The organism is Ignavibacteriales bacterium (assembly GCA_016709765.1).
Taxonomy (GTDB): Bacteria; Bacteroidota; Ignavibacteria; order Ignavibacteriales; family Ignavibacteriaceae; genus IGN3.
Genome location: JADJMD010000013.1, coordinates 1,268,773 through 1,372,994, shown reverse-complemented (window position 1 = coordinate 1,372,994; position 104,222 = coordinate 1,268,773). Strand labels below are relative to the sequence as shown.

76 protein-coding genes and 7 pseudogenes (1 of these 83 running past the window's edge) are annotated in these 104,222 nt (G+C 33.7%); 38 read left to right on the top strand and 45 right to left on the bottom strand.

Features of this window, described 5'->3' with window-relative positions:
- Positions 1 to 974 precede the first annotated feature (974 nt).
- The 3 pseudogenes from IPJ23_15650 (at position 975) to IPJ23_15640 (ending at position 1,817) form a co-directional block, all read left to right on the top strand.
- Positions 975 to 1,184 (top strand): annotated as a pseudogene (locus IPJ23_15650) (sigma 54-interacting transcriptional regulator).
- Between the two features lie 60 nt (positions 1,185 to 1,244).
- Positions 1,245 to 1,475 (top strand): annotated as a pseudogene (locus IPJ23_15645) (sigma 54-interacting transcriptional regulator).
- Between the two features lie 219 nt (positions 1,476 to 1,694).
- Positions 1,695 to 1,817 (top strand): annotated as a pseudogene (locus IPJ23_15640) (hypothetical protein).
- A gap of 111 nt (positions 1,818 to 1,928) precedes the next feature.
- Here the strand turns inward: IPJ23_15640 and IPJ23_15635 are convergent.
- The 3 genes from IPJ23_15635 to IPJ23_15625 all read right to left on the bottom strand — a co-directional run bounded on the left by IPJ23_15635 (position 1,929) and on the right by IPJ23_15625 (position 3,371).
- Positions 1,929 to 2,072 (bottom strand): hypothetical protein, encoded by a 144-nt coding sequence (locus tag IPJ23_15635; GenBank protein MBK7632105.1) that lies wholly within the window; start codon positions 2,070 to 2,072, stop codon positions 1,929 to 1,931.
- 576 nt (positions 2,073 to 2,648) lie between these two features.
- The gene (locus tag IPJ23_15630) at positions 2,649 to 2,996 is read right to left on the bottom strand and encodes a hypothetical protein (GenBank protein ID MBK7632104.1); all 348 of its coding nucleotides are present in this window, start codon (positions 2,994 to 2,996) and stop codon (positions 2,649 to 2,651) included.
- A 12-nt stretch (positions 2,997 to 3,008) separates the two neighbouring features.
- Positions 3,009 to 3,371 (bottom strand): hypothetical protein, encoded by a 363-nt coding sequence (locus tag IPJ23_15625; GenBank protein ID MBK7632103.1) that lies wholly within the window; start codon positions 3,369 to 3,371, stop codon positions 3,009 to 3,011.
- Between the two features lie 175 nt (positions 3,372 to 3,546).
- Here IPJ23_15625 and IPJ23_15620 point away from each other — a divergent pair.
- Positions 3,547 to 3,787, top strand: a pseudogene (locus IPJ23_15620) (hypothetical protein).
- 399 nt (positions 3,788 to 4,186) lie between these two features.
- Here IPJ23_15620 and IPJ23_15615 read toward each other — a convergent pair.
- A complete protein-coding gene (locus IPJ23_15615) occupies positions 4,187 to 4,375 on the bottom strand; it encodes a sensor histidine kinase (protein ID MBK7632102.1) in 189 nt (62 codons plus the stop codon).
- Positions 4,376 to 4,415: 40 nt separating this feature from the next.
- Here IPJ23_15615 and IPJ23_15610 point away from each other — a divergent pair, with 40 nt between their 5' ends.
- Complete coding sequence (locus tag IPJ23_15610; protein MBK7632101.1) at positions 4,416 to 4,646, top strand: hypothetical protein; 231 nt, start codon at positions 4,416 to 4,418, stop codon at positions 4,644 to 4,646.
- 4 nt (positions 4,647 to 4,650) lie between these two features.
- Here IPJ23_15610 and IPJ23_15605 read toward each other — a convergent pair whose 3' ends face one another.
- From IPJ23_15605 to IPJ23_15590, 4 genes and pseudogenes are all read right to left on the bottom strand, one after another.
- Positions 4,651 to 5,406, bottom strand: coding sequence for a hypothetical protein (locus IPJ23_15605; protein ID MBK7632100.1), 756 nt, complete (start codon positions 5,404 to 5,406; stop codon positions 4,651 to 4,653).
- Positions 5,407 to 5,480: 74 nt separating this feature from the next.
- A pseudogene (locus tag IPJ23_15600) lies at positions 5,481 to 7,387 on the bottom strand (iron hydrogenase small subunit).
- Positions 7,387 to 8,621 (bottom strand): annotated as a pseudogene (locus IPJ23_15595) (iron hydrogenase). The pseudogenes IPJ23_15600 and IPJ23_15595 overlap by 1 nt, the downstream one beginning before the upstream one ends.
- 9 nt (positions 8,622 to 8,630) lie before the next feature.
- On the bottom strand, positions 8,631 to 9,158 hold the full coding sequence (locus IPJ23_15590) for a response regulator (GenBank protein ID MBK7632099.1): 528 nt from the start codon (positions 9,156 to 9,158) through the stop codon (positions 8,631 to 8,633).
- A 337-nt stretch (positions 9,159 to 9,495) separates the two neighbouring features.
- Here IPJ23_15590 and IPJ23_15585 point away from each other — a divergent pair, with 337 nt between their 5' ends.
- Complete coding sequence (locus IPJ23_15585; GenBank protein ID MBK7632098.1) at positions 9,496 to 10,239, top strand: class I SAM-dependent methyltransferase; 744 nt, start codon at positions 9,496 to 9,498, stop codon at positions 10,237 to 10,239.
- 53 nt (positions 10,240 to 10,292) lie between these two features.
- Here the strand turns inward: IPJ23_15585 and IPJ23_15580 are convergent, their stop codons facing one another.
- Both IPJ23_15580 and IPJ23_15575 read right to left on the bottom strand, forming a co-directional pair.
- On the bottom strand, positions 10,293 to 13,139 hold the full coding sequence (locus IPJ23_15580) for a S8 family serine peptidase (protein MBK7632097.1): 2,847 nt from the start codon (positions 13,137 to 13,139) through the stop codon (positions 10,293 to 10,295).
- A gap of 2 nt (positions 13,140 to 13,141) precedes the next feature.
- Positions 13,142 to 13,684: a hypothetical protein gene (locus IPJ23_15575; GenBank protein MBK7632096.1), complete on the bottom strand. Its 543-nt coding sequence runs from the start codon at positions 13,682 to 13,684 to the stop codon at positions 13,142 to 13,144.
- 189 nt (positions 13,685 to 13,873) lie between these two features.
- Here IPJ23_15575 and IPJ23_15570 point away from each other — a divergent pair, with 189 nt between their 5' ends.
- Positions 13,874 to 14,449, top strand: coding sequence for a sigma-70 family RNA polymerase sigma factor (locus tag IPJ23_15570; GenBank protein MBK7632095.1), 576 nt, complete (start codon positions 13,874 to 13,876; stop codon positions 14,447 to 14,449).
- Positions 14,446 to 15,504: a hypothetical protein gene (locus IPJ23_15565; GenBank protein MBK7632094.1), complete on the top strand. Its 1,059-nt coding sequence runs from the start codon at positions 14,446 to 14,448 to the stop codon at positions 15,502 to 15,504. Before IPJ23_15570 ends, IPJ23_15565 begins: the two co-directional genes overlap by 4 nt.
- A 17-nt stretch (positions 15,505 to 15,521) precedes the next feature.
- On the opposite strand, the gene IPJ23_15560 is transcribed toward IPJ23_15565, so the two are convergent.
- Entirely contained in the window at positions 15,522 to 16,043 is a 522-nt protein-coding gene (locus IPJ23_15560; protein MBK7632093.1) for a hypothetical protein, read from the bottom strand.
- Positions 16,040 to 16,963 carry an arginase gene (rocF, locus tag IPJ23_15555; protein MBK7632092.1) on the bottom strand — a complete coding sequence of 308 codons (924 nt, stop codon included), beginning with the start codon at positions 16,961 to 16,963 and terminating at the stop codon, positions 16,040 to 16,042. The genes IPJ23_15560 and rocF overlap by 4 nt, the downstream gene beginning before the upstream one ends.
- Positions 16,964 to 17,393: 430 nt before the next feature.
- Between rocF and IPJ23_15550 the strand changes: the two genes are divergently transcribed.
- Entirely contained in the window at positions 17,394 to 18,080 is a 687-nt protein-coding gene (locus IPJ23_15550) for a hypothetical protein (protein MBK7632091.1), read from the top strand.
- A 42-nt stretch (positions 18,081 to 18,122) separates the two neighbouring features.
- Here the strand turns inward: IPJ23_15550 and IPJ23_15545 are convergent, their stop codons facing one another.
- On the bottom strand, positions 18,123 to 19,937 hold the full coding sequence (locus IPJ23_15545) for a T9SS type A sorting domain-containing protein (protein MBK7632090.1): 1,815 nt from the start codon (positions 19,935 to 19,937) through the stop codon (positions 18,123 to 18,125).
- A gap of 238 nt (positions 19,938 to 20,175) precedes the next feature.
- Between IPJ23_15545 and IPJ23_15540 the strand changes: the two genes are divergently transcribed.
- The 9 genes from IPJ23_15540 to IPJ23_15500 all read left to right on the top strand — a co-directional run bounded on the left by IPJ23_15540 (position 20,176) and on the right by IPJ23_15500 (position 33,330).
- Positions 20,176 to 22,248, top strand: a complete 2,073-nt coding sequence (locus tag IPJ23_15540; GenBank protein ID MBK7632089.1) for a T9SS type A sorting domain-containing protein — start codon at positions 20,176 to 20,178, stop codon at positions 22,246 to 22,248.
- Between the two features lie 164 nt (positions 22,249 to 22,412).
- A complete protein-coding gene (locus IPJ23_15535) occupies positions 22,413 to 23,759 on the top strand; it encodes a response regulator SirA (GenBank protein ID MBK7632088.1) in 1,347 nt (448 codons plus the stop codon).
- Positions 23,760 to 23,932: 173 nt separating this feature from the next.
- Complete coding sequence (locus IPJ23_15530; GenBank protein MBK7632087.1) at positions 23,933 to 24,796, top strand: matrixin family metalloprotease; 864 nt, start codon at positions 23,933 to 23,935, stop codon at positions 24,794 to 24,796.
- Between the two features lie 144 nt (positions 24,797 to 24,940).
- Positions 24,941 to 26,398 (top strand): FAD-dependent oxidoreductase, encoded by a 1,458-nt coding sequence (locus IPJ23_15525; protein MBK7632086.1) that lies wholly within the window; start codon positions 24,941 to 24,943, stop codon positions 26,396 to 26,398.
- A 33-nt stretch (positions 26,399 to 26,431) separates the two neighbouring features.
- Entirely contained in the window at positions 26,432 to 26,578 is a 147-nt protein-coding gene (locus IPJ23_15520) for a hypothetical protein (protein MBK7632085.1), read from the top strand.
- Between the two features lie 215 nt (positions 26,579 to 26,793).
- The gene (locus tag IPJ23_15515; GenBank protein ID MBK7632084.1) at positions 26,794 to 28,329 is read left to right on the top strand and encodes a GNAT family N-acetyltransferase; all 1,536 of its coding nucleotides are present in this window, start codon (positions 26,794 to 26,796) and stop codon (positions 28,327 to 28,329) included.
- 59 nt (positions 28,330 to 28,388) lie between these two features.
- A complete protein-coding gene (locus IPJ23_15510) occupies positions 28,389 to 29,300 on the top strand; it encodes a mechanosensitive ion channel family protein (GenBank protein ID MBK7632083.1) in 912 nt (303 codons plus the stop codon).
- Positions 29,301 to 29,324: 24 nt separating this feature from the next.
- Positions 29,325 to 32,354: a hypothetical protein gene (locus tag IPJ23_15505; GenBank protein ID MBK7632082.1), complete on the top strand. Its 3,030-nt coding sequence runs from the start codon at positions 29,325 to 29,327 to the stop codon at positions 32,352 to 32,354.
- 4 nt (positions 32,355 to 32,358) lie between these two features.
- Complete coding sequence (locus IPJ23_15500; GenBank protein MBK7632081.1) at positions 32,359 to 33,330, top strand: mechanosensitive ion channel family protein; 972 nt, start codon at positions 32,359 to 32,361, stop codon at positions 33,328 to 33,330.
- Positions 33,331 to 33,493: 163 nt separating this feature from the next.
- Here the strand turns inward: IPJ23_15500 and IPJ23_15495 are convergent, their stop codons facing one another.
- The 12 genes and pseudogenes from IPJ23_15495 to IPJ23_15440 form a co-directional block, all read right to left on the bottom strand.
- Positions 33,494 to 34,150, bottom strand: coding sequence for a hypothetical protein (locus tag IPJ23_15495; protein ID MBK7632080.1), 657 nt, complete (start codon positions 34,148 to 34,150; stop codon positions 33,494 to 33,496).
- Positions 34,143 to 36,416, bottom strand: coding sequence for an amino acid permease (locus IPJ23_15490; GenBank protein ID MBK7632079.1), 2,274 nt, complete (start codon positions 36,414 to 36,416; stop codon positions 34,143 to 34,145). Before IPJ23_15490 ends, IPJ23_15495 begins: the two co-directional genes overlap by 8 nt.
- A 269-nt stretch (positions 36,417 to 36,685) precedes the next feature.
- Entirely contained in the window at positions 36,686 to 37,186 is a 501-nt protein-coding gene (locus IPJ23_15485) for a hypothetical protein (GenBank protein ID MBK7632078.1), read from the bottom strand.
- 90 nt (positions 37,187 to 37,276) lie between these two features.
- A pseudogene (locus IPJ23_15480) lies at positions 37,277 to 39,933 on the bottom strand (valine--tRNA ligase).
- Between the two features lie 177 nt (positions 39,934 to 40,110).
- Complete coding sequence (locus IPJ23_15475; protein MBK7632077.1) at positions 40,111 to 41,334, bottom strand: hypothetical protein; 1,224 nt, start codon at positions 41,332 to 41,334, stop codon at positions 40,111 to 40,113.
- 27 nt (positions 41,335 to 41,361) lie between these two features.
- Positions 41,362 to 42,909 carry a cation/acetate symporter ActP gene (gene actP, locus IPJ23_15470; GenBank protein MBK7632076.1) on the bottom strand — a complete coding sequence of 516 codons (1,548 nt, stop codon included), beginning with the start codon at positions 42,907 to 42,909 and terminating at the stop codon, positions 41,362 to 41,364.
- A 40-nt stretch (positions 42,910 to 42,949) separates the two neighbouring features.
- The gene (locus IPJ23_15465; protein ID MBK7632075.1) at positions 42,950 to 43,264 is read right to left on the bottom strand and encodes a DUF485 domain-containing protein; all 315 of its coding nucleotides are present in this window, start codon (positions 43,262 to 43,264) and stop codon (positions 42,950 to 42,952) included.
- Positions 43,265 to 43,431: 167 nt separating this feature from the next.
- Complete coding sequence (locus IPJ23_15460) at positions 43,432 to 45,156, bottom strand: PAS domain-containing protein (protein MBK7632074.1); 1,725 nt, start codon at positions 45,154 to 45,156, stop codon at positions 43,432 to 43,434.
- Entirely contained in the window at positions 45,123 to 46,328 is a 1,206-nt protein-coding gene (locus IPJ23_15455) for a cache domain-containing protein (GenBank protein MBK7632073.1), read from the bottom strand. Before IPJ23_15455 ends, IPJ23_15460 begins: the two co-directional genes overlap by 34 nt.
- A 15-nt stretch (positions 46,329 to 46,343) precedes the next feature.
- A complete protein-coding gene (locus tag IPJ23_15450; GenBank protein ID MBK7632072.1) occupies positions 46,344 to 47,099 on the bottom strand; it encodes a metallophosphatase family protein in 756 nt (251 codons plus the stop codon).
- Between the two features lie 153 nt (positions 47,100 to 47,252).
- On the bottom strand, positions 47,253 to 47,894 hold the full coding sequence (locus IPJ23_15445; GenBank protein ID MBK7632071.1) for a hypothetical protein: 642 nt from the start codon (positions 47,892 to 47,894) through the stop codon (positions 47,253 to 47,255).
- A gap of 13 nt (positions 47,895 to 47,907) precedes the next feature.
- Positions 47,908 to 48,705, bottom strand: coding sequence for an alpha/beta hydrolase (locus IPJ23_15440; GenBank protein MBK7632070.1), 798 nt, complete (start codon positions 48,703 to 48,705; stop codon positions 47,908 to 47,910).
- A gap of 172 nt (positions 48,706 to 48,877) precedes the next feature.
- Here IPJ23_15440 and IPJ23_15435 point away from each other — a divergent pair, with 172 nt between their 5' ends.
- From IPJ23_15435 to IPJ23_15425, 3 genes are all read left to right on the top strand, one after another.
- The gene (locus tag IPJ23_15435; protein ID MBK7632069.1) at positions 48,878 to 50,125 is read left to right on the top strand and encodes a DUF1015 domain-containing protein; all 1,248 of its coding nucleotides are present in this window, start codon (positions 48,878 to 48,880) and stop codon (positions 50,123 to 50,125) included.
- A gap of 29 nt (positions 50,126 to 50,154) precedes the next feature.
- Entirely contained in the window at positions 50,155 to 51,258 is a 1,104-nt protein-coding gene (gene serC, locus IPJ23_15430) for a 3-phosphoserine/phosphohydroxythreonine transaminase (protein ID MBK7632068.1), read from the top strand.
- Between the two features lie 90 nt (positions 51,259 to 51,348).
- Positions 51,349 to 51,774, top strand: a complete 426-nt coding sequence (locus tag IPJ23_15425; GenBank protein ID MBK7632067.1) for a hypothetical protein — start codon at positions 51,349 to 51,351, stop codon at positions 51,772 to 51,774.
- Positions 51,775 to 51,778: 4 nt separating this feature from the next.
- On the opposite strand, the gene IPJ23_15420 is transcribed toward IPJ23_15425, so the two are convergent.
- The gene (locus tag IPJ23_15420; GenBank protein MBK7632066.1) at positions 51,779 to 52,165 is read right to left on the bottom strand and encodes a DUF2203 domain-containing protein; all 387 of its coding nucleotides are present in this window, start codon (positions 52,163 to 52,165) and stop codon (positions 51,779 to 51,781) included.
- Between the two features lie 164 nt (positions 52,166 to 52,329).
- Here IPJ23_15420 and IPJ23_15415 point away from each other — a divergent pair, with 164 nt between their 5' ends.
- From IPJ23_15415 to IPJ23_15360, 12 genes are all read left to right on the top strand, one after another.
- The gene (locus tag IPJ23_15415) at positions 52,330 to 52,920 is read left to right on the top strand and encodes a thioredoxin family protein (GenBank protein MBK7632065.1); all 591 of its coding nucleotides are present in this window, start codon (positions 52,330 to 52,332) and stop codon (positions 52,918 to 52,920) included.
- Between the two features lie 248 nt (positions 52,921 to 53,168).
- A complete protein-coding gene (locus tag IPJ23_15410) occupies positions 53,169 to 55,511 on the top strand; it encodes a M28 family peptidase (protein ID MBK7632064.1) in 2,343 nt (780 codons plus the stop codon).
- A 152-nt stretch (positions 55,512 to 55,663) separates the two neighbouring features.
- The gene (locus IPJ23_15405) at positions 55,664 to 56,950 is read left to right on the top strand and encodes an MFS transporter (GenBank protein MBK7632063.1); all 1,287 of its coding nucleotides are present in this window, start codon (positions 55,664 to 55,666) and stop codon (positions 56,948 to 56,950) included.
- Positions 56,951 to 57,115: 165 nt separating this feature from the next.
- A complete protein-coding gene (locus IPJ23_15400; GenBank protein MBK7632062.1) occupies positions 57,116 to 59,602 on the top strand; it encodes a HAMP domain-containing histidine kinase in 2,487 nt (828 codons plus the stop codon).
- On the top strand, positions 59,580 to 60,260 hold the full coding sequence (locus IPJ23_15395; GenBank protein ID MBK7632061.1) for a response regulator transcription factor: 681 nt from the start codon (positions 59,580 to 59,582) through the stop codon (positions 60,258 to 60,260). The genes IPJ23_15400 and IPJ23_15395 overlap by 23 nt, the downstream gene beginning before the upstream one ends.
- 117 nt (positions 60,261 to 60,377) lie before the next feature.
- Complete coding sequence (locus IPJ23_15390) at positions 60,378 to 61,964, top strand: hypothetical protein (protein ID MBK7632060.1); 1,587 nt, start codon at positions 60,378 to 60,380, stop codon at positions 61,962 to 61,964.
- Complete coding sequence (locus IPJ23_15385; GenBank protein MBK7632059.1) at positions 61,961 to 62,548, top strand: hypothetical protein; 588 nt, start codon at positions 61,961 to 61,963, stop codon at positions 62,546 to 62,548. The genes IPJ23_15390 and IPJ23_15385 overlap by 4 nt, the downstream gene beginning before the upstream one ends.
- A 1-nt stretch (position 62,549) precedes the next feature.
- On the top strand, positions 62,550 to 63,623 hold the full coding sequence (locus IPJ23_15380) for a BamA/TamA family outer membrane protein (GenBank protein ID MBK7632058.1): 1,074 nt from the start codon (positions 62,550 to 62,552) through the stop codon (positions 63,621 to 63,623).
- Between the two features lie 90 nt (positions 63,624 to 63,713).
- Entirely contained in the window at positions 63,714 to 64,097 is a 384-nt protein-coding gene (locus tag IPJ23_15375) for a hypothetical protein (protein ID MBK7632057.1), read from the top strand.
- Between the two features lie 414 nt (positions 64,098 to 64,511).
- Positions 64,512 to 66,815 (top strand): 5'-nucleotidase C-terminal domain-containing protein, encoded by a 2,304-nt coding sequence (locus IPJ23_15370; protein MBK7632056.1) that lies wholly within the window; start codon positions 64,512 to 64,514, stop codon positions 66,813 to 66,815.
- Positions 66,816 to 66,937: 122 nt separating this feature from the next.
- Positions 66,938 to 67,810 (top strand): hypothetical protein, encoded by an 873-nt coding sequence (locus IPJ23_15365; protein MBK7632055.1) that lies wholly within the window; start codon positions 66,938 to 66,940, stop codon positions 67,808 to 67,810.
- Between the two features lie 292 nt (positions 67,811 to 68,102).
- Positions 68,103 to 68,516, top strand: a complete 414-nt coding sequence (locus tag IPJ23_15360) for a hypothetical protein (GenBank protein MBK7632054.1) — start codon at positions 68,103 to 68,105, stop codon at positions 68,514 to 68,516.
- Positions 68,517 to 68,530: 14 nt separating this feature from the next.
- Here the strand turns inward: IPJ23_15360 and IPJ23_15355 are convergent, their stop codons facing one another.
- Genes IPJ23_15355 through IPJ23_15340 form a run of 4 tightly spaced genes read right to left on the bottom strand, consistent with a single transcriptional unit; the run spans position 68,531 to position 74,281 of the window.
- Positions 68,531 to 69,112: a hypothetical protein gene (locus IPJ23_15355; GenBank protein ID MBK7632053.1), complete on the bottom strand. Its 582-nt coding sequence runs from the start codon at positions 69,110 to 69,112 to the stop codon at positions 68,531 to 68,533.
- Positions 69,113 to 69,156: 44 nt separating this feature from the next.
- Positions 69,157 to 71,949 carry an insulinase family protein gene (locus tag IPJ23_15350; protein MBK7632052.1) on the bottom strand — a complete coding sequence of 931 codons (2,793 nt, stop codon included), beginning with the start codon at positions 71,947 to 71,949 and terminating at the stop codon, positions 69,157 to 69,159.
- Between the two features lie 30 nt (positions 71,950 to 71,979).
- A complete protein-coding gene (locus IPJ23_15345; GenBank protein ID MBK7632051.1) occupies positions 71,980 to 73,686 on the bottom strand; it encodes an AMP-binding protein in 1,707 nt (568 codons plus the stop codon).
- A gap of 13 nt (positions 73,687 to 73,699) precedes the next feature.
- A complete protein-coding gene (locus IPJ23_15340) occupies positions 73,700 to 74,281 on the bottom strand; it encodes a DUF3365 domain-containing protein (protein MBK7632050.1) in 582 nt (193 codons plus the stop codon).
- Positions 74,282 to 74,390: 109 nt separating this feature from the next.
- Between IPJ23_15340 and IPJ23_15335 the strand changes: the two genes are divergently transcribed.
- The 3 genes from IPJ23_15335 (at position 74,391) to IPJ23_15325 (ending at position 77,705) form a co-directional block, all read left to right on the top strand.
- Positions 74,391 to 75,701 carry a hypothetical protein gene (locus IPJ23_15335; GenBank protein ID MBK7632049.1) on the top strand — a complete coding sequence of 437 codons (1,311 nt, stop codon included), beginning with the start codon at positions 74,391 to 74,393 and terminating at the stop codon, positions 75,699 to 75,701.
- Positions 75,702 to 75,887: 186 nt separating this feature from the next.
- Complete coding sequence (gene msrB / locus IPJ23_15330; GenBank protein ID MBK7632048.1) at positions 75,888 to 76,289, top strand: peptide-methionine (R)-S-oxide reductase MsrB; 402 nt, start codon at positions 75,888 to 75,890, stop codon at positions 76,287 to 76,289.
- A gap of 147 nt (positions 76,290 to 76,436) precedes the next feature.
- Positions 76,437 to 77,705 (top strand): MFS transporter, encoded by a 1,269-nt coding sequence (locus IPJ23_15325; protein MBK7632047.1) that lies wholly within the window; start codon positions 76,437 to 76,439, stop codon positions 77,703 to 77,705.
- 70 nt (positions 77,706 to 77,775) lie between these two features.
- Here the strand turns inward: IPJ23_15325 and IPJ23_15320 are convergent, their stop codons facing one another.
- The 11 genes from IPJ23_15320 to IPJ23_15270 all read right to left on the bottom strand — a co-directional run bounded on the left by IPJ23_15320 (position 77,776) and on the right by IPJ23_15270 (position 95,192).
- On the bottom strand, positions 77,776 to 79,686 hold the full coding sequence (locus tag IPJ23_15320) for a S9 family peptidase (protein MBK7632046.1): 1,911 nt from the start codon (positions 79,684 to 79,686) through the stop codon (positions 77,776 to 77,778).
- A gap of 240 nt (positions 79,687 to 79,926) precedes the next feature.
- A complete protein-coding gene (locus tag IPJ23_15315; GenBank protein ID MBK7632045.1) occupies positions 79,927 to 80,958 on the bottom strand; it encodes a PorV/PorQ family protein in 1,032 nt (343 codons plus the stop codon).
- Positions 80,959 to 80,989: 31 nt separating this feature from the next.
- Positions 80,990 to 84,784: a hypothetical protein gene (locus IPJ23_15310; GenBank protein MBK7632044.1), complete on the bottom strand. Its 3,795-nt coding sequence runs from the start codon at positions 84,782 to 84,784 to the stop codon at positions 80,990 to 80,992.
- A gap of 34 nt (positions 84,785 to 84,818) precedes the next feature.
- Positions 84,819 to 87,851 carry a TonB-dependent receptor gene (locus tag IPJ23_15305; protein ID MBK7632043.1) on the bottom strand — a complete coding sequence of 1,011 codons (3,033 nt, stop codon included), beginning with the start codon at positions 87,849 to 87,851 and terminating at the stop codon, positions 84,819 to 84,821.
- 331 nt (positions 87,852 to 88,182) lie between these two features.
- A complete protein-coding gene (locus IPJ23_15300; protein ID MBK7632042.1) occupies positions 88,183 to 89,727 on the bottom strand; it encodes a hypothetical protein in 1,545 nt (514 codons plus the stop codon).
- A 74-nt stretch (positions 89,728 to 89,801) separates the two neighbouring features.
- Positions 89,802 to 90,308, bottom strand: a complete 507-nt coding sequence (locus tag IPJ23_15295) for a TlpA family protein disulfide reductase (protein ID MBK7632041.1) — start codon at positions 90,306 to 90,308, stop codon at positions 89,802 to 89,804.
- Positions 90,309 to 91,049 (bottom strand): T9SS type A sorting domain-containing protein, encoded by a 741-nt coding sequence (locus IPJ23_15290; protein MBK7632040.1) that lies wholly within the window; start codon positions 91,047 to 91,049, stop codon positions 90,309 to 90,311.
- Positions 91,050 to 91,135: 86 nt separating this feature from the next.
- A complete protein-coding gene (locus tag IPJ23_15285; GenBank protein MBK7632039.1) occupies positions 91,136 to 93,217 on the bottom strand; it encodes a T9SS type A sorting domain-containing protein in 2,082 nt (693 codons plus the stop codon).
- 58 nt (positions 93,218 to 93,275) lie between these two features.
- A complete protein-coding gene (locus IPJ23_15280) occupies positions 93,276 to 94,256 on the bottom strand; it encodes an Omp28-related outer membrane protein (protein ID MBK7632038.1) in 981 nt (326 codons plus the stop codon).
- A 144-nt stretch (positions 94,257 to 94,400) separates the two neighbouring features.
- Positions 94,401 to 94,760, bottom strand: coding sequence for an H-type lectin domain-containing protein (locus IPJ23_15275; protein ID MBK7632037.1), 360 nt, complete (start codon positions 94,758 to 94,760; stop codon positions 94,401 to 94,403).
- Between the two features lie 78 nt (positions 94,761 to 94,838).
- A complete protein-coding gene (locus IPJ23_15270) occupies positions 94,839 to 95,192 on the bottom strand; it encodes an MmcQ/YjbR family DNA-binding protein (GenBank protein MBK7632036.1) in 354 nt (117 codons plus the stop codon).
- Between the two features lie 70 nt (positions 95,193 to 95,262).
- Here IPJ23_15270 and IPJ23_15265 point away from each other — a divergent pair, with 70 nt between their 5' ends.
- The gene (locus IPJ23_15265; GenBank protein MBK7632035.1) at positions 95,263 to 97,587 is read left to right on the top strand and encodes a DNA polymerase II; all 2,325 of its coding nucleotides are present in this window, start codon (positions 95,263 to 95,265) and stop codon (positions 97,585 to 97,587) included.
- Between the two features lie 38 nt (positions 97,588 to 97,625).
- Here the strand turns inward: IPJ23_15265 and IPJ23_15260 are convergent, their stop codons facing one another.
- From IPJ23_15260 to IPJ23_15245, 4 genes are all read right to left on the bottom strand, one after another.
- On the bottom strand, positions 97,626 to 98,618 hold the full coding sequence (locus tag IPJ23_15260; protein ID MBK7632034.1) for an NAD(P)-dependent alcohol dehydrogenase: 993 nt from the start codon (positions 98,616 to 98,618) through the stop codon (positions 97,626 to 97,628).
- Between the two features lie 18 nt (positions 98,619 to 98,636).
- Positions 98,637 to 99,347: a DUF4386 domain-containing protein gene (locus tag IPJ23_15255; protein MBK7632033.1), complete on the bottom strand. Its 711-nt coding sequence runs from the start codon at positions 99,345 to 99,347 to the stop codon at positions 98,637 to 98,639.
- A 267-nt stretch (positions 99,348 to 99,614) separates the two neighbouring features.
- The gene (locus IPJ23_15250; protein MBK7632032.1) at positions 99,615 to 100,505 is read right to left on the bottom strand and encodes a DUF1684 domain-containing protein; all 891 of its coding nucleotides are present in this window, start codon (positions 100,503 to 100,505) and stop codon (positions 99,615 to 99,617) included.
- A 52-nt stretch (positions 100,506 to 100,557) separates the two neighbouring features.
- The gene (locus IPJ23_15245; protein MBK7632031.1) at positions 100,558 to 103,521 is read right to left on the bottom strand and encodes a PAS domain S-box protein; all 2,964 of its coding nucleotides are present in this window, start codon (positions 103,519 to 103,521) and stop codon (positions 100,558 to 100,560) included.
- Between the two features lie 185 nt (positions 103,522 to 103,706).
- On the opposite strand from IPJ23_15245, the gene IPJ23_15240 reads away from it, so the two are divergent.
- On the top strand, positions 103,707 to 104,222 hold the 5' portion of the coding sequence (locus IPJ23_15240; GenBank protein MBK7632030.1) for an ATP-dependent DNA helicase RecQ. It continues 951 nt past the right edge of the window; the window shows 516 of its 1,467 coding nt (coding positions 1-516); it begins with the start codon at positions 103,707 to 103,709; the stop codon falls past the right edge of the window.

Genomic DNA, 104,222 nt, shown 5'->3' with positions numbered 1-104,222 from the left:
AAAATTATAACTAATTTTTTAAGCTATGCAAAACCCATTGAATTGAATCGAAATCAAGTAGATTTGAGATCTTTCTTTGAGATGATATCTTTCTTTTATTTTCAAGAACAGGCGAAACAAAAGAGATAAAGTTCATCTTACAAAAGACGAATTACAAAATTGTAAATTTGATGCAGATTTAATTAAACAAGCATTAATGAATATCTTACAAAATGCGTTTGATGCTGTAAATAAAGGAGGGGTTACATTATAATATTACCAAGCTAAAAACGATTTTTTTATTCTGATTACGGACAATGGAATTGGTTTACAACGAGCAACAGGAAAATTTTCAATTTATATTATACATCAAAAAAGATGGGAATGGTTTGGGATTAAGTATTTCACAAAAATAATTTCACAGCTTAACGGGTTAATTTCTCTCAAGCGAAGTAAATAAAGGAACAACTTATAAAATTAATATAACCATACAATGAAAGATTACACGATATTAATGGTAGATGTATGAAGATGCCCGAAGTATTTTAAAAGGCTATCTTGAAAAAGGTTACAAAAATTTTCGGCATCATCAGGCACAAGAAGGAATTAAAGCGGTACAAAGCAATTTAATTGATATTATTTTATCTGATTTAAGATGCCGGATAAAACAGGGCTTAAAGTTCTTGAAGAAGTAAAAGAAAATAAATCCTGAAATAAGCTTTGTAATCTAACCGATGCACACAATTGAAAACGCAGTTAGGGCTATGCGCCTCGGTGCATTTGATTACATTCGAAACCGGTTGACCTGGATGAGCTTGATTTAATGATTGAAAGAATTATTGGAACACAAAAATCTAAAATCAGAAATCAATTATTAAAACCAGTTAAAGCAAATTTAAAATTGATTCTTTCGTTTCCCACTCTCCAAAAATGGAAGAAGTATTAAGCCTAGCTTCTCGCGCTGCTGATAGCAAAGCAGCAATACTTATCAATGGGAAAGCGGAACGGGAAAAGTTCTTGCGAAATCAATTCATTATGTAAGCCCCAGAAAAGAAAATCCGTTTATTGCTGTTAACATTCCAGCTTTGCCGGAAACACTTCTTGAAAGTGAATTGTTTGGACACGAGAAAGGTGCATTTACTGGAGCTGAAAAGCTAAGAAAGGTAGATTTGAACTTGCCAACTCGGGTACAATATTTTAGATGAAATTGGTGACATTCCATTAATCTTCAAGTAAAATTATGCGTGTTTTGAGGAACATCAAATCGAAGATTAGGCTCTACAGAAAGTGTTGATATCGATGTAAGAATCATTGCAGCTACTCATCAAAACTTGGAAGACAAAATTAAAGATGGAAGTTTTAGAGAAGATTTATTTTACAGATTGAATATTGTTTCGCTTAACATTCCTCCTTTACGTGAGCGCAGAGAAGATATACTTCCGCTTATAGAATATTTTATTAATAAGTATACAAAAGAAATGGCAGGCAGAAATTAAGCATATCCAAAGAAGCCGTTGATTTACTAATTAAATTTAATTTTCCCGGCAATGTACGGGAATTAGAAAATATTATTGAGCGTGCTGTTGTACTTTGCAGAACTGAAATAATTACAGTTAGTGATTTGCCAAATGTAGTGAGTGGTTTTAAAGCTGAAAAGAAATCTTAACTAAAGCAGATGCAACGCTAACAGAACAAGTGGAAGAACTTGAAAGAAATTGATTTTTGATGCACTTAGCAAGGCTAACGGTAATCAATCACAAGCTGGCAGAATGCTTGGATTAACAGAACGAAACTTGCGTTATAAAATGCAGAAATATGAGATTAAAAAGTTTGATTGATTTGAAAAAACATCAGCATGAGCGGAAATGAAGGATGACATAAATAGTAAATGTCACACTTCCGCTTCGGCTCAGTGTGACACTAAAAATCAAAGTCTAATGAAGCGGAAATCATTTGGTTGGAATATTTGTAGTAATAATCATTTGAATTGTTTTAAAATAATTCCATCTAGCCGAAATCGATAAACCCTTTGCAACTGAACTCAAATCAAAAACAATTCCTGCGCCAAATCCAAACTGATTATCTTCACGCATTACGTTTAGCTCTTCCCCGCTTCTATTAACGGCTGGTAGCGAAGAATAATTTCTTATTAGATATCTTGCATCAAGACTTAATTCGATGTTTTCATTAAAGTAATGTTTAAAATCAATCCGGTTTCAATTCCATCATATGCATAAATATCATTAAATATCTCTTCTTCGTAATAAACAAGTGAATCACTAATTAAATAACGACTTCCATCGGAAAGATTTTTTCTATATTCGATATAACCATTAATACCTGTTAAATCACTTAACGATTGTCCAATGTTTGCTTTCAGTTTTAACTGAGCCGCCTCGTTTAGGTAGCCTTCAAAATCATATTTTTCAGAATATTGTTTGATTAAATATTCTGCATTTAATGTAAGTGACGTTTGAGTTTCAAAGTTTGAAATCCAGTTTACAAAAACCGGTGCTCATTGTGAGAGAACAATGTAAAGTTTTTATAAGTGTTTATGTTAAAAAATATAACCGGGTAAGATATAATCAGACTCGCTAATTGAATGACGATAATTTACATAAGCCGAAATTTGGTTGAAATCATAAACTTTAAATTCATCTTTGTTATTTCTAAAAAGAATAATTTATTCCTGCGTTTAATGGATTATCATCCACAGAAAATAAATGTGTTTCTACTAATCCGATGCGATGTGTGTTAAATGATTTTGATGTTGTTGCTTGGAAATAATTTAATCCGCCTTCATAATAAATTTGAACGTTGTTTAAATCTGATTCGAAGTTATACGCGGAACCAAAGGCAAAACTGTTTATATAATCAGAAACTTTTTCACTTGTATTAAAAATATTATCATCATATATGCCCTGATAATAAGTGTACAAGTTAAACTGAGCTTGTGCAGTTTGTAAAAATAGAATTGCTAAAATTGTTGCAGTACCAAAAGATTTTTCATAATTCAATTTCTATGCAAATTAATTTCCCCAGTTGGGACTATTTCCATTTTGATTTCCGCCGCTGCCCTTACCGCCCGGACCTTGTTTACCTGCGCCCATTCGTTTTCTCATTTTATTAAAACTCATTCCGCTTTGTCTTGTATCGCAAATTCCATCTCCATCTTTATCTATGAACACATCTTTTCTTTTGCGATTTTCTTTTACATCAGTTTGAGCTTTTTCTTTTGAGCCAATTTGATTTTGAGCTTTGTTCATTTCTTGATTTTGAGTTTGAACTTTTTCGCGTTCCTGATTTTTTTGCTTTGTCTGCGTTGAATCAGAAACTGTCTGGCTGTAAATCAAACCAGCTGAAAGTAATACGATTGTTATTATTGTTTTCATATATATACCTCTAAAGATTTTGTACAATATAAATGCCACTTAAATTATTGCTATGAGGCAACAGAATTCAAATAAAATGATTATTGCCTTCGACCAAGATGGTTAAGTACGACTAAATGGGCGAAAATTATATATTTTTACATCGTAATTTAATCACATTTATCAAAGGAGACTTATGAAATCTGTATTATTAATTCTTATTGGTCAAAGAAAACAAGCTGCAGTGCAAGTTCAAAAAGTTTTAACCGGTTGGGGATGCATAGTTAAAACAAGATTGGGTATTCACGACGGTGTTATGGAAAATTGCAGTGATCAAGGATTACTTATTCTTGAACTTGCGGGCGAAAAAAAAAATGGATGAGTTAGCAAGAAAAGTTTCTTTAATAAAAGGAGTTTCCTTTAAGCTTGTTGATTTGAAAGTTGTAAAGGAAAAGAAAAGAAAGTTTCTGCTAAAAAGAAATAAAATAATTTTCATTTTCTCATCCAGTGCAAAAAGTTTCGAGGTCGATTGCAGAACTCAAATAAGTCATTTCGAAAGAGTCCTCTGCCATAAGCATCCCTTTGGGAGCCTGAGAAATCTGACTTTTTAATCTACAGATTTCACCTATCGGTCGAAATGACTAATCTGGGGGCAACTATAAATCAAAAATAATGGAATGTTAAGATTTGAAAGGCAAAGTAATTTTCACGCAGGTTCCGGGATATTTATTTGTAGATAGATGCGATGGACTTTGAACATCTATTGTTCCTATGTCTTTCTACAATTTGTTTAACGACAGATAGACCCAATCCAGAACCCTCAACTCCGATGTGTTTTATATTGCTGGCTCTAAAAAATCAGTAAATATCTTGTCAAGTTCTTCTTTAGGAATTCCCATACCGTCATCACAAACTTTTATCACTAAATCATTTTTATCTTTTTCAATAGTTATCTCAACCAGGCCATCCATATTATTATACTTAATTGCATTACTAATTATGTTTGATAACGCAATCTGAATCAAGAATGGATCCCCTTCAATTGGATGTTTTTCTTTCCAGTTATTGATTAAAGAAAGCTTTACACCTTTAGCTTCAGCATTAACCTTTGCAACTTTAATTGCTCTTGCAAGTATTGAGGCAATATCTACTTCTTCTTTAATAAATGAATCTTCAAGTCTAAGTTTAGAAATTTTTAATACGTTGTTAATCAGTTCAATTGCTTCATCAGACCTTTTACGCGCACGGATAAGTTTTTCTTCTACAACTTCATCTAAAGGTCCAAGAAACTTCTGAAGTATTAAATCAAGATAGGAATGTACTGCAGCAAGTGGAGTTTAATTTCGTGTACAATACCGGAAATATATTTTTGTTTTTCTTTTTCTGCAGCGTTTATTTTATCAATTGACTCAAGTAACTGCTGTTCACGAATGTAAAGTTGGTTAGCCATTTTATTTGCAATTAAAACAATCATAAAAACCAAAAAGGCAAAGCTTACATTAATTGCCAGTACATAATTAAATTGTTGGTGGAGTGAGAAAGGAAGAAACCCGATGATATGGTAATGCGGTATTATTGAGTAATACTCACCAACTGTAATTCCCCAGAATGCAAGCACTATAAAAACGGAAAAGTATAAATAACAAACCCAGGTAAAATTAAACTGCCAACAATCATCTTGAATGACAAAAAACAGAAGCAGCGGTGATTCAACACTTCCTGTAAAATAAACCACAAGCATTAGAGATGTCAAATCGGCAATCATTTGCAGCAAAGATAGATGAAGTGGATTAAATTTATCTGCATCATGTTCCAATAATCTCCTCATGATATGAAAAAGAATATTGTAAACAAAAATTGAAAAAGTAATTATTAATAGGGCTGTTTGCTGATCATCAGAAAGCGAAATGCCTAAAAAGTATTTTGGGAAAATTATAAAGAAGAGAAGCATTACAACTGCGGCATAACGAAGTTTTATAAACCAAAGATTTCTATTCCGTATTGTTAACCAAAATTCTTCGTAATGCTTTGCCCAAGCTGGAATTAGATCAAACATTTTTACTTCTGTTAAAAAAATAAAACCAGGCAGAACTTAATATATATTTTTCTGCCCGGTTTAAATATACAATTTTAAGCTATATACTTACCTCTCTTCACATAGCTGGTGTGAAGAAGTTTGTGAAAATATGCCCGCAAGGTCCGTCAGTTAAAAACTCATTATAAATATCAGTTACATGTTTGTTTTCATAAGATTTTCTTAATGGTAAAGAATTATCTTCATCATAAATAGCTTTTGCTCGCATCTTTCTTATTTCTTCATTTGTTGGAATTGGCTGACCGCCTCCGCCAAGACAACCGCCTGGACAAGCCATAAACTCTATGAAATGACATTCGCTGAATTTACCGCCGGCTTTTATATCATCCATAATTTTTTTGGCGTTTGCAGTTCCGTGTGCAACAGCAACTTTTAGAGTGGCACCTTTTAACCACTTCCAATCGGGTACAAGATGTGCTAACAATTTTGGAACTGGACCAACTTCTGTTATCGGAAGTTCAGCATATTTTATTCCTTCAAATCCGCGTAATGGAATTATATCTGCGTTTGCAAAAACATCTTCGACTTTCTTTCCCGTTACTAACTCAATTACTGTTCTTAAAGCTGCTTCCATAACTCCGCCGGTTGCACCAAAAATTAATCCAGCACCGGAAGCATCACCAAACGGATCATCAAAATGCGACTTTGGCATTTCTGGTAAGTAGATTCCAGCCTCTTTTATCATCTGACCAAGTTCACGGGTTGTTAATCCGAAATCCACATCCTTATAACCCGAATCATCCATTTCAGGTCTGTTGCATTCAAACTTTTTAGCTGAACATGGCATAACTGCAACTGATACTATATCTTTTGGATCTATGCCTTTTTTTTGAGCATAAAAAGTTTTAATGAGCGCACCAAACATTTGCTGCGGTGATTTTGCTGAACTTAAATTATCAATATACTCAGGATAAAAATGCTCAAGATATTTTACCCAGCCTGGTGAACAAGAAGTAAACTGCGGAACTGCAACTTGTTCTTTCTTAACCAAAGCTTTATAAAGTCTTAAAATTAATTCTGTTCCTTCTTCTATAATGGTAAGATCTGCTGTAAAGTTTGTATCGAATACAACATCAAAACCGATTCTACGTAATGCTGTATTCATTTCACCGGTAAATGATTTACCCGGTTCTAATCCAAACACTTCGCCAATTGCCGCGCGTGGTGATGGTGCGGTTTGAATTACAACATGTTTTGTAGGGTCATCAATTGCATTCCAGATTACATCAGAAGGATCATTAGCTTTTAATGCGCCGGTTGGGCAGCGATTAATACATTGTCCGCAATTAATGCAAACAACATCAGCTAAAGGTTTTTCTAAAAATGTTCCTATATGAGTTTTATCGCCACGACCAATTGCTTCTAGAACTCCGACTTCCTGAAGATCGATACAAGTTCTAACACATCTTCTGCAGTTTATACATTTATTCATATCGCGTATGACTGAGTATGATGAAAGATCAACTTCAAATAAGGGTTCTGTAACATGTCCAAAAGTGTAAGAATCAACACCGTATTCTTTTGCAAGTGTTTGAAGTTCGCAATTATTATTTCTTACACAAGAATAACATTCACCATAATGTTCACTTAGCAGTAAATCAATTATATGTCTTCTTGCTTTGCGCACCATTGTACTTGATGTTTTAATTTTTATTGAAGCTGTAATTGGAAATGAACAAGCTGTCTGAAGTGTTCTCATTCCTTCAACTTCAACAACACAAACACGACAAGTACCTGCGATGCAAAGATCAGGATGATGACAAAGTGTCGGAACGTGAATTTGATTCTCTTTACATGCTTCAAGAATTGTTTGTCCAAAAAATACTTGCACTTTCTTTTCATTTATCTCAATAGTTACCTTACTTCCAATTCCATCTTCAATGGTTGGTTTTTCAACAGTTAAAGCTTGTTGAGCCATTGGTGTTCTTGATTTTTCTTTCATCACTTACCTGCCTTTCCGTTAAATCTATTATTCCCTTTTGTGTGAAAGATTTCATCTTTGAAATTTTCCAAAATGGAAATAAATGCGTTAGGACTTGATTGACCCAATCCGCATTTTGATGCAACTTGCATTGATTTGCCAAGTTCTTTAAGTGTATTAATATATTTGAAAGTAAACTTTCCACTTTCAATCATTTCAATTCCTTCAAGTAATTTTACATTACCGATTCTGCATGGTGTGCATTGCCCGCAGGATTCTTCAACAAAAAACTCCATAAAGTTTCTTAATACATGAAGCATGTCTCTTGATTCATTAAAAATTATTACCGAGCCGCCGGTTGAAATATCTTCATAACCAAACTTGCGATCGAATTGCGATTTTTGAATACAGATTCCGGATGCGCCGCCAATTTGAACAGCTTTGGCATTTCTTGCACCAACCAATTCAAGTAATTCATTTACGGCAATTCCCCATGGTAGTTCATAAACACCTGGGTTTTCACAATCACCAGAAACAGAAAACAATTTTGAACCGGTTGATTTATCTGTACCATATTTTTTAAACCAAGCCCCGCCTTTTGTAATGATGTGAGGAACTGCAGCAAGTGTTTCAACATTATTTACGGAAGTTGGATAACCCATATAACCTGTGTTAACAGGGAATGGTGGACGATTACGCGGTTCGCCTCTGTAGCCTTCAAGTGATTCTATTAATGCAGTTTCTTCACCGCATACATAAGCACCTGAACCTAATCGTATTGAAATATCATATGAAAAATCTGTTCCAAGAATTCCTTCACCGAGCAGATTATCTTCTCTCATATTGGATAAATAATTTTCCAACTGCTCAAGCATGTATTCATACTCTGCACGTAAATAAACGATACCAACTTTTGCCCCGACAGTGTAACCGCCGATTACCATACCTTCAAAAACAAGTTCAGGATATTCCATTAAAAGAACTCTATCTTTAAATGTTCCAGGCTCGCCTTCATCAGCGTTGCAAACAATAAATTTTTGTCAGCTTTTGCTGCAGCCGTTAACATCCATTTTGTAGATGTAGGAAATCCAGCGCCGCCTCTACCTTTTAAACCAGAATCTTTTAACTCAAAAAGAATGTCTTCTCTTTTCTGTTTTAAAGCTTTTTTTATTCCTTCTCCTCTTTTATAAGGAGAAAAAAGAACCGGACCTGTACGTTCCGTTTTTATATTATTTATTTTTGTTTCAATTTTCATTTATCATCCCTACTTTATTTCGTTAAGAATGTTAACTGCATTTTCAGGATCGAGTTTTGTGTAAACACGATCGTTAACTATCATTGCTGGTCCTTGATCACACATTCCAACGCAGTTAGTAAATTCTAAAGTTATGCGGTTATCTTTTGTTGTTTCGCCAAACTTAATTCCTAGCTCCCTTTCAATAGTTACTTTGTCCACAAGAGTTTCGGGTGAAATTGGCTTTTCAACAAACTCATCAACAGGAACCATTTCGCTTGCGCCAAATTCCATTCCTAAAGATTTTGAAACTGATGTGTACATTATAATTGGTGTGTCCACATTCATTTTGCGGAACTTTTGAGCGAGAAAAAATCCATCATCGGGTTCATTCATCATTACATCAAGAATGATTAAATCTGGATTTTGATCCATAACGATTTTATATCCATCATCTGGATTGGAAGCGGTGATAACGTCGTAACCTTTTGAAGTTAATACCAAACTGCTGGCATCAACAATATCCGGATCGTCGTCTATTATTGCTATTTTGGCCATTGTTTATCCCCTAAAGATAAATTTATGGAATATTTAGTTAATTAAGAGTTTTCAAGTATTCATCAATTAACATGTTAAGTGCCATATTACTTTACACCGAATAATTATTTTAATTCAATTAGTGCGAGGGTTAAACATTTTTTTGTTTGATTTTTCTTAATCATAAGAAGTTTCACTTCTCAAATAAGATATGCTGTTTATTAGCTTTTGCTAATTGCGAAAAGATGATAAATGGGAAGAGAGTTAAAAGCGAATAATTAAGAATTAAAAACTTTAGCTGATTAGAAATTATTTTTAAATAGCTATTTTGATATTATAAAAAGGAGCAATAAAAAATATGAAATCAAATAACAACTTTTACAATTCAGCTTCAGTTTATTACGATAAGATGATTGACTTTGATTCTGCATTACAGAAACGCAAAATACTCTTATCAAATTTTATTGATGATAAAATAAAATCAGTTGCAGATGTTGGATGCGGAACTGGAGTTGATTCCATTTCACTTTCTCAGCTAGGATTAAATGTTACAGCTTTCGATCCATCATCAGAAATGATTAACACTGCACGAACCAATTCTGAAAAACATAATTGTAAAATTGATTTCCATATCTTTGGTGCGAATGAAATTCCAAAAACATTTTATAATAAGTTTGATATAGTTGTTTCACTTGGAAATACTCTAGCCAACATTCCTTTTGGTCTGATTGAAAAATCAGTTGCAAAGTTATTTAAGCTATTAAAGAAAGATGGAAAAGTTCTTATTCAAATTCTTAATTACGAAAAGATTCTTAAAGAAAAAGAGCGTATAGTTAACATCACAAAAAAGGATGATGAATACTTCATTCGCTTTTATGATTTTTGCAATAAAGATTTAACGTTTAACATTTTAAAATTTAAAGCTGATCAAACTACGCAGAAAGAACTAATATCAACAAAAATCTTCCCCTATACAACAAAAGGATTAAAACAAGTTTTTAAAGAAGCCGGATTTAAGAATATAGAACTATTTGGTGGTTTGGATAAAAAAGTTTTTGATGCAAAAATCTCAAATGATTTAATTTTATTTGCACAAAAATAAAAAGGCACGATTGCCCGTGCCTTAATTTTACATTCTACATTATAAATTCTACATTATTTTATAAGTACCATCTTCTTAGTATCAACAAAAGTTCTTCCGTTGCCAACGGCTCTTATCTGGTAAATGTAAGTACCGGATGTAAGATTAACGGCGTTAAAGTTTGCTTTTTGATATCCAGCTTCAACCGTTCCTTTAACTAGCGTTGTTACTAATTCACCAATAGCTGTGTATATAGAAATTGTAACCTCTGCTTTTTCCGGAAGAGAATATTCAATCGTTGTACTTGGATTGAACGGATTTGGATAGTTCTGGTAAAGCGTATAATCATTAGGAGCATTTACATCAACTTCAATTATCGGCGAGTAATCAAATGTTCCATCAAGATCAACTTGTTTTAATCTGTATGAGTATTTACCAACCTTTAAACCTTTATCCATAAATGAATAATTATTTCTTTCGGTTGATGTTCCTTTGCCTGAAACAAATGAAACACTAGTCCACTCATTAGTTCCATTAAGTTTTCTTTCAATCTGGAACCCACTGTTATTAGTTTCTGTAGCGGTTGCCCAGTTAAGTGTAACATTGTTTCTGTCGTTCTTTGCAACAAAAGATGTTAGCTCAACAGGTATTACTGAAATTTCCATAGTAACAGGAACAGTAACAGTAGCGTTAACAGGATCGTTACTTGTAACCACTAAATCCATTCCATAGTTACCAGCTGGATAATCTTCAGCACGGAATGTTAATTCAACAGCTACTGAGCTGCCGTTAAATAATGTACCGCTGTTAACATTGTTTGATAACCAATCCGGCTCTGAAGCAAATAGTACTGCAAGATTATTTGCAACATAATTTGCATTGTAAGCTACCTGTAGACCATCATTGCCTGCTGCATTTTCAATTCCAACCGTTGCAGAATTTAATGTTGCATTCATATTATTATAATAGAACATTATTCTTCCGTTAGCGTAAAGCACAATCTGGAATGTTAACGAACCAGTATTGGAATATTTATGCCATCCGGTAAACTGAACGATAAATTTGTTACCATCCTGTTTGTAATGCACAGTTCCTGATGAAACTCCATCAAGATCATCCCAGAAAGGGGCTATGTATTCGTTAGGAACAGCAGAATTTGGAATACCAGCATTAGTAAAAATATTTGTGCTTATTGTTCCAAAGGTCAACAAACCATTTGAACTAACATAAACTTCTGTTTTATTAACCCCGTAATATTTAAAGTTAAATCCTAAAGGAAATGGTCCGGCATATCCTTCATCTTTAGGATCAAAAGTCCCTGTAGCGACCCAAGTTGTGGCTAATGTTCCGGTGGTAGAAATATCATCCCAAACATACTGAGGACCATTTGGTTCATTGCTATCAATCCATTTATAACCAAATAAATCTGGTCCACCCTGTCCATCGATACTTAATCCGCGGACATCAATAGGGTTTTCTTTTGTAGATAGTTCATTTTGTCCATCAGAAGTATTCTGATTAGGGATTACCCTAGCACCTATCATTCCCTCTGGGAAAGTATTGTTCTCAAGAGCAACAGAAAAATCCAATGTGGATGGATTTACAGAAATATTTGAAACAGTTACTGTGTCAACAACAACTTCCATTGAATTGAGAATATGGTGCAAACTTAATGGCGCGACTGATACTTGAGGTGCTGCCAAGGTTGTTCCTGTTGCACTGTTTGATAATGGCGACCAATTGCCCCACACATCTTTTGATTTTATTGAGAAGTAATACGGTGTAGCAAAATTCAATCCTTCAACAAGATATGATTCTGATCCGCCCGCTGTATCAGGAATAGTTGTAAAAGGTAGCTGCATTGCATTATAAAATGTTGTTGAATCATTAATGACTGATGTAGAATAACGAATATCAAATCCGGTAACACCATTCATTGATGAGTCATAAGGAACTGTCCATTGTAGTGTTAAACTATTCGAAGTAGGATTGCTGGCAGATAAATCTACAATTGGATCAGGAGCCGTTGAATCAGCGGTTCCTAAACTTAAGAATGCTGCATAAACATCAATCAATCCCATTCCGTAATTATTATCTTCACCAGGGGCGCCTAAATCAACAGCTGTGTTGTACAAAGCTTCTAAAATTTGTTTGCCTGTTAGTGTTGGAGCAAATTGTTTTAGTAATGCAACTGCACCTGCAACGTGTGGCGAGGCCATTGATGTTCCACTTAACACGGTATACCCTGTTGCGGAACCGGACGAACGTACGTTAACTCCGGGTGCTGAAACTTCCGGTTTTATTAACAAAGAACCCGTACCGCCGCAAGTTGATGGGCCCCGGCTTGAAAAACTAGCAATTGGATTTGTGTTACCACCAAGATATGAAGCACCATCGATAGCGGCTGTACACATTACGTTAACATTGTTCGTATTAATGTTTTTGGGTTTTGTTATTGTTGATGTTCCTGGTCCGCTGTTGCCTGCAGAGAAAACCACGGCAATACCTGCAGCTTCAACTGCATCTAAAGTTGTTTTATAAATTCCGGAACATTCGGTAGTTACATCAGGATCGTACCAGCTATTGCTTATTACATCGGGCATATCTGTAATTGTTAAAGGATTTCCATCCGGATCAATTGCCCATTGAAACGCTGCAACAGAGTTAGATGTGTGTGGACTTGAGCAAATTGTTTTTGCAGCAATCCATTCAGCATCGGGCGCAACACCTACTGTATCGCCTGTTGTGGGTGAATATCCAACCATTGTTCCCATTGTGTGGCTGCCGTGTCCATCGCAATCACTTGGAACTGTAGTTCCGCTGACAGGATCGAACCATGCCTGATTACTTGGAACGTGATTTCCTCTCCATTTAAAATTTAATGCTGGATGGTTTGGATGAACACCGGTATCAATATCCATTACTAATCTTCCCTGTCCGGTAATTCCCTGCGCCCATAACAAATGTGCGTTAATAATTTTAAACCCGGTTCTACAGATTCGGTACCCTCAACATAATCTTCAACTTTTTCAGGTCTGTCTAATTCCAAAAAAGCATCTAGATCCAGCTCAGCAACATCTAATCTTGTCATCAATTCGTTAATTATTTTAGGCTTTGCTTCAACCACAAACATATTAGAAATCCAGAAAGCCTGGTAAGTATAAACGTCTGCTGATTCAGAATTTGCATCAAAATATGATTTTAATCCACCCTGGGTATTTTCAGCGTTTTGTTTAAGAGCCGTAATTACTTTATATGCTCTTTGCTGCAAAGTAGATTTTTGGCTGTATAATTGTTGATCTAGTGAGGCTAAATCAACCTGGGATCTAAGGAGAACCAGAATCTTAATATAATCATTCTGGTTTGCCTTAGTTAAGGCTTGCTGCAATCTTGAACTTACCTCCACCTGTGAAAAGGTAAGGGAGACCGTAAGTGTCAAGAAAAAGAATAGTAATAGTTTTTTCAATGTATCACTCCTTTGTGTTTGATGTTCAAATTTACCAAGTAATTATTAATGCTTCAACTTTGAATGGAAATTAATTAAGAATAAAAAGAATAAAATTGTTGGGTTCATCTGAGTTAATAATTGCTTTTTTGGATTTAGAAATATAGTTTTAGAATGGTAAAATGATTAACAACTATTATATCTGAAAAAGTGGATACAGAATTTACGGACATTCAATTATTTCAACGAATCACTAATCGGGATTCCAAAGCATTAGAAACTTTGTATGACCGTTATAGCCCCGTTTTATACACTTTAGTTAAGCGTATTGTTGTTCAAAAGGAAATTGCTGAGGAAATCCTTGCTGATATTTTTGTGATTATTTGGCAAAAGAGTTCAATGTTTGATATTAATTCTGGTAATTTGTTTACCTGGCTGATAACGCTTACTAGAAATAAAGCGTTGGATTTCGTCAAACGTAAAAAATTCTTGATTACTGATGAATATAATGATGATTATGAAAACGATGTTATCATCCCTAATCTCTCTTTGATTATTCCCGCTAATGACTTAGATAAGACTTTTAATAATCGGGAAAATATTTTTGCTGCAGTCCATAACCTTACAGAAGCACAACAGTACGTTCTTTCCTTAGCATACTATGATGGTTTATCAGAATCAGATATAGCAACTAAATTGAATATCCCACTGTTAACTGTAAAATCAAAAATAAGAGTGGCACTTAACAGCGTAAAAGAAATTCTTGCAAAAGAGGGAATCCAATGATTGATGAGCAAAAAATTATTGGAATGCTTCAGACAAAAGCTCTTGGTTGTATAGATGAGAACGAGAATAAAGAATTACAGGAGTTTATAGATGCCGGGCATCTTTTCCCTTGGGATGAATTAGGCAAGTTTCAAAACATTGCCTCACTTTTGCCCCTTGCATTGGAATTAGAGTTGCCAGATTCTGAACTCAAAGATCGCGTTGCTTTAAAACTGATAAAACTAAGCGAACAGCTGCGAACAAGTAAAATAATAGAAGAAGACAAATTTGAGATAGAAGAAGATGTTGAAGAACTGGTAAATGATTATACAAATATAGATGAACCTTTTGTTGAACCACCAATTGAGATTGAGACTGAAGAAACAACCATAGTTAAAGATAATTTATTAACAGAATTAGCTCCAGATGAAATAACATTTAATCTGGATGAAGTTAAATTACATGGTTTTGATGAGAGTGAAGTCTCAGAAAATAATTTAAATGAAAATGCAGAGATAGAATCACCCTTTGAGACTTTAATTGATGAAAGTCAAATTGAATATCCAAAAGTTGATGAAGTTGTTTTGCCTAGCTTTGCTGAAAGTGAAATATCAGAACATATTTTACAAGAAGATGAAATCATTGAATCACCTTTTGAAACTTTAGTCGACGAAAGCCAAATTGAATACCCGATAGCGGACGAAGCAGCTGCTAACTATGATTTACCAACAAAAGGAACACCTGAAACTATTGTTAATGAAATATCTTTAAATGAAGAATCTACAGTAACTAAAATTGTTGAAGATTCAGAAGATGCAAGTAAACAAATTGATTTTAACAAAAGAAGCGTTGCCGAAAAAATGTTCAAGGCAATTGAGCAAGACTTTGACTCATTAAAATTTCAATATGAGGTGAGTGAAAGAAAGATTATGCGCGGACTTTTAATTGCATATATAGTAATTGCGATTCTGCTTGCAACACTTGTTTTTTCATTTTTTAAGTTTAGTTCTGATATCAATGGACTTAATAATGATATAAAAAATTTAAAAGCAAAAAACTTCTTCCTCGTTGTATGATGAACACAAAACTAGTTTCATTCATACCTTTTATTCTTGAAATTTCTTGTTGTTAAAATAATTATCCCACCTAAAAATAAAAAAATTACCCAGTAATCTTTAAATATATTATACACTGCGGATAAATATAAATCCACAGTTGCTGTCCCCCGCAAAATCAATAACCAAACACCCGCAAATAAACATAAAGCAGAAAATAGAATCGAAAGACCGCTCAGTTTAATTAATACGGTTGAGATTAATAAACTCAATCCCACTACAATTAACACTGATGGGACAAAGACAGTTCCAAAATTCCATATCTCAAATTTTGAAAATACAAAAAGAATTGTACCGATAAGAAACAGCACAGAACCAAAAAATACGCCCACTCTATAATGTTTAACATAGGATGAGTAGAAAAAACTTATTCCAAACAACATAAATACATTAGCACCAATATTTATCACATTAATTGAAACAACTCCTAACAAACTTAAAAATGTAACAACGATAAATATTATTAATATAGAAAGATTAACCACGCGAAAACTTATCACAGAATTCTTTGCCCCATGCTTGATGCAATTAGATCGGCAGCAAAAACAGCGCTACTGTTACGTATATCTAATATGGGGTTTACTTCAGCAACCTCAAGTGAATTCATACATCCACATTCTGCGATTGATTCCATGATAGAATGTGCTTCTCTGTAATTTAATCCACCTGGTACCGGAGTCCCAACGCCGGGCGCAAAATTTGGATCCACACTGTCAACATCAAAACTTACATGAATGTGATCTACTTTTTCTTTAAACTGTTTTAAAACACGACTTATAATTCTATGAACGCCTAGCTTATCAACATCGCTCATTGTGTATACGTTTAGCCCTAACTTTTTAATGTTTAATCTTTCTTGCGGATCAATACTTCTTGCAGCAATAACAGCACAATTCTCTGGTTTTAATTTTGGTGAAAATCCATATAAGTTAACAAGCTCATTATAACCCAATCCCATCGAAGCAGCTAGTGGCATTCCGTGGATGTTTCCGGTTGGAGTTGTTTCATCTGTATTCATATCGGTATGAGCATCAATCCAAATTACACCAAGTGTTAATTTGTTTTTTTTACAGTAAGATGAAATTCCGGCAATTGTACCAAGAGCCATTGAATGATCGCCGCCAATGCAAAGCGGGAATTTTTTTTGTTCCAAAACTTTTTCAACTCGTGCTGCAAGCATTTTAGAAGTTTTAAGAATCTCATCTAAATATTTTAGTTTTGGGTTTGATACTTTCTGTCGTTCCATTATTTCGATATTGATATCACCGATATCCTCTACATTATATCCAAGCTGCTCAAGTTTGCTTTCCAGCCCTGCGATTCTAAGTGCGGAAGGGCCCATATCAACACCGCGTCTTCCAGAACCAAGATCAATGGGAAATCCGATCACTGTAACTGTTTGTTGTTTTTCTTTATTCATAATACACTTTTAAATAATGTAAAATCATTTTTATTAAGTTAAAGAGAATGGGCTTAATATTCCATTAAGTTATTTGCCCAATGATATACTAAATTGAGTTTGAAATTTCTCATCGGGTAAATCTAGTTGAGTTACTGAATAAACCTTTTATCAATATCTTAGCGCTGAGGGTCTGAGATATAGCGATAGGTTGCGGAGCAGAAGAAGGCGAGCTATTATTTTCCCGTCAAATTAGTCGTTAAAAGTTAATAGAGTAAAATTATTTTATTCCAAAAATTCCTCCTGCAGGTAATTCTTTACTACTCATTTTACAAAACAACTCAAAAAATCATTTTTCAAAATCAAAATAATTGTATAAAAATTGCTGTAATTATGGCTCTAACTAGATAGCAAAAAATCATAAACAATATCAACTAACATAGGAGGCAAAATGCTTCGAAAAATATTTTTAATTCTTGTAGCGTTTATTTTTATAACCGCAGAATTAGCTGCTCAAAAAACTCCGCCATTAGCAGCAAATCCAAAATTTTCATTTGGGGTTATGGTTGGCTATACAGATAATTTTGGAGCAAATCTTTCAGGAATGATTTCAGAATTTTCTTACGATATTCCGATGGCAATAAAATTTAGTGCCGGATATAATGTTCGTGATGCAGGCAATCCATTAGATGCAAGAAAAGTTTTCATTAATGATAACACTAATGGTGATCCTGATAAATCAGGTCATTCGATAGATTTAAGATTAGATTTTGCTTTTCCAGTAAATCTTTTTTCTATACGAAAATCATACTTGACTGTTGGACCTCGATACTCAATGCACACTTCTACTTTTGATTTTATCGGCGGTAATGAATTTTTTGATATTTCAACATCTCAATTTGGTTTGGGCGCCGGCTTAGAAACATATTTTGGTATCAGTCCAACTCTTAGTTTTGTTTTTGCAGGTGGATTTGATTATTACTTTGATGCTCAAGTTGGCGGACACGATTCCTTCTATAATCCTGATGGAACTGATGTTAGCGGAAGAGAAGGGTTTACTTATCAGGATGCGGCAAAATCAATCAATGCCCCAAAGTATGAATTTAGATTACTTGCTGGTTTAAGTTTCGGTTTGTAAAAAAAATAAAGGGCGAGTTCGTGACTCGCCCATACGATTTAACTATCTTAATAAAATCATTTTTTTTGTTTCAACAAAATTGCCAGCCTGCAGTTTATAAAAATATACTCCGCTGGCAAGTGAAGCTGCATTAAAGTCAATCTCATAAATACCCGCTGGTTTTACTTCATTAACAAGCATTGCAACTTCTTTTCCTAAAACATTATAAACTATTAATTGCACATTTTTCATACTGCTTATCGCATATCGGATACTGGTAGTTGGATTAAATGGATTTGGATAATTCTGCTCAAGTGAAAATACTATTGGTAAAGTAAAATCAACCTCGATAATGTTTGAGTATTCAAACGAACCATCAAAATCAATTTGTTTTAATCTGTAATTAGATTTTCCTTCAACAGGATTTTTATCAAAGAAAGAATAAGTATGTACTTCAGTTGAAGTTCCGTTGCCTGTAATAAATCCAATCTTTTCCCAAGCATTTGGCATTTGACTATTAACGTTTGCCATCCTTTCAATTTCAAATCCAGAATTATTTAACTCAGTTGCAGTAGTCCAATTTAGAGTGACATTTCCATAAACAACATTAGCCACAAAAGAAGTTAACTCAACTGGAATTTGTGCAGAGAACGGTACAAATTTAACAATTCCTAGTGCTGAGCTATCAACACCATGATAAATATGTTCCTCAATTAATGTTGAGTCGTAAACTCGCCAATCATTGTTCTGTGCATAAATCGGATCAAGTGTGTTATTATAAAGATCATAAACATTTGCGCCTTGAATATTTCCATATATAATGTTTAACCCATCATCAGTTGTATCTGCATTTTCAATATTCCCAAGATTTGGATTTGCACCAGGCTGTCCGGAAATTCCAACTTGAATTGTTATTCCCCACCAGTTTCCATAAATAGTATTTCGGGCTATAATCGGAGCAACTACAGCAGTACCATATGTATTTATTCCACTTCCGGCTACCATTATATCTGGATTAATATTGTTGTTGTAAATCAAATTATCATGTACATAACATGTTATTGGATAGCTGCCTGTCATCGCTATTCCATAGCTGTTATTATAAATTTCATTATAGGCAATTACTGATGAAGAAGCGGACCCACCAAGTAATGTTGAAATACTAATTCCACCTGTTTTATTAAACATACCACCATGAATTGTGTTGTGCAAAATTGTTGGTGAATTGTCTCCTTGAGTTCCAATCGAAATTTGATTTTTTGGACTTGTGTTTTGCGTATTGTTATTAACCAATTCATTCCATTCAATTAATGGAGAGCTTCCTGTGGTTACATAAATTCCATACTCATAAGTCCTTTCTACTTTGTTATGAGATACTACAGGGTTTGAGCCGCTCTGAAGATAAACACTTCTTCTACACTTCCATAAATATGAATTTGATAGTGTAGGGCTTGCACCCGAACATCTTAAGCCGTAATAAGCATATTCAATTCTGGCATAACTGATTATGCAAGCCGTATCAACGGAAGAATCAAGAAAATAAAAACCATTGTAAGCTGCACCTGTTGAATCTTGATTTAACGAAGAAAAGATGATTGGATCTGTAGGTGTTCCAACTGCTAAGAACTTTCCATTAACATCAAACCCACTAGTTGAACCTGAAAATAAAACGGTTGTTCCAGGATTAATATAAACTCGATCATTTACAGCAACAGTGATTTTATTATTAATAGCATAATTGGGAAAGGTGCCCGCCACAACTCCACCGGAGTTTGTAACAAGATCATCAAGATTCCAGTTTACACCTGTATTAGGGGTTGTGTATTGAGCAAAAATTTGAAAAGAAAGCATTGCAAAAAGTATAAAAAAATGTTTCATCGTAAGCTCCGGTTTTTTGTAAATAAATGGTAACAGAAATTAATCATTATTAATTGTCTGAACAATTTTAATTTATATTTGTTAATTCAAATTTATTTAAAACAATCAAGAGTTGATAAATATAATTCATATATAATAATTAATTAACTATTTTTATTTGCAAATTGAAATAATAACACGAAACTTAAAGATAAAAGATGCTTCATCACTAAACACTCATTTAACAAAAGGTGAAATTATGAAACGAATTTACTTACTTGTTACTACCCTTTCAGTTTTAATCTCTCTATTAAACATTTCAAACTCAGCACAAACAAGATCAAGTTTTGTCGCAGATCTTGATGATCTTGCGTTAACTTCAGATATAATGGTTGAATCAAACACTTACAGCAAAATGTATGATCCCGGGTTTACAGTTTATACAGGTTTTCCACAGCAGGGGCTATACTCTGTTATCGCACCAAAAACAGGGTCTATTTATTGTAATCTTGATAGCGATCCTGAAATGGAAATTCTTTTTGGCGCAGGAGAAACTTTGTATGCAGTTAATTTAGATGGCAGCGCTGTTACCGGCTGGCCAAAAACTTTCACCCAATATTATGAAGCTGTATGGACGGTCTCTTTTGGAGATATTGATAATGACGGGCAAGGGGAAATTGTTGCAGGAATCGGCGGACCGCTTGGTGGTCATATTCAAGCATTTGAAAAAGACGGTTCAGTTGTTACCGGATTTCCTGTTAATGTTGGTAAATATCCAATGAGCGCTACGCTTTCGGATTTAGATGGTAATGGTTCGATGGAGATAATACTGGGAACAAGAACCGGGTGGGCTTATGTCTACAAAGGCGATGGAACTGTTTATCCCGGTTGGCCCATACCAATGGATAGATATGTTGGCTCATCTGCATCTGCCGGTGATGTAAATAATGACGGAGTTATGGATGTTGTAATGGAATCACGAAATCTTTTATACGTTTGGAACAAAGATGGGCAAATACTACCTGGATTTCCATATGCGATTGTAGACTCACTTGTTGGATCAAACTCTTATTCTGCACCTGTACTTGCCGATCTAACAGGAGATGGTAAAAAAGAAATTCTTTTTTGCTCACACTCTTCCGCAACTGATTCCGGAGGAATTACTTATGCGGTTAAATATGATGGCACAAGTTTGCCCGGCTGGCCAAAGTTTGTTCCCAACTGGATTTACGGTGCTCCTATTGTTGCAGATATTGATGGAGATTCTCAACTTGAAGTAGTTATCGGAGAATACGGATCATCACCAACACCCTCTTTTTCCGTATTTGCTTATAATGTTGATGGAAGTTTAGTTAGTAATTTTCCAATGGGACCATATCATGGATCAGCAAATCAAATTACTGTTGCAGATATTGATAACGACAATGAGCTTGAAATAATATTTGATGAAAATGTTACAGAAAGTGGATTGGGTAGATATCGTGCATTAAATATGGATGGGACTCAAGTAACGGGCTGGCCACTTGAATTAATGCAGAACACAAGTTTTCAACAGCCGCTTTTAGGAGATTTAAATAATGATGGCACACTTGATATGGTTGGCGGAAGTTTTAATTTCGATATAAACAATAAGCAAGTATTTCTATACGTTTGGAATACCGGACTGCCTTACAATCCAACAAAAATTGTAAATGCTATGTACCAGTTCAATCCGCAGCATACAGGCATTTATGTTGATCCCACAACCGTTCCGGTAGAACTTGAATCTTTCACGTCATCAGTATCTGATAATAATGTAACATTAAATTGGATTACTGCTACCGAATTGAACAACCTGGGTTTTGAAATTCTTCGCTCAAATTTTGATGATGATAATTGGAAAAAGATTGCGTTTGTTGATGGCAATGGTACAACAACAGAAAAACAGGTTTACTCAATTACAGATCAAAATTTATCTGCCGGAAAATATAATTACAGATTAGAGCAAATTGATTTTGATGGAACAAGAACAATTGCAGGTAATATAACTGTAAATGTTGGTGCGGTTGTAAATGATTTTGTACTCGAACAAAATTATCCTAATCCTTTCAACCCCTCAACAATAATAAAGTATAATATTCCGGAACAAAGCACCGTGCGGTTAAGTGTTGTAAATATTCTTGGTGAAGTTGTTGCTGAGCTTTTTAATGAAGTTCAGTCAGAAGGAAATCATACAAAATTATTTAATGCATCTAATTTATCTTCAGGAATTTATTTTGCTCTATTAAATACTACTTCAATCACTACAGGAGAAGTAAACTCTCAAAAGATTAAAATGGTTTATCTGAAATAAGTTTTTCTAAATATTAGAATAGTAAAAAACCCGATTAGTTGTTAATTGGGTTTTTTATTTTTAATACTTTTCATTTGATAATTCTTTCCGCATTAAGTGTTCCAATCAATCTTATTTTATAAATTAATAGCGGCGTATAAAAATTCTTTCTAAAAGGAGCAATAATGAAAACCCATATTAAAAATGTAATTAAAAGAACCGGAGCTGTTGTTCCATTCAACCAAGAACGTATTGCAAATGCTATTTACCGCGCAGCAGTTGCCGTTGGTGGGAGAGATAAATCCACTGCTCAAAAATTGTCTGAACAAGTTGTTGAAATATTAAATAAAAATTTTCCCGAAGGAACTACGCCCCATATTGAAGATGTACAGGATGTTGTTGAAAAAGTTTTAATTGAAAATGGACACGCAAAAGTTGCAAAAGAATATATTATCTACCGGGAAGAAGCCGCTAATAGAAGAGATGCCGAAGGTCGATATGCATCAAAGATAAATGAAAATGTTCCATGGCAAAAAATATGGCGTAATTTAGATTGGGCAGTTTCTCACAATCTTCATACGGTTGATCATTTGAATGAGCGAATTTCAAAGGGAGATTTTCCACACATCGTACACGAATCTGAAGCACTTTATGAAGATGATGTTGAAGTAGCAGCAAATCTAATTATTGAACGACTTGACAACCTTAGAATGGTTATGATCAGCGGACCATCTTCTTCAGGTAAAACGACAACAACAATTAAGCTTGAGCAAAAATTAATTAAAAAAGGATTCAAGTTTAAAGCGTTAAATGTTGATCACTACTTTTTCGATTTAGAGTTTCATCCAAAAGATGAATTTGGTGATTATGATTTTGAAACTCCGCAAGCATTAGATTTAGAATTAATAAACGAACATCTTGTTAAATTAAGCAACGGCGAAGAAGTGATGGTTCCGTTTTATGATTTTAAAACAGGAACACGTAAATTAAATGCAACCCCAATGAAACTTGCAAATGATGAATTACTTTTAATTGATAGTTTACACGGACTTTATCCAGCTTTCAGTAAGGACATCTCAATTGATGTAAAGTTTAAACTATATCTTGAGCCGCTTTTACAAATGAAAGGTAAAGATGGAAGATATATTCGCTGGACAGACTTAAGACTTATTCGCAGAATGTTACGTGATTCAGTTTTTCGTGCTTACAAACCACAGCAGACTTTAGAGCATTGGCATTATGTGCGTGGTAGCGAACTAAGAAATATAATCCCATATTCAAACACGGCAGATTTTGTAATCAGCAGCGGGATGCCGTACGAAGTTCCAATCTATGCAAACAGAATGCTTAAGCTTTTTGAAGAATGGAAAGAAAAATACAATGACGATCCTCTTAAAGCTGATGCATTTGAAAGATCTGAACGAGTTTATAATGTTTTAAAAACAATCACCCCCGTTGCAGATGAATCTTCTGTTCCCGGAGATAGTGTTTTGCGTGAGTTTATTGGCGGAAGCACAAACCAATATCACTAATATGGTATATCATTATAGATTTTTAGCCAATTGTTGATTTATTTAAAGACATATTTAACATAAAAAGCTTTGATTTTGATGGCTTTTCAGCATTAGCCAGTTGGAATAGTAATTGATATTTCTTATCATTTAATAAATATTAAATATAGAGTTATTCTAGAACAGAGTTATTTATGAATAGATTTTTTAAGATTTTTTCTACTGTTTTTGTCATTGCTATCCTCAGTTCATCGCAAATTAATGTTGCATCTGCCCAAGCAAAATCCAACAGCGCAAAAAAATCTAATCAAACAAAATATATCACTTATCAAAAAAGTTCATCCTTAAAAAGCTCGGCAAATGGTGTTGATTTTAGCAATCAAAACTATAAATATAATTCTGGTAATGATGAAAAAAATATTAAAAAAGATTTTAATGGATACACTCGCAGAGAAAAAACAACCCGCGTAAATGAAAATAATTTTTCAGAAAATTATTTCAGAATTGAGAAATCAAAGAACAGTTTGTGGGATGGGAAACATTGGGATGAGTCTAGTTTTCCATTAAAGATTTTTGTAAAGGAATCTTCATCGCTCTACTATAAATCTGATTATAAAGATTATGTAAAATACGCAATGGATGTTTGGCGCAAAGCCGATGATCGAATTCAATACAAGTTTGTTAAATCAATTGATGATGCAGATATCGCCGTAATATTTGTAGAAAACCTTGGTGACAAGTACGAAGAAAATTACCTTGGGTTAACTGATTACGACTCTAATAAAAACAAACAAATAGAGTTTTCTAAAATTCAAATCAGTTTAATAAAAAACGGCAATGAAAAAATTTCCGCTGGAGAAATTAAAGCTACTATCGTTCACGAGTTTGGGCACGCTCTTGGACTTGGGCATAGTGATCGCGAAAAAGATTTAATGTATCCATACATTTCACCAAACCACATTCCCGAATTAACGTACGATGAATTATCAGTCGGCGATAAATTAGCCATTAAAGATGTTATAAATTTAAGCTTTGATAATAAATACGTTTGGAAATAGTGGGCGCACTTAGGTTCTTTACTCATCAAATAGATTCAAGAATAAAAAATAAATTTTCTGATCCTCAACTTTTTATCCAACTATTAATTAAGTTAATACCATAATTGTTTTTAGTTCCTAAAAAAACTAATCTTAGGAGGAACAATGGCTCGCTTACTTATACTTGGTGCTGGCATTGCAGGACAAACCGCAGCCCTTCATGCAAAAAACAAACTTGGCAGCAAACACGAAGTTGTTGTTGTCTCACCTAACAGTAAATGGAATTGGATTCCTTCTAACATTTGGGTTGGAGTTGGAAAGATGAAACCGGAACAGGTTACTTTTCCATTAGCACCTGTTTATAAAAAAACTGGAATAACGTTTCATCAAGCAAAAGCTTTAAGTATTCATCCCGAGGGTGATGCCAGTTCATCAAATCATTACGTAACTATCGAATATACTAATCCAGAAAAAGTTGGTAAGAAAGAAAAAATTACTTACGATTATCTTATCAATGCAACAGGACCAAAATTAAAATTTGAAGCCACTAAAGGATTAGGTCCACATCTTAATAGTTATTCTGTTTGCACATTTGATCATGCCGCTCAAACATCAAAAGCTCTGGACGAACTTACAGAACAAATGAAAAAAGGGGCAAAGAAAACAATTGTAATTGGAACAGGACATGGGAACTGCACTTGTCAGGGGGCTGCATTTGAATATCTGTTTAATGTTGAATATGAACTTAGAAGAAGAAATGTGAGAGATAAAGCAAACATAGTTTGGATATCAAATGAACAAGAGCTAGGTGATTTTGGTATTGGCGGAATGCATATTTCTCGTGGTGGTTATGTTACGCACTCAAGAGTTTTTACAGAATCTCTTTACACAGAAAGAGGAATTAATTGGATAACTCGTGCGCATGTAAAAGAAGTTGAGAAAAATAAATTAATTTATGAAAATCTTGCAGGTGAAGAAAAAACTCTTGATTTTGATTTTGCAATGTTACTTCCTCCATTTTCTGGTGTTGGAATGAAAGCATTTAATAAGTCAGGCGAAGAAATTACTTCAGATTTGTTTGCGCCAAATGGATTTATGATTGTTGATGGAGATTATTCAAAAAAGTCTTATGATGATTGGAGCCCTGCAGATTGGCCTTCAACTTATCAAACGCCAAAGTTCAAAAATATTTTTGCAGTTGGAATTGCTTTCGCTCCCCCTCATTCAATTTCAAAGCCGATGACAAGCCCGAACGGAACACCTATTTTTCCAACTCCGCCAAGAACTGGAATGCCATCAGGCGTTATGGCAAGGCAGGTTGCTTTAAATATTGTTGACATGATTAATGGAAAATCAAATCAACCGGAAAGAAAAGCATCGCTTGCAAATATGGGTGCAGCCTGCATTGCATCTGCTGGCGCGGGATTTTTTAATGGAACCGCTGTATCAATGACTATGTTTCCGATTATTCCTGACTTTAAGAAATATCCAGATACCGGAAGAGAGCTAAAGTATACTTCTGGTGAAATTGGACTTGCTGGACATTGGATTAAGCATTTTTTGCATCATGCGTTTATCTATAAAGCAAAGGCAAACCCATTTTGGCAAGTTGTCCCTGAATAAAAAATAGTTGAAAATAAATTTTTAGGATTTATTATGAATGAAAGAAAACCTTACGAACAAAATTATTATCCGCCTGTGCCAACAGGATTTACAAAAGGAATGAGAACTAACTTAATTTGGCAGTTTTTTAGATTTCTTGTTATCAATATTAAAATGCTAAGAATGGTTAGGAAGCACTAAATTTACTTTTTCTGCTCTGTAAAAAATTCACTATTAAATAAGGATTTTTACAACTTCCCCCTTAAAACCCGTTAAAAAAGTTTGTCAATTATTCATATTGATGTAAGTAATTAATTTATTATCTGTGAATTATTTACAACTAAGTTTGATTTAGTGGATTTATTTTGATATAATCTTTGTAAACATTCCTTCTATATCTATTAATCAGATAAATTATGAAAAAAATCGATCTAAAGACTCTTGAGAAAAAAATAAAAATCAGACAATTAGAAACAACTGATTTTGATGCACTTATCGAATTACAAAAACTATGTTTTCCCGGTATGCATACCTGGAAGAAGGAGCAGATTGAAAGCCAGTTAAAAATATTTCCCGAAGGTCAAATTTGCATTGTATTAAATAAGAAGTTAGTTGCATCATCCAGCAGTTTAATTATGGATATTGATCTATATGATGAAGCCGATAATTGGCAGACTCTTAGTGATTCTGGTTATATAACAAATCACGATCCCGATGCAGAAACACTATATGGAATTGAAATAATGGTGCATCCTGAATTTCGCTCTATGAAACTTGCACGAAGGCTATATGAAGCAAGAAAAGAGATCGTAAAAAAATATAATTTAAAGAATATTGTTATTGGTGGACGCATTCCAAATTATTTAAAATACCAGAAGAAAATGACTGCAAGGGAGTATGTTGAAAAAGTTATCAACAAGGAAATTGTTGATCCTGTACTTACCGCTCAATTAGCCAATGGATTTGTATTAAAAAGAATAATTCCAGCATATATGACAGGCGATCAGGAGTCCGCTGGTTTTGCTACTTTACTGGAATGGTCTAACATTGATTACGTACCTCCAATTGGGAAAAAAAATGTAACTTCAAAAAAAGCCAGAATATGTGCGGTCCAGTACATGCTTCGACCAATCAAAAGTTTTGATGATTTTGCTACACAATGTGAATACTTTACTGATGTGGCTTCGGGATATAAAAGTGATTTTGTTGTTTTCCCTGAAATCTTTACGCTTCAATTATTATCATTTCTTCCAAATGAAAGACCCGGTGTTGCTGTAAGGCATCTTGCAGAATATACTCCACAGTACTTGGAACTGTTTAATAAGTTATCCATCAAATACAATATTAATATTATTGGTGGCTCACACTTTACAAAAGAAGATGATGATTTATTCAACATCGCATACTTATTCAGAAGAGACGGTACAATGGAGAAGCAGTATAAAATTCATATAACTCCGAATGAAAGAAGATGGTGGGGAATAAAGCCAGGAAATAAAATAGAAGTTTTTGAAACAGACAGAGGAAAAATAAACATTCAAATTTGTTATGATGTTGAATTTCCTGAGTTAAGCAGAATTGCTGTTTCAAAAGGTGCAGAAATTATTTTCGTCCCATTCTGTACCGATGAACGTTATGGGTATTTAAGAGTTAGACAATGTTTACAGGCAAGATGTATAGAAAACGGAGTATATGGTGTTATGGCGGGTAATGTTGGAAACCTTCCTTTTGTTGAAAACATGGATATTCAATATGCTCAGTCAGGCATTTTTACCCCATCCGATTTTATGTTCTCTCGTGATGCAATAGCTGCTGAATGCACCCCAAACGTAGAAACAGTGGTAATCCACGATATTGATTTAGAGCTATTAAAAAGACATCGCTCGCAAGGTAGCACTTTAAACTGGTTTGATAGAAGACAAGATTTGTACGAAGTGGTCTTGAAGAAATGAATTAAATTAAAGTATGCTTAATCAGGTATAAATTTATAACAATACCAAATTAATAATTAATGCAAGAATTCTTAGAAAATAATTTAGGTCTTTCTCCGGATCTTCAATACAAGATCATGTTATCAATTATCATCATTATTGTAATCTTGATAATTCAACGACTTCTTAAAAAGTTACTTATTCATCGGATTGTGGATTTAAAAGTACGCTACCAATGGCAGAAGATATCATTATATCTGGCAGTTTTTCTTATAATCATTTTTCTATCTAATATTTGGCTGGAACTTTTCGGTTCGATGGGAACTTTTTTGGGTCTGCTATCAGCAGGAATTGCAATAGCATTAAAAGATCCTTTAGTAAATATGGTTGCATGGGGATTCATCTTAATCCGGCAGCCATTTAAAGTGGGAGACAGAATACAAATCGGAAAGGTATCTGGAGATGTAATTGATATCAGACTTTTCCAGTTCTCAATAATTGAAATCGGTAACTGGGTTGACGCAGAACAAAGCACCGGCAGGATAATTCATATTCCAAATGGTGTAGTTTTTACTGAGCCTCAGGCAAACTACACAGCTGAATTTCAATACATTTGGAACGAAATTCCCGTGCTTATCACTTTTGAAAGTGACTGGAAAAAAGCGAAACAGATTCTAACAGATATTATTAATCATCATGGGATTATGCTGAGCAATGAGGCTGAAAGACAATTAATTGAAGCAGCAAAAAAATTTTTAATATTTTACAGTAAACTTACACCTATCGTTTACACTTCAGTAAAGGAAAGCGGTATAATGCTAACAATGCGATATATGTGCAGTCCACGTGAAAGAAGAACGACTGAAGAGAAAATATGGGAAGATGTTTTAAAAGATTTTGCAAAGCATAAGGATATTGATTTCGCTTATCCAACACAAAGGTTTTATAATAATTCTACTGAAGGTAAAAAAGATATACAAGCAGATAAATAATAATGTATTAGGAAATAACTTTTTATGAAAGAAAATTTTATAGAAGTAAAACAAGTTGTTGATTCATTAGCTAAACTAAAATTCTTACCAGTTTTAAAAAGTCAAATTAAACTACAACGCGAATTTATTGATAAGTGCAGAAATTTATTAATACAACTACAACAGGCTTCGGAAACTGATTTAAGTTCAGATAGAACGACATACTTTGAAAATGTTCTGAGTGTAAATAAAAAAATTGAAAAGCTGATTACTCCATATTTTGAACATGGTAATAGGACAAATTTACAAGAGTTATTTCCGGATTTTTATGTTGCTTTAGAAAAATTTATTTTGGAATCTGATGAAAAAGTAATAGAATTTCAGGGTCCTGAAAGATTTGTAAACAAAATAAATGATAAACTTCACATAAAAATTTGTAAACCGGTTAAGAAATTCTTTTACAACATCTCAAATATCCCAATCTCAATCAGCAATTTGTTTAGAAAATTATTTCGCAAACCTATTAAAGAAAAAAAAGTCTGGAAGCGATTTGTTTTATTAAAAAACTTAAGACAATACTATCTATATAATATTTTATCTTTAAAACTCATTGAAATCACCCGTAAATTTTTTAAGCTGAGAAGCAGTACAGCTAAAGAATTGTGGATCCTATATGAATCGATTGATGATAGTATTAGTCACAAGCTATATCCTTCAGGTGATAATAATTCTTTAGATAAGAATAATGAATTAAATATTCAACCAAAGATTAATGAATTACTTATACAGCTAAATCAGTTTGAAGAATCTTTGATCAATGAGATTCACAACTTATCTGAACCTGTTTTTGCATCATATGAAGCCGATTATTTAATTGCCGGAACTATTGAAAATCCGGGATGGAAATTAAGGAAAGGTGTTCTAAAGAGAAAAAACAGACAAATTTCAGAGAGCGCTTCAAGAGTTTTCAATGGCTGGAAAAATAATTTTGCATCCCTCGGTGATGATTGGGAGATGAATAATGAGCTTTATCAAATAAGATACAATACTTTAATTCAGCTTGATAAATATAGTTCTGTTTTCAAATCTGGTATTGAAAAAAATCTAATCCCTCGATCAAATGAATTAGCTTCTTTCATAAAGAAATTAAATACGGAATTAGATTTATCCAAAAATAAAAATGATCTTTTAAATTCATATAGAGAAACTAAAAATCAAATAAATCAAGAATTAACAAACAAACTTATTCCGGAAATCACTGCCGTTATTTTAGATCAGAATCTAACCGGTATAGTGGCCGAGTTTGACAACCTAATACGCGAGGAGATTAATAATGTCAAACAAAAGAGAGTATTGGTTAAGACTGACGAATATGATAAAGAAATAAAAGATTCAGAAATAAATATATTTTCTCCACGAGAGATTCTTGAGTATTCTACAGCCCCCAAATTTTTTAGTGCAACCTCGAAATTAAAAACCTTTATTAACTCTCAGCTTCAACAAATTCAGAACGAATTAGCTGAGATTGACCATATTTCTGATTTTAATGTTGAATCGGCTTTAAATTTACTGGAGTCCGAAAATGACGTTGAAAAATCTAAAACTATTGCTGTCGAAGGTTTGGATCGTGCTGTTAAAAAAATAGTTGAAATTAAAAGTAAATTTGACAACCTATCAATTATTTTTGATAGTGAACTGAGTTCCGTAACATCTGAATTTAATTCTGATTTAAAAAGTTTAACTGAAACCGAAAAGATTTTTAATATAAAGCTAAACCTCGCTAAGGCCAAAGCTATAGAAAGATCTAAGAAGGTTAGAAAAAAAGTTTTACAAAATATTAAAAATGCTCTGCCGCAGATTTTATCATTAACACAAAAAGGGTTAGTAAAGTCTACAGAATTTTATCAAAAAATTTGGGAATTAATTGGTCTCGCTCCTGCCGCAAAAGTAATTGCCAGCGAAGTTTCTGACTATCTTGCCGAAACTCAATTAGCAATTCACAGGCTACCGTTTGTCTACCAAAGACTATTTGAAGTAAAACCGCTAAATGACGAAAGGTTCTTTTTTGGCAGAGAAACTGAGTTAAGCAAACTGAATATGGCGTTAACAAATTGGCAAAAAGAAAAATTTGCATCGACAATAATCGTGGGCGAAAAAGGAAGTGGTTCAACCTCACTGATTAATTATTTTCTTGCAAATAACGCAGATCAATATGATATAATCAGATCTTCCGTATTAGAACCTGTCTCAGACCAGGATTCGTTTTTTAAGCTATTGTCCGGAATATTAAAAGTACCAAAGTTCAACTCAATAGAAGAAATAATTGAATATCTGAACAAGCTGCCCGCTAAAAAAGTTATTATTTTAGAAAATCTTCAGCGGTTGTTCCTTCGCAAAGTAAATGGGTTTCAGGTACTGAAAACATTTTTTGAGATTATATCGAAAACCAATAATAATATCTTCTGGATTTCCACCTGTACAATTTATGGCTGGGTTTATCTTGATAAAACTATTCATGCATTTGATTATTTCGGTTATGTTGTGAACCTTACAAAGCTTGACGAAGATCAAATTACAAACCTTGTTTCAAAACGACATCGGGTTAGTGGTTATAATATTGAATATGAGGCAGATCAAAGTACATTAAAATCAAAATCTTTTAAGAAACTCACTGAGGAAGAAAAACAACCATATCTTATGAAGAAATATTTTGTAGAGTTAAATAATTTTGCTCAAGGTAATATTAGCCTTGCATTAATTTTCTGGCTGCGTTCTGCAAGAGAAATTGTTGATGATGAAATTAAGATTGGTTCACCGCCTGATCTGGATTATTCATTTTTAGCCAACCTTTCGAGTGATAAAATTTTTTCTCTAAGTGCTTTATTGCTTCATGATGGTTTACACGAAGAGGATCATTCAGAGATATTTAATGTACCATTAAACAAATCCAGATTGCTTTTTTTATTGTTGCATGATGACGGAATCATAGTTAAACAGAATGATTTATATATAGTAAATCCTCTTTTATTCAGGCAAATAGTCAGTCTATTGAAATCAAAAAATATAATACATTAAAATTATGCGAAACTTAAAAACAATAACGATTTTACTTGTTTGTTCTTTTTTACTTTTTAGTAAAAACATTCAGCCGCAAACTGATTCACTAAATAAAACTCTTCTAAAAGATACTGTATCTCAAACAACTTTGAATGTGCAGGTCACAAAGACAGAAAAAACAAAAGCAGATAACAAAATCAATTTAACACCGCCTTCTATTGAGGATATCATTTCAGTTGGAAAAGTTTTCTGGGCAATTGTGTTCTTTATTGTTGGTGCATTTATAATAAAATTTATAGCCAAGATTCTTGACTTGTTTGCTGAAAAAAGTACTAATTACCGAATTACAATCAAGGGTTTTATACCGGTTATCCGAATCTTTGGCTGGGCTTTTGTTTTTTATATAATTATTAACGGCATTTTTAGCCCGCCTGCGGAAACATTAATTGCTATTCTCGCTTCACTTGGAATTGCACTTGGTTTTGCTTCTCAGGATATATTCAAGAATATTTTCGGCGGAATAATGATAATATTTGATCGTCCTTTTCAGGTTGGAGATAAGATCGAAATTGAAGACTATTACGGCGAGGTTATAAAAATTGGTTTGCGCTCAACTCGTATCGTAACACCGGACGATTCTATGGTTACCATACCAAACGGTGACTTAATGAGTAAACCAGTGTCAAATTCAAATTCAGGAGAACCAAACTGTCAGGTTGTGGCTGAACTTTATCTGCCTATAAATATCGATACTGAAAAAGTAAGACAAATTGCTTTAGAAGCTGCACAGGTTTCGAGATATGTTTATTTAAATAAACCAATTGTTATACTTTTTTTTAATGAAGTTAAAGAGGACCGATCTTACTTGAAAATGAGGCTAAAAGCTTATGTGATGGATATTCGTTCTGAGTTTAACTTTAAAAGCGATATGACAGAGATTGTTATGCGTGAATTAATAAAAAAGGGAATAATAAAACCGGAAGATATGAATTAGAATAAGCAGAATTTATTAAAACACTTTATTCAGAAAATTTGGTGGGAACATTTATTGTCAATCTGTTTACCCTGACAAATTGTTTCAGAATATGTCTTCAATAATATTCTCAAAATTGTCCCAAGGGATTTCTTAGGGACTTAAATTAAGTCTTAACTCTCTTTTACTTCTTTTCAACAACATTTAAAAAATTATTGACTGAAGATTTACCGCTAAACACTGTGATAGCAATCAGTATTATTCCTAGTGTTATCATAATAGTTGTAAACCCAATAATTACAATCTGGGGCGCAATATCTATCTCAACAAGAGCCATTGAGGAGAAAAAAAGTACTGCAACAAATTTTACAAAGCGGGAAATAATAGAGTAGTGAGGTAAACTTTCTTTAAGCAAAGCATTATAAACACTGTTTGATACCCGCGCGGCAACAATCCAACCCAATCCCATAATTAAAAGAGCGATAATTAGTTTTGGAATAAAAATAACGCCCTGTTGAATTAATACTGAAAGTACGGTAAGCTTCATTGCATCTAAAGCAGAGTTTAAGAAAATTAAGAAAACAATAAAGAAAACAATATTACCGATCATGTTAAAAACAGCATATCTAATATCAGCTTTAGAAAGCGCTCTTCTCCACTGCATTCTCATAAATAGTTTTTCAAATCTAAGAACAACCAGCAATTGAATAGTTATTCTTTTAGCAAGCCAACCAACAAACCATCCAATTAATAACAAAATAAATCCTGCTAACAGGCTTGGCAAATAATTGATTATTTGAGTGCCAAAATCCAGAAACGGACTTTCTAAATTCTTATCCATTATCAACTCCTATTTGCTTAGGTGATTTTAATAAAAGCTTCCATAGAGGTTCTCTCTCCTCGTATTCTTTTACCCAAAGAACCGGGCAAGAAGATTGTTCTGTTATTTCCTGGGCAAGGGATCGTCCGAGTAATAATTCTAGAAAATCTCCGGTCTTGCCTCCCATTAACATAAGGTCAACTTTACTTGATTGCTCTACAATTGCTTTAACGATATCAGCATCTTTAATAATAATAATTTCTGCATCGAGTGAATTTTGCTTAATTAGTTCTTTTACTTTTAATTCTCTTTCTTCTCTTTCCTGCTTTGATGTTTCCGGATCGTAGACAAGCAGGATTTTAAGTTTACAATTAAAGTAATTGATTAACGCTGGTGCGATTTCGGTTGCCAACATTGCATGGATATCAATCGTAAAAGGTATTAAAATAGTTTTTATGTTTTCCTTTTCAAATTTACCATGAAGAACGGCAACCTCTCCGGGAAACTTATGAATAACACTATCTATCACTGATGAGAAGAATCTTTCAAGAAAATCAGGATTTTTTTGTCGTCCAACCACAATAAAATTACATTCTTCTTCTTCTGCTGTATTTACTATTCCCTGCGAAATTCTGTGAGATACATTTAAAATCGACCTGGCTGGAATACCCGCTTCCTCAGCTATTTCATTGGCAGTATTAAAAAGTGGTTTTGCTCTACCACTATCACTTAATTGAGTTACTAAAGGATTTCCCTCCTTAACTTCGTCAATATGCAAGAAAAGTATTTCAGCGTTTGATTTTTTTGCAATTGCATTTGCAACATGAGCCAAGCTTGCAACTGTTTTTTTATTTGCAAGGGGAACCAGGACTCTATATTCTTTTCGTTCAAGTCTTTCTAAAGATTTAACTTTTCTTACATGCTCGATTTCTCTATCCGCAGCATAAAATTTATAAGTAATTAATCCTACACTAACCCAAACTATTGTAACTATCCAAGCCGTAGGGCTGTAATTAAACATATATATGGCAAGAAATAATAACAATAGAATTCCTACAATAGATAAGTAAGGAAATAACGGCGTAACAAATCCGCGATCTAAATCCGGTCTTTTCTTCCTTAATCGAATTAGAGTAATGTTAACCTGAAGGAATAATAAAAGGAACATAAGATCAGCAGCACTTGCAACATCTTCAATCGGCAAAGAAATTGCCATTATAACTACAATGAATAAAGAAAAAACAATTGAAAGATGAGGAGTAAAATTCTTCTTATGAACTTTTCCAAAAAATGTAGGAAAGTTTCTATCTTTACCCATAGCATATGCAACACGCGAAGAAGAATAAATTGTTGCATTTAGGGCAGACATCGTAGAAATGATACCACCGACAAGAAGCATAATTCCACCACCGACAAAAAATGTCTTTGCAACTTCAACAAGCGCTGTTTCTTTGTGTGAAGCCAAATAATCCCAGGGCGTTATACCACCTTCTGGTTTTACCGCTCCCAAAGCAGTAACAGAAATTAGAAGATAAATTGGCACTACGATTAAAAGTGAAAGGAATACGGCTTTAGGAATGTTCTTCTTAGGGTTTTTTATTTCTTCAGAACATTGAGATATAACTTCAAATCCCTGGAAGGCAATAAATGTTAATCCCATCGCTTTAAAAACTCCTCCCCAGCCATTGGGAAGAAAGGGTGTAAAAGCATCCTGCCAATCAGGTCGATGGAAAACTAAATTTAAACCAAAGCCTATGAATATAAAGAGTATAATAATTTTGGCAATTGTGATTATGTTCCCAATTTTACCTGTTTCAGATGCGCCACGAAAATTAATATATGCAAATAAGATTGCAGTAATAGCAGCAAGAATTTTTTGCGGTGATAAAAATCCCCATTGCGGCATGATGATATTGAACTCACGTAAGACCAAATCAAAATATGCCCCGAACCCTAATGCATAAAGACTGCATGCAACAGCATGCGCAAACCAGCTCATCCAGCCGGATATAAACCCATTCCATTTTGGCAGACCTTCTTTAACCCAAAGATAGCCGCCACCCGCATCATGATAACAGGATCCAAGCTCAGCATAAGAGAATGCAGTAAGGAGAGCAACAAGACCATTAAGAGAGAATACAATTATTAATCCGGGACCCGCTACTCCGGCAGCAATACCGGTTAGAACAAATATTCCTGCACCGATCATCGCACCAACACCAATAAGTGTAGCATCCATTAAGCCCATCTCTCGGCTAAGATGAACCTCGGTATCAAATTTTTTCATTTCGATGTCTTTCTTTACGATGGAAGTTAAGACACAGCAATATTGCTAAACATTATAAAATTGAACTAGTAAATAAATATTAAACTTGTTGTATTATACATAAAACATTTTACTTCTTCAATTAAATCATCATTGATTAAATATGAAATGATGATCTGTTGTTTAACATCAAATATTATGAATAGACTGCTAAATTGGGAAAGATTAAAATGTATTTGTATTAAATAGATAATAAATTGTCTGTATAAGAAAACTGTATTACCTCAGGTTTAATCCTGAGATTGCATTCCATAGTTTGTCCATTCTTCTTTAGATGGACCAAAAACACCGGGAACTTTAAGTCCGTTTAATCTCATAACTACAGTTAGTTGTGCACGATGATGAATTTGATGAGATATTATAACTCCAAGCGTTGTTCCTCTTTTCCACATTTCACCATACATATCATCTTCAACTATTAAAGATTCATCATTCCAGTTTGATTTTATTGCTGCAAGTAAATTTGATGAAGCTTCTTTGTAAGCATCCACAATTTCTTTTGCTGTTGTTGGAATTGAAGAATTGCTATCTACAGTTTTAAATGTTAATCCTGTGCGATGAGCCATTTCTCCAATTGATGTTGTTATGTGCCAGGCAAGTCTGCCTGCTGTTCTTACGTTTTCATCAATTTTTTTGATCAACGATTCATCTGTAAGATTATTAAATACTTTTAATGTTGATTCGGACTCGTAAGTCCAATCGTTGATGAAATCTTCTAGTTTGCGGTACATAATAAATCCTATTTGAGTCAAGCTGAACTTGTTTCAGCATCTTATTTCTTGTTATTTAGATCCCGAAACGAGTTCGGGACGACAGCAACATTACTTTAAGTTCGCTAAAATCTCTTTCAGCTTACCAATATTATCTAACCAATTTTTTTGTTTTGCTCTTTCTTTTTCAACAACTTCTGGAGCTGCACTTGCAACAAACTTTTCATTTGACAATTTTTTATCAATTCCTGCAAGCGATCCTTCAAGTCGTGTTATTTCTTTTTGGATTTTCTGTCGTTCAACTTCAAGATCGATCAGCCCTTCAAGCGGAATAAATATTTCTACCCCTCTTAAAACTGCTGAAGCGCTTGCTTTTGGTTTTTGAATATTCGCATCAACAATAAGGTCTTCTACTTTTGCAAGTTTTTTTATGTACTCGATCTGATGTTCTTTTACAGAAGATGATTTAATCATTGCATTAACTTTTTTAGATGGAGCAATGTTCATTTCACCACGGATATTTCTTATTGCAGTAATTATATCTTTTACAAAATCCATTTCTTCATCAACATAGTCTTTAATCAGTTTCCCATCTACTACAGGATATGAGGATGTTGAAATGCTTTCTCCATCTTTCCTATCATCCATCAACTGCCATAGTTCCTCAGTAATAAAAGGCATAAACGGATGAAGCATTTTAAGAGCGTCTTCAAAGATTGAAATTGCACGTGTTAGAACGCCTGATTTAACTATCTCAACATCAGCATAGAGTCTGTTCTTTATCATTTCAACGTACCAATCACAGAAGTCATTCCATATAAAACTATAAATAAGTTTTATTGCATTGTTTACTTCAAACTCATCCATTGCCTTATTAAGCTGCTGCAATGTTTTATTTAAGCGTGAATAAATCCATTCATCTGCAAAATCTAAATGAGAATTTTTTAATTCTTTTTTAAGTGGAATGCTTTCAGCATTCATCAATAAAAATCTTCCAGCATTCCAAATCTTATTTGCAAAGTTTCTTCCAAGCTCACATTTATCAGTGTTGAAAAGTAAATCCTGCCCCATTGGGGTAAGATAAATTAAGGTATACCTTAAAGCATCGGCGCCGTAATCTTTAATTACCTCTAGCGGATCGGGTGAATTGCCAAGAGACTTACTCATTTTTCTGCCCTCCACATCGCGAATGATGCTTGTAAAATAAACATCGCTGAAAGGAATATCTTTTTGAAAATGCATTCCCGCCATAATCATTCTTGCTACCCAAAAGAAAATTATATCCGGACCAGTAACAAGAGTGTTAGTTGGATAATAGTATTTTCGTTCTTTCTCAGTTTTAAATATTGCGTGTGCCCACAACCAGCTTGATGCCCAAGTATCAAGTACATCTTCATCCTGTCTTAAATTTGTTGAGCCACAATGCGGACATTTCTCTGGAATAGTTATAGATGCTATTGGCTGCTTGCATTCTATATTGCAATGATCATCACCAACGCAATACCAAACAGGAATTCGATGTCCCCACCAGAGTTGGCGAGAAATACACCAATCACGAATCCCTTCCATCCAATGGAAATATGTTTTTTCCCAGTGTTTTGGATAGAACTTAACTTTGCCTTGCTGGACAACTTCAACAGCTGGTTTTGCAAGTTCATCCATATTCATAAACCATTGTTCGCTTAAGTATGGTTCGATAGGAACATTGCCGCGCTCAGAGTATCCAACTTTATTTTGATAATCTTCAATCATATGAAGTAATTCAAGTTCATCCATTCGTGCAACAACTTTTTTCTAACTTCGTAGCGATCAAGATTACGAAACTCTTCAGGAACATTGTTGTTTGTTGATGCATTATCATTAAAGATGTTAATTAACTCTAGCTTGTGTCGCTGTCCCATATCATAATCATTAACATCGTGCGCAGGAGTAACTTTAACCACGCCGGTTCCAAATTTCATATCAACATAATCATCCGCAAATATTGGAATCTCACGTTCAGCAATCGGCAATAAAACTTTTTTGCCAATAAGGTGCTTGTAGCGTTTATCATTTGGATTAACTGCAACGCCAGTATCCCCAAGCATCGTTTCGGGACGAGTTGTTGCAACAATAACAAACTCTTCAGAATCCATTACGGGATATTTAAAGTACCACAATTTTCCGTTTACAGTTTTAAAATTAACTTCTTCATCAGAGATTGCAGATTTGTTTGCAGGATCCCAATTAACCATTCTGTAACCGCGATAAATTTTTCCTTCTTTGTAAAGTTCAACAAATGCTTTTATAACTTCTTGGTAATATTCACCATCCATTGTAAAACGTTCGCGCCGCCAATCGCAGCTAACGCCAAGTTTTTTTAATTGCTGAATAATTATTCCACCATATTCTTTTTTCCATTCCTGGCAATGTTCTAAAAATGCTTCGCGACCAATTTGATATTTATCAATCTGCTTATCAGCTAAAAACTGTGTTACTTTTGTTTCTGTTGCGATAGATGCGTGATCTGTTCCGGGAACCCAGCAGGCGTTGAAACCCTGCATACGTTTTGTACGGATAAAAATATCCTGAAGTGAATTATTAAGAATGTGCCCCATCGTTAACATGCCCGTTATGTTTGGCGGCGGGATAGCAATGGTATAAGGTTTCTTTGTTTCGTCTACATCTGAATTGAAAATATTATTATCAATCCAGTACTTGTACCACTTATCTTCAACTTCTGAAGGATTGTAAGCTTTAGGAATATCTGAAAAACTTTTTGCGGACATTTATATCTCTTTATTAAAAATCGAGTGCAAATATAATGATTTTTGTGATGTTGGTGGTTAGTGCATTAATTATATCAAATGTTTTAAGTTAAAAGTAGAATCGCAGTATTTATGAAGAAATTAGAAAAAAAGGACTAATGAGAAATCCAATTAGTCCTTTTCTTTTATGAATAGAAATTAAAAGAAGTAGAAAAAAGCTACCAATAACCTAATATTGGCAACCGATTTTAGATCCTTAATTTTTCCTTTGTCTAAATTATCGTTTGTGCCGTATGCAGCAGAAGTATATTCTAACTCAGTAGAGATGCGTGTTTTTTCACTATTGAACTGAATACGAGGAGAAACTCTTAACAGTTTATCGATATTAGTTCCTCTTCCATAATATGTTCCTGCAATATTATCTGAAGCACCTAGTGACTTTGAGTATCCGGCAAACAATCCAAATTCAATTTCTTTTCCAGTTGATATATCTATCCATCCGGATAAACATTTTAAATCCGTGTATTGCTCAATTCCGTTTGTAGTATCAATGGATTTTATTGCATAACCGCCAAGCATCATCAAATCAGCCAGATTGCCTCCATAAACGCCTTGTGCCTTAATTGTAACAGGCTGCAAATTAAGTTTGAAGAATGCAGAAGCTGCTAAACTGCTTATGGATTCATCTGTTGAAACATTTTTTGTTGTTACTAAACGAGGCGTAAGTTTTTTGTAATCAAAAGCTATTCCTGCAAGATGACCATCGCTGGCAAATTGAATTTGACCATGAAGATTTGGAATAACCGAGTTTCTTAAATAAGAAGAACTGAATCCGTTTGGTCCGTTACTTTGAAAATCACGCTGTGCTAGTGCTGTAGCAATAAATTTAAATTTATCCACTGAAACAGAAAAACGAATTTGTGGATTACGTGCAAATGGATTAAACGGCGCTCCAGTGTTGAAGGAAACCGTTCCCGGAACTAGTTCAGTAATAAACATCGGGTTCCAGGTTTGCCCAACAAGTAAAGATGTATTTTCCCAATCCATTTTTACAAAAGCGTGGCGCAGTCTAAAACCATTTATATCACCATCAGCCGTTCCAAAAAATTCCCCTTCCAGTTGTCCAGAAGTTTTGGCACCAAATGCATCCGGACCGGTAATTTTACCTGTTAAACGAGATTGAATTGATAAAATATTAAACCCTGGGCTATCATTTATATCAACCCTATTTACATCAAATGATTCTGGAGAAGGATACAGCAAAAAGTGTCCTTCCCTAGCGGAAACAGTTTGACGAGAATCAAAAAGGATATCCGTTTTTACAAACCCGGAAAACGATATTCCAAATCCGGATTTGTTATCCTGTGCATAAACACTTGTAAATATGCACAATACAAAAAATAATAAAAAATATTTTTTCATTTGGTTATTCCCTACAAAATAAATTAATTACTCTGAACCTACACCTAAATAAGTCCTTAATTTTTCATCCTCAAATTTTAAAGCTGCCTCATCTTCTTTAGTAAATAAGGAAACTAAAATTCCCATAATAAAAGCCGCTGACATTGAAACGAGTGCAGGGTTTTTTAGTGGAAAGATTGCTGTTTCGTTACCAAAGAGATCTACCCAAACAGTTGGGCTAAGAAGTATTAGTACTACGGCTAAACCTGAGCCTGTAATCATGCTTGCTACGGCACCCTTAGTTGTAAATTTCTTCCAAAGAATGGATAAAAGCAAAGATGGAAAATTAGCACTTGCAGCAATTGAGAATGCTAATCCAACCATAAATGCAACATTTTGTCCTTTGAAAATAAAACCAAGAATAATGGCCATAACTCCAATTAGTAATGTAGCCATTCGCGCAACTTTTACCTCTCCAACTTCATCTGCTTTCCCTTTCTTAATCACACTAACATAAAGATCATGAGAAAGAGTGGAAGCCCCTGATAGTGTTAATCCTGCAACAACGGCAAGTATAGTTGCAAAAGCTACGGCTGCAATAAAACCAAGAAAGAACTGACCGCCAACAGATTCGGCAAGAAGAAGAGCAGCCATATTCCCCCCTTTATCAATACCGGCAATAACATCCTGACCCACAAGAACCATTGCTCCAAATCCAATAATAAAAGTTAGAATATAAAAATATCCAATAAAGCCAGTGGCGATGAAAACAGATTTTCTAGCTTGTTTAGCGTCCGGAACAGTAAAGAAGCGCATTAAAATATGAGGCAATCCAGCGGTTCCAAAGATAAGAGCAAGTCCAAGTGAAATAGCATCCCACGGATTCTTAACAAATCCACCCGGCTCTAAAACTGAACCGGAATATTTTGTTGCTGCTTGTTCAAACAATGCGATGGGATTCATTCCGAAGTTTGCTAACGTCATAATTACTAAAAAGGTAGCGCCACATAAAAGCAAAACAGCTTTAATAATTTGAACCCAGGTTGTTGCAAGCATTCCCCCAAATAGAACGTAGGATATCATAACCACACCAACAATAATAATTGCAAACTCATATGGCAGACCAAACAATATGGTTATAAGTGATCCTGCTCCAACCATCTGAGCAATAAGATAAAAAATAATTGTACTAAGTGAACCGACTGATGATGCTATTCTAACCGGTCTTTGTTTTAAGCGAAAGGCAACCACATCGGCAAAAGTAAATTTGCCTAAGTTTCTAAGAGGTTCAGCAATTAGAAACATCACAAGCGGCCAACCAACCAAAAATCCAATTGAATAAATTAAACCATCATAGCCTTTAAGAGCAACCATGCCTGCAATTCCCAGAAATGATGCTGCGCTCATATAATCACCTGCAAGAGCCAATCCGTTTTGAAATCCAGATATGCTTCTATCGGCTGCATAAAATTCAGAAGTTGTTTTTGTTCTTTTTGCCGCCCAATACGTTATGAACAATGTTATTGTAACAAATACAAAAAAGATTAATATTGATGCGATGTTAACTTGTCCGAGAGTTGTTTGAAAAGTATCCAAGTTATATCTCCTTATTTTAATATCGTTATTAAATTTTTATTTATTTTTGAAGAACCTGGTTACGAAGCTCTCTTACGCTTTTATCATAAGATTTATTTGCCCAAAGAGTGTAAACGCCGGTGATGAGCCATGCAAAAATTATAATACCGATACCGATTGGAAGACCGATGGTAATATGCTCTGCGATTTTAATCGACAACAGTTCTTTATTAAAAGCGATGGTGAGCATAAATCCAAAATAAACGATAAGCATTATGGCGGTAAGCGAAAGGGAAACTCTGAGCCGCTTTCTAACAAGCTCCTTAAATTTTTCCGAGTTAACAATTTCTTGTACTTTCTCTGATTGAATGCTCATAGGTTTTTCCTTTAGATGTGAATAATAAATGAAGTAAACGATGTAGGAATATTTTCATGCACAAAATAGTTTTGTTGTGTAAACAAAATTATTACAAACACCATGAAGATCAAAGATTGATCAATATTTACTAAGATTAAATGAGGCTAATTATTGCCTATTGCTAACTATCCTGCAAGTGTTCCTTTAAAATCTAACTTAACTTTATTTTGAAAATCTTCAATAATAGAAACCGTTTTTTTGATAATGATTAAATCAATATCGGATTGCTTTTGCGGATCAATGTTGTTATCCGGAATCTTATGCTCAGAAATCTGCAATGCTTGATGTTTAAAACGCAACTGCAATAAAAAATTGTATGCTTGTAAAATATTTGTGTAGCCGGAATGTGATATAATGTTTTTCTTGTGGATGAGTTCTAATCTTTTTAATGTGTTAGAAATTTTTATTTGATGTTTTAGTGAATACAACCGAGCTAAATCTACAATAGGCAACATTAGTGATTTAATATCAAATACTGTTTTTAATTTATTTGCGCCTTCGGGGATGTGTGTTTGAAGAATACTATCTGCCATATAAATAAAAAACGAACTACTGCTTGAAGTAATATGATTGATATGTTTTTGAAGATCTTCAATTAGAGTATTGTTTCCATAAACAAATCTAAGATCAAAAAAGATTTTTATATCAAGTAAGTCTTTGGGTTCTGCTTTTGTAATCCATTCAGTAAAGTAGTTTTTCCAAACTGATAACGGCTGACACCATTGAGGGTTTTTTGCCATTACATTTCCTCTACAATACCTAAAACCAATTGTATCTAAACCTTCAGAAACTTTTTGCCCAAACTTTAAAAAATAATTTTGAACTGAATTAAGAATTTCAACTTCGCATTCATCAAAAACAATAGCATTGTCCTGATCCGTGGATAATGTTTGCTCTTCCCTACCTTCACTCCCCAAAGTAATAAATGCAAATGAAACCGGTGGTTCTCCTATATCTTTTATAATAAGTTGAATCAAACTTTTTAATACTGCATCTGCAATAACGGTAGTCATCCGGGTTATCTCGGATGCACTTCTGCATTCCTTTATCAATCCATAAACAATATGCATTGCCTGTGCAAGTGCTGAATTTATTTCACTAATGCTTTCAGCATCCTGAATTTTGCGAATGAAAAACAAATAAGTAAGATGGAAAGCTTTTTGAAGTTCCCCTGAATTAATTATACCTACAATATGTGATTCTTCATTCTTAACAAGCAAATGATGAACGTTTTTTTCTGATAAGCAAACCAAAGCATTATAAATTGATGATAAATGATTTATTGATATTAATGGAGAAGACATATAATTGAGCACAGGTAAATTTAAATCAGCTTCATTAGACAATAATCGGTTTTTAAGATCAGTAAGAGTAACAATGCCAATTTCTTTTTCGGAATCCTTTGTAAGCAGTATAGTTTCAGATTTTTCTCTTGCCATAATCTTAATTGCCTCTAAAGCAGAAAGATTAAAATCACATCGAGGCACTGCTTTAATAAATTCATTTATGGGTCTATTTAATAACGAAACCGAATTTTGTAAATCACTAATTAATAAATCTCTTTCTTTTTGGATACTTATTTGTTCGGTATAATCCTCAAGCGTTCCATCTATAAACTTAACATTATTTTTCTGATCATCTGTAAGAACAGATGAAACTGAAACAAATATTTTCTTACCATCCTTTTTTATAAAACTTACCACTCTATTTTTTACAAATCCGGATTGAAACAAATCCCTATAAAACTGTCGACACTCAGATTGCTTTTCGAAAAAATCCGATAAGTAAATATCTTTATCATCATCTTCTTTAATACCTAATAAATCTTTCGTTGCGTTATTAATATCCAACAGTGATATTCTTTCATCACTTTTGGCGTAAAAAGTCCTGTTGAAAGTTTGTTTGCCAATGCAATGTGCTTGTGTTCAGTTTTGGAAATTTCATCTGATAAATTTTTAGCCGCAGTGATATCTTTAAAGCTAAATACAACTCCATTATTATTTAGAAAAGAAATTGGGGAAGCAATTAGAAGTGCATTTAATTTGGAGCTATCTTTTTTCTTTAATACTGATTCCATCTGCTCACTTTGAAAGTCAGAGTTTACTTTTAACTCACCATTATCAAAATTGTAAATAGAAAGCGCCGGCTGTTTAACAAAAATATCAGCAAATCTGAGTGTTTTTATTTCATCTTCTAAATAACCCAGCATCTGGCAGATAGTTTTGTTAAAGTAGATTTGCTTGTTTTCAAGAATCATCACCAACCCCTCTGATGATGCTTCTACAATTGATTTAAATTTTTCACGTGATTCATGTAAATCAGATTCTGCCTGCAATCGATGCTTTTCTGTTTTAATGTTTTGATATGAAATGAATGACAACAGAAGTGTAATTAAAAATATAATTCCAATCGAAATGTTTATCATCTGCTTTTCAAGCGCTGCAATTTCTATACTTACATCTTCAATATAAATACCTGTACCAATTACCCATTGCCATGGTTCAAATTTTTTAACATAAGAAAGCTTGGGAACAATTCGTGTTGAATCATCTTTCCACTGCCACATATAGTAAACGAATCCGGAGCCCTCTGCTTTAGCAGTTTGAGCCATTTCGACAAAAAGTAATTTTCCGCGGGAATCTTTAGTCTGAGTGAGATCTTTATTGATTAAATCCAATCTGTATGGATGAACTATCATATTGGGATGGTAATCAGTTACCCAGAAATAGTCTTTTAATCCTTCGCCATACCTAAGACTTATAATTTCGTTTTTTGCAATTTCCTGAGCATCATTTCGCCCAACTTTTCCCTGTGATTCTGCTTCATACCATTTGTCTAAAATACTACAAGCAGAGTTCGTTAATTCTTTTATCATTTCACGTTTTCGATCCATAACGGCTTTTTCAAACTGCGGAATAAAAACGATAAAAAGTGATGCGATGAAAAGTCCGATTGTTAAAAAAGTTGGTAGTAAAATTCTTATAAAAAAGCTAAACTTTTTTTGCTTTGATATTTTTTCCATAATAAATCCAAAAAACTAATTACTATTTAATTCCAAAATATTTATTGAATTGTCTATTGAATCAAAAATCAACACTCCATTTTTTCTTGATGTTTTAGCAACACAGGGTGTAACTATCCAGCGCTTGTTATCAGCTAATGAGTGTTTACCAAATTTTAGAATAGATATTTTCTCATCATCTGTATAAACACATCCTTCTGGATGCCCATGTCCGGAAAAACTAATTGAACAATCGTGATTTTGGATAAACTCGAAATGCTTCTTTAAATGAAATGGTTCTTCCGGAAAAAAAATTGCTGAGCCGGAAAAATCGGGGTAACAAAAGTGGGAAATAAAAATATTATTGTTGTTGATTAAAAGGGCTTTATATTCATCCAATCCATTTAGATACTCTTTTGATTCATCACTAAGTAAAGAAGGAATTTCAGAATCTTCATAGAGCCATATTTTTTTACGTGCAAGCTTTGCTCTCTTTTCATAATCCAACGAATACCAATTTTCCAGATAGTTGAAGCCTGAATTGAATGTTGGGGTCTTTTTAATCGCGAAAAGGTCGTGATTGCCTATAACACAGTTAGAACAATTTTCTTTTACAAGCTTTACACACCTATCGGCATCTTTAGTTATGATGTTTTTATAGAATGGAAGTGCAAATCCAACAATATCCCCAAGACAAACTACAAAATCTACTTTTTCATGTTCAAGCAATCTTAAAGCTTTTTGAAGACTTGTTATGTCTTCATGTATATCGCTGATAAATCCTATAACCATTCTAAAATAACCAAAATGATGATTGGTGCGGATTGTGTAAAATTTATTTTTATTGAAAGTTAAAATAAATAAAAATAAACTGTAAGATTATATCAAGAGGGCTTAGTGGATTAATAATAATAGTCTCAGAATAATCTGCTAGTTGGCAATCGTTTACTTAATCTCATAAAGATAATTTGGCAATTTAATTTGTATTCCAGAATATGGTCCATTCAAATCAGTCAATTGATCCCCAACAGTTCCAACAATTTCATAACCTTGCTCGGTAAGTTCTGTTCGTTTCTTAATTTTGAATTCTTGCGATTTTAATTTTTGTTCGTCTTCTCTTTGTGTCAGTAAAGTATCAAATTTTGTATATCCTGCTTGTATAAGATTTTTATATGTTGAATTATATTCATTAAAATTTCTTCCTGTAAGAAAAATTATTTTAAATCCTTTATAAAGAAGATAGAGGTATAACTCTTTTGTTTGTTCAATGGCTGGGGCTTTTAATTCATCGTTCCATTTTTTATTTAAATCATACACATATCCAAAATCCATAAGCTTAGCTAAGCCGTAATTATTAAGTGCGGTTTCATCAACATCAAAGATCACAACCGAGCTGCTCTTTGGTTTCACTTTATCAAATTTTTCCTTTGCGTCGTTAATAACTGCATTCATTTCTTCATCATACTTGCCGGACTCATAATATTCTTTTACAATATCTTTTGCGATTCTAAGATTTACAATTTGATTTGATGTACAGCTAAATAATATTAAACCAAATATTAGAATAAGTGCTTTGCTACAATTCATATTCAATATGTTATTATTTTTTATAATTAAAAAAATACACTAACGGTCTTTCTAATCTCGCAGCCCACTCTCTTTCGTTATGCTCTGCACCGGGTGAGTAGAAGTAATCAATGTCTTGTCCAATAACATAACCCTTTTTAGAAAGTTCAACAAACATTCTTTGCCCACGCAAGGAACCATCTTCACCATGATCAATATAAAATTTAATCGACTTTTTTTGTCCCTTGTATTCTTCAACTGTTTTAATGCTTTTATCATTATTATAATAAAAAGAACTTGATAAACATCCAGCCATTGAAAAAACTTCGGGATAATTCCACGCTGCATAAAAAGAAATAAGTCCACCCATTGATGAGCCCATGATTGCGGTATTTTCTTTTTCGGGCATGGTCTTATAGCTAGCATCAATTATTGGTTTTATTTCCGATACTAAAAATTTTAAATATTTTTGCCCTTTTTCACTCCAGCTGTATTCATCCAGTCTATCAGGTGAATTATAAATTCCCACGACAATAATTTCTTTAATTTTTTTTTGCTTGATTAGCTTCATCACTGTTTCATCTACACGCCAATCTTTACCTATAAAAGCAGTTTTGGGATCAAGAATATTTTGGCCATCGTGCATGTATAAAACGGGATATCGTTTATCGGGATTTTTTTGTGGATTATATCCTATCGGTAACCAAATAACAATATCTCTTTTGTTGTTAAGCAAATCCGAATAAAAATCTTTTAAATATTCTACTTTACCAACAATTTCATCTTTTTCTTGTCCGGGTTTTCTGCGAGTTTTTTTGTTTTCTTCTGCCATTTTCCAAAATATTTATTAAAGAGCTTTAAAGATAAAAAAATATCTGTCTTTTAAGTAAAAAGGCTCTGATATTGTACAAGTTTCGGTTTTTAGGGTGGCTTCTTACGTTTATTTTGTGGATTTTTGAGTAATAAAATTTTAATAATCTTTTCTAAAAACGGAGATTGTTTTTATGGCTGTTATTAGACCTTTTAAAGCCCTAAGACCTACAAAAGAAAAATCCCAACTTGTTGCTAGTGTTCCTTATGATGTAGTAAATAGAGAAGAAGCAAAACAAGTTGCGGAAGGAAATCCACTTAGTTATTTGCATATCACACGTTCCGAAATTGATTTGCCGGAAGTAAAAGACGTTTACTCAAAAGAAATTTATATTAAAGCAAAAGAAAATCTTAATAAGATAATTGAAACTGCTCCTTTAAATATTGATGAGAAACCTCATTTCTATCTATATAGATTAATTATGGATGGCAGAGCACAAACTGGAATTTGTGCAACTTTTTCTGTGGATGATTATGACAACGATGTAATTCTTAAACACGAAAAAACTCGTAAAGTAAAAGAAGATGACAGGACAAATCACATTGTTACAACAGAAGCACAAACAGGTGTTGTATTTTTAACTTATCGCGGAGTTAAAACTGTTAATGATCTTGTGGATAAAACAATTAAAAATGTAAACCCTGAATATGATTTTACAGCTCCAGATGGCATCCAGCATACTGTTTGGATTATGCATGATGAATTCAATAAAATGATTGAAGAAGAATTTGCAAAGATTAATAAACTTTACATCGCCGATGGACATCATCGTGCAAAAAGTGCAAGCCGCGCAAAAGAAGAAAAGACGAAGACCAATCCACATCATAGCGGAAGTGAGGAGTACAATTATTTCATCGCAGTAATTTTTCCGGAAGATCAACTAAAAATACTTTCTTACAATCGTGTAGTCTTTGATTTGAACGGATTGAGTAAAGCTGATTTTATGAATTCTGTTGCTGATAAGTTTACCATTACTCCAACAACAGAAAAAGAACCTAAAACTAAAAACACTTTTTGTATGTACATTGATAAAGAATGGTTTGTTCTTAAACCAAGAGATTCTGTTTTCGCAAGTTTATCTTTAGAAAAATCAGTTGGAGAAAAACTTGATGTAAGTATTTTACAAAATTTTTTACTAAATCCTGTTCTTGGAATTGATGATCCTCGTACAAATACTAGAATAGATTTTATTGGCGGAATACGTGGAACAAAAGAACTTGAAAAACTTGTTGATTCAGGTAAAGCTGCGGTTGCATTTTCACTTTATCCCGTTGGGCTGGACGATCTGATGAACATCTCTGATGCAGGAGAAATTATGCCCCCAAAATCAACCTGGTTTGAACCAAAATTAAGAGATGGGTTGTTAACACATTTAATTTAATAGATAAAAATTATTAAAGGAATATCATTATGGAAAAAAGAATTTATAACTTCAGTGCTGGTCCAGCAATATTACCAGAAGAAGTTTTATTAGAAGCACAAAAAGAATTGTTTGCTTTACCTGGAGTTGGAATGTCAATCCTGGAAATTTCTCACCGCTCAAAAACTTTTGATGCAATTCTTGCTGAAGCAAAAGCAGGAATAAAAAACTTATTAGATGTTCCTGATAATTATGAAATATTATTTTTACAGGGCGGCGCAAGTCTGCAGTTCTCAATGGTTCCGCTAAACTTAATGCCTCCTAAAAATAAAGCAGATTATATTTCAACCGGAAGCTGGTCTAAAAAAGCAATTAAAGAAGCCAAAAGAGTTGGAACTGTTAACGTTGCGGCAACAACTGAAGAAGGCGAAGGTGATAATAAATTTTTTAAACGCATTCCAAAACAAAGTGAACTAAAGCTTGATCCCGATGCTGCTTACGTTCACTTCACATCAAACAATACAATTTACGGAACTCAATATCACACAGAACCGGAAGTTGGAAATGTACCGCTCATTTGCGATGCGTCTTCAGATATTCTTCACAAAAAAATTGATGTTAGCAAATACGCTTTGATATACGCTGGTGCACAGAAAAATATTGGTCCCTCCGGTGTTGTGCTTGTTATAATCAGAAAAGATATGCTTGAAAGATGTCAGGATTCACTTCACACAATGTTAAACTATAAAGTACAAGTTGAAAATGATTCGATGTATAATACTCCAAATACATTTGGTATTTACATCATCAAACTTGTAACAAAATATCTTTTAAATCTTGGCGGACTGGATAAGATGTATGAGATCAACAAAGCAAAAGCAAAACTTCTTTACGATGCAATTGATAATAGTAACGGATTTTACAAAGGACATGCAGAAAAAGATTCACGTTCATTGATGAACATTACATTTAATCTTGCTACTCCTGAATTAGAAAAAAAGTTGATTGATGAAGCTTCAAAAGCCGGCTTCAGCGGATTAAAAGGTCATCGTTCTGTTGGTGGATTACGTGCATCAATCTACAATGCTTTCCCGACCAAAGGCGTTGAAGCACTTGTTGAGTTTATGAATGATTTTCAAAAAAGAAACAGCTAAATAATATATGTCATTGAGAGTGAAACGAAGCAATTTAAATTTAACAGCTTGCTTCTTCACCTTGTTCTTCACAATGACGCAAAGGAAAAAATGATAAAAATATTTCTTGCCCTAGTAACATTGCTGATAACAATTTCTTGCAGTAAAAATGAAGTGAAATTTGAAGCGTTCAGTGCAGAAGCTTTTGCTTATGATATCGGTGATGGCATAGCTGAGGTTAATGCTACAGTAAGAGTAAAAGGGTTTACACAAACAGAAAAAGATGACAATTATAGCGCAGCGGTTGCTTATGAAGTTAATTTGTTGAAGCCGGATAGCACTGAAATAAAATCAGTTTTTAAATATGTTCAGAATGCTCAAAAGAATGAGCCGATAAGTGACATCGCATTGGAAAGTCAGTTTACTCTTGATTCGACTTACATGGCTGGAACATATACTCTCATTTACAAGATTGAAGATAAAAATTCAGATAACAAGTTGGAATCAAAAGTTAATTTTGATTTAACCCGGGAATAGTATTTTAGTTTTCTTCAAAGTATCGGGGCGGAATTAATTTTCTGCCCGAATATCCTTCATTAGCTTCGTGATAATATAATATATCTGATTCATCGCTGCGCCAGCACAAATATACTTCTTCACCATTAATCATTGAGGGGAAATCAACTAAACCAATTTGAAATTTAGTGTCTTTATAATAGCATCCAATTTCCTCAAGTTCTGAAAGAAAACCATTTACTTCGCTGGCAAGTTTTTTTATTTGGATATCATCTTCAATTCCATTATTAACTTCTTCGGCAATAAGACGCATCTCGCGTGTAGTTTGTAAAATATCTCTTACAATATTTTTAACTAACGGCAATGTTTTGCGTGCATCCGCAGGGGTAAAATATTTTGTTTCAGTAGTCATCTTTTTCCTAAAAAATTCATTCGACGCAAAAATACAATTTAAATCTGTTAAAAAAACTTTATAAAATTTTAAATTTGCCAAAATACTATTCGATGTTTTTGTCGTAATTATTGAATCCTTTATACATAAATCAAATCTAATTAACATCAAACTATAGGAAATATATGCCTACTCTAAACAAAATGAATATTAACAATTTTTTGACTTACAAAAGGTTTGTTGAGGAATTTAATAAACAGGTTAACGAAACGGATATAGAATCGTTAAACGAATATGATAAGAAATATTTTGATTACCGTAAACTTAATTTTCAAAGATCATCGCGACTTGGGAAAACTTTTGAACCAACAACCGAAACAAAAAATGCATTTACCCAAATTAGCAACAAGCAAACCTGGTTTGTAATTACAGAAAGTTGGTGTGGTGATTCTGCTCAGAATCTGCCCGTAATTGCAAAGCTTGCTGAATTAAATAACTTGATAGATTTAAAAATCGTTTTGCGTGATTCAAACTTAGAGTTTATGGATCTGTATCTAACAAACGGCGGTAGAAGCATTCCAAAACTTATCGCATTTGATAAAGATGATAATGAATTATTTCAGTGGGGCCCTCGACCAGCAGAAGTGCAGAAATTATTTTCTAAGTTAAAAGCTGATGGAATTGTGGTTTCTGAAATACATAAAGAACTTCATCTTTGGTACGGAAGAAATAGAGGGAAAGAAATTGAAAAAGAAATTGCGGAACTTGCAAAATAAGATGGTTTTATTGTTTAGCAATTAAGAAAAACTAATCCACAATTATTACCTCATTTGAGAAATAATTTAACCCTAACGACTCGCAAATAGTTCTAAATAGGCAATCTTTATCTTAAATAGATTTTACCTGTTTAGCATAATTTTTGAGCAATTAATTGCAATAATTTAACTGCGGTTAATTGTTGCTAAGACTCACATAATAAGAATTTATTTATCTAACTAATCTTTTAACAATTTAGGACCCTTCTATGAAAAAAATTTTACAGTTTTTTATTGTCTCAATTTTCATTTTGCAGACAAGTATTTTTTCCCAATCACCTGTTGTTCAACAAATAGTAAATTCTGTTAATCAGGATTCATTAATTTATTTTGTTCGTGAATTATCAGGAAATGTTCCGACAACAATTAATGGAACCTTACAAACAATTGTTTCTCGTAATAAATATCAGCCCGGTAATGCGCTTGCAGAAACATATATCAAACAAAAATTACAATCATATGGGTTAACAACTACAATTCAGTCTTTCAGTACAACCGGAAAAAATGTTTACGCTGTTCAACTCGGAACAGAGTTCCCTAACCAAAAATATATTATCTGCGCCCATTTTGATGACATGCCAACTGGTACAACTGCCCCTGGTGCAGATGATAATGGAAGCGGAACAGCTGCTGTTTTAGAAGCGGCAAGAATTTTTTCCCAGCTCTCTTTTCCATATACAATAGTATACGCATTGTGGGATGAAGAGGAACAAGGTTTGGTTGGAAGTGAATATTACGCTTCACAGGCCGCAAATGCAGGAGATTCAATTCTTGGTGTTATTAATATGGATATGATTGCTTACGATGGAAATAATGACGGTAATGCTGATGTTCATACGAGTTCAATTGCAAACACCAGTACTTTAAAAGATAAAATGCTCGAGGTAAATTTAGTATACGGAATTAATCTTGATCTGGATGTTGTTCCTGCACAACCTTACAGCGATCATCAATCATTTTTAGATCATGGTTATGGAGCAATATTATTGATTGAAGATGACAATGACTTTCATCCGCAGTATCACACTATAAATGATAATTTAACTTATTACAATCAACCTTATTTTGTAAAAAACTCTAAACTTGCATTTGCAACATTAGCCTCATTTGCATTAAATCTTAATCTTGATATTACTCATACACCAATTGCTTCGATGACAACATCACAACCAATTACTACAACCGCATTTGTATCTTCAGGTCTAGAAATTGGCATTGGTGCTTTAGCCCCGAGATTATATTATCGAACAAAATCAAGCGGCGGTACTTTTAGTAGTTTTATTGAGGTAACAGGCACAGTAACTGAAAGCTCAAATTATACCTTTAGCATCCCTGCTTTACCCCTTGGTACAGTATGCCAATATTACATTGCTGCACAAGATGCAAACTCATCAATTGTAAAAACATTACCTATTGGCGGCAGTGGGTTTAATCCTCCGGGCAGCATACCACCTGCAACATTTTATCAATTCTTTGTTGCACCTTTAACAATTGCGATGTCTGATGAGGCAAATGATATTACAAATTGGACATCAACAGCCGGATGGAATATTACAACAACCAAATATGTTTCTGCACCATCTTCATTTACAGATTCACCTGGTGGCAATTATATTAATAATGTTACATCTTCTTTAAGATATACCAATCAAGTGGGATTAACCAACGTACTTGGAGCAGTATTAGAATTTGATACTCAATGGGCTATTGAAACTGATTGGGATTATGGCCAAATACAACTTTCCACAAATAACGGAACAACCTGGATTTCGTTAACCGGACAATATACAAATCCGGGAACAGGAAGTTTTCAACCAACTGGTGAACCACTTTATGACGGAACACAATCAACCTGGGTACATGAAACTATTGATATTTCGGCTTATGCTGAACAACAAATTACTTTACGTTTCTATTTCCGCACAGATGGTTCACAAGTTCTTGATGGTTGGTACGTAGACAATATTAAGGTTTCTGTATACAACAGTATTATTCCTGTTGAACTTGTTTCCTTTACATCTTCAGTTATAAATAATACTATAGGCTTAAACTGGATTACCGCTACTGAATTAAATAACTCGGGATTTGATATTGAAAAATCTGCTGATAACATAAACTGGAATAAAGTAGGATTTGTTAGTGGTAACGGAACTTCAACTGAAGTTCATTCTTATTCTTTTATCGATCAAAACCCAATCGTTGGAAAATCATATTATAGATTAAAACAAGTTGACTTTGACGGCACATTCGAGTATTCAAATTTAGTTGAAGTTTTGTTTGGTGCAGTTTCAGATTATGCTTTGGAACAGAATTACCCAAATCCTTTTAATCCATCCACAACAATTAGTTATTCAATTAAAGAAAAAAGTAATGTTGAATTAAAGATTTTTGATTTACTCGGAAGTGAAATTGCCACACTAATCAGCGAAGAAAAAGCTCCTGGAAATTACGATGTCCATTTTGATGCTTCATTTCTTTCAAGCGGAGTTTATCTTTATACAATTAAAGCAGGTAGCTTTGTTCAAACACGAAAAATGATGTTAATGAAATAAATTCTACTCCTCACACTTCGACTCCGCTCGGTGTGACAATTTTTGTTAATTCAGGCACGAGAAATCGTGCCTTTTTTATTATATCTTATCTTACATTTTCATTACTTTTAGAATCAATAATCTCAAAATCTGGCAACTAAAAAGGACAACAGATGAGCGAACAAGAAACATCAAAATCAGGGATTAAATCTTTTCCCTTAAATTATTGGGTTGTAATAATGATGGAGTTTTTTGAAAGAGGCTCCTATTATGGAATGATGAGCATTCTTTCTGTTTACATGACTGACCAGCTCAGTTACACAAAAGAAAGCGTTGGTTTAATTAAAAGCGTTATCCAACCAATGCTTTACATATTACCAATTCTATCCGGCGCAATTGGGGATCGATTTGGTTATAAAAGAGTTTTAACATTTGCATTTATCTTTTTAGGATTAGGATATTTTCTTACCAGCCAAACAACAGAATATGCAATGGTGTTTGGAAGTTTGATAATAATGGCAGTTGGAGCCGGCGCATTTAAACCTATGATTTCTGGAACAATTGCAAGATCAACTAATGAAAGCAACAGCACACTTGGATTTGGAATTTTTTATTGGTCAATAAATCTTGGTGCATTTTTATTTCCACTTATTCTTGTTCCCTATATTAAAAATACTTTTGGCTGGGAATATGTTATGATGGCTTCCGCAATTGCAACTGCAGCTATGTTAATTCCCACATTTTTAATTTATAAAGAGCCTAAAAGACCCGAAAGCACCAAAACACTTGCAGAAGTTTTAAAAGGTGCTGTAATGGTTTTAACTGATTTTAAGTTTATTGGATTGATAGTTATCTATTCGGGTTTTTGGATTTTGTATTTCCAGATGTTTGATTCAGTCCTTTGGTATGTTCAAAAATATGTTGATGCAACTTCACTAAATAATTTTGTTAATGGCGTTCTCGGTGGAATTGGAATTGACATTAATTGGAAATTTGATGTTGAACACGTTACGGTAATAAATGCAGGAACAATTATTCTGCTTCAAATAATTGTATCAAACATCGTAAAACATACAAAAGCTTTGCCGACTATGATTGCGGGAATTGCAATGGGAACGGTTGGAATGGCTATTTTGGCTATCAATACCAACATCTGGGTATTTATGCTTGGCATTATAATATTCTCAATTGGAGAAATGACCGCGCATCCAAAGTTTATAAGTTATGTTGGGTTGATCGCACCTGAAGATAAAAAAGCCCTATACTTGGGTTACTCATTTTTATATGGAGTGTTGGGAAGTTTTATAGGCAGTCTACTCGGTGCTAATTTGTATGTTCACTTTGTTGATAAATTAAATCAGCCAAGTACCCTCTGGATTATTTTTAGTCTGATAGGTGTCGCTACAATCATCGGACTTTTGCTTTACAATAAATTTGTAAGCCCAACTAAAAATGCTTAAGAATTCTTAATTGATTATGGGACTCTCTTATGAGTCCCCTTTTATTATAATTCCTTTATTAGTAATAATTATCAACCCATCATTTCATTAAGACACAAAAAGAATTACATTTAAATAGTGTTTAACTAAAATCTTGTATCTCATCCTTAATTCATAGAGGCATTAATGATTGAGGCGAGTGCCAAATTAAAATACATACTTCTTGTTGACACATTATTATTAATTTTATGTTCCGCAGGAATTGTAAGTATAAATCAAAAGGCTAAGCTTCCTTTCCAGATTTCCGGGCAATACCCGCTTAATTCCATAATCATAACCAAAGACAATCCATATAAACTTTCCTCAAATGATAAACTGCATTCAATTGAGGGTTTTATAATTAGTAACAATGAAAATGTTGAATATATTACAGATAGAAAAAATATTGGCGATATAGTTTCAATCAAAGTAATTGGCATCTCTGGTGAGCGTAAATTAAACATTAGGCTTACCAAATTTTATGATGATTTTTACATCATTAGCACATCACTTACTGCACTACTTTTTTTTATTATCGCACTTTTTGTCTTGATTAAAAGAAGTAAAAGCAAAGCAGCAAATATATTTCATTGGGCAAGTGTTGGGATCGCATTAATAATGTGCACGACTTGGGCAAATCAAAATACACATCCCCCTATTTTAAGCTATATTCTGCAAGGTATATTTCACTTTTCATATGTTTTTACACCAGCACTATTTATTCACTTTGCCTTCTCTTTTCCTAGAAACAATGAGCTGAGATGGCGTATATTTATTTACTTTAATTATGTTATTGCCTGCTTGCTTTCAATATTAAGCACTATCACTTTTATTTATTCTTCAGTCATTAATGATACTCAGTCGATGCAGAATTATCTGCAGGTATTTACTGTAACTAGAATTTATATTGCTATTGCTGTGATTGCCGCCATTATTATTTTTTTTATAACATATTTTAGGGAGAATGGTGAAGTAGAAAGAAAAAAATTAAAGTGGCTGCTCCTGGGATTTATTATTGGCCCATTAAGTTTTATTGCTTTTTGGGTGCTGCCACAAGAGTTTACAGGGGCAGGACTTTTGCCGGAAAAGATAATTATTCTTTTACAGTTAGCTGTACCTTTAACTTTCGCTATTGCAATTGTCAAGTATCATATACTGGATATTGACGAAGTAATTAATAGAAGTATTGTATATATAATTGTTATTTCGATTTTACTCGTTTTGTATTCTGCTGCAGTTGGAATTTTTGTTGCTACGTTGCACACTTCAAATCAATCTACTATTTCTGCCATAGCAGCAATACTGCTTGCGGTTCTATTTCAACCAATTAAAACTAAAGTCCAGAAATTTGTTGATAAGAAATTTTTTAGAATTCAATATAACTTTAGAGAAGAGTTAAATCGGTTTACTGCACAGATTAAAAATTATAATGATGTTAGTTCACTTGGTGAATATTTAATCAGAGAAATTGATAATCTTATTCCAATTGAAAAAATTGGTTTTAGCGAACTCGATAACCAAACAGGTCGGCTATTCATAAGATCCCAAAAGAAATTTGATCGGTTAGCCAATAAAAGCTTGAGAATGAAGCCTGAAAATTTAGAAAGAAAGCGATTTCAGGCGGCAGCTATCAAAAATAAAGTTGAGAACGATGCAGACATCTCAACTATTTTCCAAAACACTCTTATCCGATGGGAAATAAATCTTGTTGTTCCGATAAAATCTGTTAATGAAGAACTATATGGGTTTATATTATTGGGGAATAAAAAATCTGGGACCAGGTTTTCTACTGAGGATGTTGACCTATTAAAAGACATTGGAATAAATGCAGGTTCAACTATTGAAAGAATAAAACTCCAGGAGCAGCTAATCCGCGGAAAGGTTGAAATTGAAAAGCTTGAAGAACTGAATCAACATAAATCTTTGTTTGTATCTAATATATCACACGAATTAAAAACCCCGCTAACCTCTATCAAGATCTTCGCTGAAATGCTGCTTGGAAATGAAAGTGGTCTTTCAAATAAATCAAAAGGTCATCTTGAAATAATTGAAGGTGAAACTGATCGATTAAAACGTTTAATAAATAATGTACTCGATTTTTCAAAGATAGAAAAAGGTGTGCAGAATTATTCTTTCCACGAGATTGGCTTAAATAAAATTGTTAAAGATGTAATTGAAATAATGCATTACACGTTAAAGATGAAAGGATTTAATCTTGAAACAAAGATTGAAAATTTTAATGATCTGATTTACGGAGATGCTGACGCAATAACTGAAGCTATTGAGAATATAATTTCAAATGCTATCCGGTTTTCAACAGACAAAAAGGAAATTACTATCTCAACTTATCCTGAAAACAATTTTGTTTGCGTTAGTGTTAAAGATATTGGGATAGGAATCAATCATTCAGATTTTGAAAAGATATTTGATCCTTTCTTTAGGTCTGATAATGCAAAAACAAAAAAAATAGGCGGCACGGGATTGGGACTTCCTATTGTAAAACATATTATGGACGAACACAAAGGTAAAACATTAATAGATAGCTCAATAGGCATTGGAAGCGTTATTACTCTTTGTTTTCCGACTTTATCAAATAATGACGGAGCAGATGATGAAGAAAATTCTAATTATTGAAGATGACCCAGCTATAAGAACTGGAATTAACGAAAGCCTTACGAATGAAGGTTATTCTACATCTGAAGCTGATACAGGCATAATTGGTTTTGAGCTTGCTCACAACAAAAAATTTGATTTAATAATTTTAGATCTAATTTTGCCCGGCAAAGATGGAATTGAGATTTGCAAAGATTTAAGAAGTGATGGTATAAAAACTCCAATTATCATGGTTACCAGTAGAAAAGAGGAGATTGATAAAATAATGGGGCTTGAAATAGGCGCAGATGATTATGTAACAAAGCCATTTAGCATTCGCGAACTACTTGCGCGTATAAAATCGCTTATACGAAGAACTACTTATGAGCCTGGAAAAATTGAGGAAGTGGAATTTGCAGATATTAAAATAAACTTTATAAAACAGGAAATGTCGAAGGGAAACAATCAGGTAAAACTTTCTGCAACTGAATATAGAATTCTTCATTACTTTATTGATCACGAAGCAGAAGTAATTTCAAGAGACAAATTTCTTGATGAAGTCTGGGGATATGATTCATATCCAACAACTCGTACTGTTGATAATTATATCCTTTCACTCCGAAAGAAAATTGAAGATGATCCTGCAAATCCAAAACATCTTATTACGGCTTATACAGTTGGTTACAAATTTCAAAAATAGTTAAACTAACTTATTTTTTAGCGTAAAAAAGTTCTCTGGCTTTCTTTTTACAATTTCATGACAACTCCCTTCAATCAAAATATTATGTTAATAACAGAATCGTTAAAAGGAGTTTTTATGAAATCTAAATACACTAAAATATTTATTCCGCTTTTACTTTTACCGTTAATAATTAATCAATGTTATCCAACTTACCAAGCAACAAAAATAGATCCGGGTTCACTGCAAGAGGGTAACTATGTAGATATTCAGGCAAAAGTATTTAAATCTGACAATTCTATATTCCTTTTTCCGGATGGTTTTAATGTTTACGATAAACATATTTCAGGGGATGGAATTATCGAAGTAAATTATTCATTAAAACAAAAATCAAAAAAGATTAAGCTTCCGCTTGATAGCATCACAGCAATTATTACTTACGAAGAAACTACAAGTGGAGGAAGATATTTTGCTTCTTTCCTATTAAGCTTTACAGCTGCTCCTTTAACCTTTTTAGGCATTTATTGCATTGCCTGTCCAAAGTGCTGTTTTGGATCCTGTCCGACAGTCTATGCTTATGATGGTGAAGAGTACAATCTTGAAGTTGAATTATTTTCTGAATGTATCTCCCGACAGATTGAGGATAACGATATTGATTTACTAAAACAAAAAATTAGGGATAACACTTTAAAGTTGAAAATTACCAATGAAGCTCTCGAAACTCATTTTATAAATAAATTTGAAGTTGTGGTTGCAGAACATCCAATAGGTACAGAATTATTTCCATCTATAGCAAATAAATTATTACTCTTATCAAGGCCAACACCAATAACACTTGCTGTTAGTAAAAACGGAATTAATCTAACTGATGTTTTAACAAAGGATGATAATATTTTTTTTAGGAGCGGTGTAGATAAAGTAAATGAATTAAGAAACGGGCCTGTGTTTGATTGGATCGATATTAAAGTTCCATCAAATAAAAATTTACCAACGAAAATGCTTGTGAAATACCGGAACACATTGTTGAGCACAACTCTTCTTTACGATGTTGTAATTGGCTCACAAGGAGTGGCAGGATTGGAGTGGACAAATAAGATGAATAATGATTCTGTTTATGCTTCTCAGTTTAAAATGATATATGATGCGTTTTCAGGAATTAAAATAAAATTATTTGATAAAGGTTTTTGGAAAGAATTTGGAAAGTTTAAAGACGCCGGACCCCTTAATTGGAAATATATTGCAGCAGAATTACCTGAAAGTAATTCTGATACACTTTTAATCCGGTTAGAATTTATACCTGATAATTTTATGATTGATTATATTGCTTTCGATACTACAACATCTGCAAATATCAAGATAGCAACTGAGCTTATTTATCCAGTTGAAGTAACCGATGGCAATGGAAATGATTCTGATTCATTATTAAGTTATATAAACAATGATGATCAATATTATCTTAAAACTGACCCGGGTGATTGCTACTATCTTAATTATAACATTCCAAAAAATAATAATTGCGAACAAACATTTCTCATCTATTCAAAAGGATATTACAATGAATGGATACGCGGCAGTTGGATAAACAATAAAAACGATCTCTACACATTTAATCTTTACGATGTTAAAGGAACACTCCGCTTTCTTGCTGATAGCTGGATAGAAAACAGTGAACTATTAGAGAGAGAGTTTTTCCACAGTAAATTTTCTCTCAAGGAGGAAAAATGAAAAAGATAATCTTAATACTATGTTGTTTTTCTCAACTACTAATATTTATTGGTTGTTCATCTGGAAAGTATGTTGTATCTGCCAATGGTGATAAAACAGAAGTCACCCTTAAAGACGGATATAAATTTGTTAGTGAAATTGTTTGCATACAGGACACAGCAATTATTTTTGCTACAATGCCTGTTAATCCATTAGACTTTCCGAATCTATTTTTTGAACCTATACAAGAAATTAAATCAATTACTATTCAAGGCTATGATGGAAGTGGCTGGGGAAGTTCGGTATTACTTTTTCAAGTGATTCCTGCTGCGTTAATGTTTGGAGCAGCAGCTTCTTATTCTGAAGGAGGATCCGGCGCTTTGGCAGTAGGTTTAGTTTGCGCTATTCCAGCTGCAATAACAGCGATCCTGTTTGCTACTTATGAAGGTGAAACCCCTCAATGGACTAAGGAACTGCCAATTTCAGAAATTGATAATCTTAAAAAGTATTCCCGTTATCCTGAAGGAATGAATCAAGAAGTGTTATCCAATCTTCTTAAAAAGTATAACCAAACAGGAATAACAAGAATTATTAAAAGACAATAAAATGTTACTAAAGAATAATGTTTTAATTTTTGTTTCTCTTACCTCTCTATTTTGGGATGTGCATGCAAATGCACAAACCGATTCTTTATCTCAAAGGGCAAGTGAGTGGGAAGTTTTTCCTATAATCAATTATGATTCCGATGCCGGGTTTGGCTATGGCGGGAAAGGATTTCTTTATAATCTTTTAGGCGGTAAAGAGAGTTTTGATTTAACTCTTTATAACAGCACTAAAGGAGAAAGATGGTATAGATTTGTATTTTCATCTCCGGATATACAAAGACGGCAGGGAACAAAATATCCAATCGCTTTTGATTTGACTTTTGATTACGACAAATGGATTAGCTATAAATTCTATTCGGCTTATTACAATTATCAAACGGGGACTCAAACAAATGGAAGCGAAAACTATATCCGCGAACCTATTGAACTGACCGCATTGTTAAGCCGTGGCTTTGCAAAGGATTTTGTAGCAGAATTTGGTGCGAGATTTAAAAGTATTAGTTGTTATAACTTTGATTCAACTGGTTCGCTTCAGTACAGATTTCCAACTGATGTTAAATATGTTTCTTTTATTTTTAATTTCAGATGGGATACAAGAACAAATTTTATCAATCCGCTCAATGGATTTGTTCTTGAAATAGATAATGAATATGCTCCTAATTTATTAAAACAAGGAAACACTTTTTATAAAGTCGGTATTTTATCGCAATTTTATTTAACTCTGTTTAAACCAAATTATGCTTGGGCTAACAGAATTATTCTTCAAACCATTTCAGATGTAAACTATCAACTTCAACTTCCTCTTGGCGGCAACAATACAGTAAGAGGTTTACCGCAGGATAGATATTTATCAAACTCAACGGTTTTAATCAATTCTGAATTTCGTTTTCCAATTTGGCGTCGATTCGGAGGAATTGCCGGTGTTGATATTGGCAACAGCGAGTCCACACCAGACTGGGTTATTAATCCTGTAATTGGTTTGCGTTTTTATATGGATAATTTTATTGTACGTTTTGATGTTGGATTTGGAGAGGAAACGACGGGAATATATTTCAACTTTGGACATATTTTTTAATCAGGAACTAATCCCCGCCTATCTTTTGACAAGTTCATGACAACTTTGGAGCAATGATAAATTAAGTTCGAATAAAAAACGGGAGCGGTTATGAAAAAATATACTGTAAAAATATTAATCACCTGTTTATTATTACAATTTACAGGCTGTTATTCAATGCAGGAATTACAAAAAGATGAGTTTTTTGAAAGAGCAGGAAATGAGAATGTGCAAATAAAAACAAATTCAGGGGAAAAGATCTTATTTCTGATAAATAGCTATATTGTACGAACTGATTCTATAGTCGGAAAAGGAGCCATAATTAGTAATTATGAGGGGGTCCCTGATAAAGAATTTGAAGGAAGTATTGCTGTCGACCAAGTCGAATCATTTCAAATGGAAGATTTTAGTATAATCCATACTATCGGTGGAGTAATGCTACTTGGATACCTTGGAACAGCATTAGTACTTGGTATCCTATCAGGTTTTCATTAGAAGCTACGAAGTAATAACGACAATGAATTATAAATTGAAATTATAAGGTTGAATGCTGGAATCGGGGTTATCAAGCAAGTTTGGAATAATGTTCAATTGTAAATGATGAATATTCAATAAAAGCAATATGGAATAAAAAAATTAGCTTTTAAGTTTTTGGGATTGGTTTATTTAGTGCAGTGTTAAGAAAAAGTTTGCTGCTAAATGCACTCAGCCAAAGACTAACAGATTAGGAACGCACGATAATCCACGAAGTGGTCCCCCAATTTATCACAGCATACTGTGGCAGTCGAGGAAACTCAGTTTAGAATTCACCAGATATTAATTTTGACAATTTCATGACAACTCTTTTTAGAGTTAAGACCAAATTACTATCGTAATTATTTAAGCTTAACAAATAAAAGGAGTTCTAAAATGAAAACCCTACTTTATACTTTTACTGCTTTCCTACTTTTTGCTTCAATAATTTTTTCACAACCAGATACTTTGACGATCCTTCACGTCAACGATTCACATTCAACTCTTGAAGCAATAGGACCAAGAGATGCAAATCTTAAAGGTACTTTAGGTGGAGTCTCCAGAGTTGCCACTTTAGTTGGAATGACTAAAATGATAGAACCAAACGTTCTATTTCTTCACGCTGGTGATATTTCAATTGGGGATGTTTTTTTTAATAAATTCTTTCAGGTACCGGAGCTGCAGATTCTAAGTGCGCTTGGGCTTGATGCAATGACACTTGGTAATCATGAATTTGATCTGGGACCAGAAGTATTGTTAGGTTCATTGCAATATGTTTTCCCTGTTGTAATGGATGCTTTTCCAATCTTAACTGCTAATATTGATTTTTCTGATCCAACAATTTCCGGGTTGCAGGATTATGTTGGTCCTTATACAGTAAAAGAATTCGGAGATTTGAAAGTTGGTATTTTCGGATTAACAACTCCTACAACGGCTGTATTTTCCAATCCTGCACCGGCAGTTGTCAGTGATGATATTGTTACTATTGCTGCAACAATGGTTGGCACTTTACGCAGTGTAGAAAATTGTGATGTTGTAATTTTCCTTTCCCATCTTGGTGTTGATCTTGATCAGTTAATTGTTAGTTACGTCCCAGGAATTGATGTAATAGTTGGCGGACATGATCATTACAAATATGAACAGCCGATAACAATGACTGATCCAATGGGAGGAACAACCTGGATTGTTCAGGCACGCTCAAATTATTTGGATGCAGGTAAGATGAAATTAGTTTATGATGGAGCAAATGTTCAGCTATTAGATTATCAACTAATTCCGATTGACACAAATATTCCCCAGGAACCAACGGTACAGGCTATCGTCGACGGTATGATAACTGATATAGAAACATTCTATGGAACACCTTTCTTCACTCAACCAGTTGGTTATGCAAGTTCATTCTTTGAAGAGGAAGCAAAAAATCTTTTAGCACTTGGTGCACACGATACGCCTATGGGTAATTTGGTTGCAGATGCTTTTCGTTCCTACACATCCACTAATATTGCACTGCAGGCAGGCGGATCAATCGCTCTTCCTTTATGGGAAGATACGTTTACACCAGGTGATCTTTTCAGAGCAAATGGTTATGGTTTTAATCTTGTTAATACATTAGGATTCCAGCTAGCAACTTTTGATTTAACAGGAATGGATATTCTAACAGGACTTGCATTCGGACTTTCTGAAATTGAGTTAAATGATGAATTCTTAATACAAGTTTCCGGTATGGAATATACTTACGATGGAACAAAATCTGCTGAAGAAAGATTGGTATCAGTTAAAATAAACGGAATACCGATTGATCCGGAAGCAACTTATTCTGTAACAACCAATGAAATGGTTTTAGGTATTCTAGATTACATTGGAATCACACCTTCCAATATCACAATACTCGATGGCATTACTGAGTTTCAGGCACTTTATCAATATGTAATGACTCATGATAATTTCATCCAGCCTAAAACACTTGGAAGGATTTTAAATGTTGGCAACCAGTTGGCAAGAAGTACGGTAATTGGCGCAGGATGGATGAACTCAAATGCGGGTTCGTACGCTGCAAATAAATTCTTCTGTGATAAGTTATTTTTTGAATTTCATATGCTGGATCGCGGTTTAATGTTTGACCCTGTTGGTAAAGTAACAATACGATATCCAAAAGGAAATTTAACATTCAAAAGCAATGAGTGTAACTGGCTTTTAATTAATAATGATACTGCAACTCTAACAGGTACCGGTAAAATAAATAATCAAGGTAACTTTGGATTTTTACTAATCGCAAAAAACTCGCCTGATAAATTGAGAATTGTAATCTATGATAAGGATAATGAAGACAATATTGTTTATGATAATCTCAATCCGCAAAGTATTCATGGTGCTATTGTAATGTATAACCGATGTCTACTTTCTAAAGAAGGAGACGAAGAAATATTAACTACTCCTGTTGAATTTGCACTTGAACAGAATTATCCCAATCCATTTAATCCAACAACAACAATTAATTACTCTATTCCTAAAGCAGGAAATGTAGAGTTAAAGGTTTATGATATACTTGGGAATGAGGTTGCAAATTTAGTCAACCAGGAGATGGCTCCGGGTAATTACTCAGCTAACTTTGATGCATCTTCATTTGCAAGTGGAATTTATATTTACACTTTAAGGACAAACAATTTTGTTCAGACAAAGAAAATGTTATTTTTAAAGTAATGACCATTTAACAAACCCGATTTTTTTAGAAATCGGGTTTGTTAAAAATATCTTTATGAAATATGTTTGATCATTTTTCTATAGGAGTTGTAGGGTGTAATTGAAATTTAAGGAGACGTGAGATGAAAAATATAATCTTGTCTGTTTATGCCGTTTGTTTATTCATTTTATCTAACGGCTGTTCAATTAAAGAAGCTTATCTCCTTCGGGCTGATATAGATGGACCTGCATCTCAAATACCAATTCATACCACCAAATCTTTAGATAATGATAAAGCAAGCATTTCCATTCGTGTCTCTGGAACAACTCAGCAGCATATAAATGGTAGTGTTAGCAGAAGAAATAAGAACATTTACACTGATAGTTTATATGCTGGAAAAAATTTAGGCTGGGATGTTTCAAAATTCGATTTTAATGTTGATGCAGATTTTAAGCTTGGAAAAAATTTTGCTCTCTTTGGTGGGTTTGATTTTTCAGAAAGGTTTAAAGATGTTCTTATTGGGGGTAATGTTGGGTTGGGATTTGTCGGTGGCGATTCTCTAAATGCCATTCGATTTGATGCAGGTTTAAAATATCAAACCATGCATATAAGGGGATATTATTATGCTGAAGCCGAGTTTCTGCCATTTAACCTCGATTTTAATTACATCGCTCTTGTTGATAAGGAAGATGGCTACTTTAATCCTTTCTTTTCCCTTACTTATAATTCCACACATAAAGATTGGTTTGTTAATCCTGTCTTTCAAATAGGCTATGTGTCTCAAGACCTTTTTAATATTGAGGTTGGTAGTAAAGCACATCTATTTATAGTAGACGATGAGATTACTTTAAAAAGTACGATAAGTATTCTCTCATTAACTCCGGGGGTTAATATTGCGCTTGGAGAAAATCACAATCTATTAATTGGAGTCAGATACTTTCACATGATGTCAGCTGATGATCTCGAAAATACAAGTATGTTTCTTCCTTTTGCGCAAATAGATTTTCGATTTTAAATAATCTTATTCTTCTTCAACTTTAGAATACAAGATTTTTAATCGCTTTGAATTTCTACCTCAATGAGTAAAGGAATCATAAAACTTAGAACTCAAGTCAATGAAAATAATTCTGGTATTCTCAACCTCAATATTCATCAATTAATGAATAATATTTGCAGCAATCAATTAAAGTAGAGACTGTTGAATTTGATGTGTCTTTACTTAATCTTTGCTTCTGCAGATATTATAAATTTACATATAAATATATTTATCACAGAAGCGCATCCATTCATAAATCCGAAGATCTAGTATGAACACAGATTCCTGGCAATGGTTTACCGGAAAAGTTGATTTGGGTAATCGGTACTTTGAACTAAAGTATGGAAATAATCCTTCACCCGTTGCGAGAATTGGTATTAGTGAAAGCAAAAATTTTATTGTTGAGTTTTTGATAAATGTAAATGATGAGTCTGAAAAACAAAAAGAAATATTTACTGAGGTTATTTGGGAAATCGAATTATATTTAATCAATAATAGCGAGCCGGATCCAATTGAGTGCATGATTAATCATACAAAAAAATGTGCAAATATGTATTCCAGAATTCATTGGAAATATTTTCCCAAAGGCTCAAAGTATGCGATATTTCTAAGCAAGGAAAATACTCTGGCAAGATCGGTCATCTCAATTAAAAATTATTTTACTAAGCTGCTTCAAGAAATTTAAAGGATATTTGTCGATTATATTTTTTCTTCATTATTAATATCTTTAACCTTAAACTCATCTGTAAACTTGTTTGTAATGATCAGAAAGCCAACGCCAGCAACGGCTCCCAATAAAATCATAGTATTTCCAATCGACAATTGATCATATAAAAACTGAACATTAAAGTAGTAACTAAACCTATAGTAAACCATTCTACCTGCATGTGAGATAACATTTCCAATCCCTGATCCAAAGTATGCGAACAATAAAATTTTTGCAACTTTATATACAACTATAAACTGGGAATATGTTTGCGCAACTTCTTTTATCAAGCCATAAACAGAAAATATTCCAATCGCCATCCAAAAAAATTCGCTTTTATTTATAAAATCGGGAATGACAAATATCGTAAACAAAATTATAAAAGCCCTTGTAACAATTATAATGTATAACTGCGGATAATCTAAAAAACTAAGTTTATCAACCAGAGTTGCATTTAGACTTTGCATAATCCCAACCCTGTTTACGATCTCAGCCTTAGCAAAACCGCAACTTGGGCAATCTTTTAAATCGTGCGCGGATTTTTCTCCGCAATTAGGACAGACTGTTGTGTACATTATTCTATAAATCCCGATTGTTACAAATATTTCTCAATATCCAATTACTCTTTTTTTTCAGGATATAGTACAACTTGAGCTACATCTTTATTCAAATATTGCCTTGCTGCTTGTTTAATATCTTCAGAAGTGATTTCATCAACCCAATTGTTATAATTAAGTAATTCCACCGGATTTTCGTTGTATTGAATATAGTTAGAAATTATTCCCTTCCAGAAACTATTTTTTTTCAGACTTAATTCTCTTTGTCTTTTTTGAATTTCCTTAATTTTGATCATAACCGCATCATCTGGTCCAAAAGTTTTTATAGAATCTAGTACTTGATATACTGTTGCAACAAGTTCATCAACTCTTTCTGGAGAACAGCCAAAATTAATATTTATACTATAATGACTTTCAGGAATTCTATAAATACGATGATAAATCCCTATTCCATAAGTTCCACCTTTATCTTCTCTAACTGCTTCTCTTAATTTTATATTAAGAACATCCATTAGTGATTCCAGCGTGTGTTCATTCTTCCTGCTCCACTTTACATCACCAACGTATGCTATTGCCACAGAACTTTTTTGTTCAATTCCTTTGTGTACTTCCTTCTTTATTTCACCTTTAATATTTGTGTACTTTAAATCAATTTGCTTTTCAGTCCTATTCAAGGAAGGCAGACCGCCCAGGTAAGTTTCAACAAGCGGTTTAAAGGACGCTAAATCTATATTCCCTACAAAGACAAAAGTAAAATCACCTGCATCTGCAAACCGGTTTTTATAAATTGAAAAAGATTTTTGCAAATCAATTTCATCAAGCATTTTAACTTTAAGAGGGCGATTTCTAAAATGATAATTTGTGAGAGTAACTTCTAAGGTATCTCTGAAAGCAACAGCGGGCTCATTACTCATATTTGTTAATTGTGCCATTATCTTTGACTTATATGAAAGAAAAGCTGTTGAATCAATTTTAGGTTCTACAAAATATCCATAAATAAGCTGGAAAAAAGTCTCAATATCTTTTGGGCTTGTGGCACCATTTAAGCCCTCATCATAAAATCCAACATATGGATAAACAGAAACGATTTTACCTTTAAGATATTTATCCATCTCCGATTTAGAAAAATTTCCCAACCCAGATTCACTAACAATTGAGGCAGAATAATTAGCTGACATAAAATCTGCATCTTCAACTAAAGATGACCCACCTGGGCTAAACGCTGTGAAGAGAATCTCATCATTTTTAAAGTCTGTAGGTTTAATAACAACTTTTACACCATTGGCTAGCCTCCACTGCGTAACTCCTAATTTTTCAATTAGTTTCGTTTCTACAATTGGAGAAAATTTTGGTAAGCTTTCAATCAATGGTTGCGTTTTAACTGCATCAACATAAGATTCGATTTTCTTTTTAGATACATTATCTATTATTTGATTTAACTCTGCTTCGGTTGGAATAATAGTTCCTTCTTTTTCAGGTAAAGTAACCATTACAACTCTATTCTCTTCTTTTATAAGATCTGATGCAACTTTATTAACATCCTCTAAAGATATTTGAGGAATCAGTTTTTTATTAAGGTCGTAAACATTTTCAATCCCAAGTACTGGGTTATCATATATAAAATTCTGTACAAAATCCTGCATTATAGCTCTTGATTCAGTTTTGTCTTTTTCATCCAATCTTTTCTCAAGCATTCTCAATCTATTTGCTTTGGTTCTTTCAAATTCTGTAGCTGTAAAACCATGCTGCCTTACTCTTTCAGTCTCAGTTAATAAAGCTTCAAATCCCCTCAGAATACCGCCTTCATTTACCATTGCAGCAAGTGCGCTTATATCAACTCCTTTAACAAACCTGTTTTCACCGGAATTACTAAAATTGAATGGAGGATCAGCCAAGTTTGTTAGTTCGGATAATCTGTCATTTAACATCATATAAAATAATTGGTTTGTGATTGCATTTCTATATTCTTCAATAGTTTTAATTTGTTGTGCTTTGTGTTTAAAATAAATGTTGATTATTGAATAAATAGCTTCTTTATCTGAAGCTATTGCAAAGTAAGTTTTATTGTGTTGGGGAACAGGAAAGATTTCTCTTTCTCTAATTTTTTCTAGGTAAGTTATATTTTCAAAATGCGATTTAATGTATCCTTCAATTTCTTTAACATCAAAATCACCAACAGCAGCAATTGCCATTAGATCAGGTCGATACCAGTCTTTATAAAAGTCAATTAATGTTTGGTGATTAAAAGATTCAATAATTTCTTTTTTACCAATAGGCAGTCTTTCGGCATATCTAGAATCCTTGAATAAAATTGGTAGTTGTTTATCTAGCATGCGCATTTGTGCGCCACGCCCTAATCTCCACTCTTCAACTATTACCCCACGTTCTTTATCAATTTCAGTAGGATCAAAACTTAAATTGTGGGCCCAGTCTTCTAAAACCAAAAACCCTTTCGATAATATTTCACTGCTATCAGTTGGAACAGTTAACATATAAACAGTTTGATCAAAACTAGTGTAAGCATTCAATTCCGGACCAAACTTAATCCCAATTGATTCAAGATAGTTTACTAATTCATTCTTCTTGAAATTTTTTGTTCCATTAAAAGCCATATGTTCAACAAAATGTGCTAACCCTAATTGATTGTCATTTTCCAGAACAGATCCAGCGTTAACTAAAAGATATAGCTCAGCACGTTTCTCAGGTTTTTTGTTTTGCTTGATATAATACTTCATACCATTTTCAAGCTTTCCAATAATTACATTTTTATCCTGCGGTAAGTTTTGATTTTGTCCGTAGTTAAAGGAAATGTTGATTAAAAAGATACAACTGAAAAATGCTAATAGCCTTTTCATTCTGCCCTCCCAAAATGTGATAAATATTTATTAATGTTGTTTTACAAGGTGCCTTTTAATTTTTTGTGTTGTGGTTTTTTCAAATTCACTATCTCTCAGATAAAATTTTCTTATCTGCTTAACTACTGGCAATTTCTTATTGGTTTCTTTTACTGCTTCTGATATTATTTCATTTACCAATTCCGGAGTGATTTTAACTTTATTTTTTTCTGAGTATTCGATAAACGCCTCAGCATCGGTTACAATTTGCACTGCAATAATTTCCGTATGCTTTTCATCTTCTTCGCCGTAAACCATACACTCCTGAACAAATGGATTTCTGTTTAAAATATCTTCGATCTCTTCAGGAAAAACATTTTCTCCACTTTTAGAAATAATTACATTTTTCTGTCTTCCGTTTATGTGCAAGAATCCATCTGAATCAAAGTAACCAATATCTCCGGTCTTAAACCAGCCGTCATCAAAAGCTTCATCGGTAAGTTTTGGATTTTTGTAATAGCCAAGCATTACACTTTCACCCTTTATGTAGATTTCTCCAATCCCATTTTCATTTGGATCATTAATTTTAATTTCTAAACCTGGCAATGGCAGGCCCGCAGCGTTATCCTTAAAACTGTATAATCGATTTAGTGCAACGATTGGTGATGTTTCAGTTAATCCGTACCCTTGAACAAAATTGAAACCTAGTTCGCGCAAACCTTTTGCTACTTTTGGATCAGGTGCAGCACCGCCCGCAATAAATAGCCTAATATGTCCACCAAACTTACGATGTAATTCTTTAAATATTAATTTCTTTGAGTTTTTCCATCCAACAGTCTGAAAAATATTTGTAAGAGAAATCAGCGGTGGAACAATTTTAGATTTTAATTTGTCTTCCTGAATCCCTTTATAGATTTTCTTAAACATTTTATCATAGAGAAGAGGAACTCCAAGCAGCATTGTTGCTTTGACTTTTTGGAGATCATCAACAACCGTTTTTAATGATCGAGCATAATGAGCTGACCCGCCAGCATATAAAGGACAAAGCAACCCGCAAGTACATTCATATTTATGATGAATTGGAAGTACGGAAAGAAATCTGTCATCGGGTGTAATTTTTATCATACTTGTCATCGCCATCAGATTTGATGCAATATTCTTTTGAGTAAGCATAACTCCTTTTGCTCTTCCAAGTGAACCGGATGTAAAAATAATTTCTGCCATTACGTCGGGATTTATGGATGGTAGTCGATCAATTGATGCAGAATGTTTTTCAATCATTTTGGTCATTGAAAGAATTCCATCAATATGTTCTTTTGAATCCATATTGATATAATACTTGAGATTTAAAAGCGAATCTCTTTTCTCTTTTATCAACGGTTCAAAATTATCAGAAAAAACTATTGCTATAGCCTCTGATTCATGTATGATATTTAGTACTTCATTCTGATTTAAATTCTTATCAATGGGGACAATAACCAAATTAAAACACATTGTTGTAAAATATGTAAGAGACCATTGTACACGGTTATCGCTTATTACGGCTACGTGATCTCTTTCTTTAATTCCAATATCAAGCAATGATTTGCCAAATCGAATTACGTAGCCGTAAAGTTGCTTATATGTAACGTTGGAAATAGGATTGTTTGTAAGATCCTCAAGAGCCAGTTTATCTCCATAAACTTTTGCAGACCTTAAAAGCATATCTTGAATTGAAGTTATAGTTGGAACAACATAACGAGGATATTCTTTAACCATTGTATTCTCTCTTTTATAAAGTTTTCTGGATCGAGACAGCACCGCGAAGGTCATCCAACTGGTAACCCGTAGCTTTATCATTGGGATATTTTTTGTGTAGAACTCCTTTAACCTCTGTACCTATTTGATCATCAGCACCGTGGCAACTTAAACAAGGTGCCTGTACTAATATTGGTTTTAAATATATAACGTCTGTTACTCCATCATTTTCAATTGTACTAAAGTATTCAGTTGATTCTTTCAGTTCACCTTTTAATTTAAGCTCCTCAAATATTTTCAAAGCTTCAGCTTCAATTTTATTTGGTACATTGTTTATGTTTCTGTTCTTAAAAGATACACGTTTAATATAAATTCCTTTATTTACACCGTATTTATTAGTTAAGATTTGTGCTGTATCCGAGCAAACAGAAACTGCAGCGACTGCTCCGTTAGTTTGCATCTCTTTAACAAGAATTTCTTTTAGAGATCCCATAAACTCTTTTGCGTCTTGTCTTAAACCTGATTTTATATTTTCGGTAAGTTGTGACTTGGGCTTTTCTGCACAACTTATGCAAAAAATGAAAAGTAAAACTGATAGTGAAATGATCTTTTTCATAATACTCTCCTGTAAATAAAAATATCAATTCCCAATATTAATTTAACAATAAATATCTAACGTTAGCTAAATAATATTTAAGTTTGAGCACAATATTTAATTGAATGATTTGAACACAAAACATCCACTTACACAAAAATCAATCTTTGCATTCTGGATTCCATTAGCCGCAACATGGTTAATGATGTCTCTTGAAGGGCCTTATCTTTCAGCATTAATTGCAAGGTTATCCGAACCAAAATTCAATCTTGCCGCATACGGAATTGCTTTTTCACTCGCACTAATTATTGAAGCACCTGTAATTATGATGATGAGTGCATCAACAGCACTTGTAAAAGATTATCAATCATTTAAGCAATTAAGGAAATTTAATTACATATTAAGCCTATCGCTTACTGCAGCAATGATTGTTTTTATTTTACCCCCAATTTTTTATTTCATTACTGAAGGTTTAATTGGTCTGCCGCGTAATGTTTCATATCTAACACATCTTGCCGTTATGATTTTAGTTCCTTGGCCTGGTGCGATTGGATACAGAAGATTTTATCAGGGAATTTTAATTCGTAACAATTTAACACGATTAGTTGCCTACGGAACAGTTATTAGATTAGTTTCAATGTCAATAACTGCATTCATCTTATACAAATTTACAGATGTTCCGGGAGTTGTAGTTGGCGCAAGTGCTTTATCTACAGCAGTAATTTGCGAAGCTATTGCGAGTAAACTTATGGTTAGAAAATTTCTCATAATTTTAAAATCACAAGAGAATGAGTCACAAAGCAAACTAACAATAAAAGAAATTATAAAATTTTATTATCCGCTCGCACTTACATCCTTACTTACACTTGGTATACAACCATTTGTTACTTTTTTTATTGGGCAAAGCAGAATGCCCTTAGAATCATTTGCAGTAATGCCTGTTGTAACTTCATTTGTTTTTGTTTTTAGAGGATTGGGCTTATCATTTCAAGAAGTTGTTGTTGCTTTAATCGGAGATGATATGAGCGGATTTAATCAGTTGAAAAAGTTTGCAGTTAAACTTGCTATGTTTGTCGCCGGCGCTTTGATATTAATAGCATTTACTCCGCTTGCTGAAATCTGGTTTAGAGATATTTCTGGTTTGTCAAATTCATTAACTGATTTTGCAAGACTTCCGCTGATGATAATGTCCTTCTTTCCTGCGTTTACAGTTCTAATAAGTTTTCAGAGAGCGGTTTTGGTAAAAGCAAATGAAACAAAGCAAATTACTTATGGAACCGCGATTGAATTTATAGGAATTATTATTGTGGTTGCTGTTTGTATAAAATTCTTTTCATTGGTTGGTGCAGTTGCAGCAACAATAGCTTTTGTTATTGGAAGAATGGCGGCCGTCACCTACTTAACACCTCCATCTATTCGTGCATTGAAAAGAAAAGATTAATTACCCATTATAGTTGCAAAGATTTGAATAATTGAAATGGAGAACAAAATGATTAAAATTATTTTGCTTGCTGTTATTTTTATTGCAGGGTTTTTAGTTTGGAATATTTCTTTTAGTACTAAAAAAACTGTTAATAACTCCCAGAATATTTTTGTATCAGATTCAATAAAAAAACAAGGAACGCAAATGAGTGGAAAAATCATCAAAACAGATGAAGAATGGAAAAAAGAACTTACACCTGAAGAATATAGAATTCTTCGTGAAAAAGGCACTGAAAGAGCTTTCACCGGGAAATATTGGGACAATCACGAAATAGGGACTTACATTTGTGCCGCTTGCCTCACTGAGCTTTTTGAATCAAATGCAAAGTTTGAATCCGGTTGTGGCTGGCCAAGTTATTTTGAAGCAATTGATGATAATAGAATTATTTACAAAGATGATAAAAGTTTTGGTATGATAAGAACAGAAGTTCTGTGCGCAAAATGCGGCGGACATCTTGGGCACATTTTTGATGATGGACCACCTCCCACCGGGAAGCGATATTGTATTAACTCCGGTGCAATGAAATTTATCAAAAAAGAAAAGTAACCTTCATCGATTTTTTTCATATCTTACAAATAAAATATCCAAAAAATATCGAGGTAATTTGTGAGTAATCAAGAGATAAGTGGCGAAAATACAACCACACAAAAGCTCGGCTGGAAATTTCCAAAAGATTTTTGGCTTGCAAACTTAATGGAGCTATGTGAGCGCGCAGCTTACTATGGATTTTTTATTCTTTTAACAGTTTACCTAACTGATTTAGTTGGATTTGATGACGTTTGGGGTAATACTATTGCCGGACTATTTGCCGGATTTCTTTACTTTCTTCCTCCATTCTCTGGAGCCATTAGTGATAGAATTGGTTTTAAAAACGGTTTAATTCTTGCTTTTGGATTATTATCAATTGGATATTTTTTTCTTGGAGTAACACATTCTAAAATAGCAGTAATTTTTTTTCTGATCGTTTTAATGATCGGCGCTTCTTTCATTAAACCATTAATTACCGGAACAGTCGCAAAAACTTCTGATGAATTAAATCGTGCAAGAGCCTTCTCGATATTTTACTGGATGGTTAACATAGGTGCATTCAGCGGGAAAACTGTTGTTCCATGGATAAGAAAAGGAGTGGGTTTAGAGTACATTAATTTCTTTTCTGCGGGAGTATCATTTTTAGCATTAATAATTGCAATTTTTCTTTTTAGAAATCTTGAACTTAAAACCGAACGAAAATCTTTTAAAGATATTTTTAATGGCTTAATTAAAATCTTAACTAATACAAGATTAATTACTTTAACTCTTATTATTTCCGGATTTTGGTTAATTCAGGCTCAGTTATATCAAACAATGCCAAAGTTTGTTCTCAGAATTGTTGGCCAAGAAGCAAATCCCGAATGGATCGCAAATGTTAATCCATTTATTGTTGTGGTATTCGTTCTAATTGTTACTCAAATGATGAAGAAACGTACGGCGGTTAATTCAATGTTAGTAGGATTATTCCTAATGCCTCTTTCAGCATTCTCAATGTCTCTTGGTCCGTGGCTGCAAAGCATTGTTGGTAATGAAACACCGATCTTTGGAATACTGTTTCATCCGTTTACGATAATGATGATAGTTGGAATTAGTTTACAAGGATTAGCAGAATGTTTTATCTCACCAAGATTTTTAGAATATTTTTCTTTACAAGCACCAAAAGGTGAAGAAGGAGTTTACCTGGGTTTCAGTCATTTGCATTCATTTGTTTCTTACATTGCGGGTGGTGTTATGTCCGGTTTCTTGTTAGAAAAATATTGTCCTGATCCAAAAACTTTACCTGTAGGTATTACAGATGTTGAGAGATTAGCTTACTATAGTAATGCACACACAATCTGGTATTACTTTGCAACAATCGGTATAGTATCAGCTTTTGCTTTGATTGTTTACAAGTGGTACTATAATAAAAAGGATAGGCAGTTGGCGAGATAGTAAAAGTCATTGCGAACGAAGTGAAGCCATCCGTTAGATCACTTCGCTTCGCTCGTGATGACACTTTTAGCTAGTTCTTTTCTTCCTTCAACTCAGCAGCTCTACCACCAAGGTGTTTGAAAAAGAATTGTTCCATTGCACCATAAAAATCAAATCTGTTTTCTTCGTTCCTAAATCCATGTCCTTCATTATCTTTTACCATATAAGGAACTTCAATTCCGTTTTTCTTTAAAGCCTCAACCATCTGGTCCGATTCATCTTTATTTACTCTTGGATCATTTGCACCCTGCGCAATTAATAAAGGGGCAACTATTTGATCCACATGGAATACGGGAGAAGCATCTCTTAACAACAAAGAATCTTTTTGTGGATGACCAACCATTTCGTACAACATTTCTTTAAATGGTGCCCAGTATGGCGGAATTGAATTCTGGAATGTAAAAAGATTTGATACTCCTACATAATCAACACCACAAGCGTAAAGTTCTGGTGAGAAAGCTAAACCTGCTAACGTTGCATAACCTCCATAAGATCCGCCGTAAATACCGACACGCTTTGGATCAGCAATTCCCTCTGCAATCAGCCATTTAACACCATCAGAAATATCATCTTGCATAGTTTTTCCCCATTGCTTAAAACTCTTCTCCCAAAATTCTCTTCCATATCCGGTTGAGCCACGGAAGTTCATTTGAAGAACTGCGTAACCTCTGTTTGCAAGAAATTGAACTTCAGGATTAAATCCCCAAGCATCTCTTGCCCAAGGGCCACCATGCGGATTAACAACGACAGGAAGATTTATTGGATCAACACCTTTTGGAAGGGTTAAATAACCGTGTATTGTTAAACCATCTCTAGTTTTGTAAGTGATTGGTTTTTGATCAGCAAGATCATTTTCATTTAACCATGGGCTAACATCAGTAAGTTTTTTTAATTGTTTTAATTTAACATCATAAAAATAATATGCGCCAAGTGATTTATCGCTGTAAGTTCTAACTAAAAGTTTATCTTCGTTTCTATTTATACCGGTAATTGCAAGTTCTTTTCCAGGTAGTTTAGAAGTTAAATCATTATAAATTTCTTTTGTTTCACTATCAAAGAAATGAAATTCCTGTTTCCAGCCAATGTAATTTGCAAACTCAATTACTTTTCTTTTTCTTGAATAGCTTAATCCATTTACGTCATAATCAGGGTTTGAATAAAGAACCTTTGTTTCATTTTTGCTTGCAATATTATATTCTACTATTGCAGATTTGTCTCTCCCGATGTTTGAAGACACGAATAAGTTTTTATTATCAAAAGTAAAAAACAATGGTGCAAAAGTTTCTTTAAATGTTGTAGTTAGCAAAGGTTTAAACTCCTGCTCTTCATTATCTCGATAAAGAATCGTTGAATTAACTCCATCCGTTGTGATTGCAACTCTTAGTTTGCCATCATGATCTGTTTGCCAGCCTGTAATATTGCCGGGATTTTGTCCCACGACTATCATCTCGCCAGTGTTTACATTAATTCTGTAAACATCAAACACTTGTGGATTTTCTTTATTCATTTGAATTAGCATTTCATTTGGATTATCGACAAGATCGTCCACAATTCCAGCTCTAACCTTATCAAACGGAGTAAGATCTTTTTGATTTTTTCCATCCCGATCAACACCAAACAATCTAAAATTTTCATCACCCTTAGAGTCCTGAATATAAATTATTCGATTGTTCCCTTTCCAAAAATAACCGGCAATATCTCGTTCAGTTGCAAAAGTAATTTGTGTTGTTTTATCCTCACCAATCTTTTGAACAAAGACATTCATTCGCGAATTAACCGGCTGCATGAAAGAAAGATAATCTCCATCAGGTGAAATTTGATAACTTCTCTTTTCAACATTGCGAAAGAAATCTTTCATGGGTATTAGGGGTACTTCGTCTTGTTGGGCGAAGATGGGAACAGCAAAAAGCATAAGCAATCCTATAATAGTTAGTTTTTTCATTTTCTCTCCAAGCTTATTAGTTTAAAATATTAATTATATAACAATAAAATTTAGTCCTTAAAATCCGTTAATAGCTTTGAGAATGCACTTATATATACATAAACGGTTGTTAGAAATGATAACGGAAGCATTCTGACACAAAATACCGCCAATGAATTATTGAGCGACAAAACTTTATTTTAAAATAAAAAAATCCGTACCGATTTTCTCGGTACGGATTATAAAACAATGAGCTATTTTTTAGAAACCGAGCGAAAGTGCAAATACATGGTTTCCATCAAAATATTGAGTATCGCGGTAAGCATAATCAACTTTTAACATTACGCCGTCAAGATTAACATTAACACCAGCTCCAGCAGTTAATCCATATAAATATCGATCACTCTCTAAGTTCGGTGAAAATTGATAACCTAATCTTGCAAAAAATTGATTATTAAAACCATACTCAGCACCTAATTTATATTCATCTTCTGAGAAGTTATTATTCAAGAATACTCCTGCTAATTGAAGTGCATTATCTTCATCAAAATTTGCTTTATAGCCAACGCCCAATTCAAATGATGAAGGTAAATCAAATTTTGCTGCTTCAATTGTAGTGTATTGTGGAGAACGACTCTGATTTGCTACTTCTGAAAGAACTAACATACCAGAACCACCATATTGCATTTGTGGTCCAACATTTTTCATTGCAATACCGATGCTTAATCCGTTTATATCAGCAAGAGTATTATAAAGAACGCCAATATTAAAACCCAAACCAGAAGAACTTACATCTCCAAGAGTTTCAGTAATAAGATTAGCTGTTAAACCAACAGATATTCTTTCTGTTAATTGACGTGAGTATGATAAACCTGCAGTTAGCATTTGAGGTGAAAATTTCGCTCCACCTAATCCATCAGGATCTGCTGTTGTGGTAACTAAAATCTCACCTATTGAAAGGCTTTTAAGACTTAGTGAAACAACTCCAAATCCTTCAAAATTTGTTGCAACTGCACCATATTCTACACCGATATCTGCTATGTAAGACATATGAGAAAACATAACACTAGTTGAATTTTTCATATTTGCTACACCAGCAGGGTTCCAGAATATTGATTCTATTCCACTTGCTATTGCAAGATTAGCTTCGCCCATGGCTATGCCTCGCGGACCAACAGGAATGAGTAGCTGAGCGGCTCCTCCTGTACCTGTTCTATTACCACCTCCGGCATATACATCAAGTGTAAGCAGGAGGGCAAGAACTATTATTAATGACCTAAATATATTTTTCATTTTTACTCCTATACTTTTAAACTTGATTTCATTAGAATCTATCAAGAATTTGTTGTTCCTGAATTATTGCTAGTTTAAGGATTTTTGTCTCACCAAGTTCTGGCAAGTCAATATATGCGATATATAAACCGCTGGCTACGGGTAGACCCGACTCATTTGCCAGATCCCATCTCTGGAATTGATCAACATCATCCTTTTGAATTGTTCTTACATGAACTCCGGCAAGGTTGAAGATTCTAATTGTTGCCTTAGTTGGTAAATGACTAAAGATAACAAATTTATTGTATTTGTTAAGTTCTTCTGTATTTACACCGTAGTAAGGATTTGGAAAAACATTAATCTTTTCTACTTGTGTCTTAGCTAGTTCTGTTGAGAATGAAGATCCTTTTGTACTAAATGTATAAGTATCTACACCAATTTGAATTGGATTATCATATTGAACTGTTACAACATCACCAAGAGTATAGTTTGTTCCGTAAAATACTAGTACCCAAGTTGCAGTTGCAGGATTAACCTTAGGTGCTGCTGCATCATAAGGTGAATTATCTATAACCGCGTACATTCTGTTCTTAGGATTCCAAGAAAAGAATGGTTCTGCAGTTGGAGTTTGAATACGATCTCTAAATGATAAGTTAACCTGCTGCTGAGTGTCTTTATTCCATACTTCAAATGGTATTCTTACCAAGAAAGGAGCTGCGGTACCAGGGTTAGGATTAAGTGGATGTGTAGCTAAACCAGCCGCTCCAGAAACAGTTGAGAATATTGTGGCTAGTGAGCCAGTTCCATCTTTAACTGTGATAAGAGTTTGTCCACCGACTACTGTTGTATCCCATACGCCAGTAAATCTTAACTCATAATCCTGCTGAAGTTCATCTATACTATAAGTACCAAAGCCAAAGTTATCTGCAGCATAACTGGTAATTGTACCACCGAATATTGTATAATTTTGTAAATCAAGGTTTGTAGTGGTACTATTTGAAGATAATGATGTAGGGCTATTATCAGGACTTAACGATACGGTACCAAAATTAATTGGAGCTGCATAACCTACGCTTACACCAATCTGGAAACCATCAACAATAGGATCTGCACTTGTTGTTGGGTTTAATTGTGCAGCAGTAAAGTCATCACGTTTTGGGTATAAATCCAATCCACCAAGTACGCCTTGGTTTTCAAGTAAAACTGCACTTGTGGTTACATCTCTTAAGTTCCAATATTTGGCTGTTCTGGTAAGATTGCCAACAGTTGAAACTGTTGTAGTACCAGATGCATCAACCGGGCCTCCGCCGTATCCATCATCATATACAACCCAGTCAATAGCTAATGGTAACGTAGTGGGTTCAATAGAGACAATCCACTCTTCTGTTCCTTCAAAAGCACCATTACCAGTTAGTGATCCGGTAACATCTCCAAAATTAATTGTATTGCCTACAATTTCAGGAACAATCAGACCAGCATTAGCGGCACCATCATTCAATGCTTGAAAAGATGGGGCCCCAAGTATAGTTACACCTGCAGGAAATGTCATCGATAGTCCATCAGCCCAGTCAAAGTCAACTGATTCTAGATTTAGCAAACAATGAAGTTCTACTTCACCCGAAATACCAAAAACTGCAGCAATATCAATTGTTGTGCCGGTCAATGTATCTGGTCCAAGTGATCTAGATACAGATGCTGCAACCCAGTCACCATTAGGATCTCTAATTTCCTGACGCTCAGTAAAGAATACTTCGTAATTGTGTCCAGTAGTTGCGGCAGGGTCAACAATATTAACTGTTGGACCGCCATCGGCAGTTCCTTGATGAGCTATTGTAACTGAGCCTCCTGATCCATCTCCATATGTAATACCTGGATTTGGTGTTTGAGGAATTACAGTAAGGATCGCAATTGGATTTTCTAAATTATTTGGGACCGCTTCAAGATCTGGATTATAACTATAAGCAGTAACGGCAAAATAATATTTAATACCATTTACTAGTGGTACACCACCGTCAACTTGATCACTCGTAATTGATATAAATCTTTTAATACCTGTATCGTTTCCGAACTGAACAGGGTATTTAATAACAGAACCTGTTTTAACATCAAAAACAAGATCAGAAATCTTTCCTACTTGATCAGTAATATCGTAAGTAGCAATTCTAATACCTTCTGTTACTTGTGATGAAGCTGTTGGTAACTGATAAATATTATACCCCTGGAAGGTATGCCCTTTTTTATTAAATGTTTCTGTAGCTTCAACTTTAGCTGTATTCTTTGACCAATCTAATATTATTTCTCTATCCAGCGGAGTAACTGTTACTTCTGGTGCTGGTGGAGCAGTAGGAAGGTCAAAAAAGTTATTATAAGCTACTTGTGCTTGTGCATCATAAAATTTTAAAAGGCCTAATGCCGAAAGTCTATCAACACCAGGTATAGCACCTGCCACAATTTCAGCAACTACAACTTCTTGTGTATCGCCAGGAGCCATAGTAAATGGACCAGAAGCACTTCCCTGACGTCTATCACCGGCAGGTAATTGAACGCCATCCAACCAACCTGTACGTGCTTGTGGATCGCCGTTTAAAGCATATGTTGTTGGTAATCCGGTTTTCAGATCAATAAATGGAGCGCCTGAAATACCAAATTTTCCCTGGAAAAAATTATAAAACTGACGTGAACCGTCAATATCGTTCTGTGGTGGGTCACCAATATTGGCATCACCATTTGCAAAATAATAAGCAGCAGTCATTGGCAAATTAATTTTACCAGGACCTACGCGCTGATTATTAAAAATACCATAATCAGAGGCATCATCAACACCATTTTTATTTAAATCTTCTCCGGCAACTCCATCTAGAATCGGCCCTTGAAAAAAGTCAAAACCAACAGCAGGAGGAGGAAGTGGATTATAAGTAGCATCTGTTGCACTTGCATTATAACAGTATTGTAGACTTAAAGTCGTATCGACGCCTACATAGTCATCGCCTGCATCACCAAGGTCAACATCTGACCACATTGAAAAATACATATTATCAAATGAGATTGGATTTGCGGTTCTATCCGTTATGTTAATAACTTTATATTTTCTAAAGTACATACTGCCAAGAGCTCCGGCTTGATTATAAGCCCAGATTGTTACTTGACACTCTATTCCTAAAGGATTTGCTCCGTAAAGAAATGTAGTTTTCCCTGAATTTAAATCATTTGTGATGTACCAGATTGTTTGATCGGCATCTTTAACACCTGGAATATCAACAGTTGGATCATAAAGACCGTTTCCATCAACATCATTAAAAGGGGCGCCCATATCTGCTGGCCACTGTGTCCAATCTTCTTCGTATTGAGTTCTCACTTGGGATTGTGACAATCCATCTAATGTAGCTTCTGTTGAAAGATCGATGTTTGGATCTGCCCCAGGAAAAACATCTCGTCTTACTCTGTAGACTCTATATTTATCTAAGTTAGGGTCATCTGCAGTTCCATCTGGCAATACCTTGCCTGGTTGTAAACCAGTTCTGTATGCTGTTCCGCCAACTCTTGGGTCTGGATCACCAGCAACTCTAGCACCCCAAAGGAGGCCAGAGGTAAACGCAGCAGTTTTGCCGCTGCCTTTTGGGTAAACCAATCCTGAGTTACCTTGTGCAGATATATCAGAAATACCATTGTTATAAAAGTATGTTGATATATTGTTAATGTTTAAACTTGTTAACGCAACGTATGTGTTGGTCTTATTTAAAACATTATTGTTTTTATCTTTCTTATCCCCCTCTGCCCTTAAACCGGGTACGAGGAAGAAAATACTTATCACAAAGACAAGTATGTATTTTATTGTTCTATAACTCATATTTTGAAACTCCTATTTTTTTATACTATCAATTTTAGTATTCTAATTGAAATCCAAATCGAATTTGGCGTGGAGGACCATACAATACGCCAACAGCAGGTACAACAGCTTGGTAACCCTGATAATAATCAACGTTAATTGCTCTATACATTGCTTCATATTCTTCTCTTTGATAGGTCTTTAATGTTCCACCTAATCCTGGATCGGTTAGATAACCATCATCAGATGCTGATCCTGTTCTTAGGAAAACATTAGTGATGTTTGTTGCATCAAGAACATTAATAACAAAGAAATAAACATTTGCACGTAACTTATCAGTGATCATGAAAGATTTATCTATCTTTAAATCAAGCTGGCTAACCCAAGGAGTACTTGATGAGTTCAATGCTTCGATCGGTGATCTAAATCTGTTATCACCCTCTAGTGATCCATTAGCGTTTCCCTTTCCTTGTCCTTGTGTAAACGGATGCCCGCTATCAAAGCTAAAGAGAGCAGAAAGTCCTAATTCGCGAAGAATTGGGGATTCAGTATCAGCAGCAAATCTATAATCCAAATTTACATTTCCTGTAATCGCTTTATTGAAATCGAGTGGAGAAATGTAATTAGGTCTAAATATTGTAACACCATCCAAAGGTGCGCCAACAATACCCGCTTTTGAATTTGGGTTAGATCCTGTTCCTTGTGCATCCTGGAAGGAAACAGAAGCGTTAGCTTGAAGATTTTCTACTCTTCTCAAATTAAATGAAACTTCAACACCTTTAGTTGTTGCAAAGTCACCGTTTCTAAGCACGTTATAAGACTGATATGGTGATCCGGAAGCAGTGCTTTGAATATCAAATTCAACCTGATTCTGAATATCTTTATAATAACCGGTAATATCAAATGAAGCAAATTCTCCAACTTGTTGAGTAAATCCAATTTCGTATTGAGTTGTTCTTGTTGGTCTTACATCTAAACCAACAGGAGTTGCAATAAAAAATCCGCCTCTTAATTGTGTACCAAGTCCATAAATTCCCTGATACATATCAGCAAGTCTGGATTGCTGAACAAATTTACCATACTGGGCATGAAAAACAGTTTGTTCTGTTACAGGAAATGAAAAACCAAGACGAGGACTTACGGCATCAAAAGTATTAGTTTTTCCTAATCCAGCTGGATTTATTTTGTTGGTACCAAAATCAATTGCTGTTTCAGGCCGGGTTGGGTCTATGAGTGTTAGGTTATCAACATCAAAGTAATCATACCTTAAACCAAAATTTAAGATAAGGTCTTTGTATGTTATTTTATCTTCAATATAAGCACCTGCAAACACCGGCTTTTTAGGAGCTAAAAGTCCTATGTCATCTACGCCCGCGCCCGCATTAAAATCAGTGCTTGTTTCATTACCAAAATGGTCAAACCCATAACTATTCGTTAAACCAATCATAACATCATTGATCGGCAATGGAACGGGGAGTTGGCTATTTGTAAAAACTGCATTTGCGTATTGAGCGGCGGTTCTACCTGCAGCAAAATTGAAACTTCTAATTGTGGATATAGATAATTCACCGCCAATTTTTATTGAATGAATTTTATCTATTTCAGTAGAAAATGCTCCATTAATATTAAATGCTTCTCTTTTGTTTTTGTTATAATTAGCAATAATATCACCTGGGGCATTAAAGAAAAATCCAAGAACGTCATAAGAAGTTGGTCTTTGATATGGGCCAAATCTTCCATTTTCAAGATCACTAGTGGTTCTGTTCCAAACAGCACCGACTTCAGCATTTGCAGCGCTGTCGCCATATACTTCCCAATTGTCTCTTAACAACGGGTCCATATTTTGGGTAAAGCTATATGTATATCCTCCGCTTATTTCATAATAAGTAGTTGGACTTAAGATGTGTGTCATCTTTGCAGTAAAAGAAGAATTAGAACCTTCAAAAATTGAAATTCTGTTTAGGTCTAATAATCGGTTTATATTTCCGCCGCCGCCATTGCCGCCTTTTGTGTCTGTATATGAACCGGTCAGCCTAAAAATTAATGGGTTCATATCAAAGGTCAGTGTACCTGTGCCAGTATATGTTTGGTTTTGATTTCCATAAGTTGGACCTGCAGGATAAACCAAATTTATAGAATTTGTTTCTGGTGTGGTGGATTGTTGATCCGTAATTACACCAAGATTAATACCTGGGAAAGGTAATGGGTTTTGATCTAGCTTCCAGTTGGAATTTATTAAACCAAAGAATTTAATTTTATCTGAAAACAGAGGTCCGCTTATAGTTCCTGTAAATTCATTATAACCATACTGATAAGCACCTAATGTCTTCTCGCCATCAAATCTGTTGTCTTTGCTTTTAAAAGATAGATTATCAGTTACGTAAGCTACACTAAACTTAAGATCGGAAGTACCGGACTTAAGTTGAGTACGCACGATACCTGCATTTGCGCCGCCATATTCAGCTGTGTATCCACCAGCCTGAACCTGAATTTCTTCAACTGCTTCTTGAACAATATTAACACCACGTCCACCTAATACAGGGTTAGTAATGTTAGCGCCTTCAAGATAGTATCCTACTTCGTCAACACGGCCGCCTCTTATATAAATATTTTGATTTTGCAGCACAACACCGGGTGTTAGCGCCAAAATATTATTAAAATCTCTTACAGGCAAATCTTCGATGATATCGCTTGAAGTAGTTCTAATAGCGTTTGTGTTACTTGGGTTAATAAGTGGTCTTTCCGAAACCACAACAACTTCACCAACCGAGATTCCTTCGCTGGGTAGTTGGAAGTTTACACTGGTCGTAAGATCAGTATTAACACGTACGTTTGTAACTGTTATTGTTTGGTAGCCGATGTATGAGGATTTTACTTCATAAACACCCGCTTGTACATTGAAAATAGTATACTCGCCATTTACGTCTGTAGCAGCGCCCAAAGATGATCCAACAACTAAAACGTTGGCACCAATTAGTGGCTCTCCAGATGAAAGGTCAGTAACTTTTCCTTTTATTTTTCCCGACTGAGCCAACAGGAGTGTTGGTAGCAACAGAAGGGCACATAGAATAGTAAACCATCTATTCATAAGATCTCTCCTTGATTAGATTACAGATGATGGTGGTTAATTAATTAAACGATCGATCAAAAATAATTTTCAAATTTAAAAGAACAAATCAACAAAAAAAGCAATTAACTTTCAGTAATCTTAATTTAATGAGATTGATACTAAGAATTGTATTTAAGGTTTGTAAAAAATGTATCAATCAATCAGATAAACATTCCTTTTTTAAAAGATTTCTAAACTTCATATTACAACGTCCTAAAAAAATGCGTTAAAGTCAACAAATAAAGCAAGAATATTTAAATTTTTAAATAATTAACTTTTGGCAATTTTTTGTCGTAATATCTAAAATAATTTAAAGTCTTGTAAGAATTTTTAACTCAACTCCTTGAAAAGCAGGTTCGTATCTGCAAATTCCACCAATGCAAATATTGCCTGCTTGTCTAGACCCAAATAGCAAACTTATATCACTGTGATTACCAAGCTTGTACCCAAATTGAATAAAGCTCCATATTTTTCTAATTGTTTTACCCGCCTCTGGTTCTTTCGTTTGCATTTCTGTTACAAGCGAAACATTAAAATTTGGTGAGCGTAAATATTCAATAGCAATTACATCATCATAATATTTTTCATCTGTTGTTAGATTTTCTGTCTGCTGATGTTCTAATACTAATTTTATTGTGTTAATATCATCAAAGTAAAATTTGTTTTCTAAAATTGGTGTGATGTTTTTTGTGTTTGTGGATAACTCCTCATTATAACCAAAAGCTAATATTGATGTAAATGATTCATTCCAACTATGGGTTGCTTGTAAATAAATTTCTTTTAATTGAGATAAAATGGGAAGTGAGAAATTATTTACTCGTTGATAGTAGGAAGTTAAAGGCAATGTGTTGGTGATACCATAATTAGCAACAACTGATGTTTCATCTGAAATATTATAATTTACTTCTACTGCGTAGCCTTCTTCATTAGATTGATCTAATGGTGATGGATGACGATTAAGCAACTGATATGTGTATTCTTTTCTTAACGATGGCGAAGTGTTGTAAAAAATTGTTTTGTCATTGGATGTAAATGCAAAATTATCGTAATACTTATATTCGCCAACCACTGAAAAGGCATCATAATAAAAATTTAAACTTCCGTAAAAACCTTCGCCAACTTTCCATTCATCATCATTAAAATATTTTAGCTGATCATCTTTATTACTTTTTATTCCATATTCAGCATAGCCGTCAAAATTCCAGATTGATGGCTGCACTCTGAACGATGCTAATGTTGTTCTAGCAATCCCATCAATTGCCGACTGGTTGGAGGCAAATGATGATCCAAGTTTTATAATATCAAATCCGCGATATTGTAAATCAATGGCATGTAAAATATCCTGTCGCTCATTAACAGTGTTAGAAGCTGATCCTGTGAGCGCAGTAAGAGAAAAATCTCTATAGTTTGCTTCTACTTTTACGCCAAGAAGGTTATTATCAATTCTAATGTTTCTATCTTCATAACTTTTTAAAATCATTCCACGACCAAAAAGTTTATAAAAATTTCCAACAGTAATATTTATCCCTTCTTCAACATCTCCGATATCTACAGAAAAATATTTATAGGCGATATCAGCATATCTTACTTTGCCTCTGCTAACTGATGGATCCGGATCGTTAGGTTGAAACGCCTCAAATCTTAATCCTGCACTAAAAATATTTTTATTATAATCTAATGTTAACCAGTTTTCAAAAATTTCAGTGTTATTATCAATGTTATAAGAGTATTCAAGTTGATTAGAAACTCCAAGTCCATCGGGTAATAAAAACCAACGGTTATCTGCCTGGCTAAAAATTTGTGTTGATGATATTATTATAAATAAAAGAGCAGTACGGTAAATTGATATTTTCATTTTTCTTTTTGATTTGAAATAATTACAACATAATGTCAAAATCATTGCGCGCCTCGAGCAAAAGATTAAAAGACTTATTTTCCCAAGAGTTCTGATATTAGTTTTTCAACTTTTTTCTCATCACCTTTCATATATCCAAGATGCGAGTAAACTATATTGCCATATTTATCTACCAAAACTGTGTAAGGCATTTGCTGAGCGTAATACTTTCTAGCAATTTCACTGTTTGTATCTAAAAGAACAGTAAAATCATATCCTTTGGATTTTATGTATGGTTTTACTTTTGCAACAGATTTTTCTGTATCAGTAGAGATAGCAAGTAAATTAAATCCCTTGTCTTTATACTCTTTATATATTTTATTGTACTCTGCCATTTCTTCTAAACAAGGTTTGCACCATGTGGCCCAAAAACTTAAAAGAATTGGACCATTGCCGGTTTCGTTGTTTAATTCAACATACTTTCCACTAAGATTTACAAGCTTAAAATTCGGGGCTTTTCTTCCTGTTAAATCTTCTTCGTTTTGAGCAAGAATTGGTAAAGAGACAAAAACCACAAAAATAATTAAATACAAAAATTTCATTTACTTCTCCAGTATCATTTTTCTTGTTTGGACAAATTCATTAGTAACTATTCTATATAAATAAACCCCGCTGCTTAACTTAGAAGCATCAAAGGTAACTGAGTGATTACCTGCAGGTTTATATTCATTTAATAATGTTGCTACTTTATTTCCAAGAATATTATAAACAACTACTTCAACATTGCCTGCTTTTTTTAATCCAAAATTTATTTTTGTGGATGGATTAAACGGATTTGGATAATTTTGCTGCAGATAAAAATCTTTTACAACTACTTTTTCATCTTCTACGGAAACAGGATTTACAGTGGCAAGAAAATCAATAGAAGTTCTTACTGTTGGATTTCTAAATGTACCAACTTGAATCTGTACATTTGCGGTTCCATCATTCTGTAACCCCGTAATGTGTAATGATGTTGTAAGAGTATCCCCCGGATTTAAAGGGGGAGTTGTCCCGAAATCCGGTGTAGTTGCAATACTATCTAAAAACGGAGGAAAACAGGTTTCTCCAAAACATAGAGAAGATTGCCAATTAGCAGGAAGATCATTTATTGTTCTAACTTCAAAAACTGTTTGCTGAAATTGTGAAATATTAATTACCTCAAAATCAAAAACCATTTCTGAGCCAAGCGTACTGTCTATAAAGGTTCTGTGAACAACAACTTCAATATCCTGAGAATAAGAATAACTGGATGACAATAGAAAAAATATTATTGCACTTATTATACTTGATGTTTTATTCATCTTTTATCCTATGATATTATATTATTTCACTTATTAAAAATAAATAGTAAGGAAGGAACAGTTTAAGTTCCTTCCTTTAAAAACAACTATTTTAAAATACTCATCTTTTTAACTTCAGAAAAATTATTCGAAATCATTTTGTAGAAGTATGTACCAGATGATAGTCCTAAGGTAGTAAAATTAACTTCATAACTACCTGATTCTTTAACTTCGTTTACAATAGTCGCAACTTCCTGTCCTGTTAAATCATAAACAACTATTGAAACTAATCCGCTTTGTGGAACAGAATACTTTATTTTTGTTGATGGGTTAAATGGATTCGGATAGTTCTGTCCGAGCGCATATTCTGTTGGAAGATCAAACACAACAGAAACAATATCGCTGTATTCAAATGTACCATTATAATCAACTTGTTTTAATCTGTAGTAAATTGTCTCGGTTCCATTTACAATTAACTCATCAGAAAAAGAATATGCTTTAGGTTCAGTAGTTGTTCCGTTTCCTCTTACAAATCCAACTGTAAAGAAAGTGGCGCCGTCAATTGATCTCTCGATTTCAAACCCGGAATTGTTTATTTCGGATGCTGTTTCCCAGTTAAGATTAACTTTACCAGCAGCAGCTATTGCAACAAAAGAAGTTAATTCAACAGGTAGCGGTGCAAGATTTTCTAATTCTAATTTCGTTCCCTGTAGAATTTCTTTTCCATCAAGGTTCTGAATAAAAGATACTAATTCACAATTAGCAAGGATCCAGGCTGCATTTACAGTAAAGTTTAAGTTTACATCAACAACATTGCTTGATGAAAAATCTAAAGCTGTACCAAGTTCATTTGGGGCCATTAATCTCTGCGCGTTGTTAACTATTGTTTGCCCCTGCCAGCTAAAAGGAATTTCAGATTCAGTAAGAGCAAGGTGCAATACTAAATTAGCATATGATGCCGGAATATTAGCCAATTTAGTAACGCGGGCTGTTAGTGCATAATCTAGCCCGTTATTTTGACCATATAACTGAATCGAAAAAGCAGAATTTTTAACTTTTCGAGCATCGTAAATAGGTAAATATGTTGGATACATACTTACTGTATTGCTTCCTCCAACAACAGATACAACACCATCAAAAAATGCTGTTGGATAACCTGTTATTCCGTAATAAGTGTTTCTTGCATTAGAATAGGAATTTGTAAATGTATCTCCATTATGATTTTTAATAACGCCAACTTTTTTTCCATTTGTTAACAAGTCATGTGCACCCATAGATGCACCGGGACAATATTGACACCATGTACCTGTTCCAATTTCTAAAATAACCATTTGTCTTTCTGTGGTGTAAGTATCAAATCCTTTTGTTTTACTATTATTAGTCGAGTCCATATCCCCAGCTAAATTTGTAGTAACGGTAACTTCATAAAGATCATTTGCTACTGATGGTGTAAAATCTGGAAAAGAAACCGTTTGGTTATTACCAGCTCCAAGTGTAATTGGTGAGCAGTCTTGTGTGTAAACAGGTGCACCATTAAGTTTTACTGTGCAAGTTGCATTAAATGTTTCTGAATTTAATCCAAAGTTTGTTAGTTCTGCTTGCGGGGTAAAGGGTGTTCCTGCAATGTACTCTGGATCGATAACAATATTTTTAACCATTACATCGTGAGCAAGCGGTACAAATAATTTAACATCATCAATGTACCAGTAATTTATATTATATGAATTGCCAGCAAAGAAAAAACAAATTTGAAAATCTGCTGCTCCTAAATCAGAGTTAGTAATGGGCACTGTTACTTCTTCCTGCGTACTTGCAGAAGGATTAACGATTGACCATACTGTGTTCCAAGTACCTGCACCTGATTTTGTTGCAACACCTACAGTATAGGCACCGCCATAATGATCTATATTATATTTAAACTGAAAAGTAACTGTGGAAATTCCTGTAAGATTAACAACGGGAGAAATAAAATGTGTGGTTGTGTTAAATTGCGGGGACCAATTAAGTCGAAGCTCTGGTGCAACACCACCAGCGTTTGTACTTGAGACAGCAGACCAGTTGCCCGCTTGTAAATCAATCGACCACCCTGCTGGTGGATAACCGCCTGAGAAATCAACATTTAAAAGTGATTGCCCATTAGCCAAGCTAGGTAAGAACAATAATAAAAAAAGAGTAAACAGTTTTTTCATAAATAACATCTCCTCCTGAAAATTAATAAATAGTGTTAACTAAGAACCTTTTAATAATCTAAAATGTTGATCCTGCTTGATAAATCTCTCTTGTGTCTTTGTTTTGAATAAATACTACTGTGTGAATGTTACTCGTTATCCAGGCCGAATTTAGTGTTAGCTGTCTTTGAAAATTATACACTCCAGGCTGGTTTATAGCTGATAATGATTCACCCTGATTAGTTGGAAGCATTTTTCTCATTACATCATAAAATTTTGTTTCTCCATTTGAACCGGGCGGAGTTGCAAACTCTATATTAGTTTCGGTTACTACAGTATGAAGCACAAGCTTGGAAAAATCTATATTACTAATATCTTTTACATTAACAGAAATACTAATTGTATAATCACTTCCGTTTATATTGCCGGAAACATTAATAATAAATGTGGGTACTTTTGTAAACTCAGAATATATTTTATCTTTTACATCGATTGAATCTGTAGACGTTGGTCTTAAATTACCATTAATTATTGTGGTTGGCGCAAATAGTATATTATAATACCCCATTCTTGCATTGCAATCGGCACTATTAGCCAGAAAAAAAGGATCAACGGGAGAAGGAAAATTTGTAGGATATTTTATAGCAATAAGCTTTGATGTTCCAAATTCAGCATTAACAAGATGTTCAATAATTTTATTACTTGTAACACATGGAACGCAGCTAACATTTGCAAAATCTTCTATCAAAACTATTTTGTCTGTTGCAAAAAGATTGGGGTTAGTTTCTGTTATTTTATTTTTTTCTACATTAACAGTTACAACTAATGTATCAAAATCAGTTTTAATTAATTTAATTTCATTGCCTCCAACCCCAGCGGTTAAAGTATCAGGAGTAATTTTTCCCGTAGATGTACCATTAAGAAATATCATAGCTCCGGATACATTAGATGTTACTCTAATTGTTCCATATTCGATTACTGGATTTACAGGTGTAGTGGGCGGATTGGTTTCACAGCTTACAATTAAAATTGTGAGAAGTAGTAAAAGAAATTTGTGCATAGTATGACTTTCCTTTTGTTAATAATGCAGGCCCGTTTTAAGCGCTATCACTATTAATTGACAGAGTCAAATTAAAAATTGGAAGTCATTAATCAAAGACTTTTTATTTTGGTTTTATACTTGAAAAAAAGTATTTTGAATTGGTTATTCTAACAATCCGACCCAATACCCGCTCACAGAATATAGTTTTGAATTTGCCCATGTTCGCACTCTTAAAGTAAAGCCATCTCTCGAAATAGATATCGCCTCAGCGTTATATCTTACATTTGATTCTTTGTCAGAATCAATTTGTGTAACACTTAAAATTATTTGTGGTTTTTTATTAAACGGTTTTTCAAATTTAACATCAATTGTCATTGTTCGTTCACCGTTATTTTTATCAAGAGAATAGCCCTCAAGACTTTGGTTCATTGACCAGCTGCTGCTTTGTATGGTCTGTGCATTTATTGAAATTGATGATAAAACAACAAGGGGAAATAGGATGAGGGTATAAATACTTTTCATATTTTTTATTTGAAAATTAAGCGCTGTGTTTTCTAATTACAATCTAAATTTTTAAGTTCGTGATAGATGTCAACAATTCTATTTGCCAATTTTATCTCGTTCACTTTTCTTTAATCCCTTTACAACTTCATCATAAGAGTGATCTATCCATCCCTTTAAATCATTCCATTTAATGTTACCTTCCAGAATAATTGTGTTCCAATATTTTTTACTCATGTGCCAGCCCTGCTGTACATCTTCAAAGTTTTCTCTAAGTTCAATCGCTTTTTCTGGATCACATTTTAAATTTATTTGTAACGGAATTTTTTCTAATGGTATAAGCGCAAACATTTTTCCACCGACTTTAAATACAAGTGTATCCTCATCAAAAGGAAAATCTTCAACAGCGCCTTTTTTTGTAAGACAATAATTTGTTATTGATTCTATATTCATGATTTATTATTTCTTGCTAAAGATTATAATAATTGTGTTTCTTAACTTACACTCAACAATCTAAATAAAAATGAAAAAAAATGTAAACAATATCACCACAGAAGTTTTTCTATTAACTGGAGAATGGAGCGATTACAGTGGCAAAAATGTTTTAAAGTTTATTGGAACAAGCAATCAGCTTGGTGCGGTTGAGATTATTATTACAAATAATAAACCCGTTTTCTTTGTTGAAAAAGATGTGGTGCAAAACCCGTTAACAAAAACTTATCTTAGAAAAGAAACCAAACTTAGAAATTTTAACAACAAGCCTGTTGATGCAATTTATTTTAACACTCAAAAATCACTAACTGCTTTTGTAGAAACATGTCACCAATCAAATCAGACGACTTATGAATCTGATGTTGATCCATTAAGAAGATTTTTAATGGAAAAATCCATCAACTCACAAATGAAAATTACCGGAGTTGCGGAACAGAGAAATTCTATTGTGCGATTTACTGACCCAAATATCGAGTCTTACAACACTATACCAGAATTTGTGATAGCTTCAATAGATATAGAAACCGGTGTAAAAACAAATCAGCTTTATTCAATTGCTGTACACATTACAGGAAAAAAGGGAGATGACAAAAAAGTTTTTATGATTGGTGAAAAACCAAAACGTCCATCTGATCTAATTTCTTTTTTTGATAATGAACGAGATTTGCTTAACAATTTCTTCAAATGGTTTAAAGATGCTGATCCTGATATAATGATTGGTTGGCACGTAGTTGGTTTTGATCTTCTTTTTCTTGATAACAAATGCCGTGAGCTTGGAATCAGCTTGGATATTGCACGTGCAAACGGAAGGGTTTCTATAAGACAAAGAAAACCAAGCGGACATTTTATTTCAGTTACGGGCAGAGTTGTAATTGATGGTCCATCCATGCTGCGAGCTTCATTTTTCAGTTTTGAGGATTTTAAACTTGAAACAGTTGCGCAAGAACTTTTAGGAATCGGAAAAACTATCACCCCCGATGAAAATAAAATAGAAGAGATTGAACGCTTATTTAAAGAAGATAAAACATCACTTGCAGAATATAATTTACAGGATGCCGTTCTTGTTACAGATATTTTTTCTAAAACAGGATTGGTAGAGCTTTCAGTTCGTCGAGCTCAAATATCTGGTTTGTTAATGGATCAACTTGGAATGATGACTGCTGCATTTGATCATTTTTATTTACCACGCTTACATCGTGCAGAATTTGTTGCACCCAACTTAAAAGATATCCACGTATCCGAACACGCTGCGGGCGGATATGTGATTGAACCTAATCCCGGTATTTATGAAAATGTGATCGTGTTGGATTTTAAAAGTCTGTATCCATCTATCATTCAAACTTTTAAGATTGATCCTTATTCGCTTTTAATGAAAGATGTTGATACTATACACACATTAAACGGTTATAAATTTTCATCTTCACTTCATATTCTTCCAGATTTTATTGATGAACTAATGAAGCTGCGCGATACTGCAAAAAAGAAAAAGGACAAACAGCTTTCTCAGGCAATAAAAATTTTAATGAACAGTTTTTACGGCGTAATGGGTTCTTACGGATGTAGATTTTATCATCCGGATCTTCCGCGGGCAATTACAGGAAGTGGACACAAACTTTTACTCGGGAGTAAAGACTATCTTGAGAACAAGGGGTTAAAAGTAGTTTATGGTGATACAGATTCTCTATTCGTAATGCTAAAAGATATTTCTTTTGATGATGGTGAAGTGCAGGGTAAAAAAATTGTTAAAGAACTTAACCACTATTGGAAGAACCGGCTTAAAAAGGAATTTAAAGTTGAATCTTATTTAGAATTAGAGTTTGAAAAGTATTATAGAAAATTTATTATTACTCCTGCACGCGGTGCTGAGATTGGAGCTAAGAAAAGATACGCCGGTTTGGTTACAAAAGACGGAATAGAAAAAATAGAATTTGTTGGAATGGAATTCGTGCGCTCAGATTGGACAAAACTTGCAAAGGAATTTCAAGTTCAATTGTACCAAAAAGTTTTTGATGGTGCTGAAGTTGAAGATTGGATTCGCGGTGAAGTGCAAAAACTTAAGTCGGGCGAATTTGACGACAAATTAATTTACAGAAAGCGATTGAGAAAAGATGTTGAAGACTATACTAAAAATGTTCCACCGCATGCGCGAGCTGCTAAATTACTTAACGAACCACGCGATGTAATTTATTATGCAATTACACAGCGCGGACCAATACCTATTGAACTAAAGCACAATGATTTTGATTACGATCATTACATTGAAAAACAACTAAAGCCAATTGCTGATTCAGTTCTTTCTCTCCTCGGAAAAAACTTTGATTCAATCGCAGAGAATGATCAATTAAGTTTCTTTTAAGCTCATCATTTTCTATTATAACAACAAGTTTTTAAAGATTAAAGCGATATTACAACATTTCCTTTTTTGTTACCTTTCTCAATATATTTATGTGCTTCAACAGCCTGCCCTTTGGGAAAAGTTTTATCTAGTATTGATTTTATTTTTCCCTCCTCAATCATCTTACTTACAATAATAAGATCACTAAGCTTTTGTGGAGATAAAACACATATAACTTTTTTCTTACCAAAAATGGATGTCCATATCATTTGCAAAAGCTGCTTAACTTTAAAGCTTATAAGCACGTACTTTCCATTTTCAGTTAATGAGTTTTTACATTTAGCAAATCCAGTTCTTCCAAGAATATCAAATATTACATCATACTTTTCGCCGCTTTTAGAAAAATCTTCTTTTGTATAGTCGATTACTTTATCTGCGCCTAATGCCTTAACAAAATCTATGCGGTTGGTGCCGCTAACGCCCGTAACTTGTGCACCAAAATCTTTTGCAATCTGTACAATAAAATTTCCGTTTCCGCCCGAAGCACCGATAACCAGCACCTTTTCTCCTTTTTGAACATTAACTTTTTTTACGGCAAACAGAGCTACCATACTTCCACCCGGAACAGCGGCAGCTTCTTCATACGAAATGTTTTCAGGTTTTAATGAAACAACACTTTTTTCTGGAACAACAAAATATTCTGCATAGGTTCCCATACTTTGTCCGCGGTAACCAAAAACTTTATCACCAACTTTAAATCCTGTAATGTTTTTTCCAACAGCCTCAACATCACCGGAAAATTCACTACCGAGAATTTTTACTTTTGGTTTGCTAATTCCAAAAAAACTTCTTGCCATTATCCAAAAGAGAAAAGGCATATTAAATTTTTGCGGAGTTATATCTTTAAAATTTCTAGCTATAATATCCCCATAGTTTACAGATGCTGCGCGGTTTCTAATAAGTATTTCATTTTCTCCAGGAATAGGTTTATTTAATTCAACATTTTTTAGTACTTCTGGCGGCCCATAAGTATCATAAATTATTGCTTTCATAATTCCTCTGTTTGTTAACTATGTTGTAATAGAATTTAGTCGCGCTTCTTCTACACCTCTAAACAACAGCCACAAACAAAGAGCTAGCTCGCCGATAAATGCTGGAGCTAATACCGCCACTGTAATTATTTCCTGGTAACTGTTGTAATTTATTAACAGGATCTTTGCGAAAGCATCAAGCAAATAAGCTGATGCCGCAATAATTATCATCACGCCAAGTGTTTTAGGAAAGTAACCGGATTTATACATCAACACTCCAAGAATAATCAAATTAAAACCAAAGAATACAAGAGCTAGAGTATATCCTGTTGAATGCGATTCTAGAAACATCATTATAAATGCCTGTAATTGATTAGGTTCTAAAACCGCTAGATAATTTGCGCCGCTAATAAGCTGCAGAACAAAAAACATATTTAATAAATTAACGCCAAGCGATGTAGCTTGCGCCAGCCTGAAAAAAGAAGCAAGCAATGCAAGTGGTTTACTTACAGGTTTTAGCAGCAGATAAAAAAGTATTGCCAAGCCAACATCGCAGATGATCATAACAAGATCAGCAAAAATGTTTAGCCGGAAAAGTGATTCTGATGCAATAATGTTGTTTGTGGTTGCGGAAGCATCACTGGGAACAATCAGGTTTGCTCGAACAAAAAATTCTGCAAACATTCCCGTGGCAATGATAATTAAATATAGTACACCCGTTAAGCGTGATGTTTTTCTACTCGTTTTCATTTTTTGCCTTTAGTAGTTAAAGTTTAATCGAATTTCTAATCCCTACTAAAAACAATATATAAAATTAAGATCTTTTTGAAAAGTATTGTGAAATACTTTTAAAATATTTACGATATCAATATTTAGCTAGTATAAAAATAAAGCTCTCCACACAAGTACCCGCTACAATTCTTGCATTGATTATTACTAATCTATAGGCAACATCATTTGATAATAAAACTCATATAAAAGAATCTCCGTCAATGCTTCAATTACAAATAACAAAGCCTAATGTCCATAAACTTTTTCACCTGCTTCAATTCTTAGTTTAAGATAATTTTGTATCGGCGGCATAGGACATGTTGCAAATTTTGTAAACACACAGGGTGGATTGAACGCTTTATTAAAATCTAAAAGTATTGTTCCGGTCGAATCCGGTTTGCTTACATACATAAATCTTCCACCGCCGTAAGTTTCAACTCCGCTAGTGTGATCTGCAAAAATTAAAAACAGGTTTTCATCGCCTTCATCAACAGCGTCAATTTTGTAATAGCCGCCATTTTTCTTAAACACCACTGCGCCGGAGGATTTTTCCTTATTTACTTGTCCTAATATATTTGGCACTGCAATTTCTTTTGGGGGATTATATGTTTCAAATGTTGCATTAAGTTTCCAGTTTTCATCAATCGGAAATCTTTCTATACCTTTAAAGTTTTTTACCAGCTCAGAGTTTAAATCACGAAAACGTATTCCATAAAGAGTATCTCTAATTATCAGGTTAAATTTTACAGAACCTATTTGTAAAACCGTTATATCTTTTTTCTGATCATCAATCAGTTTTATTTCCTTAACAGGATTGCCGTTTAATAAAACTTCTATATCTTTATCAACTTTAAACGTTACGTTGGAATCAACAAATAAAAATGTTCCTGCGTACTGTGGAAAAGCTGCAGACTCAACAATCAGGTCATTATCTTTTGCAGAACCAAAGGTGCTAATGCCAGGCCTTAACCAAAATCTTCCAGCAAGATTAAGCCAACCGTCATCAGCTTTTAATCTACTAACTCGCTTTGCATCCCAATCCTTTATTTCTTTAACATAGTTTGGATCTGCAGTTGGTTTTTGAGTACAGGCAAAAGTAATAATCAAAACAGAAAAGAATAAAAAACTTTTTAACATCAAAACTCCTGGTTATTTATCTGTTACAATAATTAATATTCAATCTATTAAACTATTGCTCCAAAGGAAATAGAATTTTAAACCTGGTGCCATTATTGGCTTCAACTGTTAATGTACCGCTTAACTGCTGGGTAAGCATATTTATCAATTGTAATCCCATACCTTTTGCATCATTAATATTAAAATTATCAGAAACCCCGACACCGTTATCTGTAATTTCAATTTCTGCATTTCCATTTATTTTTTTTAAGCTAATAAAAATGATTCCCTTTTTGTTATCAGGAAATGCATACTTAAGTGAGTTAGTTAAAATTTCATTTACTATTAATCCAACAGAAGAAGCTATTTTTGGGGACGTTTCTATTTTATTAAAAGATAATTTAATTTCAATACGATCTACATCTCCAATATAAGATTCTGCAACTGAATTGGTTATTTGTCTTAAATATTCCCCAAGATCTATTTGCTGAGATGCGCCGCTTGCATTTAATAATGAGTACATATTGGCAAGAGCACCTATTCTCATTTCCAAATTTTCAAGAACTTTTCTTGCTTCAGAATCTTTTAATTTCTCTCGCTCAAGATACATAAGCGATTTAATCAAATTAAAGCTGTTCTTTACTCTATGCAGTAATTCGCGATGCAACGCTTCTTTTTCTAGCGCAGCATTCTTTAGTATTTGCTCTGAATTTTTTCTGTCGGTTATATCATTAACATAGCCCCAGAATTCAACAAGATTATCTTGATCATCAAACACACCTATTATGTTCTCTAAAGTGTCAAGTGCCCTTCCTGTTTTTGTAACTACCTTACCTTCATAATTAGTTAACTTTTTTTCCTTACGCAGCAGATCTAAAAAGTCAATTCTTTCCTGCGATTGTTGATAATGCGAAACGGGATTTGAATGAATAAGTTCATCAATACTTTCAAATTCCATCATATCTACATAAGCTTTGTTACATGCTTTCAAACCACCTTCGGGAGTAGATAGAAAAACCCCGCTAAGATCTTCCTCAAAGAAACGGCGGTAGTTTTCTTCGCTTTGCCTAAGTTTCTCTTCGGCAATTTTTCGTTCCGTAATATCTTGTACAATGCCAATCATTCGATTCGGTTTACCATCTATATCTCTAAAGACACTTCCATTTGCAAGCATCCATTTTATAGTACCGTTAGGCCAGATTATCCGCATTTCTAAATTACTGTATTCTTCACTTCTATATATGGCAGCATTTAAATGCTCAACCATAAACCCAACATCTTCTGGATGTATACATTTTAAATATGCTTCATAAGTTCCCTTAAATTCACCTTTACCAAAACCAAACATAGGTTCAATAGTTTCAGACCAGCTTACTTCTCCGGTTAAAATGTTCCATTCCCAGCTGCCAATGTTTGCAGATCTTTGAGCAAGAGCATATCTTTCTTGACTTTTTCTTAGAGCATCTTCGAACTTCTTTCTTCCTGTAATATCAAGAACAGTAAAAGTAACCCCTCTGGATATTTCTTTTAAGTTTAGTGGGGTTGAACTAAGCAGCACATCGATAATACGGCCGTCTTTACACACCCATTTTGTTTCAACTGTGCCAGTACCAAACTGCTCAATCTGTTTATATTTTTCCCTGCCAACAAGTTCAAATTCTTCATCACTTGGATAAAGTATACGTGCATTTTTGCCGATTAGTTCTTCGCCTTTATATCCAAGCATCTTACACATTGTATCGTTTACTTCTAATAAAACACGGCTTGATGTAACTCCAATACCAACCGGTGCGGCTTTAAAAATACTGCTTAATTTATTTTCACTAATTATTAACGCTTCTTCAGCTTTAATGTTATCGTCTACATCAATATGAATTCCTAATGCTCTAACAGGATTGCCATCACTATCTCTTTCCGAAATTTTTCCCCAGTTTAGCACCCATTTATAATTTCCGTTTTTACATTTTAATCTATGTTGAACTTTATAGAATTCAGTTAAGCCCTGTTCATGCTTTTTTGCTTCAATTAATGTTTTTTCTAAATCATCTGGATGGATATTTGATTTCCAGAAATCCAGATTGTTTTTCATTTCCTCCGGATCATAACCAAGCATAGTTGCCCAGTGATCACTTCTGTTAACAATTCCGGTTTTAAAGTTCTGATCCCATAAACCAATTTGCGCTCCTTCTAAAGTAAGGTTTAATGTTTTTTCACTATCTCTTAATGTCTTTTCAGATAAAAGGCGCTGTGTTATATCTCTAGTTACTCCAATAATCCCAATAGGATTGTTCTCATTATCCAAAAGAAATCTTGCTCTTATTTCTGTAGGAAAAATCGTACCATTTTTTTTTATTTGATCAATTTCGAGAGTCACAATATTTTTTTCAACTCTGTTTATTAAATACAATTTAATTTCTTCGGCTATTACAGATATGGCTTTTTCGGATGCTTGAGATGTTAAGTAGTCTTGCAAATTTAACTTCATCATTTCATCAACACTGTAACCATGCATCTTTTCAACAGAAGGGCTTAAATAGGTGAATCGAAAATTCATATCCATAGTCCAGATAACATCATCAATCTGTTTTTCGAGTGCATGAAATCTTCTATCACTTTCTAATAACTTTAATTCACTTTCGCGTACTCGTCTATGGGCTTCAAAAAGTTTAAATGCCATTTTAATTGATGCAAGAAGTACTGTTTCTCCGCTGTTTTTAACAACATATCCGTATGAAGTTATCTTTTCGGTTTTTTCAACTACTTCTTTTTCTGTGTGATTCGAAAGAAAAACAACTGGTAACTCGTGTGTTTTAAGAATTGTTTGTGCGGCTTCTGTTCCATCAATCCCCTTTCCTAAGTCAATATCCATAAGAATTAAGTTGATGTAATGATTTTCTTCAATAATCTTTATTGCCTGCTCACCTGTACTGGATATAACAACATCATATCCGTTTTTCTTAAGCAAGCTTGCTTCAGACATTGCTATGATGGCTTGGTCTTCAACAAGAAGAATTGTTTTTCTAAATTCCGTCTGCATTTTTTCTCCCTTGCATTTGAGAGTAAATCTTTTTCCCAGTTGATTGTCATTAAAACTTAATTTGACAACAGAAATAAATTTTTTTGTTAACAAAGAGTTTTATTATTATCGATTTAAATGTGTATATATTTATAACAAATATCCATGTTTTAGTACATTTAATAAAATAATTCATAAATTGATCAATGAGCAACATTTACACAATTCTAAAAAATAATTTTGGCTACGATTCTTTTCGAGGAGAACAGGAATCAATCATTAAAAGAATTACGGAGGAAAGAAAACATTCTATTGTTTTAATGCCGACCGGAAGTGGAAAATCTTTGTGTTATCAAATTCCTGCCATTTTATTTGATAACAGTACAATAGTAATCAGTCCGCTTATTGCTCTTATGCAAGATCAGGTTGATGTACTTCGAAAGAAAAATATTCGCGCAGCATTTATCAATTCAACGCTATCCAAACCAGAAAGAGAAAAAAGACTTAATGATTTTACAGCCGGAAAAATTAAACTTCTTTATGTAACACCGGAAAGATTCCGCAAACCAGATTTTATTGAACAGATTAAAAAGGTAAAAATAGATTTACTTGCTGTGGATGAAGCACATTGTATTTCCGAATGGGGACATGATTTTCGACCAGACTATTCGCGAATTGGTGAATTTAGAGAATTGATGGGAAATCCATTAACAATTGCTCTT

What these genes read in the sequence shown, in the direction of transcription:
- IPJ23_15580 (MBK7632097.1), bottom strand. Translation starts at nt 13,139, where the DNA reads ATGGATATTGATACCGGTGTTCATCCAAACCATCCAGCATTAAATTTT.
- IPJ23_15375 (MBK7632057.1), top strand. Translation starts at nt 63,714, where the DNA reads ATGAAAAAATATACTGTAAAAATATTAATCACCTGTTTATTATTACAA.
- IPJ23_15625 (MBK7632103.1), bottom strand. Translation starts at nt 3,371, where the DNA reads ATGAAAACAATAATAACAATCGTATTACTTTCAGCTGGTTTGATTTAC.
- rocF (MBK7632092.1), bottom strand. Translation starts at nt 16,963, where the DNA reads ATGAATAAAGAAAAACAACAAACAGTTACAGTGATCGGATTTCCCATT.
- IPJ23_15250 (MBK7632032.1), bottom strand. Translation starts at nt 100,505, where the DNA reads ATGTTAAAAAGTTTTTTATTCTTTTCTGTTTTGATTATTACTTTTGCC.
- IPJ23_15345 (MBK7632051.1), bottom strand. Translation starts at nt 73,686, where the DNA reads ATGGTTAAAGAATATCCTCGTTATGTTGTTCCAACTATAACTTCAATT.
- IPJ23_15420 (MBK7632066.1), bottom strand. Translation starts at nt 52,165, where the DNA reads ATGACTACTGAAACAAAATATTTTACCCCTGCGGATGCACGCAAAACA.
- IPJ23_15585 (MBK7632098.1), top strand. Translation starts at nt 9,496, where the DNA reads ATGAAATCAAATAACAACTTTTACAATTCAGCTTCAGTTTATTACGAT.
- IPJ23_15255 (MBK7632033.1), bottom strand. Translation starts at nt 99,347, where the DNA reads ATGAAAACGAGTAGAAAAACATCACGCTTAACGGGTGTACTATATTTA.
- IPJ23_15500 (MBK7632081.1), top strand. Translation starts at nt 32,359, where the DNA reads ATGCGAAACTTAAAAACAATAACGATTTTACTTGTTTGTTCTTTTTTA.
- IPJ23_15290 (MBK7632040.1), bottom strand. Translation starts at nt 91,049, where the DNA reads ATGAATAAAACATCAAGTATAATAAGTGCAATAATATTTTTTCTATTG.
- IPJ23_15400 (MBK7632062.1), top strand. Translation starts at nt 57,116, where the DNA reads ATGATTGAGGCGAGTGCCAAATTAAAATACATACTTCTTGTTGACACA.
- IPJ23_15310 (MBK7632044.1), bottom strand. Translation starts at nt 84,784, where the DNA reads ATGAGTTATAGAACAATAAAATACATACTTGTCTTTGTGATAAGTATT.
- IPJ23_15380 (MBK7632058.1), top strand. Translation starts at nt 62,550, where the DNA reads ATGTTACTAAAGAATAATGTTTTAATTTTTGTTTCTCTTACCTCTCTA.
- IPJ23_15245 (MBK7632031.1), bottom strand. Translation starts at nt 103,521, where the DNA reads ATGCAGACGGAATTTAGAAAAACAATTCTTCTTGTTGAAGACCAAGCC.
- IPJ23_15525 (MBK7632086.1), top strand. Translation starts at nt 24,941, where the DNA reads ATGGCTCGCTTACTTATACTTGGTGCTGGCATTGCAGGACAAACCGCA.
- IPJ23_15605 (MBK7632100.1), bottom strand. Translation starts at nt 5,406, where the DNA reads ATGTTTGATCTAATTCCAGCTTGGGCAAAGCATTACGAAGAATTTTGG.
- IPJ23_15590 (MBK7632099.1), bottom strand. Translation starts at nt 9,158, where the DNA reads ATGGCCAAAATAGCAATAATAGACGACGATCCGGATATTGTTGATGCC.
- IPJ23_15325 (MBK7632047.1), top strand. Translation starts at nt 76,437, where the DNA reads ATGGAGCTATGTGAGCGCGCAGCTTACTATGGATTTTTTATTCTTTTA.
- IPJ23_15305 (MBK7632043.1), bottom strand. Translation starts at nt 87,851, where the DNA reads ATGAATAGATGGTTTACTATTCTATGTGCCCTTCTGTTGCTACCAACA.
- IPJ23_15455 (MBK7632073.1), bottom strand. Translation starts at nt 46,328, where the DNA reads ATGGAAAAAATATCAAAGCAAAAAAAGTTTAGCTTTTTTATAAGAATT.
- IPJ23_15320 (MBK7632046.1), bottom strand. Translation starts at nt 79,686, where the DNA reads ATGAAAAAACTAACTATTATAGGATTGCTTATGCTTTTTGCTGTTCCC.
- IPJ23_15565 (MBK7632094.1), top strand. Translation starts at nt 14,446, where the DNA reads ATGATTGATGAGCAAAAAATTATTGGAATGCTTCAGACAAAAGCTCTT.
- IPJ23_15365 (MBK7632055.1), top strand. Translation starts at nt 66,938, where the DNA reads ATGAAAAATATAATCTTGTCTGTTTATGCCGTTTGTTTATTCATTTTA.
- IPJ23_15385 (MBK7632059.1), top strand. Translation starts at nt 61,961, where the DNA reads ATGAAAAAGATAATCTTAATACTATGTTGTTTTTCTCAACTACTAATA.
- IPJ23_15505 (MBK7632082.1), top strand. Translation starts at nt 29,325, where the DNA reads ATGAAAGAAAATTTTATAGAAGTAAAACAAGTTGTTGATTCATTAGCT.
- IPJ23_15530 (MBK7632087.1), top strand. Translation starts at nt 23,933, where the DNA reads ATGAATAGATTTTTTAAGATTTTTTCTACTGTTTTTGTCATTGCTATC.
- IPJ23_15520 (MBK7632085.1), top strand. Translation starts at nt 26,432, where the DNA reads ATGAATGAAAGAAAACCTTACGAACAAAATTATTATCCGCCTGTGCCA.
- IPJ23_15540 (MBK7632089.1), top strand. Translation starts at nt 20,176, where the DNA reads ATGAAACGAATTTACTTACTTGTTACTACCCTTTCAGTTTTAATCTCT.
- IPJ23_15445 (MBK7632071.1), bottom strand. Translation starts at nt 47,894, where the DNA reads ATGAATTGTAGCAAAGCACTTATTCTAATATTTGGTTTAATATTATTT.
- serC (MBK7632068.1), top strand. Translation starts at nt 50,155, where the DNA reads ATGGAAAAAAGAATTTATAACTTCAGTGCTGGTCCAGCAATATTACCA.
- IPJ23_15435 (MBK7632069.1), top strand. Translation starts at nt 48,878, where the DNA reads ATGGCTGTTATTAGACCTTTTAAAGCCCTAAGACCTACAAAAGAAAAA.
- IPJ23_15425 (MBK7632067.1), top strand. Translation starts at nt 51,349, where the DNA reads ATGATAAAAATATTTCTTGCCCTAGTAACATTGCTGATAACAATTTCT.
- IPJ23_15475 (MBK7632077.1), bottom strand. Translation starts at nt 41,334, where the DNA reads ATGAAAAAATATTTTTTATTATTTTTTGTATTGTGCATATTTACAAGT.
- IPJ23_15315 (MBK7632045.1), bottom strand. Translation starts at nt 80,958, where the DNA reads ATGAAAAATATATTTAGGTCATTAATAATAGTTCTTGCCCTCCTGCTT.
- IPJ23_15465 (MBK7632075.1), bottom strand. Translation starts at nt 43,264, where the DNA reads ATGAGCATTCAATCAGAGAAAGTACAAGAAATTGTTAACTCGGAAAAA.
- IPJ23_15550 (MBK7632091.1), top strand. Translation starts at nt 17,394, where the DNA reads ATGCTTCGAAAAATATTTTTAATTCTTGTAGCGTTTATTTTTATAACC.
- IPJ23_15635 (MBK7632105.1), bottom strand. Translation starts at nt 2,072, where the DNA reads ATGCGTGAAGATAATCAGTTTGGATTTGGCGCAGGAATTGTTTTTGAT.
- IPJ23_15340 (MBK7632050.1), bottom strand. Translation starts at nt 74,281, where the DNA reads ATGAAAAAGATCATTTCACTATCAGTTTTACTTTTCATTTTTTGCATA.
- IPJ23_15535 (MBK7632088.1), top strand. Translation starts at nt 22,413, where the DNA reads ATGAAAACCCATATTAAAAATGTAATTAAAAGAACCGGAGCTGTTGTT.
- IPJ23_15450 (MBK7632072.1), bottom strand. Translation starts at nt 47,099, where the DNA reads ATGGTTATAGGATTTATCAGCGATATACATGAAGACATAACAAGTCTT.
- IPJ23_15300 (MBK7632042.1), bottom strand. Translation starts at nt 89,727, where the DNA reads ATGAAAATATCAATTTACCGTACTGCTCTTTTATTTATAATAATATCA.
- IPJ23_15395 (MBK7632061.1), top strand. Translation starts at nt 59,580, where the DNA reads ATGAAGAAAATTCTAATTATTGAAGATGACCCAGCTATAAGAACTGGA.
- IPJ23_15410 (MBK7632064.1), top strand. Translation starts at nt 53,169, where the DNA reads ATGAAAAAAATTTTACAGTTTTTTATTGTCTCAATTTTCATTTTGCAG.
- IPJ23_15490 (MBK7632079.1), bottom strand. Translation starts at nt 36,416, where the DNA reads ATGAAAAAATTTGATACCGAGGTTCATCTTAGCCGAGAGATGGGCTTA.
- IPJ23_15545 (MBK7632090.1), bottom strand. Translation starts at nt 19,937, where the DNA reads ATGAAACATTTTTTTATACTTTTTGCAATGCTTTCTTTTCAAATTTTT.
- IPJ23_15485 (MBK7632078.1), bottom strand. Translation starts at nt 37,186, where the DNA reads ATGTACCGCAAACTAGAAGATTTCATCAACGATTGGACTTACGAGTCC.
- IPJ23_15495 (MBK7632080.1), bottom strand. Translation starts at nt 34,150, where the DNA reads ATGGATAAGAATTTAGAAAGTCCGTTTCTGGATTTTGGCACTCAAATA.
- IPJ23_15295 (MBK7632041.1), bottom strand. Translation starts at nt 90,308, where the DNA reads ATGAAATTTTTGTATTTAATTATTTTTGTGGTTTTTGTCTCTTTACCA.
- IPJ23_15285 (MBK7632039.1), bottom strand. Translation starts at nt 93,217, where the DNA reads ATGAAAAAACTGTTTACTCTTTTTTTATTATTGTTCTTACCTAGCTTG.
- IPJ23_15405 (MBK7632063.1), top strand. Translation starts at nt 55,664, where the DNA reads ATGAGCGAACAAGAAACATCAAAATCAGGGATTAAATCTTTTCCCTTA.
- IPJ23_15370 (MBK7632056.1), top strand. Translation starts at nt 64,512, where the DNA reads ATGAAAACCCTACTTTATACTTTTACTGCTTTCCTACTTTTTGCTTCA.
- IPJ23_15350 (MBK7632052.1), bottom strand. Translation starts at nt 71,949, where the DNA reads ATGAAAAGGCTATTAGCATTTTTCAGTTGTATCTTTTTAATCAACATT.
- IPJ23_15270 (MBK7632036.1), bottom strand. Translation starts at nt 95,192, where the DNA reads ATGAATATAGAATCAATAACAAATTATTGTCTTACAAAAAAAGGCGCT.
- IPJ23_15260 (MBK7632034.1), bottom strand. Translation starts at nt 98,618, where the DNA reads ATGAAAGCAATAATTTATGATACTTATGGGCCGCCAGAAGTACTAAAA.
- IPJ23_15280 (MBK7632038.1), bottom strand. Translation starts at nt 94,256, where the DNA reads ATGCACAAATTTCTTTTACTACTTCTCACAATTTTAATTGTAAGCTGT.
- msrB (MBK7632048.1), top strand. Translation starts at nt 75,888, where the DNA reads ATGAGTGGAAAAATCATCAAAACAGATGAAGAATGGAAAAAAGAACTT.
- IPJ23_15515 (MBK7632084.1), top strand. Translation starts at nt 26,794, where the DNA reads ATGAAAAAAATCGATCTAAAGACTCTTGAGAAAAAAATAAAAATCAGA.
- IPJ23_15265 (MBK7632035.1), top strand. Translation starts at nt 95,263, where the DNA reads ATGAAAAAAAATGTAAACAATATCACCACAGAAGTTTTTCTATTAACT.
- IPJ23_15510 (MBK7632083.1), top strand. Translation starts at nt 28,389, where the DNA reads ATGCAAGAATTCTTAGAAAATAATTTAGGTCTTTCTCCGGATCTTCAA.
- IPJ23_15355 (MBK7632053.1), bottom strand. Translation starts at nt 69,112, where the DNA reads ATGTACACAACAGTCTGTCCTAATTGCGGAGAAAAATCCGCGCACGAT.
- IPJ23_15415 (MBK7632065.1), top strand. Translation starts at nt 52,330, where the DNA reads ATGCCTACTCTAAACAAAATGAATATTAACAATTTTTTGACTTACAAA.
- IPJ23_15390 (MBK7632060.1), top strand. Translation starts at nt 60,378, where the DNA reads ATGAAATCTAAATACACTAAAATATTTATTCCGCTTTTACTTTTACCG.
- IPJ23_15275 (MBK7632037.1), bottom strand. Translation starts at nt 94,760, where the DNA reads ATGAAAAGTATTTATACCCTCATCCTATTTCCCCTTGTTGTTTTATCA.
- IPJ23_15440 (MBK7632070.1), bottom strand. Translation starts at nt 48,705, where the DNA reads ATGGCAGAAGAAAACAAAAAAACTCGCAGAAAACCCGGACAAGAAAAA.
- IPJ23_15360 (MBK7632054.1), top strand. Translation starts at nt 68,103, where the DNA reads ATGAACACAGATTCCTGGCAATGGTTTACCGGAAAAGTTGATTTGGGT.